The sequence below is a fragment of the Thermithiobacillus plumbiphilus genome (assembly GCF_038070005.1).
Classification (GTDB): Bacteria; Pseudomonadota; Gammaproteobacteria; order Acidithiobacillales; family Thermithiobacillaceae; genus JBBPCO01.
Window position 1 is genome coordinate 221,306 of sequence record NZ_JBBPCO010000002.1, and the last position, 113,946, is coordinate 335,251.

General features: G+C 60.7%; 109 protein-coding genes, 4 tRNA genes and 1 pseudogene (2 of these 114 only partly in view). 62 read left to right on the top strand and 52 right to left on the bottom strand.

Going from position 1 to position 113,946, the window contains the following annotated elements; translation table 11 throughout:
• From WOB96_RS03140 to WOB96_RS03180, 9 genes are all read left to right on the top strand, one after another.
• On the top strand, positions 1-2,386 hold the 3' end of the coding sequence (locus WOB96_RS03140; RefSeq protein WP_341369819.1) for a DUF4011 domain-containing protein. 3,908 nt of this gene lie to the left of the window's left edge; 2,386 of the gene's 6,294 nt are visible here — the last part of the coding sequence; its start codon lies off the left edge, out of view; the stop codon is at positions 2,384-2,386.
• Positions 2,387-2,545: 159 nt separating this feature from the next.
• Complete coding sequence (locus tag WOB96_RS03145; protein ID WP_341369820.1) at positions 2,546-3,151, top strand: helix-turn-helix domain-containing protein; 606 nt, start codon at positions 2,546-2,548, stop codon at positions 3,149-3,151.
• 81 nt (positions 3,152-3,232) lie between these two features.
• Positions 3,233-3,850 (top strand): hypothetical protein, encoded by a 618-nt coding sequence (locus WOB96_RS03150; protein WP_341369821.1) that lies wholly within the window; start codon positions 3,233-3,235, stop codon positions 3,848-3,850.
• 11 nt (positions 3,851-3,861) lie between these two features.
• Entirely contained in the window at positions 3,862-5,601 is a 1,740-nt protein-coding gene (locus WOB96_RS03155) for a dynamin family protein (protein WP_341369822.1), read from the top strand.
• A gap of 16 nt (positions 5,602-5,617) precedes the next feature.
• The gene (locus tag WOB96_RS03160) at positions 5,618-7,264 is read left to right on the top strand and encodes a dynamin family protein (protein ID WP_341369823.1); all 1,647 of its coding nucleotides are present in this window, start codon (positions 5,618-5,620) and stop codon (positions 7,262-7,264) included.
• Between the two features lie 17 nt (positions 7,265-7,281).
• Positions 7,282-9,306, top strand: coding sequence for a dynamin family protein (locus WOB96_RS03165; RefSeq protein ID WP_341369824.1), 2,025 nt, complete (start codon positions 7,282-7,284; stop codon positions 9,304-9,306).
• Positions 9,307-9,367: 61 nt separating this feature from the next.
• A complete protein-coding gene (locus tag WOB96_RS03170; RefSeq protein WP_341369825.1) occupies positions 9,368-9,775 on the top strand; it encodes a hypothetical protein in 408 nt (135 codons plus the stop codon).
• A gap of 79 nt (positions 9,776-9,854) precedes the next feature.
• Entirely contained in the window at positions 9,855-10,061 is a 207-nt protein-coding gene (locus WOB96_RS03175; RefSeq protein WP_341369826.1) for a hypothetical protein, read from the top strand.
• Positions 10,062-10,150: 89 nt separating this feature from the next.
• The gene (locus tag WOB96_RS03180; protein WP_341369827.1) at positions 10,151-11,098 is read left to right on the top strand and encodes an ADP-ribosylglycohydrolase family protein; all 948 of its coding nucleotides are present in this window, start codon (positions 10,151-10,153) and stop codon (positions 11,096-11,098) included.
• Positions 11,099-11,143: 45 nt separating this feature from the next.
• On the opposite strand, the pseudogene WOB96_RS03185 reads toward WOB96_RS03180, so the two are convergent.
• Positions 11,144-11,257 (bottom strand): annotated as a pseudogene (locus WOB96_RS03185) (transposase); the annotation flags it as partial.
• A gap of 187 nt (positions 11,258-11,444) precedes the next feature.
• Here WOB96_RS03185 and WOB96_RS03190 point away from each other — a divergent pair.
• On the top strand, positions 11,445-14,330 hold the full coding sequence (locus tag WOB96_RS03190; RefSeq protein WP_341369828.1) for a DEAD/DEAH box helicase: 2,886 nt from the start codon (positions 11,445-11,447) through the stop codon (positions 14,328-14,330).
• Between the two features lie 135 nt (positions 14,331-14,465).
• Here WOB96_RS03190 and WOB96_RS03195 read toward each other — a convergent pair whose 3' ends face one another.
• Together WOB96_RS03195 and WOB96_RS03200 are read right to left on the bottom strand one after the other, a co-directional pair.
• Positions 14,466-15,722: a Y-family DNA polymerase gene (locus WOB96_RS03195; protein ID WP_341369829.1), complete on the bottom strand. Its 1,257-nt coding sequence runs from the start codon at positions 15,720-15,722 to the stop codon at positions 14,466-14,468.
• Positions 15,719-16,291, bottom strand: a complete 573-nt coding sequence (locus WOB96_RS03200; RefSeq protein ID WP_341369830.1) for a LexA family protein — start codon at positions 16,289-16,291, stop codon at positions 15,719-15,721. The genes WOB96_RS03195 and WOB96_RS03200 overlap by 4 nt, the downstream gene beginning before the upstream one ends.
• A gap of 184 nt (positions 16,292-16,475) precedes the next feature.
• On the opposite strand from WOB96_RS03200, the gene WOB96_RS03205 reads away from it, so the two are divergent.
• From WOB96_RS03205 to WOB96_RS03220, 4 genes are read left to right on the top strand one after another with little or no spacing between them, the layout of a single operon-like run.
• Positions 16,476-16,766 (top strand): helix-turn-helix domain-containing protein, encoded by a 291-nt coding sequence (locus WOB96_RS03205; RefSeq protein ID WP_341369831.1) that lies wholly within the window; start codon positions 16,476-16,478, stop codon positions 16,764-16,766.
• 3 nt (positions 16,767-16,769) lie between these two features.
• Positions 16,770-17,879, top strand: a complete 1,110-nt coding sequence (locus WOB96_RS03210; protein WP_341369832.1) for a DUF7146 domain-containing protein — start codon at positions 16,770-16,772, stop codon at positions 17,877-17,879.
• A complete protein-coding gene (locus WOB96_RS03215) occupies positions 17,876-19,420 on the top strand; it encodes a YfjI family protein (RefSeq protein WP_341369833.1) in 1,545 nt (514 codons plus the stop codon). Before WOB96_RS03210 ends, WOB96_RS03215 begins: the two co-directional genes overlap by 4 nt.
• Positions 19,417-20,025 carry a hypothetical protein gene (locus tag WOB96_RS03220; protein ID WP_341369834.1) on the top strand — a complete coding sequence of 203 codons (609 nt, stop codon included), beginning with the start codon at positions 19,417-19,419 and terminating at the stop codon, positions 20,023-20,025. The genes WOB96_RS03215 and WOB96_RS03220 overlap by 4 nt, the downstream gene beginning before the upstream one ends.
• Positions 20,026-20,326: 301 nt before the next feature.
• Here the strand turns inward: WOB96_RS03220 and WOB96_RS03225 are convergent.
• The 5 genes from WOB96_RS03225 to WOB96_RS03245 all read right to left on the bottom strand — a co-directional run bounded on the left by WOB96_RS03225 (position 20,327) and on the right by WOB96_RS03245 (position 21,149).
• Positions 20,327-20,402 (bottom strand) — tRNA-Lys (locus tag WOB96_RS03225).
• A 39-nt stretch (positions 20,403-20,441) separates the two neighbouring features.
• Positions 20,442-20,517: transfer RNA gene (locus WOB96_RS03230), tRNA-His, on the bottom strand.
• A gap of 25 nt (positions 20,518-20,542) precedes the next feature.
• Positions 20,543-20,619: transfer RNA gene (locus WOB96_RS03235), tRNA-Arg, on the bottom strand.
• Between the two features lie 61 nt (positions 20,620-20,680).
• Positions 20,681-20,757: transfer RNA gene (locus WOB96_RS03240), tRNA-Pro, on the bottom strand.
• A 53-nt stretch (positions 20,758-20,810) separates the two neighbouring features.
• The gene (locus WOB96_RS03245; protein WP_341369835.1) at positions 20,811-21,149 is read right to left on the bottom strand and encodes a YtxH domain-containing protein; all 339 of its coding nucleotides are present in this window, start codon (positions 21,147-21,149) and stop codon (positions 20,811-20,813) included.
• Between the two features lie 192 nt (positions 21,150-21,341).
• Here WOB96_RS03245 and WOB96_RS03250 point away from each other — a divergent pair, with 192 nt between their 5' ends.
• The gene (locus WOB96_RS03250; RefSeq protein WP_341369836.1) at positions 21,342-21,998 is read left to right on the top strand and encodes a DUF599 domain-containing protein; all 657 of its coding nucleotides are present in this window, start codon (positions 21,342-21,344) and stop codon (positions 21,996-21,998) included.
• A gap of 18 nt (positions 21,999-22,016) precedes the next feature.
• On the opposite strand, the gene speD is transcribed toward WOB96_RS03250, so the two are convergent.
• Positions 22,017-22,820: an adenosylmethionine decarboxylase gene (speD, locus tag WOB96_RS03255; protein WP_341369837.1), complete on the bottom strand. Its 804-nt coding sequence runs from the start codon at positions 22,818-22,820 to the stop codon at positions 22,017-22,019.
• A 50-nt stretch (positions 22,821-22,870) separates the two neighbouring features.
• Entirely contained in the window at positions 22,871-25,405 is a 2,535-nt protein-coding gene (gene hrpB / locus WOB96_RS03260) for an ATP-dependent helicase HrpB (RefSeq protein ID WP_341369838.1), read from the bottom strand.
• Positions 25,406-25,490: 85 nt separating this feature from the next.
• On the opposite strand from hrpB, the gene WOB96_RS03265 reads away from it, so the two are divergent.
• Entirely contained in the window at positions 25,491-25,934 is a 444-nt protein-coding gene (locus WOB96_RS03265) for a YcgN family cysteine cluster protein (protein ID WP_341369839.1), read from the top strand.
• Between the two features lie 18 nt (positions 25,935-25,952).
• Here WOB96_RS03265 and WOB96_RS03270 read toward each other — a convergent pair whose 3' ends face one another.
• From WOB96_RS03270 to WOB96_RS03285, 4 genes are all read right to left on the bottom strand, one after another.
• Positions 25,953-27,095, bottom strand: coding sequence for an SIR2 family protein (locus WOB96_RS03270; RefSeq protein WP_341369840.1), 1,143 nt, complete (start codon positions 27,093-27,095; stop codon positions 25,953-25,955).
• A gap of 112 nt (positions 27,096-27,207) precedes the next feature.
• Positions 27,208-28,074, bottom strand: a complete 867-nt coding sequence (locus WOB96_RS03275; RefSeq protein ID WP_341369841.1) for a diiron oxygenase — start codon at positions 28,072-28,074, stop codon at positions 27,208-27,210.
• A gap of 38 nt (positions 28,075-28,112) precedes the next feature.
• Entirely contained in the window at positions 28,113-29,057 is a 945-nt protein-coding gene (locus WOB96_RS03280) for an NAD-dependent epimerase/dehydratase family protein (protein ID WP_341369842.1), read from the bottom strand.
• A gap of 2 nt (positions 29,058-29,059) precedes the next feature.
• A complete protein-coding gene (locus WOB96_RS03285) occupies positions 29,060-30,142 on the bottom strand; it encodes an LLM class flavin-dependent oxidoreductase (RefSeq protein WP_341369843.1) in 1,083 nt (360 codons plus the stop codon).
• 30 nt (positions 30,143-30,172) lie between these two features.
• Between WOB96_RS03285 and WOB96_RS03290 the strand changes: the two genes are divergently transcribed.
• The gene (locus WOB96_RS03290) at positions 30,173-30,424 is read left to right on the top strand and encodes a hypothetical protein (protein WP_341369844.1); all 252 of its coding nucleotides are present in this window, start codon (positions 30,173-30,175) and stop codon (positions 30,422-30,424) included.
• Between the two features lie 30 nt (positions 30,425-30,454).
• On the opposite strand, the gene mtgA is transcribed toward WOB96_RS03290, so the two are convergent.
• Entirely contained in the window at positions 30,455-31,363 is a 909-nt protein-coding gene (gene mtgA / locus WOB96_RS03295; RefSeq protein WP_341369845.1) for a monofunctional biosynthetic peptidoglycan transglycosylase, read from the bottom strand.
• 155 nt (positions 31,364-31,518) lie between these two features.
• On the opposite strand from mtgA, the gene WOB96_RS03300 reads away from it, so the two are divergent.
• The 9 genes from WOB96_RS03300 (at position 31,519) to WOB96_RS03340 (ending at position 41,748) form a co-directional block, all read left to right on the top strand.
• Positions 31,519-32,163: a TVP38/TMEM64 family protein gene (locus tag WOB96_RS03300; RefSeq protein WP_341369846.1), complete on the top strand. Its 645-nt coding sequence runs from the start codon at positions 31,519-31,521 to the stop codon at positions 32,161-32,163.
• Between the two features lie 104 nt (positions 32,164-32,267).
• On the top strand, positions 32,268-34,205 hold the full coding sequence (locus WOB96_RS03305; protein WP_341369847.1) for an aconitate hydratase: 1,938 nt from the start codon (positions 32,268-32,270) through the stop codon (positions 34,203-34,205).
• Positions 34,206-34,281: 76 nt separating this feature from the next.
• A complete protein-coding gene (gene icd, locus WOB96_RS03310) occupies positions 34,282-35,577 on the top strand; it encodes an NADP-dependent isocitrate dehydrogenase (RefSeq protein ID WP_341369848.1) in 1,296 nt (431 codons plus the stop codon).
• Positions 35,578-35,666: 89 nt separating this feature from the next.
• Positions 35,667-36,845 (top strand): ADP-forming succinate--CoA ligase subunit beta, encoded by a 1,179-nt coding sequence (gene sucC, locus WOB96_RS03315; protein ID WP_341369849.1) that lies wholly within the window; start codon positions 35,667-35,669, stop codon positions 36,843-36,845.
• Positions 36,835-37,176 carry a hypothetical protein gene (locus WOB96_RS03320; RefSeq protein ID WP_341369850.1) on the top strand — a complete coding sequence of 114 codons (342 nt, stop codon included), beginning with the start codon at positions 36,835-36,837 and terminating at the stop codon, positions 37,174-37,176. Before sucC ends, WOB96_RS03320 begins: the two co-directional genes overlap by 11 nt.
• Entirely contained in the window at positions 37,173-38,045 is an 873-nt protein-coding gene (sucD, locus tag WOB96_RS03325) for a succinate--CoA ligase subunit alpha (RefSeq protein ID WP_341369851.1), read from the top strand. Before WOB96_RS03320 ends, sucD begins: the two co-directional genes overlap by 4 nt.
• Before the next feature lie 91 nt (positions 38,046-38,136).
• Positions 38,137-39,759: an NAD+ synthase gene (locus WOB96_RS03330; RefSeq protein WP_341369852.1), complete on the top strand. Its 1,623-nt coding sequence runs from the start codon at positions 38,137-38,139 to the stop codon at positions 39,757-39,759.
• 15 nt (positions 39,760-39,774) lie between these two features.
• Entirely contained in the window at positions 39,775-40,113 is a 339-nt protein-coding gene (locus WOB96_RS03335) for a P-II family nitrogen regulator (protein WP_341369853.1), read from the top strand.
• Positions 40,114-40,359: 246 nt separating this feature from the next.
• Positions 40,360-41,748, top strand: a complete 1,389-nt coding sequence (locus WOB96_RS03340; RefSeq protein ID WP_341369854.1) for a DEAD/DEAH box helicase — start codon at positions 40,360-40,362, stop codon at positions 41,746-41,748.
• 111 nt (positions 41,749-41,859) lie between these two features.
• On the opposite strand, the gene WOB96_RS03345 is transcribed toward WOB96_RS03340, so the two are convergent.
• Together WOB96_RS03345 and WOB96_RS03350 are read right to left on the bottom strand one after the other, a co-directional pair.
• Positions 41,860-42,381, bottom strand: coding sequence for a nitroreductase family protein (locus WOB96_RS03345; protein ID WP_341369855.1), 522 nt, complete (start codon positions 42,379-42,381; stop codon positions 41,860-41,862).
• Positions 42,382-42,390: 9 nt separating this feature from the next.
• A complete protein-coding gene (locus WOB96_RS03350) occupies positions 42,391-43,149 on the bottom strand; it encodes an outer membrane protein assembly factor BamD (RefSeq protein WP_341369856.1) in 759 nt (252 codons plus the stop codon).
• Between WOB96_RS03350 and rluD the strand changes: the two genes are divergently transcribed.
• The 7 genes from rluD (at position 43,148) to def (ending at position 48,349) form a co-directional block, all read left to right on the top strand.
• Entirely contained in the window at positions 43,148-44,149 is a 1,002-nt protein-coding gene (gene rluD, locus WOB96_RS03355; RefSeq protein ID WP_341369857.1) for a 23S rRNA pseudouridine(1911/1915/1917) synthase RluD, read from the top strand. The genes WOB96_RS03350 and rluD overlap by 2 nt on opposite strands.
• Positions 44,146-44,889, top strand: a complete 744-nt coding sequence (pgeF, locus tag WOB96_RS03360; protein ID WP_341369858.1) for a peptidoglycan editing factor PgeF — start codon at positions 44,146-44,148, stop codon at positions 44,887-44,889. Before rluD ends, pgeF begins: the two co-directional genes overlap by 4 nt.
• An 80-nt stretch (positions 44,890-44,969) precedes the next feature.
• Positions 44,970-45,506: a 1,2-dihydroxy-3-keto-5-methylthiopentene dioxygenase gene (locus WOB96_RS03365; RefSeq protein ID WP_341369859.1), complete on the top strand. Its 537-nt coding sequence runs from the start codon at positions 44,970-44,972 to the stop codon at positions 45,504-45,506.
• Between the two features lie 2 nt (positions 45,507-45,508).
• Positions 45,509-46,681 carry a RuBisCO large subunit C-terminal-like domain-containing protein gene (locus WOB96_RS03370; protein WP_341369860.1) on the top strand — a complete coding sequence of 391 codons (1,173 nt, stop codon included), beginning with the start codon at positions 45,509-45,511 and terminating at the stop codon, positions 46,679-46,681.
• Positions 46,682-47,323, top strand: a complete 642-nt coding sequence (mtnB, locus tag WOB96_RS03375) for a methylthioribulose 1-phosphate dehydratase (RefSeq protein ID WP_341369861.1) — start codon at positions 46,682-46,684, stop codon at positions 47,321-47,323.
• Positions 47,320-47,847 carry a glycine cleavage system transcriptional repressor gene (locus WOB96_RS03380; RefSeq protein WP_341369862.1) on the top strand — a complete coding sequence of 176 codons (528 nt, stop codon included), beginning with the start codon at positions 47,320-47,322 and terminating at the stop codon, positions 47,845-47,847. Before mtnB ends, WOB96_RS03380 begins: the two co-directional genes overlap by 4 nt.
• Before the next feature lies 1 nt (position 47,848).
• Positions 47,849-48,349 (top strand): peptide deformylase, encoded by a 501-nt coding sequence (gene def, locus WOB96_RS03385; protein ID WP_341369863.1) that lies wholly within the window; start codon positions 47,849-47,851, stop codon positions 48,347-48,349.
• A gap of 6 nt (positions 48,350-48,355) precedes the next feature.
• Here def and cydB read toward each other — a convergent pair whose 3' ends face one another.
• The 16 genes from cydB to WOB96_RS03465 all read right to left on the bottom strand — a co-directional run bounded on the left by cydB (position 48,356) and on the right by WOB96_RS03465 (position 68,175).
• On the bottom strand, positions 48,356-49,381 hold the full coding sequence (gene cydB, locus WOB96_RS03390; protein ID WP_341369864.1) for a cytochrome d ubiquinol oxidase subunit II: 1,026 nt from the start codon (positions 49,379-49,381) through the stop codon (positions 48,356-48,358).
• Between the two features lie 8 nt (positions 49,382-49,389).
• Positions 49,390-50,802, bottom strand: coding sequence for a cytochrome ubiquinol oxidase subunit I (locus WOB96_RS03395; protein WP_341369865.1), 1,413 nt, complete (start codon positions 50,800-50,802; stop codon positions 49,390-49,392).
• A 126-nt stretch (positions 50,803-50,928) separates the two neighbouring features.
• Positions 50,929-51,591, bottom strand: a complete 663-nt coding sequence (locus tag WOB96_RS03400; protein ID WP_341369866.1) for a helical membrane plugin domain-containing protein — start codon at positions 51,589-51,591, stop codon at positions 50,929-50,931.
• 10 nt (positions 51,592-51,601) lie between these two features.
• Positions 51,602-52,900 carry an NAD(P)/FAD-dependent oxidoreductase gene (locus tag WOB96_RS03405; RefSeq protein WP_341369867.1) on the bottom strand — a complete coding sequence of 433 codons (1,299 nt, stop codon included), beginning with the start codon at positions 52,898-52,900 and terminating at the stop codon, positions 51,602-51,604.
• Positions 52,901-53,021: 121 nt separating this feature from the next.
• Positions 53,022-54,041, bottom strand: coding sequence for an SDR family oxidoreductase (locus WOB96_RS03410; protein ID WP_341369868.1), 1,020 nt, complete (start codon positions 54,039-54,041; stop codon positions 53,022-53,024).
• A 40-nt stretch (positions 54,042-54,081) separates the two neighbouring features.
• Positions 54,082-56,349 carry an amylo-alpha-1,6-glucosidase gene (locus WOB96_RS03415; protein ID WP_341369869.1) on the bottom strand — a complete coding sequence of 756 codons (2,268 nt, stop codon included), beginning with the start codon at positions 56,347-56,349 and terminating at the stop codon, positions 54,082-54,084.
• Positions 56,350-56,563: 214 nt separating this feature from the next.
• Positions 56,564-57,451, bottom strand: coding sequence for a VOC family protein (locus WOB96_RS03420; protein ID WP_341369870.1), 888 nt, complete (start codon positions 57,449-57,451; stop codon positions 56,564-56,566).
• On the bottom strand, positions 57,448-58,353 hold the full coding sequence (locus WOB96_RS03425; RefSeq protein WP_341369871.1) for an SMP-30/gluconolactonase/LRE family protein: 906 nt from the start codon (positions 58,351-58,353) through the stop codon (positions 57,448-57,450). The genes WOB96_RS03420 and WOB96_RS03425 overlap by 4 nt, the downstream gene beginning before the upstream one ends.
• Positions 58,354-58,364: 11 nt before the next feature.
• A complete protein-coding gene (locus tag WOB96_RS03430) occupies positions 58,365-58,805 on the bottom strand; it encodes a cupin domain-containing protein (RefSeq protein ID WP_341369872.1) in 441 nt (146 codons plus the stop codon).
• Positions 58,806-58,823: 18 nt separating this feature from the next.
• On the bottom strand, positions 58,824-59,291 hold the full coding sequence (locus tag WOB96_RS03435) for a DoxX family protein (protein WP_341369873.1): 468 nt from the start codon (positions 59,289-59,291) through the stop codon (positions 58,824-58,826).
• Positions 59,292-59,315: 24 nt separating this feature from the next.
• Complete coding sequence (locus WOB96_RS03440; RefSeq protein WP_341369874.1) at positions 59,316-60,902, bottom strand: GMC oxidoreductase; 1,587 nt, start codon at positions 60,900-60,902, stop codon at positions 59,316-59,318.
• 176 nt (positions 60,903-61,078) lie between these two features.
• Positions 61,079-61,915, bottom strand: a complete 837-nt coding sequence (gene nadC, locus WOB96_RS03445) for a carboxylating nicotinate-nucleotide diphosphorylase (RefSeq protein ID WP_341369875.1) — start codon at positions 61,913-61,915, stop codon at positions 61,079-61,081.
• A complete protein-coding gene (gene nhaA, locus WOB96_RS03450; RefSeq protein WP_341369876.1) occupies positions 61,912-63,270 on the bottom strand; it encodes a Na+/H+ antiporter NhaA in 1,359 nt (452 codons plus the stop codon). Before nhaA ends, nadC begins: the two co-directional genes overlap by 4 nt.
• Before the next feature lie 21 nt (positions 63,271-63,291).
• Positions 63,292-66,078 (bottom strand): valine--tRNA ligase, encoded by a 2,787-nt coding sequence (locus WOB96_RS03455; protein ID WP_341369877.1) that lies wholly within the window; start codon positions 66,076-66,078, stop codon positions 63,292-63,294.
• A 167-nt stretch (positions 66,079-66,245) separates the two neighbouring features.
• A complete protein-coding gene (locus tag WOB96_RS03460; RefSeq protein WP_341369878.1) occupies positions 66,246-66,668 on the bottom strand; it encodes a DNA polymerase III subunit chi in 423 nt (140 codons plus the stop codon).
• Positions 66,669-66,675: 7 nt separating this feature from the next.
• Complete coding sequence (locus WOB96_RS03465; protein ID WP_341369879.1) at positions 66,676-68,175, bottom strand: leucyl aminopeptidase; 1,500 nt, start codon at positions 68,173-68,175, stop codon at positions 66,676-66,678.
• Between the two features lie 183 nt (positions 68,176-68,358).
• Here WOB96_RS03465 and lptF point away from each other — a divergent pair, with 183 nt between their 5' ends.
• Both lptF and lptG read left to right on the top strand, forming a co-directional pair.
• Positions 68,359-69,483, top strand: a complete 1,125-nt coding sequence (lptF, locus tag WOB96_RS03470; RefSeq protein ID WP_341369880.1) for an LPS export ABC transporter permease LptF — start codon at positions 68,359-68,361, stop codon at positions 69,481-69,483.
• A 1-nt stretch (position 69,484) separates the two neighbouring features.
• Entirely contained in the window at positions 69,485-70,609 is a 1,125-nt protein-coding gene (lptG, locus tag WOB96_RS03475) for an LPS export ABC transporter permease LptG (protein WP_341369881.1), read from the top strand.
• Here lptG and WOB96_RS03480 read toward each other — a convergent pair.
• A complete protein-coding gene (locus tag WOB96_RS03480; protein ID WP_341369882.1) occupies positions 70,575-71,042 on the bottom strand; it encodes an RDD family protein in 468 nt (155 codons plus the stop codon). The two genes, lptG and WOB96_RS03480, sit on opposite strands and share 35 nt — an antisense overlap.
• Positions 71,043-71,295: 253 nt before the next feature.
• On the opposite strand from WOB96_RS03480, the gene WOB96_RS03485 reads away from it, so the two are divergent.
• Positions 71,296-71,499, top strand: coding sequence for a cold-shock protein (locus tag WOB96_RS03485; protein ID WP_341369883.1), 204 nt, complete (start codon positions 71,296-71,298; stop codon positions 71,497-71,499).
• Positions 71,500-71,546: 47 nt separating this feature from the next.
• Here WOB96_RS03485 and WOB96_RS03490 read toward each other — a convergent pair whose 3' ends face one another.
• Positions 71,547-71,924 carry a hypothetical protein gene (locus WOB96_RS03490; protein ID WP_341369884.1) on the bottom strand — a complete coding sequence of 126 codons (378 nt, stop codon included), beginning with the start codon at positions 71,922-71,924 and terminating at the stop codon, positions 71,547-71,549.
• 67 nt (positions 71,925-71,991) lie between these two features.
• On the opposite strand from WOB96_RS03490, the gene yoaA reads away from it, so the two are divergent.
• The 21 genes from yoaA to WOB96_RS03590 all read left to right on the top strand — a co-directional run bounded on the left by yoaA (position 71,992) and on the right by WOB96_RS03590 (position 89,861).
• Positions 71,992-73,932: a DNA repair helicase YoaA gene (gene yoaA, locus WOB96_RS03495; RefSeq protein ID WP_341369885.1), complete on the top strand. Its 1,941-nt coding sequence runs from the start codon at positions 71,992-71,994 to the stop codon at positions 73,930-73,932.
• Between the two features lie 27 nt (positions 73,933-73,959).
• Positions 73,960-74,634, top strand: coding sequence for a tRNA (adenosine(37)-N6)-threonylcarbamoyltransferase complex dimerization subunit type 1 TsaB (gene tsaB / locus WOB96_RS03500; protein WP_341369886.1), 675 nt, complete (start codon positions 73,960-73,962; stop codon positions 74,632-74,634).
• Positions 74,634-75,134 carry a ribosomal protein S18-alanine N-acetyltransferase gene (gene rimI, locus WOB96_RS03505; protein WP_341369887.1) on the top strand — a complete coding sequence of 167 codons (501 nt, stop codon included), beginning with the start codon at positions 74,634-74,636 and terminating at the stop codon, positions 75,132-75,134. Before tsaB ends, rimI begins: the two co-directional genes overlap by 1 nt.
• Positions 75,127-76,764, top strand: coding sequence for a peptide chain release factor 3 (locus WOB96_RS03510; RefSeq protein ID WP_341369888.1), 1,638 nt, complete (start codon positions 75,127-75,129; stop codon positions 76,762-76,764). Before rimI ends, WOB96_RS03510 begins: the two co-directional genes overlap by 8 nt.
• A gap of 143 nt (positions 76,765-76,907) precedes the next feature.
• A complete protein-coding gene (locus tag WOB96_RS03515; protein ID WP_341369889.1) occupies positions 76,908-77,072 on the top strand; it encodes a cbb3-type cytochrome c oxidase subunit 3 in 165 nt (54 codons plus the stop codon).
• 40 nt (positions 77,073-77,112) lie between these two features.
• Positions 77,113-77,430, top strand: coding sequence for a DUF5789 family protein (locus tag WOB96_RS03520; RefSeq protein ID WP_341369890.1), 318 nt, complete (start codon positions 77,113-77,115; stop codon positions 77,428-77,430).
• Positions 77,431-77,546: 116 nt separating this feature from the next.
• A complete protein-coding gene (locus tag WOB96_RS03525; RefSeq protein WP_341369891.1) occupies positions 77,547-79,118 on the top strand; it encodes an endonuclease MutS2 in 1,572 nt (523 codons plus the stop codon).
• Positions 79,119-79,277: 159 nt separating this feature from the next.
• Positions 79,278-79,763, top strand: a complete 486-nt coding sequence (ilvN, locus tag WOB96_RS03530; RefSeq protein ID WP_341369892.1) for an acetolactate synthase small subunit — start codon at positions 79,278-79,280, stop codon at positions 79,761-79,763.
• 127 nt (positions 79,764-79,890) lie between these two features.
• Positions 79,891-80,907 (top strand): ketol-acid reductoisomerase, encoded by a 1,017-nt coding sequence (ilvC, locus tag WOB96_RS03535; protein WP_341369893.1) that lies wholly within the window; start codon positions 79,891-79,893, stop codon positions 80,905-80,907.
• A 136-nt stretch (positions 80,908-81,043) separates the two neighbouring features.
• A complete protein-coding gene (locus tag WOB96_RS03540) occupies positions 81,044-81,715 on the top strand; it encodes a phosphatidylserine decarboxylase (protein WP_341369894.1) in 672 nt (223 codons plus the stop codon).
• 28 nt (positions 81,716-81,743) lie between these two features.
• Positions 81,744-82,478, top strand: a complete 735-nt coding sequence (pssA, locus tag WOB96_RS03545; protein WP_341369895.1) for a CDP-diacylglycerol--serine O-phosphatidyltransferase — start codon at positions 81,744-81,746, stop codon at positions 82,476-82,478.
• Positions 82,479-82,492: 14 nt separating this feature from the next.
• A complete protein-coding gene (locus tag WOB96_RS03550) occupies positions 82,493-82,924 on the top strand; it encodes a hypothetical protein (RefSeq protein WP_341369896.1) in 432 nt (143 codons plus the stop codon).
• Between the two features lie 259 nt (positions 82,925-83,183).
• On the top strand, positions 83,184-84,716 hold the full coding sequence (locus WOB96_RS03555) for a 2-isopropylmalate synthase (protein WP_341369897.1): 1,533 nt from the start codon (positions 83,184-83,186) through the stop codon (positions 84,714-84,716).
• Positions 84,717-84,764: 48 nt separating this feature from the next.
• A complete protein-coding gene (locus WOB96_RS03560; RefSeq protein WP_341369898.1) occupies positions 84,765-85,508 on the top strand; it encodes a carbonic anhydrase in 744 nt (247 codons plus the stop codon).
• A gap of 100 nt (positions 85,509-85,608) precedes the next feature.
• Entirely contained in the window at positions 85,609-86,049 is a 441-nt protein-coding gene (locus WOB96_RS03565) for a tryptophan-rich sensory protein (protein ID WP_341369899.1), read from the top strand.
• A gap of 95 nt (positions 86,050-86,144) precedes the next feature.
• A complete protein-coding gene (gene rdgC / locus WOB96_RS03570; protein WP_341369900.1) occupies positions 86,145-87,074 on the top strand; it encodes a recombination-associated protein RdgC in 930 nt (309 codons plus the stop codon).
• Between the two features lie 85 nt (positions 87,075-87,159).
• Positions 87,160-87,333, top strand: coding sequence for a DUF3330 domain-containing protein (locus WOB96_RS14445; protein WP_423229716.1), 174 nt, complete (start codon positions 87,160-87,162; stop codon positions 87,331-87,333).
• Between the two features lie 64 nt (positions 87,334-87,397).
• Positions 87,398-88,534 (top strand): AI-2E family transporter, encoded by a 1,137-nt coding sequence (locus WOB96_RS03575; protein ID WP_341369901.1) that lies wholly within the window; start codon positions 87,398-87,400, stop codon positions 88,532-88,534.
• Between the two features lie 81 nt (positions 88,535-88,615).
• Entirely contained in the window at positions 88,616-88,858 is a 243-nt protein-coding gene (moaD, locus tag WOB96_RS03580; RefSeq protein WP_341369902.1) for a molybdopterin converting factor subunit 1, read from the top strand.
• 1 nt (position 88,859) lies between these two features.
• Complete coding sequence (locus WOB96_RS03585; protein ID WP_341369903.1) at positions 88,860-89,363, top strand: molybdenum cofactor biosynthesis protein MoaE; 504 nt, start codon at positions 88,860-88,862, stop codon at positions 89,361-89,363.
• A gap of 12 nt (positions 89,364-89,375) precedes the next feature.
• Positions 89,376-89,861, top strand: coding sequence for a YajQ family cyclic di-GMP-binding protein (locus WOB96_RS03590; protein WP_341369904.1), 486 nt, complete (start codon positions 89,376-89,378; stop codon positions 89,859-89,861).
• 97 nt (positions 89,862-89,958) lie between these two features.
• On the opposite strand, the gene WOB96_RS03595 is transcribed toward WOB96_RS03590, so the two are convergent.
• From WOB96_RS03595 to WOB96_RS03635, 9 genes are all read right to left on the bottom strand, one after another.
• On the bottom strand, positions 89,959-91,215 hold the full coding sequence (locus tag WOB96_RS03595; RefSeq protein WP_341369905.1) for a TolC family protein: 1,257 nt from the start codon (positions 91,213-91,215) through the stop codon (positions 89,959-89,961).
• Positions 91,215-91,520, bottom strand: coding sequence for a DUF3240 family protein (locus tag WOB96_RS03600; RefSeq protein WP_341369906.1), 306 nt, complete (start codon positions 91,518-91,520; stop codon positions 91,215-91,217). The genes WOB96_RS03595 and WOB96_RS03600 overlap by 1 nt, the downstream gene beginning before the upstream one ends.
• Positions 91,513-94,596, bottom strand: a complete 3,084-nt coding sequence (locus WOB96_RS03605; RefSeq protein WP_341369907.1) for an efflux RND transporter permease subunit — start codon at positions 94,594-94,596, stop codon at positions 91,513-91,515. Before WOB96_RS03605 ends, WOB96_RS03600 begins: the two co-directional genes overlap by 8 nt.
• A gap of 1 nt (position 94,597) precedes the next feature.
• On the bottom strand, positions 94,598-95,719 hold the full coding sequence (locus tag WOB96_RS03610; RefSeq protein WP_341369908.1) for an efflux RND transporter periplasmic adaptor subunit: 1,122 nt from the start codon (positions 95,717-95,719) through the stop codon (positions 94,598-94,600).
• A 54-nt stretch (positions 95,720-95,773) separates the two neighbouring features.
• The gene (locus WOB96_RS03615) at positions 95,774-96,163 is read right to left on the bottom strand and encodes a hypothetical protein (RefSeq protein ID WP_341369909.1); all 390 of its coding nucleotides are present in this window, start codon (positions 96,161-96,163) and stop codon (positions 95,774-95,776) included.
• A gap of 135 nt (positions 96,164-96,298) precedes the next feature.
• On the bottom strand, positions 96,299-97,930 hold the full coding sequence (locus WOB96_RS03620; RefSeq protein WP_341369910.1) for a methyl-accepting chemotaxis protein: 1,632 nt from the start codon (positions 97,928-97,930) through the stop codon (positions 96,299-96,301).
• A gap of 70 nt (positions 97,931-98,000) precedes the next feature.
• On the bottom strand, positions 98,001-98,948 hold the full coding sequence (locus WOB96_RS03625; RefSeq protein WP_341369911.1) for a chemotaxis protein: 948 nt from the start codon (positions 98,946-98,948) through the stop codon (positions 98,001-98,003).
• A 41-nt stretch (positions 98,949-98,989) separates the two neighbouring features.
• On the bottom strand, positions 98,990-100,354 hold the full coding sequence (locus tag WOB96_RS03630; RefSeq protein ID WP_341369912.1) for a methyl-accepting chemotaxis protein: 1,365 nt from the start codon (positions 100,352-100,354) through the stop codon (positions 98,990-98,992).
• A 39-nt stretch (positions 100,355-100,393) separates the two neighbouring features.
• A complete protein-coding gene (locus tag WOB96_RS03635) occupies positions 100,394-102,019 on the bottom strand; it encodes a methyl-accepting chemotaxis protein (RefSeq protein WP_341369913.1) in 1,626 nt (541 codons plus the stop codon).
• 245 nt (positions 102,020-102,264) lie between these two features.
• Between WOB96_RS03635 and WOB96_RS03640 the strand changes: the two genes are divergently transcribed.
• Positions 102,265-102,948 (top strand): energy-coupling factor ABC transporter permease, encoded by a 684-nt coding sequence (locus WOB96_RS03640; protein WP_341369914.1) that lies wholly within the window; start codon positions 102,265-102,267, stop codon positions 102,946-102,948.
• A 12-nt stretch (positions 102,949-102,960) separates the two neighbouring features.
• Positions 102,961-103,704: a DsbC family protein gene (locus WOB96_RS03645; protein WP_341369915.1), complete on the top strand. Its 744-nt coding sequence runs from the start codon at positions 102,961-102,963 to the stop codon at positions 103,702-103,704.
• A gap of 15 nt (positions 103,705-103,719) precedes the next feature.
• Here the strand turns inward: WOB96_RS03645 and WOB96_RS03650 are convergent, their stop codons facing one another.
• Both WOB96_RS03650 and fdxA read right to left on the bottom strand, forming a co-directional pair.
• Positions 103,720-105,432 (bottom strand): ABC transporter ATP-binding protein, encoded by a 1,713-nt coding sequence (locus WOB96_RS03650; RefSeq protein ID WP_341369916.1) that lies wholly within the window; start codon positions 105,430-105,432, stop codon positions 103,720-103,722.
• A 42-nt stretch (positions 105,433-105,474) separates the two neighbouring features.
• Positions 105,475-105,798 carry a ferredoxin FdxA gene (gene fdxA, locus WOB96_RS03655; protein WP_341369917.1) on the bottom strand — a complete coding sequence of 108 codons (324 nt, stop codon included), beginning with the start codon at positions 105,796-105,798 and terminating at the stop codon, positions 105,475-105,477.
• 175 nt (positions 105,799-105,973) lie between these two features.
• Between fdxA and ilvD the strand changes: the two genes are divergently transcribed.
• Positions 105,974-107,650, top strand: coding sequence for a dihydroxy-acid dehydratase (ilvD, locus tag WOB96_RS03660; RefSeq protein WP_341369918.1), 1,677 nt, complete (start codon positions 105,974-105,976; stop codon positions 107,648-107,650).
• Positions 107,650-108,564 (top strand): LabA-like NYN domain-containing protein, encoded by a 915-nt coding sequence (locus WOB96_RS03665; protein WP_341369919.1) that lies wholly within the window; start codon positions 107,650-107,652, stop codon positions 108,562-108,564. The genes ilvD and WOB96_RS03665 overlap by 1 nt, the downstream gene beginning before the upstream one ends.
• 9 nt (positions 108,565-108,573) lie before the next feature.
• Here the strand turns inward: WOB96_RS03665 and WOB96_RS03670 are convergent, their stop codons facing one another.
• The 6 genes from WOB96_RS03670 to WOB96_RS03695 are packed head-to-tail and all read right to left on the bottom strand — an operon-like array spanning position 108,574 to position 113,535.
• A complete protein-coding gene (locus tag WOB96_RS03670; protein ID WP_341369920.1) occupies positions 108,574-109,839 on the bottom strand; it encodes an MgtC/SapB family protein in 1,266 nt (421 codons plus the stop codon).
• Positions 109,840-109,884: 45 nt separating this feature from the next.
• Positions 109,885-111,204: an amino-acid N-acetyltransferase gene (argA, locus tag WOB96_RS03675; RefSeq protein WP_341369921.1), complete on the bottom strand. Its 1,320-nt coding sequence runs from the start codon at positions 111,202-111,204 to the stop codon at positions 109,885-109,887.
• The gene (gene argE, locus WOB96_RS03680; RefSeq protein ID WP_341369922.1) at positions 111,201-112,361 is read right to left on the bottom strand and encodes an acetylornithine deacetylase; all 1,161 of its coding nucleotides are present in this window, start codon (positions 112,359-112,361) and stop codon (positions 111,201-111,203) included. The genes argA and argE overlap by 4 nt, the downstream gene beginning before the upstream one ends.
• Positions 112,358-112,654, bottom strand: coding sequence for a BolA family protein (locus WOB96_RS03685; RefSeq protein WP_341369923.1), 297 nt, complete (start codon positions 112,652-112,654; stop codon positions 112,358-112,360). Before WOB96_RS03685 ends, argE begins: the two co-directional genes overlap by 4 nt.
• The gene (locus WOB96_RS03690; RefSeq protein ID WP_341369924.1) at positions 112,651-112,950 is read right to left on the bottom strand and encodes a YciI family protein; all 300 of its coding nucleotides are present in this window, start codon (positions 112,948-112,950) and stop codon (positions 112,651-112,653) included. The genes WOB96_RS03685 and WOB96_RS03690 overlap by 4 nt, the downstream gene beginning before the upstream one ends.
• 3 nt (positions 112,951-112,953) lie before the next feature.
• The gene (locus tag WOB96_RS03695; RefSeq protein ID WP_341369925.1) at positions 112,954-113,535 is read right to left on the bottom strand and encodes a septation protein A; all 582 of its coding nucleotides are present in this window, start codon (positions 113,533-113,535) and stop codon (positions 112,954-112,956) included.
• 100 nt (positions 113,536-113,635) lie between these two features.
• Here WOB96_RS03695 and WOB96_RS03700 point away from each other — a divergent pair, with 100 nt between their 5' ends.
• Positions 113,636-113,946 carry the 5' end (the start) of an ATP-binding protein gene (locus tag WOB96_RS03700; RefSeq protein ID WP_341369926.1) on the top strand. The gene runs 562 nt beyond the window's last position, so only the first 311 of its 873 coding nucleotides appear in the window; it begins with the start codon at positions 113,636-113,638; its stop codon lies off the right edge, out of view.

A 113,946-nucleotide genomic window follows, 5' to 3' on the forward strand; every position in this document is an offset into this window, starting at 1 on the left:
ACACGGATGGGGTGAAGCCGTGTGCTCCCTCGAACTGCCGACGGCTGTCCGGGCCCGCCTGCTCGCGCAGGACGCTCCCGAGGCCTTGGCCGACGCGCGGCGCATTTACCGTGAAATTGACGAGGGCTGCCGCAAGGCTCGGGAGATTATGGAAAGCCTCTCATCCTATGGATCCTTCGCATGGGACGAGTGGCAGAATCAAGCCCGCGTGGGTTCCGGGCGCGATCTTCCATCCGAAATAAGATCCCGACTCGACGCCGTGGCCGGGGCCCCGGGATCGGTGCTGCAATGGTCGAAGTACCTCTCACTCCGGCAGCAGGCCCGGCAGGAGGAAATGGCTGACTTCGTGTCCGCCCTCGAATCCGGGCGGATGCCTTCTGCCTCGTTAGCCACCGCCTTCGAGTTTGCCGCGTATCAGTCCATCGGAAGGGCGGTTTATCAGGCATTCCCGGAGCTGTCGCGGTTCAACGGAAGCGCCCATGAGAAGACGCGCTCGGACTACCGGTCCCTCGATGCCGAAATCGTGTCGCTCACCGGCAAAGACTTCGCCAGCCAGATTGAGAAGCGCACGCGCGTGCCAGAGGGGCAACGCGGGATGACCGTCGGAGACTTCACTGAAATGCATTTGTTGCGCCGCGAAATCAGCAAGCAGCGCAGACACATCCCGATCCGCCAGTTAGTGAAACGTGCGGGCACCGCCTTGCAGGAGCTCAAACCCTGTTTCATGATGGGGCCACTGTCCGTAGCCCAGTACCTCGAACAGGGCTCCCTCAAGTTTGATCTGGTGGTCATGGACGAGGCATCCCAGTTGCGGCCGGAGGAAGCCCTTGGGGCAGTCGCTCGCGGTTCACAGTTGGTCGTCGTCGGCGATCCCAAACAGTTGCCACCCACTAGCTTCTTCGACCGCATGCTAGACTCAGGCGATGACGAGGACGAAGAGGATGCGCCGGCCGCCATCACGGGCATGGAGAGTATTCTCGACATCTGCCAGCAGCTGTTTACGCCCTTGCGCAGCCTGCGCTGGCATTACCGCTCGCAACACGAGTCACTTATAGCGTTCTCGAATCATCACTTCTATAAGAACCTCATCGTTTTCCCCTCGCCCTATGCCAAAAACCCGGGACTTGGGGTGAAGTACCGCTACGTAAGGAGTGGTTCGTACAAGGATCGTCAGAATGTGCCGGAGGCCCAGCGTCTGGTCGATGCAGTTCTCGAACACATGATCAAGCGGCCCGACGAGTCGCTTGGTGTAGTGACGCTCAATCAGACCCAGCGCGAACTCATCGAGGAGTTGCTCGACAAAAAGCTCAAGACCTTTGATGAGGGAACTGACTTCATGGACCGCTGGGAGTCCGAGGGCTGGCCATTCTTCATCAAAAACCTTGAAAGCGTACAGGGCGACGAACGCGATGTGATTTTCATTTCCACCACATTTGGCAAAGCTCCCGGCACGGATAAGGTTCGGCAGAATTTTGGCCCGATCAGTCGCCCGGACGGCTGGCGTCGGCTTAATGTACTCTTCACGCGTTCGAAGCGCAGAATTGAACTTTTCACGTCCATGGTACCTGAGGATATCGTTGTTGACGAGAGAACCCCTTTGGGCACCAAGGCATTACGTGATTATCTCGACTTCGCTAAGCGCGGTGTGCTGGTATCTACCGACGAAGGCGAGCGTCAACCAGATAGTGACTTCGAGGTGTCTGTAGCCAACGTGATCACGGCCCTTGGCTACGAGGTGAAGCCACAGCTTGGGGTGGCCGGGTTCTTCATTGACATGGCCGTGCGAAACCCTGACAGACCAGGGGAGTTTCTGGCCGGCATCGAGTGTGACGGGGCAACCTATCACAGCGGTTTCTCTGTACGGGATCGCGACCATATCCGCCAGGAGATTCTCGAATCACTCGGTTGGAAAGGCCGCATCCATCGCATTTGGTCGACAGACTGGTTCTATAACCCGGGCAGGGAAACTGAGCGACTACGAAACTTCCTCGCAGAGCGCCGCCACTCTTGCGCGGTTGAGAATCCATTAGATTGGGAGGAAGAGGAGAATTACGAAATCAATTCCGACGAAGCGGACGAGGCGACACTGGCTATTAATGAACTGTTGGAAACCGAAGCGGCCCCATCCGGCAGTGACGATTTATTGGTCGAAGTAGGAGACTGGGTCACATATTGCCTCGTGGGCGATCAGAACGAAAGGCATACCGTTCTGATCGTAGATAGCGAGAGCAATGCGAGAATGGGCATCGTCAATGAGCAGACACCATTGGCTCAAGCCCTGTTGGGGCTTTCACAGGGAGATGTCGGTGACTTAATTATCCCCGGGCACAAAGCCAAGCAGTTGCGCGTAGTGAAGATTCAGAGGCAGGAAGAGCTACTGGCCTGATTAGCGGGGCAACCTGACTCAAAAACTGCTTTGCTACTCGAAAAGGGGTGAAGTCGGGGCGGCTCCGATCGCAGTGGAGCAGTATTTCAGAACATGAACATTCAATTATCAATGTAAGATGTACCTGACAATGATGATTGCCGCTACTATGCTCATTCCATGACAAAGAAAACACCTGAACAGACGTCCACTACCCCCGCTTTCTCCCTGCTGGCGCAACATGCCTCGCCGGAGACGCAGGAGTTCTTTGAGGCACAACGCGAGACGGTCAAGGCCGCCATTGCCCGCAATCTGGAGCTGGTGCGCACCCTGGTGGGCGAATGCACGCAGGAGGAGTTCGCCAGGGCTGTGGGCGTATCTCGCGCCACGATCAATCAGCTTGAGCAGGGTCGGGGCGATCCCAAGCTCTCCACCCTGGTGGACATTGCCACAGCCCTGAACATCAGCCCCATTCTGCTGCTGCTCAGTGAGGCGGATCTCGATGCCCTCATCAAAGCCATCGGCAAAGTGCAGGATAGCTCTGCAGATCAGACTCAGGATGTAGGGCATTTGGAGAAGATGCAGCGGCTGTTGAAGTCCGGCTTGGCCAAGCACCGCGAAGAAGCCGTGGACATGGCTTTGAACAGCAAATCGGTACTGTCCATGGCCAGCCTTGGAAAAGGTACCCTGGTGGGGGCTGCCATCGGCACCACCCTCCTGCCGGGTGCCGGCACCATCCTCGGTGCCGCTCTGGGCCGCTTCATGTCACGTAAGCAGGACCGCTAAACCGCCGGCCCGCGCCGGACGATCCACCCGTACTCAGATTCCGGTACCTGCACCCGCAGGGGCCATCACAGGAGGTGCAGGATGTTGGATTCCATGTTCGGTAATATCAAAAGCAAGCTCAAACAAGCCGTGGGCAACTATGTCGAAAACCGCTCCTGGCCGGTGCCGGAATCAGCCGTGAACCTGGCCCTGGAAGTGTATCTGACCCAGATCCCGGAGATCAAAGGCGTGCAGGTCAAGGTGCTCGAAGGCAGCTTTGAGGTATATGCCACCGTGCGCAAAGGGGTGGTTGCCCTGCAAAGCTGCAGTACCTTCGTGGTGGAATCCTGCGAGATCAGTAGTGAGCGCCAGATCCTGACCTTGCGCCAGACCGGCAAGACCAGTACCGCAGGTGAAAGGCTGCATGACCGGATAGTGCTGGCCGTCGTCCAGGCACTGTTCGCGGTGGTGCTGCGGATCGATCCGGCGGCCTATCTCCTGAAAAACCAGCCCGGTATCAGCGTCTCGGGTGATCTGTACACGATCGATCTGGCGCAGACGCCCATCAGCAACTACGTGCGCGAGCAAACAGCCCTGCTCAAGATGGTGAATGGCTTGGTCATAAACCGGATCAACTGCGAACCGGGCAGGTTCCTGGTGCAGGCAAAGGTGCGGGCTGCAGATGCAGATGCAGCTGAAGTTGATCTTTTGAAAGTATAAAGGGAGCTTTCATGGCCACCTTAAGTAGCGCATGGCAAGAGCTGGACCTGTTACTGACAGAGTTCCCCGCTGAGTGGCGCAAGGAAAAGCAGGATATTCTGGAGCAGGCGATGCGCGAGGGTCGGCTTCGCATTGCGGTGCTGGGTCGCTTCAAGGCGGGCAAGTCAACCTTGATCAATGCCCTGATTGGACAGGAATTGTTGCCCGCTGATGCGCTGCCTGCAACGGCAGTGGTGTGTGAGATCGAGGCTGGCGAGCCTGAAGGCTACCTATCCGAGCAAGCTGGTCAGGTAACTGCCATCGATCGCAGGCAGTTCCAACACTACGCCACTGGAAAATTTCAGGGCCAGGGCGATCTGACTGTGCTTCGCGCGACGTTGCCCGGCATTCCCTTACCAGCACGGGTATGTCTGGCGGATACGCCCGGTGTGGACGCCCTCAACGAAGATCACGCCAAAGTGGCCTATGGCTATCTTCCCCAAGTGGATGCTGCCTTGTATGTGTTGCGAGCTACCCAGGGTGGTCTCAGCCAGGGCGATCTGGAGTATCTGCAGCGCGGGACTCTTTCCAGTACCCGTCAGCACATGCTCTTCGTGCTTACCCATATAGATCAGGTGCCAGAGTCTCAGTTGAGCAAGATTCAGGATGCCGTGCAGACACATCTGCAAGAAATTGACATATCGAACCCTGTCATACTGCCCATTGATAGCCATAACACCAGGTCAGCCCAGAACGTGCAGGAGCAGGATCCGCAATTAGGGGCATTATGGCAGGCGCTCAAGACCCATCATCTGGATCAGGCGGATGCGCTTAGGCAGCGCCGCGCCTGGCGAACCTGGCATGACATTCTGCTCGAAAGCCAGCATCAGCTGGAAATTCAGCGACAGGGCCTAGGCTTTGATGATGCGGAGTTGCGACGAGAGATTGAGAACTTTCATGAGGCGCAGCGGCAACTGCGAGATCAGCGACATATCCTGGAGCGACATGTACATCAACTCCAGCAGAAATTGCTGGAAGACCTGGGCATCCAGGTACGAGAGCGCTTGCAACTTGTCGCTAACCACGCCGCGACAGAAGTGCGTAACAGAGCCCAGGGCCAGAAGAAAAGTTCTGCTCAACAACTTGCGGCGGAGATTCGCAATGATCTGGCTGAGCAAATGAGTCAACTGGTAGAAGATTGGCTCAGACCTGAACTGGAGCGGGTTCAAAAGGAGATCCAAGGGGAGGTCAAGCGCATGACGCTGGAGCTTCCCAGCTTGCAGCAGGTCAGAATCGAAGTCGCGGGCAATGGCTGGCGCGATCATCTGCTGGACATCGTTTCACAGGTTCTCGTTTTTGGTGTGCTTGATTTGCTCCTTCCGGGAGGAGCCGTTGCTGCGCTGATCGCCCGGGTGCTTGGCCAAAAGGTCTTTGGTAAAACTGCAGAAGCAATCACTAATGTGCTCGCTCGGGTTATCAACGCCACCTCCGTCGAGATGCTTGGGAAACAGATAAGTTCAAGCATTACCGATAAGGATGTGGAAATCCTGCAGCAGTTTCGCAATCAGCTTGAACCGCTACTGGCTGAAATGGCCAAGCAGTCGTTGGGCCAGGTCGATGCCCAGATCAACGACACCCGCGCGTCCCTTGAAAAGGCCCGGGAGAGCCAGCAGGCGGGGGAGCGAAATGTAGCTAGCGAACAACGTCGGCTGGAGCAGTTGATTGGTCAGCTTTCAAGGCTGGATGCGGTCCACAAGCCGGCTTGGCAATGATACATCGGGGGCCTCAATGCTGACAGCCGAAAACCTGATCCTCAAATGGAGCGCGGCATTAGAAATACTCGCCGCGCATGAACCTAATTCTCAGGAGAACAAGGAAGCGCGTGAACTTTTGAGGCGGGCCGTAGGCTTGCTAGGATCGACCTCGAAGAAACCCACGCTCGTGCTGGCTGGCGGTTTCAGCGTAGGAAAGAGCCGGGTGATCAACGCCATCCTCGGCTTGGACCTGGCGCCCACCGCCATTGAGCCCACAACGGCACGCCCCACCAGATTCCAGTATGGGCAGGAAATCTCATACGAATTCATCGACGATAAAGGTAACAAGCAACGCTTCAACGCAGAGATGTTTGCTCAGTTGCAGCACAACTCGGCAAGCGGCAATGACGCATATGACAGTAAGAAGGTCGTTTCGGCATTGGTCAGTGCACCCATCCCGCTACTGAAGCATGTAGATCTCCTCGACACGCCCGGCATCAACAGCATTGGAGGGGCTTCTACTGACACCAGCGATGCACAGAGAACAGCAGCGGCACTCAATGACCCGGATGCGAGCGCCGTGGTATGGGTCATGAGCGCCAGCAAGGGTGGCGTGCAGGACTGGGAAATTGGACACCTTCGCGAATTGCGCCGGGCAGGCAAATACTGTTGCGGGCTGATCAATCAAGCTGATCTCGTCTCGCCGCGCAATCGCGCCACCATCTTGAAGAAGATTCGAGACAGCGGGCTTTTCGATAAGGTAATCCTGTTTTCTGCGGAACTTCGCCAGTATCGGGATCAGAGTCCAACTGAGATAAACAACCTGGATGGAAATGCCGACCTGACATTCGATTGGGAGTCAGACGTCCTGCTGGAATGTCTGCATAACCGCGACAGCGGTGGCGGAAATGCCGAACTGCAGAAACTTTATTCGGCTATGATCGCGCACATGATTGGACGGATAGAGGCATGGAACGCGGAAGTGGCCAGGATGGGTGTCCGACGGGAAGAGGCCAGGAAAGCTGTCAGAATGATGTTAGCTGAACAGTATCAGCAAAACATAGATATATATGCGCAACTTAGCGAATCAAAGGCTCAAAAAGGCTATCTGCTGTCGAGGGCGGTAAGCAACGCAACCGCAGAGAACATCTTTAGTAGCAATGATGTCGATGTATTAAAAATTTATGAGAACTTCTTTATTCCTATGATGGATGAGCTGTTCTCGCAACATCAGGAAGACTCAGAGCGCTTGGTAAATGAACAATGGCGCGGTATGAGTCGCCAACTGTCCTTGCTTGGAAGTGAAGCAAAAGTCCAAATGGTCGACTCTATGATGGAGATGAGCAATGTATATCGGGAAGGGGTTGACTCTAGAGCAGTGATAGTCTCGATGTTTTTTAAATATTCGGAATATATAAACTTTGATTATGGATTTTCGATTGAGAGTGTTTTCCTCCCAACTTACTATGTGACTTCTCTAAAGACTTTCATGATGCGCGGAATGGAAGCACATGAGTACACGTCGCCGAAAAATGATCAGGCGAGCACTCTGGAGGAAAGGTTACTCACACATCTGCAGCCTTTCGAGGCAAAACTAACTCAAATCGAATTGCTTGGTATGCAATTGGTTGCTCACCGCGATCGATTTCTCGCTATGGCTGACCTGAATCAAGCTTCATAACTTCCTGGAGAAATGCAATGCATGCATCTGAAGCCCCAATTTCTGGTGACTATCAGCGAAAATTCGAAGAATTGAGGGATGGTGTCATAGCCTATGAGCATTGGCTACAGGGCGTCGTGACTGAAAATATGCTCGATGGCAAGGCTGTGTTGCCCGAAGAAGCCTTGAAGAACCTGAGAAAAGGCGGGCAGTATCTGCGGGACTATGTGCGGCAAGCCCAAGACAAACGATTTGACATTGCGGTACTCGGACAGATGAATGTCGGGAAGAGCACACTACTCAACGCATTATTCCTCGACCGGCCAGTACTCCCTGAAGATGCTGTGGCCTGCACAGCGAGGCTTACCTTCATTGAACATGGTGAAAAAGAAAACGCACAGGTGGAAGTCTCTGACTACCGTTCCGTACCCGGCGCACGCCGGCACGATCAGTCCGGCAATCAGGGCCGGTTGGACGTTTCACTGGATCATCTAAAGGATTATCTCTCTGCTGATGGCGGATATACGGCGTACACGGAAGAAGTCCGCATTCAACTCCCAAACTTCCTCGATCCCTGGGTCCGCATTGTCGATACGCCGGGCTTGTTTGATCCTGTCGCCGAAAGATCGGCATTGACCTCGGAATATGCGCATCAGGCGAGCGCAGTGGTGCTAATCCTCCATGCTGGACAGCCATTCAGCCGGGAGGATTCCGACTTCATTCGTAAACATCTGCTGGATACGCCGCTGGATCGCATAATCATAGTCATCAACAAGGTGGATGATCTTGCCCCTGTGGATCGAGATCGCGTGAGAGCCTATGTGGAAAACATCCTTCAGGACATGAGTCGATATTTGCAAGAAGATCGTTTGGCAGAGGTCAATACGGATGCCGTGTTGCGGGCATTGCGGGAGGCACCGGTATTGCCTTGCGCCGGATTGCTGGGCCTGTATGCAAAAACGCCTGATACATTGCAGGATCGTGAGTTCCATCGCCGCCGCTGGGCAAGCAAGTATACTATCGACCTTGATGATCCAGCCGCTTGCTGGCAGGAAAGTGGGCTACCGCAACTGCAGTCACAGTTAAAGGCTTATGTCTCTGGCCGTGATACAAAAGACAATTTGCGCCGTCTGGCAGATGCGGGCAGCAATACGCTCGCCAAGGCACATGAAAAAATTGAATATAAACTTGGTTTGTTGACTCTCGGCCTTCAGGAAGCCAATCGATCCAGACCCGAACTCGATCAGATGCTAGAGGATCTAAGGAAGCTTAGCGTAGAACTGGTATCGAAGAATGATATCTTCCAGATGAAGTTGAGAGCAGTCATTCAGTCTGAACGCAAAAAAACCACTGATAAGTGCAGAATGAAAGTTGAAGATACTGCGCAGGTAATGCGAATCAAATGCGATGATTACATCGGCAGAGTAGGATTTTTTAACCAGAAAGAGCATGTCAGCAAACTCAACATGGAGATGGAATGGAGAGCGCGTGGCTGCTTGCCAGAACTGAAGAACATCTTTGATGACAGTGTCGCTTTCCTGCAGGACAGAATTCCTTCCTTATTTAAGGAGCACCTAGAGGAAATGGGTGGTCTTGTTAGATCGCATGCCTCAACGAAATTCAGCGACTTCTTTCTGCGGCGCATGCGCTATATGGAAGCGGCCGATACTGCAGCTCTGAAGTCATCCGTAAAGCAGCTCCAGCCCGCCTCGCGCTGGAAAGCGTTCTGGGGATCAACCATGAGATCTCATCTTACAGATGAGGCCGGCCAAATTGTTCCATCTTGGGAGAGGTCCTTGATAGAAGGTGTTAATCAGAGCCTCGACGAATACGAAGATCACATTACAGGTGAATACATTGAGCCAGCCATTGGAGAGCTCAAGCGAATTGTCGAAGAATATAAAGACCAGATCCAATCTACGCTCAAATCCAAGGAGAACGAGGCCACGGACCTAGAAACCCTTAAAACTTGGAACAATGCTGCCATGCAAGTTCTCATGAGATGGCGTGGCGATCTGGCAGCTATACAGGAATCCTGGGCCTTGAACAAGGGTGGATCATGACCGAAGAAAATCTGAGTTTTCTAGGTAGAGCAACTAACCTGCCAACCGTGGAGATCTAGTCATGATTTTTGACAAACTGCGAAAAAGCTCAGCGGCTAAGCTTCAAGCAAATCAAAGCCAGGGTTCCCTTCGGCAGGAGCAGGTATCTCTTCCCGATCCCCGTCCTGACTTGAAGCGCTTGCTCGGACAGATTGCCAGTAGCTTGTACCTGGAAAGGGCTGCCCCTGATGATCCGCTATCTGTCCCGGAACTAGATGCCTTTATCATGGCATTATTGCATCAGCGCGATCAGCTTACCAGAGAGGCATTGGGGAACAGACTACAGGATCGGATGAAAGACCTTAATCTGGCATTTGAATCTGGCAATCTGGACGAGGCTAAATATCAATTCGGCTGGATTGAAAAAGTTTATGAAGAGGAACTCGTGGAAGCGCGCAAGTCTCAGACGGCAAAATCAGATCAGGAATGATCGGTTTTGTTGACGAGAGGGGCAATCAATCCCATTTCATGCGGCAAGAGATCAGCGGATCACGGCTTGGGAGTTTGCTATGGCCATTCTTCTTGGCGCGATAGTGTTGGCAGTCATGGGAGCCTTTATAGGCTTTAGTGTCCTGGCCTTTCATGCCGTGGTAATCATTTGCGGCTTTTGTGTCATGCTGCTGCTGGGGCTTGGCCAGGACGAGGATGGGCGGGTTGTGCTTTATCTGGGCGGCATCGTTCTGGCGTTTCTGCTGGGCCGTCATCTTCGCCGGTGAGCCAGTATAGGTCTGGTGCCTGTCAGATTGACTTCTCATCGCGCTGGTTTCTGCCGTGATCGGCGTAACGATAAATCCGGAATTTTCAGATGAATACTAGCAGCCCCAATCCACGATCCCGAGCTCAAGGCTGCCTCCTTGGGCAACTCGCCGGAGACGCACTCGGCAGTCTGGTTGAGTTCCAGTCCCCGGAGGAGATCCGCCGCAGTTATCCCCAAGGTGTGCGGGTACTGGTGGATGGTGGCACCTGGAACACCATTGCCGGTCAGCCGACGGATGACTCGGAGATGGCACTGCTGCTGGCCCGGATGCTGGCAGAGCGTGGGACCTATGATCCCGATGCCGCACTTCATGCCTATCAATTCTGGCTCGGCTCCGATCCTTTTGACTGCGGCATGACCATTTCCGCTGGTCTGGGGGGATTTCCGAATCCCGACAGCCAGGCCAATGGAGCCATGATGCGGATCAGCCCCCTGGGCATCTTCGGGGCCAGCTATCCACTGGAGACAGTGGGCGACTGGGCCAGGCAGGATGCCGCGCTGACCCACCCAAACCCGGTGTGTCTGCAGGCCAACATGCTCTATACAATGGCGATTGCTCACGCCATTGCCTCTGGCTGCCAGGCCGAGAAGCTCTACCAGGAAATCAATCAGTGGGCTGTCGACCTGGCTGTCAACCCCGCACTGATGAATGCCATCCATGGCGCTGCCGATGCGCCACCGGCTGAATACGTACAGCAACAGGGCTGGGTGCTGATTGCGTTTCGCAATGCCCTGTGGCAACTGCTCAATGCCAAGAGCCTTGAAGCAGGAGTGGTTGATACGGTAATGCGGGGCGGGGACACGGATACCAACGCAGCCATTTGCGGGGCACTTCTGGGTGCCGTGTACGGTCTGGATGCCATAACCGCCCAATGGGTTGATCGAGTCCTGAGCTGCCGACCCCAGGCCGGACATCCCGGGGTCCACCGACCACGACCCGAGTGCTTCTGGCCGGTGGATGCTTTGGAGTTGGCAGATCGCCTGATTCAGGGCTAAAAGCTATCAGCAGGCCGTTGTCCGTGATCTAAGATCGCGCTACTTATGAAGCGTCACATCCGAGAAGCCGCGCTTGCGGCATAAGTTTTCTGCCGCCATGCCGGCATACGCATCCCGCAGCACGCCCGTGATCTGCTCCTCCGAAAATCGCTTCTTCACGCCATCTCCTTTGTTGTGTCCAACTCCTGAGAAGCAGTTCGTTTCCTGGGCGATTCACATTGCGGGCTCCCTGTAAAGGCCACGTATCGTTCACCTAATTTCGATCACCTGATATTGACCACCTGATGTTGACTCTAGGCATTAGGTGACTATTTTAGGATTAGGTGAACATGTCCGGAGGGCTCCCATGGCCATTAAATATGAATCGGTTGAATTTCATCGGTTGGCATCGGCGCAGGTTGCTTATGTTCGTACGTGGGTAAACGCCATGGGCCAGGTCGACAGCCTTTGGTGGCCAAGACAAATACCGCAATTCCAGCAATTGCTGGATCGTGCGCGTAAGGGGAGTGGTCGATGGAATGGCGAGCGGTGGGAATTCAAGCCTGCGGACTGCGCCAAGATTCTGGCATGGATTGGCCGCGAGTTTCCGACCATGTCGATCCTTGCGCCTGACCAGGAAGCCCCGGCACTGAAACTGGCAAGCTTGGTGGAACTACAGGCGGTTACCCGGAAAATGTGGATGTTGCGGGTGCCTGCTGATCAGGTGGGCGCGCGTGACATCGCGGAATTGGCGTTGCGCCAGAAATTCCTGGTCGAAGATGGTGACAAGGAATCCTTTGTCTGGGTGGGTCGCAAGCAGGACGCCCGTGGATTCGTGCACCGGCTTCGGGAGAAAGGGTTTTCGGTGCATTGCAGGCGGTATCCGGGCTGGCGCCGCTTGCCGCCTGTTGCCGTGGTGCGCAAGGGCTGGAACGTCAGCCTGGAGCTGTCGGCGCAGCATCCTGGCCATGGCCTCTGCTTTGCGGCTCCTGTTCACTCGAGCTGGCGCCGATCTGCGCAAGCCTGGACATTTCGAGCACAAAATTGCCTGCTGAGTCAGTGGGCTGGCAAACTGGAGATGATGAAGAGCTGGGGGCTGGCCTGGCAGGGAGACGATCCCAGCGCAGCCTGGGAGATCCCGGTACTGGAATCGCAACGCATCCCCGGCTGGGATCATCCGGTTGCAGGCATTGGTTCATTGCGCGATTATCAGAAAGCCGCGGTTGAGTTTCTGGCATCCCGGCGCTGGCGCGCCCTGATCGGTGACGAGATGGGGCTGGGCAAAACGGCATCGGCGATTGCCACTGCTGCTGCAATGGATGCGCAGAGAATCATCGTGGTCTGTCCTACGGTGCTGCGACACAACTGGCGATCCGAATTGCTGCGCTGGTGTGGCAGCGAGGAGGAATCGCGCATCCTGATCGCCGAGGATAAGACGGACCTTCCCGATGAGGATACCCGCTGGATTCTGGTCTCCTATGACCAGATCATCGTCCGCCAGGAGCGGTGGAAGGCCGCGTCCAAGGATGAAGCGCGGGAAATCATTCGTTTTCTGTCTGAACACGGATTGGATGTAGAGGCGGATCAGGAGACATTTCAGCTCGAGAGCGCGTTGCATGGCGAGCCTGATCTCGAGCCCAGGCGGCTGGCGGCGTGGCGGAAAATCCAAAGCCGCCTGCGCGGAGATTACCTGCAAGCACTGCGTAGCTGGGGACCGGATCTCGTCATCCTGGATGAAGCGCATCGGGCCAAAAACCACGAGAGCAAGCGCCATGAGGCCGTCGTATCGCTGAGTAAGGCTGCGGACGGTGTCATCCTGTTGACCGGCACGCCGGTTCAAAACAATACGCGCGAGCCGGTGAGCCTGCTGGAAATCATTGATCCTTCCAGTATGCAGGAGGGACGACGCAAATACACCATAGAAGAGCTCAAGGGCATGTTGCAACCAATGCTGCTGCGCCGCACGAAAAAGGAGGTGTTGCCGGAACTCCCGCCCAAGATCCACCAGGTCATCGAGGTGCCAGCCAATCATCTGGTCGATAATGAGCCGGTAGCCAGGGCCATGGACCAGATATTCGAGTTAGGCGAGGGCAGCAGAGTACCGGAATGGGCTACGCAGGAAACGGATCCCCAAATGCGCGTATTGGCGGCGGCATGGGCCAGTGGCAAGGTCATGAGCCAATTTGAGTTGTGGCGGGCGGCATTGGGCATGGCAAAGCTAGGCGAGCAGACCATGGAGGTGATACTAAATACCCTGGAAGAGCGGGGACGGTTGGTGATCTTTGCGCACCACCTTCCGGTGATCTCGTATGTGACTGAAACCCTGGGTAAGCATCGTTGGCGCGCCGCAGCCTTGACCGGCAAGGTAACGCCTGAGGAGCGGCACGCGCTTGCAGTGCGTTTTCAGTCGGGCGAACTGGATGTTCTGGTCTGTGGCATGAAGGCCGCGGGTGAAGGGTTGAACATGCATCGGGCGGACACGGTCGTGTTCCTGGAACTCGACTGGAATCCCACCATCATGTTGCAGGCCATAGATCGCATACACCGTCTGGGACAGGGGGCGCAATCCTGTCACATCATCCATCTGCTCTCCAATGACCTCCTGGATCGATTCGTGCGCAAGCTGGTGTTGGATCGCAAGGTGAATCTCATCGAGACCGTCCTGGACGAAGAAGTCAATTTGTTTGCTAGCGCAGAACATCAGCCATCGAATCAGGCCAATGTGATAGATATCGGGAGTCATGCAGGGAAGCGGAAAACCCCCTCTGAAAGGCAAGCTACGGATGCTGGCCCAGGCGTGCACGATCCTATTCCCCTGTTTCCATTAGGGGGCAAAAAACCATGTGGCGATAGCCCTGCCACTTCCTCACAGTCATCAGGTGAAGGAAATTCGGCAACATTAGGTGATGCAACATTAGGTGACATAATTCAGCTTGAATCTCCGGCATCATCAGGTGAAGAAAATACCCTGGCATCAGGTGACAAAAAACCTGTTGTAGATGTTGGTGAACGCATCGATACGGATCGCTGCTCTCACAATCCAGAGCCTGCAGCGAAGCCAGGCCGGGGCCGGCCACGTTTGTCTGATGAAGAGCGCAAGGCACGCCGCGCCCGTGCGCGCGCGGCATGGAAGGCCGCGAATAAAGAAAAGGAGATTGCCTGGATCCGTGAATGGCAAAAACGAAATCCCGATCGCGTGGCTGCGGCCTCCAGTCGCTGGCGGACGAAAAAGAAAACTCAGGAGGAAGTTTGATATCTCCCAACTGCGCCAGGCAGTGCCTGTGATCTGGAAACCAGGCAGGCTTCCTCGGCAAATATATCGCCGGGGCTTATGTGAAATCTGACGGTAGATATACCTACTGCTGAATAGAAACAGCCTTACTCGTCCCTATCGCACCCGCGCCAGTTCCCCCCAGCAGGTGGTGTAACGGGGGGAACGCTTACCGGCGCGCATGGCCCAGGGCTGCTCGATGCCCTCTGCCGCAAAGCGCAGCATCGCCCGCCCGAACTGGGCATTGATGCCATCGAGCGTGTGCATGAGCTGCTGGCGCTTCGGGTCCTCCGGCGCACTGAAAAGACTGGCCTGTCTCACGCCCGGTGGCGCCAGATCCAGCAGCATCACCCCGGCCTTCCGATAGCGCTGTCCGGGCTGGTAGAGCCCGGCCACTACTTGTCTGGCTACCCGGATCATCTCGCTGGTATCTGCTGTCGCCTGGGATAGCTGAATGCTCGCCTGCCGCGCTAAGGCCCCGAAGGGCAGGGGATAGAGCTGGATCTGCAGTGTCTGGGCAATGCTGTATTGCGAGCGCAGCCTTGCGGCGGCCCGCGCCACATGATGACTCACCGCTTCCTGGACTTCATGCAGGCCCGTCACCGGCTGACCAAAGCTCCGGGAGGCAATGATCTGCTGCTTAGGTGCCGGCTGGCTCTCCAGATCCAGACACTTTTCTCCCCGCAGTTCCCGCACCAGCCGCTCCATCACCACCCCAAAGCGCGCCCGCAGCAGACTGGTATCCGCATCGCGCAACTGCAAGGCCGTGCCAATCCCCAGCACGTCCAGCTTCTCCGCTAGACGCCGGCCAATGCCCCAGACATCCCCCACGGGAAAGTCTCTGAGCAGCTGCTCCTGCAGCCTGCTATCCCGCAGATCCATCACGCCCTTCAAAGCAGGGTCTTTCTTGGCAAGGCGATTGGCGACCTTGCTCAAGGTCTTGGTGGGTGCGATCCCGATTGACACCGGTATCCCGGTCCACTGGCGCACCGTAGCGCGGATCATGTGGGCATGGGGCTCGATGTCACGGATACCCGAGAGATCCAGGAATGCTTCATCGATGGAATAGACCTCCAGATCGGGCGCCAGGGTGGACAGCACTGTCATCACCCGCCGGGAGATGTCGCCATACAGGGCATAGTTCGAGGAAAACAGCACCACCCCATGCTGGCGGATCAGGTGCTGCACCTGATGCAGGGGTACCCCCATGGGAATGCCCAGCATCTTGGCCTCGGCAGAACGTGCCACCACGCAACCATCATTGTTCGAGAGCACCACGATCGCTCGATGCAGCAGGTCCGGGCGGAACAGCCGCTCGCAGGAAGCATAGAAGTTGTTGCAGTCCACCAGTGCCAGAGAGGCCGCGCGGGTCATGGTTTGAGCGTCCGCACCACCCCCGTCACCACGCCCCAGATCACCAGATCCAGCTCCGCTGAAATGGCAATCGGCGGGAAGTCCGGATGGGCGGCCACCAGCTTGGCCGTACTGCCGCGCAGCTCCAGGGTCTTGACTGTCAGCTCGCCATTGACTGCCGCCACCACGATCTGGCCAGACTGCGGCGTGATCGCCCGGTCCACCACCAGCAGATCTCCCGGATGAATCCCTAAGCCCGTCATCGACTCGCCTTCCACGGTCACCAGAAATGTGGCGGCAGGGTGGGCAATCAGCAGTTCATTGAGATCCAGCGATCTATCCAGATGATCATCGGCCGGTGAGGGAAAGCCCGCCCGCACCCGATGGCCATAGCGGGGCAGGGGACAGGGTACCCCCACCTGCGCCTGCCAGGCACCGGCAGGCAGTGCATCCCCGCGCCGGCCAGCCAGCAGGCCCGTCACCACCGGCAGCAGGGATTGCGGCACCCGCACCGCCTGCGTCGGCTCGCCATACCGTCCAGTGCCCGCCGGCCGCCCGGCCCCGCTGCGTACCCCGCCCCGTGTGCCCATATCCCCTCCGCATTGTGCTTGTGATTTGAGTACAGTAATCAAAAGCACAAGCGCGTGGCAAGGGGAGGGATGCCATTTAAGGTGCGAGGTTTGGCAATTGCCATTTCTTTTTGGCACTTGCCACACCCTTGCTCGCGGGATCTCCATGCTGGCCCCATGTTCCCCAACCAACATGGAGGCTGTCATGCCAATCCCCAAAGTAACCCAGACTACCGACATTAGCCGCGCACGTTCTGAACTGCGTCGAGACATTGCTTTCAGTCTGGGCTTGGATCCCGACAAGCTCCCAGCTCTACTCGACGCCGAACAAGCTGCCAAGGTCCTGGATAACTCCCCACAAACCCTGAGCATCTGGCGTAGCACCAAGCGCTATAACCTGCCTTACGTGAAAATCGGTCGGCGGGTGAAGTACCGAGTTTCCGACCTGCTGGATTTTATTGAGCGGCGGACCCACGGTGTGACAATGGAGGGCTGAGCCATGCAAATAAAAGAAAAGGCCACCGGATCCTACAACCCGACAGCCCTGACAAAGCTCTATTCAGGCTCCAATCATAGCAGTTCCCGCATTGATGCAGCCACCATCAAACACCAGATGGACCCCCGCATCTACTACACGGGCGAACTTATGGATGCCCCGGTTTTGCGCTGGCGCGGCGCCGACTGGAATGATGGGGGGCTCTGTCCATTTCATGCCGACCGGAGAGCCGGCAGCTTCCGGGTTCACCTGGGCAGCGGCGCTTATCACTGCTTTGCCTGCGGCGCCAAGGGCGGGGACCTAATTGCCTTCCATATGCAGCGTTATGGGATGCGTTTTGCCGATGCCATGAAGGACCTGAGCGGCACCCCGGTAGCACGAACACCGGAACCGCGCATGGAGACCAAGCCTAAGCCTGCCGAATCCCAGGAGAGCAGGCGCGGGCGCTACCAGCGGATGATGCAGGAGGCCCGGCCCATCAAGGCCGGCGACCCGGTAGCCTGTTACCTGCAGGCACGTGGTCTTCGGCTCGCCGCCTTCCCCCGAATACTGCGCTATGCGCCTGTTCTGAGCTATCACCATGAAGATAGCCGCAAGACGGTTCATCAGGCCATGCTGGCAGCGGTACAGGGAACTGACGGGCGACTGGTGAGCATTCACCGTACCTATCTGACCGCCGACGGCGCCAAGGCCAATGTCCCCGAGCCCAAGAAGCTAATGCCTGCAGTTAGCGAGGGCGCCACTAGGGGCGCGGCGATTCGCTTGTTTCCGATCCAGGAGAATAAATTGATCCTGGCCGAGGGCATCGAAACCACGCTGGCACTGCATGTCCTCACCGGCTGGCCGGCCTGGGCCTGCGTGTCGGCACAGGGACTGGCATCCGTGATCCTGCCACCCCAAGCGTGCGAGATCATCATCGGCACCGACCTGGACCGGAGTGCTGCGGGCGAGCAAGCCGCGCGAAGCCTCCGGGAGCGGTTACAGGCAGAGGGGCGAAGCACGCAGATTATAATGCCATCCAAGGTCCACCTGGCGCGCATGGCGGGCCTAAATGGCTATGTCCCGAAGACCTGCGATTGGCTGGATGTGCTGATGATGGAGGGCGGGGCATGAGCAGCCTGAGCGAACAGATTTATACTGAACTGGCCAGCCCCGAGGAAGTAGCCGAGATGCTCGGCGGGGTGGAACCGACCGATGATATCGACTGGCCGGAGGCCCTGCCATTGCGCCGAGTAATGCCCGAGGGCGACCGCTATCCCCTGGACGTGCTGCCCGGCGTGCTCAAGGGCGCGGCCACGCGAATGCATGAGAGCATCCAGGCCCCGCAAGCCATGATTGGCCAGTCGATCCTGGGCGGCGCCGTGCTGGCGGTTCAGGGGCACGCCAATGTAAGTATCGATGGCCGACGATTTCCCCTTTCCCTGTTCCTGGGCACCATTGCCGAGTCCGGCGAGCGCAAGACCGCGTGCGATAATACGGCGCTGGCGCCACACCGAAAGCGCGAGAAGGACCTGAAAGACGAACTTGGACCGGCACACGCGGATTTCGAGGCAGAACATGCGGCCTGGAAAAAGGCCCGTGAGGAAGCCTTGTCAGCCAGCAAGAACAAGACTCGCGAGGCCAAGGCCCAAGCACTTAAGGCCATCGGTCCGGAGCCCCTGGCGCCGATTGATCCGATGATGATTGCCCAAGAGCCGACTTATGAAGGACTGGTGAAGTCGCTGGCGGATGGCTGGCCATCAATGGGGATTTTTTCCGATGAAGGCGGCCAATTCCTGGGCGGGCACGGCATGAACAAGGAGAACCTCGTCAAGACCGCAACCGGACTTTCTGATCTGTGGCAGGGCAATCCGATACGGCGCACCCGAAGCGGCGACGGGAATCTTCTGCTGTATGGCCGGCGCGTGTCGCTGCATCTGATGTTCCAACCAATCCTGCTGGATCTGCTGTTTGGAAATGCCATCCTGGGGGGGCAGGGATTCAATGCCCGTATCCTGGCAGCCTATCCAGCTTCCACCATCGGCACCCGGCTATATCGCGCCATCGATCTGAACCAGGATCCCGTGATGCTGCGCTACTTCGCGCATATGATGCGCGTTTTGGAGGCGCCGCTACCCTGGGAAGATCCCCAAGACCTGCGCCGTGGCCTGAAGCAACGCGAAATTGTCCTGTCGTCTGATGCCATGTCGTTGTGGGTTCTCTTCCATGACCACATGGAGCGACTGAGCGCACCCGGCGCGGCCCTGGAGCCGATCAAGGCCCATGCAGCCAAGGCGGCGGAGCAGGCGGCCCGGCTGGCGGGCATTCTGGCCCTGACCGAAAACCTGGAAACCGGCGTGATCAACAAGCCCGCCCTGGAAGCGGGTATCGAGCTGATCCAGTTCTACGTCAATGAGGCCCTGCGGCTGCATCAGGGACGGGCAGATGATCCGGATATCGTGTTGGCGGAAAAGGTGCTGGCCTGGGGACGGGCGCGAGGCGGACGCTTCGGGGCAACAGAGCTGTATCAGTCCGGCCCCAATGCCATTCGCGACAAGCAAACCGCTCTTCGCATCCTGAATCTGTTGGCTGACCACGGCCTAGCGCGGACCCTGCCCAATAGGTGCATCATCAATGGCAAGTCCTACAAGCACGCCTGGGAGGTCCGGCCATGAGCCTGTTCCCGCGATTCAATCCGTACCAGGACAGTACCCCTGCCGCTATTCCGGCAATTCTGGCTATTCCTGAGCACGCGAATAGCGAAAATAGCGGGAATAGCACGGACCCGGCACCCACACCCGTACCTGTAACGACACCCGAAGACGCGGCAGCCATGCGTCTGTCTGCCATCGAATCCAGCGGCCTGGCGCTGCTGGTGAAGGTGGCGGATGGCTTCATGGTCTGGGCGAGTACACAGGCGACGATCCCCGAGGCCTGGGCGGCCTATCCGCTCTTCACCACCGAGGAACTGCGACTGATCCCACCGGGCAACAGGCAGGCGGCGCGGGATTGGCTGGCGCTCAAGCGGACGTTCCCGGCATCGACCATGCACCCGGTCAGCGAGGCTGAGGCATCGACCCCGCCACCGGCGACCGAGTACGTCACCTGCGCCACCTGCCAGCACTACCAAGCCGGCGAGCGGGGCGGCATCGGCACCTGTGCCACGGGCGAGGATCAACGCACCACGCCACCATCAGAGCGTTACCCGGCAGGCCACCCGGTTCAAGCGGCCCTGTATCCACATGCACGGCGCATCTGTTCTACCTGGGCGGCAACATGAAGGCGATCTGCTGGTTCTGGATGATGCGCCTGCTGACGTAGGCTGTTTTTTCTGTAACGCGCGTGCGGACGGTGCCTGTAAAGGAAAAATAAGACTCCGGGACGGACTGTGCCTCACCAGATTCTTACCTCCATGAAATTAATTAATCAGGTGGGGGATGGAGCCGGAGAGGCCGTTGCCCCGTACTGAAACTTGCCGCTTTCGTATGGGCAAATCATGCCTAGGGATCTCTCCAGCGTATGACCAGCGTATGACCAAAGAAAAAGGCTCAGCCGGGTTATCGGCTAAGCCTTTGATTTTATGGTGGGCCGGGTGAGACTCGAACTCACGACCAACGGATTAAGAGTCCGCTGCTCTACCAATTGAGCTACCGGCCCGGGTAGCAGGATTGAAGCAATAATGCTGCAATCAAAATCTGGGGTGGCTGATGGGGCTCGAACCCACGACCACCGGAATCACAATCCGGGGCTCTACCGACTGAGCTACAGCCACCATTGAAAAAGCTTCCCTGCGGGTATGGCGCGCCCGGCAGGAATCGAACCTGCAACCTACGGCTTAGAAGGCCGTTGCTCTATCCGATTGAGCTACGGGCGCAAAACGTGCCACAGCATACCTCAATCCGGGGATTTCCTCCAGCCTTCCCAAGGGGGCAGGTTGGTCGGGGTGAGAGGATTCGAACCTCCGACACCCTGCTCCCAAAGCAGGTGCGCTACCAGGCTGCGCTACACCCCGCGCAAGGCTCACGATTATAGAGACGTGTCTTTGAAAGGTCAATCTTTCCGCGATCAGTGCATATGTGAAATGCGTTTGCGCAATCTTTCGAGTTCCGAGCGGTCCGCTTCGATTGCCGAATGCAGGGACTCCTTCTCTTCCTGGGTCAGCAGGCCCGCGCGCTCAACGAGCTCCTGGGTGCGGTCCCCGATGTTGTCGAGCAACTCACTGATACGTGCATTCAGGGTTTCTGGCGTGCTGCGGACCCGATCCATGGTGCGCTGCGCCCGATCACGAATGCCAGACCGGACTTCGCGGCCGGACTGCGGAGCGAACAGCAGGGAAATGGCGGCCCCAAGCAACGCGCCGAGAATGAGATACATGCCGGAACTTTGATGGTCTTCATGTGCCATGATAACCTCCTGATAAGGCCTTGGCCTCTTGGTGGATTGCATAAATCTCGATGATTTGTTGAAATTCATTAAATACAGCCAGGCCGTCCAGTGACAGGGGCCAAGGTCCTAGCTTCTGAATACCACAATTTCCAGAAAACTAAAACATAGAGTAGACCGATGCTCAGCTGGCATTCCATTGCTTCAAGAAACATGTGGCCTTATGTCTTTGATATACTGAGCTTCATTGTTTCCACCGCCATAATGTTTGCCTACCGGACCTGGCTGATGAACCGTGTCCGTCAGCGCCCGACCAGTACGGTGATGGGCACAAATAGTCTGGCACGAACCGCCTGGGTGGAAAGGATCATGCAGGAGGGGCGGGATATCCTTGCGATCCAGACCCTGCGCAATTCCACCATGGCCGCCACCCTGATGGCCTCCACGGCGGTACTGCTGATCATGGGCATTCTGAACATGCTGGCCAATGCCGACAAGATCGGGCCTACCCTGCATGTGCTCAACAGCTGGGGATCCCGGGAGCCTGGCATGTGGATTTTCAAGCTCCTGGTGCTGATCGTCAACTTCTTTATCGCTTTTTTCAGTTATTCACTGGCGGTGCGCGGGTACAATCACGTTGGCTACTTGATCAACGTGCCGCCCAACGCGCCGGAACGCCATGGCGTCACGCCCGAGATCGTAGCCCACCACCTGAACCGGGCCAGTGACTACAACAGCCTCGGCATGCGTACCTATTACTTTTCCGTGCCATTGGTGCTCTGGCTGTTCGGACCTCAGTGGATGCTGGCGTCGACCTTCATCCTCATTGCCGTGCTCTATCGTCTGGATCACCAGCCGGCGATGGACTGAGCTTGCGCCGGCAAGAACTCAGTCATTGAGGTTCTTGCCGTAGTAGATCTCCAGCATCTCCCGCCGCAGGCGTTCCTTGATGCTTTCCTGCTCTTCCGGTGAGAAATCCTCTCCGCGCGTGCCAAACAGATAATTTTGCAGATCGAAGTCTTTCAGCAGCAAACGGGTGTGAAAGATGTTTTCCTGGATCATGTTCACATCGATCGCCTGATATCGGTCCTGGGTGTCGCGGGCAATGAAGTTCTGGATCGAACTGATCTTGTGATCGATATAGTGCTTTCTGCCTTTGACGTCGCGGGTGAAGCCCCGCACCCGATAATCGATCGTGACGATATCCGAGTCAAAGCTGTGAATCAGGAAATTCAGCGCCCGCAGCGGGGAAATCTTGCCGCAGGTGGAGACGTCGATATCCGCCCGGAAGGTGCTGATGCCATTGTCCGGGTGGCTTTCCGGATAGGTGTGCACGGTAATGTGGCTCTTGTCGAGATGGGCCAGCAGGGTCTCGGGCAGGGGCCCTGGTTGCGGCAGATTGCTGGGTTCTTCGCTCAGGATCGGCTCCTCGGAGATCAGCATGGTGACGCTGGCGCCCTGGGGCTCATAATCCTGACTGGCGATGTTGAGAATGTTGGCGCCGATGATATCGGATACATCCGTGAGTATCTGGGTCAGGCGCGCGGCATTGTATTCTTCATCGATGTAGCTGATGTATTCCTGCCGTTCCGCCCGGGTGCGGGCATAGGCAATGTCATAGATGTTGAAACTGAGGCTCTTGGTCAGGTTGTTGAAACCCTGCAGCTTGAGCTTTTTGAGAGGTTTGATCATGAACCGTCCTGATGTCGGGGCTTCTGTTTGCCAAGTTTACCAGAATATATTCATTGACTGGACTGGCGCCGTGCCAGACCACGCGTGGGCGTGGCCTGCCAGGGATCATCGGGCCAGGGGTGCCTGGGGTAGCGCCCTTTCAGCTCCTTACGAACCTCGAAATAGGTGCGCTCCCAGAACCCCTTGAGATCCCGGGTCACCTGAATGGGACGCCTGGCCGGGGAAAGCAGATGCAGGACCACCGGAACCTTCCCCCAGGCGACCCTTGGGGTGTCCGCCAGGCCGAAAAGTTCCTGGAGCTTGACGGCCAGCACGGGCGCATCACCTGACAGATAGTCCAGACGGATCTGGCTGCCGCTGGGAACTGCAATCTGCCCAGGCGCGCCTTCCTCTAGCCGGCTGCGTTGTGGCCAGTCCAGTTGCGCGGCCAGTATGTCATGCAGATCCAGCCGCTCCAGGGCACGCAAGCTGCGCATCCCGGCCAGATAGGGCGCCAGCCAGATCTCGAGCGTTTCGAGCAGGCTGGCGTCATCCAGGTCCGGCCAGTTTTCGTCGGGGCCCTGCTCTCGCAGGAAACGCAGACGGGCCTGCAGTTGCCGGGCTGCCGCTGTCCATGGCAGAGCCTCGATACCCTTGGCGCGGATGCCGGCAATCAATGCCGCCATCACTGCTTCGGGCGGGGGGCTGTCCAGCATCTGGCTGCCAAGCACCAGTTCACCCAGCTTCTCCTCGCGCCGGGCGACGATCTGTTCTGCCTGCGCATCCCATTCCACCCGTGATTCTACCCGAATCCTGTCAGCAAGGTGTTTTCGCAACAAGGCGGGAGAAACGCTTTGTGCGAGATGAATCAGCGCTTCGCCAGTTGCGGCATCGACCAGGGCCGCCACCAGCCAGGCGGAAGCCTGTTGGCCCTGCCTGCGCGAGAGCTTCGCGCCGCGCCCCTGGGCCAGCAGGTAGCGTTGCGGGTCCTGGGGGCGTTGCTGGGCGATGCGGTCGGGATAGGCAAAGGCCAGCAGCAGCCCAATGATGTCCGGCTCCGGAATGGAAGCGTCCGGGTTTCGGCAATCCAGCATCCTGCGCCACTGCCCAGCCGCAAGATCGACTCGCCGACAGGCCTGGGCATCGGCCCGACAGGCCTGAGCGCCGCGCTGTCCATCCTTGCGCCAGGCTGCAAGCGCGCTCAGACGGTCATGCAGGTCGCCATCGGCCGGATTTGGGAAGATGTCCCTTTCTGACAGCAGGGCCGCGAGATCACAGGCGGTGGCGCTCAGATCCAGGGCCTGGGCGCGCAGTATCATGTGCGCGAGTCTCGGATGCAGGGGCAGGGCCGCCATGCGCCTGCCCGCATCGGTGATGTTGCCGGCATCATCCAGTGCTTCCAGATCCTGCAGCAGGGCTTCGGCCTGGGCAAGGGCTGCCGGTGGTGGTGGATCGAGCCAGGTGAGGCTGTCGGGATCGCGCACACCCCAAAGCCGCAGGTCCAGCAGCAGTGGCGCAAGATCGGCGCTGCGGATTTCCGGGGCAGTCTGGGCCAGCAGGCCCTGGTGCGTATCCTTGCCCCAGAGCCGGTAGCAGTCACCGGGCCCAAGCCGCCCGGCACGACCGGCGCGCTGGTCCGCGGAGGCTTTGGAGATGCGACCATTGAGCAGGCGCGTCATGCCGGAGCCGGGATCAAAGCGCGGCTGCCGCGCCCAGCCACTGTCCACCACGATGCGGATACCCTCGATGGTGAGACTGGTTTCGGCAATGTTGGTGGCCAGAATGACGCGCCGCTGAGGACCTGGCATCAGGGCGCGGTCCTGTTCGGCCTGGGGCAGATCACCATGCAGCGCGCAGATCCGCAAATCTTCATCCTTGAGCCGGCTTTCCAGCAGGTCGCGGGTCCTGCGGATCTCGTGCATGCCCGGCAAAAAGGCCAGCAGGTCGCCCGGATGCGCTGCCAGCGCCTGCTCGATGCTGGTCGCCATGGCTTCCGGCAGTGGCGTCTGGGCATGTTGCGAGAGGTGATGGATGCTGACCGGAAAGCTGCGCCCCTCGCTGCTGATCAGCGGGGCATCATCGAGCAGGCGCGAGAGGGCCTGTCCGTCGAAGGTGGCCGACATCAGGAGAATCTTCAGGTCCTCGCGCAGTCCCTGCTGCGCGTCGCGGCACAGTGCCAGGGCCAGATCGGCGCTGAGATGACGCTCGTGGAACTCGTCAAAGATCACCAGTCCCGTATCCGACAGCTCGGGATCGCTCTGCAGCCGGCGCGCGAGGATGCCTTCGGTCACGACTTCGATACGGGTTCCTGCCGAAACCCGGCGCTCGAAGCGGATCTGATAACCCACCGTCTCACCGAGCTTTTCGCCGAGCATGTCGGCCATGCGCTTTGCCGTGGCGCGCGCGGCAAGCCGGCGCGGTTCGAGCATGATCATCCTGCGCCCTTCGAGCCAGTCTTCAGCGAGCAGGGCAAGTGGCACGCGGGTACTTTTGCCAGCCCCTGGCGGGGCCTGCAGGACGGCAACCGGCGCTTTGGCCAGCGCGGCACGCAGTTGCGGCAGGATCGCGTCGATGGGCAGTGCAGCGGGTGTGGTTTTTGCGCTCATGCGAGTATTATTTCATGGATATGGATCGTGGGCATGCCTTGAATGGCATTCTGGTTCGGGTGGTACATTGGCGAAGGAGTCGTTCATGACAGAGCAGCCTTTCTGGCGCATCCGGACTCTGGTGGAAATGAGCGAGCGCGAGTGGGAGTCGCTCTGCGACGGTTGCGGGCTCTGTTGTCTCGAAAAGTTCGAGGACCGGGACAGTGGTGAGCTGGTGTTCAGCACCATGCCCTGCAGCCAGCTCGATGTGCAGACCTGTCGCTGCAAGGTTTACGACAATCGCCATGCGGTGGTGCCGGACTGCGTCCCGATCGAACCCACAAAGATGCAGGAATACCGCTGGCTGCCCGAAAGTTGTGCTTATCGTCTGGTGTTCGAGGGCCGGGATCTCCCGGACTGGCATCCCCTGAAGACCGGCTGCCCGGATTCCACCCGCGTGGCCGGCATGGGCGTGGATCAGATCGCGACCCCGGCTGGCAGGAACCGGTTGCGCCGACGCCTGCGCGGCAAGTTCAGCCAGGGCGGATAACTGCTTTCGGGCATGTCTCTAGGTCCCGTCAGCGCTTGCCGGCGTCGGCCCACAGCGCTGGCGGATCTCTTCCCAGGAGACCTCTTCGATCCCCTTGGGCAGGAAACATACCTTGCCCTGTTCCTGCCAGCTTTCCCAGTACCGGGCAATCCCGGGTCGGGCCTTGAGTTTCATATCTTCCGGATCCGGATGTGCCACGATCATCAACTTGTCGTCCCCCTGGTGCATCCACTCGATGATGCGCGTGTTGATGCCCTTGTCGCCGAAGCTGTAGCCGCAGACGAAAAGATGCCGGGATTCGCGCAGCGTATAACGAAACTGGTAATGCAAGTCGGCGTAGATGTCATTGATGTACTGAAGCATCTTGTTGAAGGTGCCTGCCAGGAACAAGGGCGCGCCCTCGGCGGGGTGGGCGGTGCCGGGCCTTGCATTCAGATTTTTCTGGTACTTCCAGTTGGCAGGAATACCGATGAGTTCGCCGTAATGATCATCATGCAGCCGGAACCAGTTCACTGAACCATGCAGCTTGAACAGGCGCACATGGAAGTCCGGGGACTTGAAAAGATCCGGGTTCCAGTAACGAATGCCCTGTCTCGGAGCATCGAAGCCCTCGGTAAAGGCAATCCCCTGGGACTCCATGTAGCGTTCCAGCACCATGTCGTGATTCAGGGAGAACAGATCGATCCGTTGAAGCTGCGGGTCCTCACAGGCACCCTTGATGCTCGCCATCGGATCCACGCTTTCCGGCTTGCCGATGAGCATCTGCCAGACGATATCGCGGATGTAGCGGGTAGCGGCGGCTGCCAGTGCTTGCAAGGGTATCTCGGTTTCGCCAGGCCCGATGTTGGGGAGTGCACGTAGTTCAGTCTGGATTCTTTCGATGAAGGGCAGGATGGCGGGGTTGTCGTATTCGCCCCGTTCGCTGTCATGAATCTGGCTGGCGGCGTAATAGAGGTCTTCGTAATCCGTGTAGTGTTCGGGATGGCCTGCGTAGTAGCGGTCCACCTCCTGCTTCAGGCAATGCAGGAATCCCAGGATGCGATCGAGACCAATCTCCCGGTCCCTTGCAGCGGATTCGCTCGCCTGCCAGTGGACAGGCTGACCCGTGTTGTCGAGCCCGGGCGATAGAACCTGATCGGTAATGTCTTTCGTGGATGGCATGCCAGCGGAGCTGGACAGCCCGGAGCCGATCAAAAAGGCGATGTTCCGCATGAGCCCCTTCGCTTTGCTGTGATCTTCGATAGCCGGCCTTGCGCAGCAACTGCGCCGGGACTTAGATATTGATATCGTGCTGCCGCAAAAAGGCAAGGCTTGGGGCAGTACAGCGTTGGATCAGCGCATGTCGTGCAGGGTTCCGGCGCGCCACGCGAACGAGCTTATCGGGATTGTCCAGCCCGGCCGCGGCATATACCTGGGCGGATGGATAGAAGCAGGTCTCGATGAATTCGTGGATCACGCGCCGCAGCAGGGGGCGCAGCAAGGCGCGCTGCAGCCGGTTCAGGCGGGGCAGTCTTTCCGACAGCAGTTCCCGGGCATAGGCCATGTGCCGGGCCTCTTCGCGCATGTGCAGGTGCGTCATGCCAAGCACGGCACCGGGCAGATCACCTTGCCGGCGAATGAGCCGGTTCATCTGGTCGGGAACCTCCTCGCCGATCAGGATGGTGGTCCAGAAGGCCGCCGAGCGATAGGGCGCGAATCGGGCGAAGAGACCCGCCATGCGGGGCCGGTCGCGAAAGGGCGTGAGCAGGGGGATGCCGCTCTTGCGGATGAAAGTCAGGAACATCAGGCTGTGACCGACTTCCTCGCGCAATTCATGCAGTTCGTACTCGTAGCGATCGAGGGACTTGTCGGCGATGTCGAGCACGTTGCGACTGATGCGCTGGATGAAGAGCGCTTCTAGCCAGAGACCCAGTTCGGTGAAGGCAAGGAACTCACATTGCGACAGCATGCGCCGCTGGATTTCGCTCAGGGATTGATAGACAGGCAGGCCATGCAGGGAAATCAGAGATTCCGGCAACCAGAACGCCTCCGGGTCCAGATCGTCCCAGGGGATCTGGCTCAGCGGGTCGCGGTACTGTCGGCTGCGCTCATTGAGGCGTCCGACCAGGGCCGGGCGGCGTGCTTGCACTATCGCATTCATCTGCTGTCAGGTCGTCTGGCTTTCGCGGGAATGCGCTTTCAGCGGTGGCTGTTACGCAAAATATCCAGGCATTCTGCCACGGAATGACGCGGGCGCCAATGCAGCAGGGCCTCGGCGCGTCGGGTATCCACCGCCAGCGGATAGCGCAAACCGGCCAGCCAGCCCGGGTCCCCGAGATTTCCCGAGATCTGCCAGAAGGCGCGGTGTGCCTTTTCCGCCAGGGCATAGGGCACCGGCATGGCCCAGCGCCCGTCCCGGCTGACGATATCCTTGAAGGAGAGGGGTTCGGGGGCGGCGAGATTGAAGGCGCCATCTACCTCGCTGAACAGCGCCTGCAATAAGGCCTGCACCACGTCATCTTCCCAGATGCACTGGGTCGGTGGTTGCGGGTCCGGCACCTGCACGTAAAAGCGGGTACGGGCAATGAGGTTCAGCAGGGATTGCGCCCGCGGTCCGACGATGGCGTGTATGCGCAGGCGCGTGATCGCGGGTGCACCAGGCGCCTGCTCGAAATCATCCAGCCACCATTCCACTGCCGCCTTGTCCTCGCTGTAGGCAAAGCCCGGCATGGGCCGCAGGGGCCAGGACTCGGGAATCAGCGCCGGGTTGTCCGGCCAGGCGCCGTAAACCGCCACGCTGCTGGCGTAAACAATCCGTCGAACACCGCTGGCTGTCGCGGCCCGGCACAGCGCCTGCGTGGCATCCAGGTTGTAGCGGCGAATGAGCTCCCGGTCCTTGCGCTGTGCGCCGAGCATCCGGCCCATGACCACAAAGGCCAGGTGAATGACGGCGTCGACACCTTCCAGGTGTTGCCCCAGGTCCGGGCCGAGCAGGTTGGCGCGAACGGCGCGAAAGCGCGGATGGCTGAAGCTGACTGGCGCGATGTCGAGCCCGGTCACCGCTTCGATATCCGGGTGGGCCAGCAGTGCCGGCAAGAGCGCCTGCGCCAGATGAGAGGCGGCACCCGTCACCAGCACCCGCATGGTCAGCTTCTCTGAAAACGCGGCAGGATGTGCTGCGCCATCAGTTCCAGCGACTCGCGCACCCGCGAGCTCGGCATCGCGCCGGCGCCAACCGCGCAGATCAGATGATCCACCCCGGCCTTTTCATAGCGCTCGAGCTTGCGCACACATTCCGCCGGACTACCCACGACCACCATGCCCATGCTTTCGAGCAGCGGCAGGTTGATGGCGCGCTTGAGCAGGGGCTGGAGATAACCCAGTTTCTTGTAATAGCCGTAACTCTCCTGGAATTTCTCCAGCACCGGCCGGGTCTGGGCCAGCAGGCGCGCGTAATACCAGGTGAAGTGCTCCTGGGCCAGGCGCCTGGCCTCGTCGCCGTCAGCCAGACACAGCACGCCGACCGTCATGGCAAAGCGCTGATTCTGTCCGGGCCTGGGTGGCCCATCGCCATGCTTGTCCCGCCAGGCGCGCCGGTAGGCGGCCAGATCCTGCTTGACCATGAACCAGGGCTTGAAGGGACCGGCCAGGGCGCCGATGCCCTGTTCCGCGGCCCAGACATAGGTGTCGGGGCTGACGGCGGCGGTCCAGAGCGGCGGGTGAGGGCGCTGCAGGGGTTTGGGGAGCACCGCCACGTCCTCGGCCACGAATAGTCGCCCCCGATGGTTGAGCACCGGCTGGCTCAGGCCCTCGCGGATGATGTCCAGGGATTCCTGGACGATGTCGCGACTGTCCGCCATGCGCGCTCCGAAAATGGCATATTCCTTGGGCGAAAAGCCGCGCCCCACACCGATTTCGCTGCGCCCGCCCGACAGGATATCGAGTGCTGCGATACGCTCGGCCACTCGTACCGGATGGTTGTAGGGCAGGACGATGACCCCGTGTCCGAGCCGCAGACGGCGCGTGCGCTGGCTGGCCGCCGCCAGGAACAGCTCCGGCGCGCTCGAATGCGAGTACTCGGGCATGAAGTGATGCTCGACCAGCCAGACGCCATTGAAGCCGAGCTGGTCGGCCAGACTGATTTCATCCAGCGTTTCGTGATATACTTGGGTTTCGTCTCGCCCGCCGGACTGGGGGACGGCGAGTTCGTAAAAGAGATCAATCTGCATGTTGCCCTGCAGTCTTCAGGAGAAATGTCTTTGGCAAAGGCCTATCAGCCGGTGCCCGGCCATGTGCTCGAACGCCTCCAGATCGCCGTGCTCTGTCAGGAACAGATGGACCTGCACTGGGAGGATGAAGCAAGCGGGCTGAGTTATTACCAGCGCGTGCAGCTGCTCGGTCTGGAACAGATCGAGGACGCAGACTATCTGCTGGCGAGCCCGCTGTCCACCGGTGAACCCATTCGCGTGCGCCTGGACTTCATCCGGAACCTGCCAACCCCTTTGAAATAGGGGCCAGCTCCCGCCGGCTGCGGGCAGGCGTCATTGGACGGGACTGTCCTCCAACACCTGGATTGATGGGGAAGTTTCCTGCAGGTCCTGCAGTTCTATAGTCTCGACCGCAGGCGCTCCCGTCTCCGGGTTTTCCACTGGCCGGGATTCCACCGTCTCCGGGGTATCTGGCGCAGGATGCGAGGCTTCGATGATCACCGGGGCTTTGGGCCTGGGTTGAATCAGCCTGGGTGGGGCATTGAAGTCCGGCCCATAGCGCTGTCCCATGCGTGCGAGAATGATCCGGCTCTTGCGCAGCAGGCGGCGGTCCTTGCGGTGCTTGTCATAATAGCGCGGGTTGGGGATCATGGCGGCCAGCTTCGCTGCCTGGCGCGGAGTCAGCTTGGCAGCGCTCACGCCGAAGTAGTGGCGCGCCGCGGCCTCGGCCCCGAAGACCCCATCGCCCCACTCGATGACATTGAGATAAATCTCGAAAATCCGGCGTTTTTCCAGATTTTTTTCGAGCATCAGCGTGATGACCGCCTCCTGGCCCTTGCGCCAGGGAGTGCGCTTGGTGGAAAGATAGAGATTCTTGGCCAGTTGCTGACTGATGGTGCTGCCGCCAGCAACGATGCGGCCCTTCCGCAGATTTTTCCGGGCCGCGACCTTGATGCCTTCCCAGTCGAAACCTTCGTGACCATAGAAGGTGGCATCCTCGGAAACGATCACGGCGCGCTGCAGATGCTTGCTGATTTTATTGATCGGCACCCATTTTTGTTTGATGGCAGGCTTTCTTCCTTCAGCTTCCATGGCAGCCAGCCGCGCCGCCATCAGTGCCGTGCTGGCTGGTGCCTGCTCAGCCAGGCTGCGCACCTGGAGATAAAGCCAGCCCTGATAGAGCAGGATGGCCGCCAGGGCCAGGGCGATCAGACGGCTTGTCCAGCGAAGAAGTGTCTGCATTCGGGTGCGTGTTCTCTGTTGCCAGGGCTGCAAAGGGGCCGGGGCGTGGGTACTGATCCTTGCCTGATAAATCGTGTGAGAGATAGTCGATGTTTACCAGTTTGCAAGTTGTTCGCGTCAGATTTCCCGGCCTTTCCGGCAAATGCTCGCCGAAGATGGCTGTGCTGCTATTGCTCTTGCTGCTGACCCTGTCACTGGGGCCACTGCTGGAATATTCCCCCCTGCGTGACCTCATAAGCCTGGAAAATCTGCAGCAGTGGCGCGACCAGTGGGCGGAATCGCCGCTGGCCTGGCTGATTTATGCCATGGGCGGCACGCTGGCCGCCAGTCTGGGGTTTCCGCTTACCCTGTTGATCATCGCCGCGGGCGTCATCTTTGGTGTGCTCAAGGGCGTGGTGCTGGCCTTTCTCATTGCCCTGCTCAGTGCTGTCCTGGGTTATGTGCTCGGCAACTGGCATGGGCGGGAACTGGTGGAACGGCATTTCAGCCGGTATTACGCGCCTTTGCGCACGCGCCTCGAAACACATGCCTTTCTGGCTGTGTTTGCCATGCGTTTCGTGGTTCCTTTTGCGGCGGCCAGTCTCATTGCCGGGACTTTCCGCCTGCCCTGGTTCTGGTACATGTCGGCGACCGTGCTCGGCGTGTCACCCTGGATCCTGGCGCTGGTGCTGGTTTCCGCCAATCTGCATGAATCATATGCCCTGGGCTGGCAACTGAGCCTCATTGGCCTGGTGCTGCTGGCGCTCGGCGCCCTGGCGCGTTATATCCAGATCCGCGTCAAGCAGTACCGATCGTACTGAACGGCATGCTGCTCCTGGCGCGAGTACTTGGCTTATGCGCCGTGTTCTGAGAATATTGAAAAATTGTTTTCGCAAGATACCGACAGGTAAGGGAGTTTGGAGTCATGGGCTTGAACGTCACCCAGAAGATCATTCAGTCGCATCTCGTGGATGGCCAGATGCTGCCCGGAAGCCCCATCAGCATCCGCATCGACCAGACGCTCACGCAGGATGCCACGGGGACCATGGCTTACCTGCAGTTCGAGGCGCTGGGACTGGATCGCGTCAAGACCGACCTGTCCGTGTCCTACGTCGATCACAACATGCTGCAGGCCGGTTTCGAGAATGCCGACGACCACCGTTTCCTGCAGTCCATCGCGGCGCGTTACGGCATCTACTTCTCACGGCCCGGCAACGGTATCTGCCATCAGGTGCATCTGGAGCGCTTTTCCAAGCCCGGCGGCACCCTGCTCGGTTCGGATTCCCACACGCCCACCAGTGGCGGCGCGGGCATGCTCGCCATTGGTGCGGGTGGGCTGGATATCGCCCTGGCCATGGGTGGCATGCCCTTCAACATGAACATGCCGCAGGTGGTGGGCGTCAAGCTCACCGGTAACCTGCAGCCCTTCGTCAGCGCCAAGGACATCATCCTTGAGGTGCTGCGCCGCAAGACGGTCAAGGGCGGCGTCGGCAAGGTATTCGAGTACTTCGGCCCCGGCATCCGCAGCCTGACCGCGCCGGCGCGTTCCACCATCACCAACATGGGTGCGGAACTGGGCGCCACCACCAGCGTGTTCCCCTCGGACGACATCACGCTCGCCTATCTCAAGGCCCAGGGCCGCGAGGCGGACTGGCGCGAACTGCTGCCGGACGCGGACGCCAGCTACGACGAGGTGCTGGAAATCGATCTGGATCAGCTCGAACCGCTGATCGCCTGCCCGCACAGCCCCGACAACGTCAAGACCGTGCGCGAGGTAGCGGGCACGCCGGTGGCCCAGGTGGCGATTGGTTCCTGCACCAACTCCTCCTACACCGATCTCATGACCGTGGCCGGCATGATGCGCGGCCGCTCGGTGGCGCCGGGGGTCAGTCTCGGCGTGTCACCCGGCTCGCGCCAGGTCATGGAGATGATCATTCGTGATGGCGGCATGCTGGACATCGTCGGCTCGGGTTCACGGCTGCTGGAATCCGCCTGTGGTCCCTGTATCGGCATGGGCTTCGCGCCGCCCACCGGCGGGGTGTCGATCCGCTCCTTCAACCGCAATTTCCAGGGGCGCTCCGGCACCCGGGATGGGCAGGTGTATCTTGCCAGTCCCGAGACCTGTGCGGCGGCCGCGCTGACCGGGGTCATCACCGATCCGCGCGATCTGGGCATCGAAGTGCCTGGCGTGCAGAGCCCGGAACAGTACGTGGTGGACGACCGCATGATCGTGGTGCCGCCGGCACCCGAGGAGGCCGCGCGCGTGGAAGTGGTCCGCGGTCCCAATATCGCCAAACTGCCGCAGGGCCAGCCGGCCCCGGATGTGCTGGCCGGCCATAACTTGCTGAAGGTGGGCGACAACATCACCACCGATCACATCATGCCGGCCGGTGCCAAGGTGCTGCCGCTGCGATCCAACCTGCCGGCGATCTCGCAGTTCGTGTTCAGCATGGTGGATGAGACCTTCCCGATCCGCGCCAAGGAGCTGGGCGGTGGTTTCATCGTCGGCGGCCATAACTATGGCCAGGGATCCAGCCGCGAACATGCGGCACTCGCGCCCATGTATCTTGGCGTCAGGGCAGTGCTGGTGAAGTCCTTTGCCCGCATCCATCTGGCCAACCTGATCAACTTCGGCATCCTGCCCATCACCTTTGTCGATGAAGCGGATTACGATCAGCTGGAGCAGGGCGATCAGCTCGCCGTGGATATCCGTGGCCTGAGCGTGGGTGGACAACTTCTGGTCGTCAATCAGACCCGCAATGTCGAGATCCGCGTTCTTCCCCAGATCGGCAGCCAGCGTGATCTCGAGCTGATCCGCTCGGGCGGTGCCCTGGCCTGGGCCAGCCAGCGCATGAGTGCCTGAAACAATGGAATCATCCGGCGCAAGGACCAGGATCCGGCGCCGGCTTCGCATGCAGTAATGAGGAGATGAGTGCCCGATGGCATCCGAGAAAATTGCGGTCCCCGCTCAGGGACAGCGGATTACGGTAAACCCCGATTTCAGCCTGAATGTGCCGTCCCGGCCGATCATTCCCTTCATCGAGGGCGATGGCATCGGCCTGGACATCACCCCCGCCATGCACCGGGTGGTCAATGCCGCCGTGGAGAAGGCCTACCGGGGAGAGCGCGCCATTGCCTGGATGGAGGTCTTTGCCGGCGAGAAGGCCTGCGCCGTTTATGGCCAGGATCAATGGCTGCCGGCGGAAACCATGCAGACACTGCAGGACTATGTGGTGTCCATCAAGGGCCCCTTGACCACGCCGGTGGGTGGCGGCATCCGCAGCCTGAACGTGACCATGCGCCAGGATCTCGATCTTTATGTCTGCCTGCGTCCGGTGCGCTATTTCCAGGGCACCCCCAGTCCCGTCAATGACCCCGAACTGGTGGACATGGTGATCTTTCGCGAGAATTCGGAAGACATCTATGCCGGCATCGAATGGCGGGCGGGTTCGCCGGAGGCCAAGAAGCTGATCGAGTTTCTGCAACAGGAGATGGGGGTCAGCAGCATCCGTTTCCCCGAGACCTCGGGCATCGGCATCAAGCCTGTCTCTTCGGAGGGCACCAAGCGTCTGGTGCGTCGCGCCATTCAGTACGCCATCACCAACAACCGCGTCTCGGTGACCCTGGTGCACAAGGGTAACATCATGAAGTTTACCGAGGGCGCCTTCCGCGACTGGGGCTATGAGCTGGCGGAGACCGAGTTCGCGGATCAGGTCTTTACCTGGCGTCAGTACGAGCGCATCCGCAAGGACGAGGGCAGGGCGGCTGCCGACACCGCCATGGCTGCCGCCGAGGATGCCGGCAGGATCATCATCAAGGACGTGATTGCCGACAATTTCCTGCAGCAGATCCTGCTGCGTCCGGCCGAGTACGATGTGGTCGCCACCCTGAACCTCAACGGCGACTACATTTCCGATGCCCTGGCGGCTGAAGTGGGCGGCATCGGCATCGCGCCTGGCGCCAATCTCTCCGATACCGTGGCGATCTTCGAGGCCACCCACGGCACGGCGCCGGACATCGCCGGCCAGGGCAGGGCCAATCCCGGATCGATCATCCTCTCGGCTGAGATGATGCTGCGCCACCTGGGCTGGGACGAGGCTGCCGATCTGATCATCAAGGGGGTCAACGGCGCCATCGAGGCCCGGACGGTCACCTATGATTTCGCCCGGCAGATGGAGGACGCCACGGAGGTGTCCACCATGCAGTTTGCCGAGGCCATCGCCGAGAACATGTGAGCTGATCCTAAGAAAGCTGAGTCTGGCCTTTCCCGGCAACTCAGCCATGTTCTCTGCCAGTTGTCTGTCATTTCGATAAGCGGAAGCGCATGTACCTACACGAATACCAGGCCAAACGGCTGCTGACGGATTATGGCGTGCCCACACCTGCGGGCCTGCCGGCCTTCTCGGTCAAGGAATCGCTGAACATGGCCCGCGAATTGGGCGGAAGTCGCTGGGTGGTCAAGGCCCAGCTGCATGCCGGTGGGCGCGGCAAGGTCGGTGGCGTCCGGATCGTGGACTCCATCGCGGAGCTTGAGAAGAGCGCGCAGCAACTGCTCGGCAGCTCACTGGTCACGCAACAGACCGGGCCCGAGGGCAAGCCGGTATCCGCCCTGCTGATCGAATCTCCCAGCGAGATCCAGCGCGAGCTGTACCTGAGTGTGCTGGTGGACCGGGCCCGCGCCAGGGTGGTGTTCATCGGCGCCCGTGAAGGCGGCATGGAAATCGAGGAACTGGCTGCCAGGGACCCTGCTGCCATCCAGCAGGTGCTGGTGGATCCGATCATCGGCCTGCAGCCCTTCCAGGCACGACAGATGGCCTTTGCGCTCGGGCTTGCCGGGGATCTGGTGGGGCAGATGACGCGCATCATGCAGGGGCTCTACCGCCTGCTCACCCAGAAGGACGCGCTACAGGTGGAGATCAATCCCCTGGTGGTCACGGCCGATGGCAAGCTCCTGGCCCTGGATGCCAAGATCACGCTCGATGACAACGCCGGCTTTCGTCACCCGGAAACCGACAGTCTGCGTGATCCCACCCAGGAGGATGCGCGTGAGCTGACCGCGCGCCAGTTCGGGCTGAATTACATCTCGCTGGGGGGCAACATCGGCTGCATGGTCAACGGCGCGGGGCTGGCCATGGCGACCATGGACCTGATCAAACTCCATGGCGGCGAGCCGGCCAACTTCCTGGATGTCGGTGGCGGGGCCACGGCCGACAAGGTGACCCAGGCATTCAAGCTGATTCTTTCCGATGAGCGGGTACGGGCCATTCTGGTCAACATCTTTGGAGGCATCATGCGTTGTGACGTCATTGCCGAGGGCATCATCAACGCGGTACGCGAGGTTGGTCTGGAACTGCCGGTGGTGGTGCGGCTGGAGGGCACTAACGTGGAGCTTGGCAAGCGCATGCTGGCGGAAAGCGGCCTGCGCCTGATTGCGGCGGATGGTCTCACGGATGCCGCGGTCAAGGCCGTGGAAGCGGCCCGGAGCACTGCCCATGGCCATTAACTTCGCGGCGATACAGGCAGCTCTCAAGATCCTCAAGGAAGCCGGTCCCTGGATCAATGAGCTGCGTCAGGCCTACGTCAAGCGCGGCGCCAGCGAACCCCAGGCCCAGGCCGCCGCGGAACTGACCATCGTGCTCGAGCAGTTGCTGGAGAAAAAACTCGAAGACGTACCCAGACGCCAGGACCTGGATCGTTTTCGGCTGGAACTGCTGCGCGAAGTCGCGGGACTGCGCCGGACGGAGACGCAGAAATCCACCGTCCTGCCCCTGGTACTGCTCGGGGCCAACCTGATTACGATCATTCTGCTGATAGTGGTGCTGTTGAAGATATGAGCATTCTCGTCAATCGTGATACCCGGGTGATCTGCCAGGGCTTTACCGGCAAGCAGGGCACCTTCCACTCCGAGCAGGCGATTGCCTACGGCACCCGCATGGTCGGTGGCGTGACCCCGGGCAAGGGTGGCAGCACGCATCTGGACCTACCGGTGTTTGACACCGTGCGCGATGCGGTGGATGCCACCGGTGCGGATGCGACCGTGATCTATGTGCCTTCGCCCTTTGCCGCCGACAGCATCCTGGAGGCCTGCGAGGCGGGCATTCCGCTGATCGTCTGCATCACCGAAGGCATACCTGTGCATGACATGCTCAAGGTCAAGGCCTATCTCCAGCATCATGGCGCGCGTCTGATCGGCCCGAACTGCCCCGGCATCATCACCCCGGGCGCCTGCAAGATCGGCATCATGCCCGGCGCCATCCATCAGCCCGGCCGGGTGGGTATCGTCTCGCGTTCGGGCACCCTGACCTACGAGGCGGTGGACCAGACCACCAAGGCCGGACTAGGCCAGAGCACCTGCATCGGCATCGGCGGTGATCCTTTAATCGGCATGGACTTCATCGAAGTGCTGCAGATGTTCGAGGCCGACCCGCAGACCGAGGCCGTGGTCATGGTCGGCGAGATCGGTGGCCGGGCGGAAGAGGAGGCTGCGGAATTCATCAAGAATCACATGAGCAAGCCGGTGGTGGGCTTCATCGCCGGCATCACCGCGCCGGCCGGCAAGCGCATGGGCCATGCCGGAGCCATCATCGATGGCGGCGCCGGCACGGCAGAGGCCAAGTATCGTGCCTTGGAGGCCGCAGGTGTCCGCACCGTGCGCTCGCCTGCCGATATCGGCGCCAAGGTGGCCGAGGTGCTGGGGGCCTGACCCCGGCTTACTCGGGCCGATCTTCTGAAACCCAGCCGGGGCGGAACATGCTAAATGCTTCTGAGATGTCTCTGATCGGGGTGGTGCAGTCGTGAAAGTGGTCATGGCCCAGCTCAACTGCGTGGTCGGTGACATCGAGGGTAATGCCGCGCGGATTCTGGACGCCGCCGAGATGGCCCATGCCCAGGGCGCAGATCTCCTGGTCACGCCGGAACTGGCCCTGGCGGGCTATCCGCCGGAGGACCTCCTACTGCGCCCAGATTTCATCCGTCACTGCGAGCAGCAATTACAGTTGCTGGCCGGCCAGCTTCCGGATCTGAGCGTGATCATCGGCCACCCGCATCGACAGACCGGTCAACTCTACAATGCCGCCAGTGTATTACAAGGCGGGCAGGTCAAGGCGACCTATCACAAGCACTGCCTGCCCAACTATGCGGTCTTTGACGAGAAGCGATATTTTACGGCAGGTTCCCAGGCCTGCGTGGTGGATGTCGCGGGCATACCGGTCGGCATTACCATCTGCGAGGATGGCTGGTGTGGCGATTCGCCTTTCATCGCTGCCAGGACTGCCGGTGCCGAATTGCTGGTGAACCTCAACGCCTCTCCCTACCATATCGACAAGCAGCGCCTGCGCGAGGATACCCTGGCCAGCCGCGCCCGCAATGTGAATCTACCGCTGGTCTACGTCAATCTTGTCGGCGGCCAGGATGAACTCGTGTTTGACGGGGGTTCCTTCGTGCTCGATGCCGAGGGCCTGATCACTCAGCGCGCGCCGGCCTGCGAGGAGGGGGTGTTTGTGGCCTCCTTCGAGCGCCAGCAAGGAACCTTGCAGCCCGTGCCGGGTCCGATGTCTCCCCTGGGCTCGGTCGAGGAGCAGGTCTATGCCGCATTGCGGCTTGGCATTGGCGATTACGTCGAAAAGAATGGTTTTCGCGGGGTGGTGCTGGGGCTTTCCGGCGGCATCGACTCGGCCCTGACTCTCGCCATTGCCGTCGATGCCCTGGGGGCTGATCGGGTCGAGGCGGTGATGATGCCGTCCGCCTATACCAGTGACATGAGCCTGGAGGATGCCCGTGCCGAGGCCGAGATGCTGGGCGTGCGTTACAGTGTCATTCCCATTGGAGCGATCTTCAAAGCCTTTGAAGATACCCTGGCGGCGGAATTCGCCGGTCTTGCCGCAGACGTCACCGAGGAAAACATCCAGGCCCGGATCCGTGGCAATCTGTTGATGGCCATCTCCAACAAGAAGGGATTCATGGTCCTGACCACCGGCAACAAGAGCGAGATGGCGGTGGGCTATGCCACGCTCTACGGCGACATGGCCGGGGGCTTCGCCGCGATCAAGGACGTCCCGAAGACGCTGGTGTACCGGCTGGCGCAATACCGCAATCTATCCGGGCTCGTGATCCCCGAGCGGGTCATCACCCGGCCGCCCTCGGCCGAACTGCGGCCAGACCAGAAGGACTCCGACAGCCTGCCGCCTTACGACATCCTCGATCCCATCATCGAGGCCTATGTGGAACAGGATCGCTCGGCAGCGGAAATCATGAGTTTGGGTTATCCTGAAGAAACCGTCCGGCGCGTGCTGCGCCTGATCGACATCAACGAGTACAAGCGGCGCCAGGCCGCGCCCGGCGTGCGCATCAGTGCGCGGGCCTTCGGCAAGGACAGGCGCTACCCCATCACCAATCGTTACCGGACCTGGAAAGCCTGAACTCGGGAGAGACAGATGAAAAAGATTGAAGCCATCATCAAGCCTTTCAAACTCGATGACGTGCGCGAGGCACTCTCGGAGATGGGCGTAGCCGGCATGACCGTGACCGAGGTCAAGGGCTTCGGACGCCAGAAGGGGCATACCGAACTGTATCGCGGTGCGGAATACGTGGTCGATTTCCTGCCCAAGGTGAAGCTCGAGATCGTGCTGCCGGATGATCTCGCCGAACGCGCCGTCGAGGCCATCGAGAACGCCGCGCGCACCGGCAAGATCGGCGACGGCAAGATCTTCGTGTCCACGGTGGAGCGGGTGGTACGCATCCGTACCGGCGAGATCAACGAAGACGCCATTTGATGACATACGGCGCCGCAGGCGCTGGGCTCCAAGCGGCGCTTCAGGGCTAGTAAGCAGGATCTGGCCGCAGGGTCCTGTTGTCCCCCTTGAATATCCCTGTTATTTCCCGCAGCTTCAGGTATAATATGCATTCCGTACGCTAACCAATCGCGCGTACCGGCCATCGTATCGATTTCTCCCTATTCGAATCGTCAGCCTCGATTGGTGTCACTCAGCTTGAGCGGCAGGCCGTCGCTGGAGCAATACATGACATCTGAACTGACCTTTGCCAGCCTTGAGCTGGTACAACCCCTTTTGCGTGCCATCCAGGATGCGGGCTACAGCACGCCCACGCCCATCCAGGCCCAGGCGATCCCGCTGGTGCTCAAGGGTGGCGACCTGCTGGCCGCTGCCCAGACCGGCACCGGCAAGACCGCAGGCTTTACCCTGCCCATCCTGCAGATTCTCTCGGAAAGGCCCGGCAAGCCAGCCAGCATCGGCCGTCCGCGCTGCCTGATTCTCACCCCAACCCGTGAACTGGCCGCCCAGGTCGAGGAGTCGGTCAAGACCTACGGCAAGTATCTGGACCTGAAGTCACTGGTGATGTTCGGCGGGGTCAACATCAACCCGCAGATCACCGCCTTGCGGGGCCGGATCGATATCCTCGTTGCCACCCCGGGAAGGCTGCTGGATCACCTTGCCCAGAAGACCCTGGATCTGTCGCATATCGAGATTCTGGTGCTGGACGAGGCCGACCGCATGCTGGACATGGGCTTCATCCGTGACATCCGCCGCGTGCTGGCCGTGTTGCCGAAGAAGCGGCAGAACCTGCTGTTCTCCGCGACCTTCTCGGAGGAGATCAAGACCCTGGCTGCCGGCCTGCTCAACAATCCAGCCTGCGTCGAGGTGGCGCGCCGCAATGCCGCTTCCGAACTGGTGCAGCAGAGCGTGCATCTGGTGGCGCGCGAGCACAAGCGTGAGCTGTTGCACCACCTGATTCGCCAGCATGACTGGAAACAGGTGCTGGTATTCACCCGCACCAAGCATGGCGCCAACCGCCTGGCCGAGAAGCTCGCCAGGGACGGCATCCCCGCAGCCGCCATCCACGGCAACAAGAGCCAGGCGGCGCGAACACGCGCCCTGTCGCAGTTCAAGGATGGCAGTCTGCCGGTGCTGGTGGCCACGGATATCGCCGCGCGCGGTCTGGACATCGACCAACTGCCGCAGGTGGTCAACTTCGAACTGCCGAATGTGCCCGAGGATTATGTGCACCGCATCGGCCGCACCGGTCGCGCAGGCAGTTCGGGTGCTGCGGTATCTCTGGTGGACCATGAAGAACTCAAGCTTCTCACCCAGATCGAAAAGCTCATGAAGCGTCCGATCGAACGTGTCGAAACGAGGAACTTCGTGGCGCCTTCGGCCGCGGACATCGCGGCGGAAGCCCGCGCCGACCGCCGCCCGCCCGTAGCGGCGCAGCCCAAGCGCCAGGCAGCACCGGCGCGCGGCAATGAGGCAAACCGGGCTCCCCGCAGCGCGGCGCCGCAGCCCGGTCGTGCAGGTATCGCCAACCGTCCGGTAGCACCAGAACAGAACCGCAACCAGCGCCCGGCCGGCGCCGCACGTCAGCCTGCCAGCCAGGGCCGCCGGGGCCGATAAAGGCTCAGGCGCCTCTCACCGAAACAAGGATCGCCGGGCTCCAGGATCTGCCACTGGAACCCGGCTTTCTTTGCCCAGACGCCGCGGTCTGGATATTGCTGGTGGGGATGACTAGTACCGGCTGACCATCTCGCCCAGGGGGCGACGCGGGCTGGGCTCGGGAATTTCGGAGGGATAACCGAGAGTGAGCATGGCGACGGGTTCGAGCGCCTCGGGGATATCGAGAATGCTGCGGACCTGCTTTTCGTCGAAGTAGCCTACCCAGGCCGAGGCCAGGCCGGCAGCAACGGCCGCGAGCTGGGCATAGGAGGCGGCGATGGTGGCGTCCTGGATGGCGTAGAGCTGGCGACCCCGATCGCCAAACTCCCTGGACGAGCGCTCGGGATCGGTGCTGAAGACGAGACAGGCCGGTGCCTGTCTGATGAATTCCTGCTGCTGGGCCGCCTGGGAAAGCTGCTGCAGGCAGGTCTCATCGGTAATGACATGGATATGATAGGCCTGCAGGTCGCCCGCCGAGGGCGCGGCAGTGGCCATTTCCAGTATGGCGTGGAGCTTTTCGGCCTCGACCGGCGTATTCTGGCGGTACTGTCTGACCGAGTGCCGGTGTCTTACCGTGGCAAAGAAGTCCCACATGCGATCCCCCTAACTGGTCGGGATGTTGCCGAGCTGACGTAAAAATGCACTGTTGGGATAATTCTTTCGAAGAATGCTGGCCGTGTCGCTGGCAAGCTGCGGCAGGCCCAGGGCCGCGTAGGACCTTGCCATGATGGCCAGTGCCTCTTCGCGGGCGGGGGTCAACTGGTAGGTGGTGACCACCTGCTTGCTGCGGTTTGCTGCCGCGACATAGGCGCCGCGCGCGAAGTAGTAGCGGGCGACATCAAGCTCGTGTTCGCCAAGAATGTCCAGTGCCTTGGCCATGCGCAGGCGGGCGTCGGCCGCATAAATGCTGGCCGGATAGCGTGTAATCAGCAGGTTGAAGGTGTCAAAGGCATTGCGGGCCGGTTGCGGGTCGCGTACTGCACCCTCGATGGCCTGGTAATAGGCCAGCCCGCGCAGGTAATAGGCATAATCAACGCGCGGATGGGTCGGATGCAGCTTGATGAAGCGGTCGGCGGCGGTTACGGCTGCTGCGGATTCGCCCATCTTGTAATAGCTGTATGCCACATTGAGCTGGGCCTGCTCGGCGTGGCGCCCATAGGGAAAGCGCGATTCGAGCTCTTCGAACTTCTCGATGGCGGTCTGGTAGTTGCCGGCCTTGAAAGGCTTCTCGGCTTCGGCATAGAGCCGCTCCACCGAGGCGTCACTGCTGGCCTCGGTTTTGTCCGGGGATGATGCGCAACCGCTCATCAGGCCCGCGCCTAGTGCCATCACCATGGAAAAACGGATAAGATATTTGATCATGGACTTAACTTATCATAATTCTGATGCAATGGAAGAGGGGCAGCAACTGCTGACCCTCGAACTGCCCCCTGAAGTCATGGGTTTGCGCCTGGATCAGGCACTGACCCAGATATTCTCCGACCATACCCGGGCCCAGATCCAGACCTGGCTGCGGGACAATCGCGTCACGGTGGACGAAAAGCCGGGCAAGGCCAGCCAGCGCGTGCTGGGCATGGAGCAGGTGCGGGTGCTGGTTCCGGAACCGGAGTCGGGCGACTGGGCCGCGGAAGACATTCCGCTTGATATCTGCTTCGAGGATGAGGATATCCTGGTCATCAACAAGCCCGCAGGGCTCGTCACGCATCCGGCGCCTGGCAATCGCGAGGGCACGCTGCTCAATGCCATCGTGCATCATGCCCCGGCATGCGCCACCCTGGCGCGGGCCGGCATCGTGCATCGTCTGGACAAGGACACTTCAGGACTGCTGGTCGTCGCCAAAAGCGAGGCCGCCCGGCAGGATTTGATTGACCAACTCGCCGCGCGCGAAGTGACCCGCGAATACCGGGCGCTGGTGGTGGGCGCCCTCACCGGTGGTGGCCGGATCGAGGCGCCGATCGGCCGTCATCCGCTGGACCGCAAGCGCATGGGTGTGGTCGGCAGCGGCAAGCCGGCGGTGACGCATTACCGCATCGCTGAACGCTTTCCGCGCCATACCCTGCTGAAAGTCCGGCTGGAAACCGGGCGTACCCACCAGATTCGCGTGCACATGGCCTATATGCATCACCCGATCGTTGGTGATCCGGTCTATGGCGGGCGGCAGATGGTGCCACCTGGCCTGAACGAGGCGCAGCAGGAGCAGTGGCGCAGCTTCCGACGCCAGGCCCTGCATGCCGCGCACCTGGCCTTCATGCATCCGCGTACCGGCGAATATCTGAGCTGGAGCGCGCCGCTACCAAAGGACTTCGAGCAGATCCTGCAGCTTTTGCGCGAGGTGAAGGCCGCTTCGGAAGACAAGGCATGACTCCAGGCTGGATAAAGCCTGACTGGCCTCTGGCGACGTCGGTTGGCGCCTGCATCACCACGCGCAATGGGGGCGTCAGCGAAGCATCTTATGCCAGCCTCAATCTTGGCGCGCATGTCGGCGATGATCCACAGGCGGTGGCGCGTAATCGAGCGATGCTGCGGCAGAAACTCGCTTTGCCGGCGGCGCCGCGCTGGCTGGAACAGGTGCATGGCACCGAGATTGTCGAACTCGATGGGCAGGAAGCTGGCATACCGCGTGCCGATGGATCAATCACCAGCACCCCAGGTGTGGTGCTTACCGTCCTGACCGCCGATTGCCTGCCGGTGCTGCTGGCGGACACCCACACCAGCCGCGTGGCGGCCCTGCACGCCGGCTGGCGTGGGCTGGCCGATGGCATCCTGGAGGCAGGCGTGACGGCGATGCAGCGGCCGCTGCCCACAGTACATGCCTATCTCGGGCCGGCCATCGGGCCGGCGGCCTTTGAGGTGGGTGATGAGGTCCGGGCCCGCTTCCTGGCGGACGATCCTGCCAGCGCGCAATGTTTCAGGCCCTCGCCGGCCGGGCGTTGGCTGGCGGACATCTATGCCCTGGCGCGGCTACGGCTGGAGTCTGCAGGGCTCAAAGCCAGCCATATTCATGGGGGCGGGCGTTGCACTTTCAGCGAAGCAGAGAGTTTTTTTTCCTATCGGCGCGATGGCGAAACCGGACGCATGGCCAGCCTGATCTGGTTGCCGTGACAGTGCCCCGCGCTCTGGGCTAGAGTAACCGGATTTGCCGGACAGGCCGGCAGCGCCGCCTTTGTTCATGTGAGGAAATGATGGCCAGCTTGAAGCGTCAGAATGGAACGGTAGAGACTGATATCCGCCTCATTCAGGAAGGCCTTGCCCCGCTAGGTGTGGACCTTCAGTACTGGCCGACTGGCGGCAGTGAGCGTCTGCAGGCACTGCTGGCGCAGGCTTCACTGGATGATAACGAAAAGGAAGAACTGCTGCAGGCGCTCGATCACTACTTCGAACAGCTCAAAAGAAATGCGGGTTACCAGACGCGTGATCTCATTGTGATTCATGCTGATCTGCCGAACCTCGATGCCATGCTTGCGAAATTTGACAAGTGCCATACCCATGCCGACGATGAGGTGCGCTATGTCGTGGATGGGGAGGGCGTGTTTGGATTCGTGCTGCCCGATGGTCAGCAGGTCGAATTGACCATGGCAGCGGGTGATTACATCAATGTTCCCCACAGTACTGAGCACTGGTTCCGGCTCACGCCCATGCGTCGGGTGAAGGCCGTGCGCTACTTCACCAGCACGGCCGGCTGGGTTCCCGAATACACTGCCACCCCCATCTGTTTATAGCCATGAATGATCAGATCGAGGTGAGCTATCGCTTTCCGCCTGGCGTGGATGCCGGGCGGCAGGCGCGCGTGATTGCGGTCGGCCAGACTGCCGGCTCCTGGGATGCGCGTTTCCAGCATCGGGAAGCGCAGTTGCGGGAACATCTGGCCGAGGTGCTGTCCGTGGAACCGCTCTCGGATGGCTCGCATGCGGCAAAGGTGGCCTTTCCGCGCGCCAATGTCAGTGGCGACATCGGCAGCCTGCTGACCATGATCTTCGGCAAGTATTCGCTCGGTGGACCGGCCAAGGTCATCCGCCTGAAACTGCCCGATGATTATGGCCTGAGACCCCGTTTCGGCATCCAGGGGATTCGTGAGCGCCTGGGCGTGCAGGACCGGCCTTTGGTGATGGCGATCTTCAAGCCGGCGCTTGGATTGAGTGCCGATGACCACGCCGAAATCCTGCGCGAAGTCGCCTTCGCCGGGCTGGATATCATCAAGGATGACGAGATCCTGCCCGACCTGTCCGAGGCACCGACCATTGAGCGGGTGCGCGCCTGCAGGCGGGTGATCGAGGAGGTCGGTCGCGAAACCGGCCGGGAGCCAGTTTATGCGGTGAATCTCAGCGGCCGGGCGGACCAGTTGCTGGCGCAGGCTCGCATGCTGGTGGCCGAAGGCGCCAATGCCTTGCTGCTGAACGTGCTGCCCTATGGCTACGCCGTCCTGGAAGCGCTCGCCACGGACCCGAGCGTGCAGGTACCGATCTTCACCCATCCGGCTCTGGCCGGCGCCTGGTGTGCGGCGCCGGATCATGGCTTTGACTATGGTGTGGTGTTGGGCACGCTCATAGCCCATGCTGGGGCTGACGCCGTGCTCTATCCCGCCCACTATGGCAGCCTGCCCTTTGCAGCGGAAACCGAAGCTGACATTCGCGATATCCTGCGTGGCCGTGGCGTTTTCCCGGTACCCTCGGCCGGCATTCATCCGGGCGTGGTGCCTCGCGCTTTGTGGGATTACGGCAAAGATGTGATTCTCAATGCCGGCGGCGGCATCATGGATCATCCGGAAGGTCCGGCAGCCGGGGTGAAGGCCTTTTTCGAGGCCCTGGATCGCGCCGTGCCCGGTCAGGCCTTCCGGCTCCAAGATGTGCCGGAGGGACCGTTACGTACAGCCCTGGTGCGCTGGGGAGTGGCCTAGATGGCGGGCGCGGCAGTGACTGACGAACGCCGCGAGCTGGCGGCGGCCGCCCGCCACTTCTACCAGCGGGGCTGGATGGTGGGTACGGCTGGCAATCTCTCGGCGCGCGCCAGTGCGGGTGGGTTCTGGATCACCGCCAGTGGTCGTCACAAGGGCGAGCTGACGGACAAGGATTTCATCCGTGTCGATATGGACGGTCAGGTGCTCGAAAGTCCCGATCTCCAGGGCCGCCCCTCCGCCGAGACCAGCATCCATCAGGCCATCTATCGGGCCTTCCCGGAAACCGGCGCGATATTCCATGTGCATTCCGTGGAAGCGAACATTGCCGCGCACTGGGGGGAGAAGGGGCGCCTGCGTCTGCCTGCCCTGGAGATGATCAAGGGCCTGGGAGTCTGGGAGGAAAATCCGCTCGTGGATCTGCCGGTCTTTGAAAATCTGCCGCATGTGCCGGATATCTCGGCGCTCATAGCCGAGCGGCTGGAACAGGAACGGCCGCAGATCCCGGCACTCCTGATCAACCTGCATGGCGCGACGGTCTGGGGAAAGGACTGCACGGCTGCCTTGCATCACACCGAATTGCTGGAATACATTTTTCGTTACATGGTCACGGCCCGCATGGCCGGATTGGGAGGGTATGCATGAAAAGCCAGGCGATTTTGACGGTGATCGGCCAGGACCGGCCGGGGATCGTGTCCGCAGTCAGTCAGGCACTTTACAATGCCGGATGCTCCATCGAGGACGCCTCGATGATGCGTCTGGGCGGCTACTTCGCCATCATGCAGGTGCTGCGCTATCCGCGGGATCTCGGTTCGGTGGAGGCAGCGCTCGACAGCGCCACCAAAAAGCTGGATCTGAAAATGCATCTCGACCCGGTGGCACCCTACAGTGGAGCGGCCGAGATCCCGCCCAACTGCCGTGTCACCGTGTTCGGGGCCGATCACCCCGGTATCGTCGCTCATGTGACCGGGGCCCTGGCGGAAGTGGGGTTCAATATCATCGACCTCAACAGCCATCTCTCGGGTGGCGAGGATCGTCCGGTCTATATCATGACCATTCAGGGCAGTGCGCCGGGTGGGGTGGACGCCGTGGAAGCGGCGCTGAGCTCGGTGCGTGCAGAGGAAAGCGTGGAAATCCGGGTCAGTCCGGTCGATACGCTCATGCTCTAGAATGGAAGCACTCCCGATCCTGACCTACCCGGACCCGCGTCTGAAGCAGACCAGCGAGGCGGTTACGCAGATCGACGGGGAACTCGTGGCCTTTGTCGGGCAACTGAAGCAGACCATGTATGCCGGACCCGGTGGGGTGGGCATTGCCGCGCCGCAGGTCGGGCGTTTTCAGCGCATCGTGCTGGTGGATGTCAGCCCGAAGCTCAAGGACAAGTGTCATGGTTTCCTGACCCTGATCAATCCGCGCCTGCTGGAGTGGAACGGCATGGCCGTGGGGCGCGAAGGCTGCATGTCGGTGCCGGACTTTACCGGCAATGTCATCCGCGCCGAGGAAATCCTGGTGCAGGCCCAGGATCTCAATGGTCGGGAACATGCCTACGAGTTCGAGGGCTTCGAGGCGCGTGCCGTGCAGCACGAGATGGACCACCTGGAAGGTCTGCTGTTTCTGGATCGACTGGTCAGCCGCAATGCCGATCTTTTCAAGCGCAAGCGTTATAAGTAGCCCGCTTCATTCATCATCGGCGTAGGCCGGCAGGTCTTCGGCCTTGCCTCGGAATACCCGGTACATGTACCAGTTGTAAATGATCATGATGGGCACGAAGAAGATCACCACCGCGAGCATCAGCACGACGGTATTCAATGGGGCCAGGGCCTCATAGATGCGCAACCGGGTGGGGATGAGATAGGGAAACAGGGTGGCAGCCAGCCCGGCGAAGGAACTGAGGAAAACGATCAGGGTCCAGAAGAAGGGGCCTGTTTCGGACTGCTGCTCCAGGCTGCGCCAGAGCCGGTAATACGCATAGATGGCGATCAGCGGCAGTATGGCATACAAAAACAGGTTTGGCAGGGTGAACCAACGCGCCATGACATAAGTATGTACCAAGGGGGTGTAAATCGTCACTGCTGCCGCGACCAGCATCGGATAGGGCATGATTTTATAAGCGAGACGATAAAAGGCGGCCTGTGGCTCGCCCTCGGTTTTCATGATCAGATAGCCTGCACCGAGCAGGGCATAGCCGGTAATCACGCCGACACTGACAATGAGCGTGAAGGGATCCAGCCAGGCCAGCAAGGATGCCTGACTTTCTCCGGGGTCAATGTTGAAACCGGCAATGATCTCCCCAAGAATCAGGCCTTGTGCCGCGGCGGCTAGCAGGCTGCCAATGCCGAAGGCCCATTCCCACATTCGCTTGTTTTCCGCGTGTTCGCGGTATTCGAAGGCCACCCCGCGCAGGGCAAATCCAAACAGCAGCAGGAACGCGGGTACATAAACTGCCGGCAGCATCATGCCATAGGCCAGCGGGAAGGCGCCGAACAGAATGCCGCCCACCACCACCAGCCAGGATTCATTGGCGTCCCAGACCGTACCCAGGCTCTGCATCATGATGCCCACCCGGGTTTTTTCCGAGGGTAGCAATGAAAGAATTCCCACCCCGAGATCAAAGCCATCCAGCACCACATAGGCCACCAGGAAAAAGCCCAGGAGCAGAAACCAGATGACAGCGACCTGACCGATCAGTTGTGTGTTGTCCATGCCTTCTCCTAGCTCCCCTGGGTACGGTGGGCAAGTTCCGCTGAGGGTTTGTGAGATCCCGAGAAGGTCTTGATCGGTGTGTCGAGATCCGGTCCCTCGCGCAGGATCCGGCGCGCGAAGTAAAAGCCGATGACGATCAGGGTGGTGTAGAGCAAGGCATAGCTGCCCAGGGACCAGATCAGGCTTTGCAGGGGGATCTGGCTATATGCATGCTCCGTGCGCATGATGCCGTAGATGACCCAGGGCTGGCGTCCGACCTCACGCAGGAACCAGCCGGACTCCACAGCCAGATAGGCCAGCGGAATGCTCAGGATCCAGGCCCGCCAGAGCCAGCGTTGACGCGGGGCATGTGTCATGTCCAGCCGCCCGCGCCACCATAGCCAGCCGGTCCAGAGCGCCAGACCAGCGAAGAAAAAGCCGATCGCCATCATGATGCGGAAGGTATAGTAGGGGATCAGGACGGGTGGCTGGTCTTCACGTGGAAACTCGCGCAGGCCGATCACTGATGCCTTGGGATCGTGGTGGATCAGCAAGCTCAGGACATATGGAATTTCGATTGACCAGTCATTGCTTTGCGTTTCCCGGTTGGGCCAGGCGAGCAGAGACCAGGAGGCGCCAGTACCGGGTGGATTGGTATTCCAGTGGGCCTCGGTGGCCGCCAGCTTGGCGGGCTGATGATGGGCGATGTTCTGGCCTTCCCAGTCACCCAGCAATACCTGGAGGGGCGCGACCAGTATGAGGGCAGTCAGGGAAATCTTCAGTAATCTGAGGAAAAAATCAGTATTCCTGCCCTTGAGGATGTACCAGGCACTTATTCCGCCCGTGACGAACAGGGAAAGTTCGATGCTGGCCATTTCCATGTGCAGAAAGGAAGCCGGGAAGCTCGGGTTGAAAATTGCCGCCAGATAATCGCTGATGACGATCTTGTCATTTACGAGTGTGATGCCGGAGGGCGTCTGCATCCAGGAACTCGCGGACATGATCCAGAAAGCTGACAAAGTGGCGGCGAAAGTGACGATACCGGTGGCAGCCAGATGTGCTTTGGGGGGTACCCGTGTCCAGCCAAACACCATGATGCTCAGGAAGGCCGCTTCGAGCATGAAGGCCAGCACCGCCTCGAAGCCCAGCAGGTTGCCGAGAAAGGCACCGTTGTTGGTAGACAGCGGTCCCCAGTTGACGCCGAAGAGAAACTCCATGGGAATGCCGCTGACCACGCCGATGCCGAAATTCAGGACGAAGATTCGCATCCAGAACTTGGTGTGCTGCAGATAGAACAGATCCTTCGTTCTGACCCAACTCGCTTCCAGGAAGAAGATGATGAGGCTCAGGCCGATGGTCAGCGGTGGAAAGAGAATATGCAATCCGGCGACCACTGCGAACTGCACACGGGAGAGCATTTCCACATTCAGGATTTCGCTCAAGAAATGCCTCCTCGACGTGTAACAGGTCACTGCCAGCAGCTTAGCCTGCTCTGTCGTGGATCTACATGAGACTTAGGCCATATACTAATATGTAAATCAGCATGGTTTCGAATGACGGCACATGGCTCATTCCTGCTTGTCAGGCTGGGCGGCAAGGTTCTCGTTGTCCTCCTTCGTGTGGAGCTGTTTCATGAGCAGCGGAAACAGCGTGACCATCTGATGCAGCCCACGCTGGGTCTGGGGGTCGCGCAGCAGATGATAGATGCCGCTCCAGCCACCCTTGAAACGGTCCTGAGCCTGATCGGCCTCTTCCAGCAGGGCATTTTCCGCCGCCGCCATGATCTGATCGAGATGGGTGATACGGTGACCAAGGGTGCCTACGCGTTCGGACTGTTCCGCCTGCTCCATGAGGTCGCCGATCAGGGCCGCAATATGCAGGTTGTCGTGCACGCCCTGATAGTAATCGCCCAGCGTGCGCAACAACTCGAAGACATGGTTGCGGTGCAGGTTGTCCAGGGTCTCCAGCAGATCGAGCAACGCCACATCCACCTCGTGGCGCTGAATGTAGGCGGTGGCTGCCACGATCAGTTCGGTGATGTCACCGGCCCAGTGTTTCTGCACGAAATCCAGGCTGGCCTGACCGGCGCGCATGAGTTCCGGCAGGGCCTGGGCCATGGTCTCGCGTTCCTCGGGAGAACTGTTTTTCGCCAGCCCGCTGCAGAGGTCGCCGAGCCAGGCCAAACCCGCCCACTGCTCCTGGGTGAGCGGCGTTTGCTGATTCGTATCCATGCATGTCTCCTCAGGCGAAGATCTTTTCCGCCACCAGTTGCGAGAAATCCAGACCCCATTCCGGCATGATGCCCTTGCCCTTGAAGAACAGGTTCTTGTACTGCATCTTCAGGAGATAGGGAATGTGACCGATCTTGAGTACCTGCTCCGGACCACCGAACCAACTGTTGGAGCGGATATAGAAGGCCTGATTGTTGCCCATGTCACCAATGCAGTAAGTGACGGGTTGCAGCGGCTGGTCCGCATCCTGGGCCTGCAGGCGACCGAGATCCTTGGCGATCTGCTTGCCGACGATGGCGCACTCCTGGTGTCCGATGGCACCGAGCTTCGGTACGGTCACTGCTGCGGCATCCCCGCAGGCGAAGACTTCGGGATACTTGGGGTTGCGCATCAGCAGGTCGGTGATGACGAAGCCCATGTTGTCGCTGATGGGCAGTCCACGCAAGAAGTCGACCGCCACCCAGTCCGGGAAAATGATCTTGAGCTCGGCCTCGATACTCTTGCCACTGGTAAACTCGATGCCTTCCCTGGTGATGCGCTTGATGTCCTGGGTTTCGTTCATGTAATGGAAACCCATATTGCTGGCAACGTCCAGGAGCTGGTGGACGACCTTCAGGCCAGCGTCCTCGGCAATCACCTTGCCAGGCGTGAACACGGTGATTTTGTCCGGCCCGCCGCGTCCATGATTCTTGAGCCAGGTCGCCATGCTCAGCATGCCCTCGAGGGGCGGTCCCTCGCAGGCGGCCTCGGCATAGGGGATGCTGCCGCCGGGATAGGGTTCAAGCCCTTCGGCGCCATTGCCCTGATGGAAGCGGGCCGAGCCGATGGCAATCGGGCCACCCTGATACTGATCGGAAAAGAGATAGTTGCGCAACCGGTTGCTGTGGTAAATGTCCGAAACGGTGTCGCCGTATTCCCCGAAGCCTTCGATGCGGTCATAGGCCAGTCTGGCCCCAACAGCGATGACCAGATAGTCATAGCGCATGCCGACGGTCTCGGTGCCTACCCGTTCATTGGGTTGAAAACTGACTTCCTTGCGCTCGACATCCAGCCCCAGAATCTCGGCCTTGATGAAGTTGATGTTGGTGCCTGACACGGTCTCGAAGATATCCATGCGCAGGTGCAGGGCCGGGTCCTCATTTTCGAAGACCACCGCCGGCAGATTGGGAATGAAAAGCAGATAGCTCTTGCGATCGATCATGGTGATATCGACCGTGTCACCGCAGTATTCACGGATCTTCTGCGCCGCGCCAAGGCCTGCGAAATTGGCGCCGAGCACGACTACTCGAGGTTTAGCTGAGTTTGTCATGTGGTGCTCCCTGATTGGACAGATGCTTACAGGGTGAGATCGCGATTGAGCTGGTGAATTGCAGGAATCCACGTAAAATTTTGTCTGGGTTTGCATGCATTCAGGCAGGATCGAGTTCCGTTCAATGCTTACGGGAGCCGTTCCTGCCGAGCATGGCCGCCCCAGCGCCAATCAGCAGACCTGCGACCGCCATGCCGACACTGAGACGATGCTTGCTGAGTTCATACTGCCAGCTATGATCATGCGCCATGTCATCAAAGGTGCCATGCGTGCCGAAATCGCGTGATACCGGCTCGAAAAGATTGTCCGGCTGCTGCGGGTTGGCTGGTATGCTGGTCTGCTGGCTTTGCACCCCGTTATTGGCCAGATATTCATCCGCATAGGCTGGCGCAACTTTGTTGCCCTCGATGGCGACTGTGGTCATGTAACCCACATACAGTTCGCGCCGGTCGGCATGGGCAGCCCAGTAGATCGCCTCGGCAGGCACTTCCGGCTGATAGATGGGGGGCACGGGTTGCGGTTTGTTTGGGAGCTTGTTGCGGGCCCACTCGAACTGCGGCGTATTGACGGCAGGCAGGTGTACGGCAGTCAAGTGAATGGCGCTGCCTTCGTGCATCAGTTCGGAGCGGATCGAATCGGTAAAGCCGACTATGGCATGTTTGGAGCCGCAGTAGGCCGACTGCAGCGGGATGCTGCGATAGGCGAGTGCCGAGCCGACCTGCACGATGGTGCCCCGGTTGCGCGAGCGCATGCGCTTGAGTGCGCTCATCGTGCCATGCACGTATCCCATATAGGTGACATCCGTGACGCGCTGGAACTCCTCGGGTGTCATGTCCCAGAAATAGGAAAATACCGTCACCATGGCGGCATTGACCCAGATGTCGATGGGGCCGAAATGCTCTTCTACCTGCTGCGCGGCGGCCTCGACCTGATCGGCCTTGGAAACGTCCGTGAGCAGGATCAGGGCCTCGCCGCCGAGGTCCTCCACTTCCTTTTTTGCTGCCTGCAGTTGTTCCTGCCCACGGGCAATCAGCCCGATCCGAGCACCGTGGCGGGCGAATTCATGCGCGGTGGCGCGGCCGACACCGGCGGATGCGCCGGTGATTACCACTACTTCTGGCTTTTGATTTCCAGCTTCCATGTTCGTTCTCCTGTCGTGTGGGCCGGGGTGTCTGAAGCGCTTACTTGCCGTGCGGATCTGCTGACGGTGAATCGCTCTCGATCTTGATGTCGAGCTTGCCATCCAGATGCAGGGTACTGACCTGCACCTGTCCATCCTGGGTGCGCTCAAATCGCAGATCAACGTTTGCGCTACCGACCCGCAAACCATGCAGTTCCAGATAATCGACGAAATTTGGCAGGATGGGGCGGCAGATCCGCAGGCTGGCGGCCAGGGCATCGGGGCAGAGGCCAAGCAGAGACTCCAGCAGGTGCAGGATCGAACCGGCTGCCCAGGCCTGCGGATGATCGGCTACCGGATAGCGCACCGGGATGTTGAATCCGGCGCGCGGGAAGCCGCCGAACAGTTCCGGGACCCGGTAATTATGGAAATGCGAGGCGGCATCATACAGGCCCTGCGTGACCTGCAGGGCTTCCTCATCGAATCCGTAACGGCGCATGCCGGCGACGATGAAGCCATTGTCATGCGGCCACACCGAGCCAAGATGATAGGATTCCGGATTGTAGCGCCGCTCGTTGCTGGACAGGGTGCGCACGCCCCAGCCACTGAACATGTCCGAAGCCAGCAGGCGCTGTACCGTTGGCTTGGCACGATCCGGATCAACGATGCCGGTCCAGAGTGCCTGTCCGGGATTGGAGGAGATCACCTTTGCTGGACGAAGGTCCTTTCCCTGCAGAGCCAATGCGTAGAAATGCTGATCGTCCAACCAGTAATCGCGGTTGAACCGCTCGCGCAGATCCTGCGCCTTTTCTTCCAGTTGTTCGGCGCGTGCCGTCTCGTTTCGACGGCGGAACAGGTCAGCGATGACGCCCCATGCCATGAAGGCATAACCCTGGACTTCCACCAGGGCGATGGGTGGTTCTGCCAGGCTGCCGTCAGCATTCACGATGGCATTGCCGGAATCTTTCCAGCCCTGGTTGATCAGCCCATCACCATGGACTGGACTGTTGTAAGCGATATAGCCGTTCTGGTTGCAGTCCCCGTATTGATCGATCCATTGCAGGGCTGCTTCGATATTGGGCCTGAGCTCATCAAACAGGTCCATATCGGCAGTCCAGTGAATATATCGGCCAAGTACGATGAGAAACAGGAGCGTGGCATCGATGGTTCCATAGAAAGGGTGATATGGCAGCTCATGAATATTGGTCAGTTCATCGACGCGCAGCTCATGTAATATCCTGCCAGGTTGTTCATCCGTGATCTTGTTGATTTTCTTGCCTTGATAACTTGCCACCAGGCGCAGGGTGTCGCGGGCGATATCCGGCTGGTACGGCAATACCTGCATCGACGTGATCAGGCTGTCTCGCCCGAACAGGGTCACGAACCAGGGAACACCTGCTGCAAAAAATGTTTTTTCCCGCAGCACCGTGCGCAACATCCGCAAATCCGCAATCGCCCGATTGATGATGCTTTGAATCAACGGACTGCTGCAGCGAACGTCGAGAAAACCGCCAGCCCATTGTTGCTGGCTGGTCTTCTGATACTCTTGGGCCTGGCGCAGGCTACCCGTTGTCTGCATTTCCTGGGTGGTGTCCTGACCTGCCGGGGTCTCCGCGAGATGCAGAAATACCAGGAATTCCTTTTTTTCCTGAGGCGGCAATTTGATGTTGAAATGTACGCAGGTCTGTTTCTTTTTGGCGGGCGTCTTCGAGAAATGTACGAACAGGCTGCGATCGATCTTGTCCGCGCCTTTATATCCGAAGCAGAGAATGTCATCCGACCAGCGTGGCGCGTCGGCCCTGCCCATGCCTTGCGGTGAGGCCATGCCTCTGATCAGAAAGATATCCTTGAAGTCCGCATCGAATTCCAGGCTGAAATTGAATTCCATGGGTTCCATGCTGTAATTCTTGAAGGTGAGCACATCTTCCAGTGCCAGACGATGCGCATTTACCACTCTTTGCCAGGTGATGCCCATCTGGTTGCGGTCGATGGTTTTCTGCGGATCGCGGTTGAGCATCGGATTGCTGAGTTCAATGTGCCCCATGAAGCCTTCTGAACCACTGGCGAACAGGGCATCTGGCTGCTGTCCTTCCAGGCGCAATATATATGTGCTCAGAAAGCGCGTGTCGTGATAGTAGAGGCCGACGCCATGACCTTCTCCTCCCGGGACGGTGCCATCGGGATTGCACAGAAAAAACAAACCTTCATTCTTGATGACCAGCGCATCGGCTATGTCATTGACATGGGCCGGGTTGGCGTGCGTGAGTGCGTCCAGTTTGCGGGCGTGCTGGGATCCGTTGGCCGGCTTGTCCCGCTGTTCAGATTTCATTTCATTAGCCATGACAAACTCCTGCCCATGTATTCAGGAAAAATCGCGATGGAAGTCGATGCTCGTATTACTTTTTAAAACAAAAGACAGGAAATGAATACGCTAGACGTCTCTTAGAAACGACATCGAGTGGCGAGTTCTTGGCTATCCGGGTCTTTGGTCCGGGATTTCTTGTCACAACTTGTGAAAGCGCAAGACCAAACAGGTTCCGTGTTCATGCCGATTCCTCCAGCAATGATAGATGTCCGTCAGGATCGGCCACCAGGGCTGCACAGGCATTCCGGCCGAGCAGGGCCGGTCGTGGCAGGGATTTCTTGAATAGCGCGGAGAGGCTGTCGACCTGGACACGCATGCGTGTCGCGGCAATGTCATTGGCGTGCCTGCCGGCCAGCGCCCGGCCACGTGGCCATTGATAGGCGAGCAGTTCGACATGTGGAGTTGACACGGTTACAGGGTTCAGCGCCACGACCTCCACTGCGACATCGGTCAGGGCATCCAGATGTTCCTGTTGCGGGCCTTGGTTCAACTGTTGTGCGCCCAGTGAAAATCCGAGCCAGTCGCGATAGAAGGCCAGGCTGCCTTCGATGCTGGCCACGCTGATCGCGGTATGATTGATGGCGCCCCTGGTTGCCGGGGCATTGCCATTTTCCGGGAAGGCAAGCAACTCCAGGGGGTGGCCATCCGGATCCCTGAACTTGTAGGCGGTGACGCCGCCGCTGCTCGGTGGAAGCTGCTGCGGCCCACCCTGGGTGATGGGCGCGGCGCCCTGACCCTGTACCCGCGCATAGGCGGCTTCGATGTCCTGCGTAACGATGGCAAAGTGCTGGAACCAAAGATCGGCGGCAGAGCTGTCGGCTGGATAGGGATTGCCTGGCTTGAGAAATTGCGTCAGTTCAATGGCCTGATTGCCCAGCCGCATCCTGAGATTCAGGCTGGGGCTGCCCAGCAGCGCGTCCTGCTGCGGGTCGGAAGCCGTGATGGCGTCATCGGGCATGAAGCCCAGGGCCTTCTCGTAAAATTTCGCGCTCTGGGAGAGGTCTGCGACATTCAGCCCAATGTAGGACAGGCGCAATGCGCGGCCCGCATGCTCACTCGTGTTCATGGATATGCCGCGCCCCGGCAGTTGATATAGATGGCGTACAGGTTTTGCCCGGCACACAGAAACAGGCGGCTGCGGTTGCGTCCGCCGAAGGTGAGATTGGACACGGGCTCGGGGACATGAACCTTGCCGATCAGGGTCCCGGCAGGACTGATGCAGTGTACGCCGTCGGCGGCGCTGCTCCAGATATTGCCTGCCTGGTCACAGCGAAAGCCATCCGCATAGCCCGGGTTGATACTGTGGAATTCGCGCCCCTGAGTGAGATGCTTGCCATCGGCACTGACTGTCATCACCCGGATATAACGCAGTGGGTCTGGCGAGAACTGATGGCCGGTTTCAGAAACATACAGGAGGCGCTCATCGGGCGAGAAACAGAGTCCGTTGGGGCCTTCAAAGTCATCCGCAACGATGCTCAGCTCGCCACTGTCCGGGTCAAGCCGATATAAGGTAGGCGGCAATTCCGAATCCTGTTTGCCGCCTTCATAGTCAGTCTGGATGCCATAGGGTGGATCACTGAACCAGATCGAGCCATCACTCTTGACCACGACATCGTTCGGCGAATTCAGTCGCTTGCCCTGATAGCGGTCCGCCAACACGGTGATCCGGCCGTCCAGTTCGGTACGCGTGATGCAGCGGTGCTGATGCGAGCAGCCGATTAGACGGCCCTGGCGGTCGCGCGTATGTCCATTGGCAAATCCGGACGGTTGCCGGAATACCGAAACGCCGCCGGATTCGGTCCAGCGCATGATGCGATTATTGGGGATGTCGCTGAACAGCAGGCATTGCTGGTCGGCGAACCAGACCGGTCCCTCGAGCCAGCGAAAGCCGTCGGCCAGCCTTTCCAGCGAGGCATTGCCTAGAACATGGGATTTGAAGCAGGGGTCGATGATTTCCACGCTGCTCATGGATGCGTGCCTCAGCGCAAGTGACAGGGGCGATGGGCGGAGGGTATATGCAGTTGCACCGTCATCAGCACTGCCGGCTCATCGCCGACCGTGCCGGAACGGTGGCCCTTGCGGCCCTGGGCATCGGCCACGCAGTGCTGATCTTCGCCCAGGGACAGTTCGCCCGGCCCCATCTCGACCCGCGTGCCATCCATGGTTTCCACCCACCAGCGGCCTGACATGGGGAGAATCCATTGCGGCGCCGGGTTCTCGTGCCATTCGCCCACCCATCCCGCGGGAAGCACCACATACACCACCGTGGCTTCGCTGCTGGCCTGCTGGTCATTCCATTGCGGCGCGGCGTCGCCCATCTGCTTCTGGGAGAAATTGTCCAGCTCGCAGCGGCTTTGATGGCTCACGCCGTGTTCATCAGTCCAGACATGCCAGTAAGGGATCTTGGGTGCGGATTGCATTCAGACCTCCATTTTGCTTCAGGGGCTCGAGTGACTCCGTGCTGCCTGTGTCTGCGTATTGGGTGCGGAATAGGGATGGGGCTCATGCGCCTGCAGGTTGGCATTGCCGATGACCAGCATCAGCCCTCCGGCCAGACCGAAGTTCTTGAGAAAGTCCCAGAAATGGCTGCGCCCAGTGGTGTTGTTGCCGAACCAGAAGCCCTGAAATTTCCAGAAAGGGTGGTATAAAAAGGCCGTGACCACGCAGAACAGGGCAAGAATGAAGGCCGCAATGCGATCGTACCAGCCAGTCACGATGCAGATGGGAGTCACGAACTCGACGATCATCGCCAGCACCAGCAGCACCGGGCCGCCTGGCAGAAAGGACGAGTTTGCCTGTTTCAGGGCATCGTCCCAGTGGATGATCTTGTCCAGTGCGCTGAACGGGAAGATCAGCACCAGAAATATGCGGGCGAGCAGGGGGGCGGCCACTATGTTCCAGAACATGGCAATACTCGCAAAAGTGGGTGGTCAGGCTATCGGCGCTGGCTTTGCACCCAGCCGTTCACCGATGCGCTCGGCGATGCGCAGGGCGTTGGCGATGATGGTCAGGGTCGGATTGACCGCGCCTATGGACGGGAAAAAGCTCGCGTCCGCCAGGTAAAGATTGTCGACTTCATGGGTCCTGCAATCGAGGTCGAGCACGGAGCTTGCCGGATCGAGGCCGAAGCGCGCGGTTCCCGCCTGATGCGCGGTCCCGGCAATGGGGATGTCCTTGCCCAGATAGAGCGACTGCTCCAGTAGAACGGAGTGGAAACCGGTATTGCTGAGCAGATGCTCCAGTTTCTTCTTCAAGCGATGATGGGCCTCCATGTTGTTTTCATGCAGGTCGAGCACCACCTTCTCGCCATCGTACATGATCCGGTTTTCCGGCCGGGGCAGGTCTTCGCTCGATAGCCAGAAGCCCATCGAATGCCGGGCCATCTGCTCAAACGGCAATGACGGCATCCATTCCAGCCAGGCTGGTAGGGCCTCGCCGCGGATTTGCGCGGGATGCGTCTTGGCCAGCATCTGAATCAGCCCAAGCGGATATTCCCAGTCATCCGCGCCAAAATAATAATCGCTGACCGCCAGCGTTTTCTGGAATATCACATCGATCGGCTTGCGCGTCAGTGCCATTAGCACCGACTGATTGTGGCGCATGTAGTTGCGCCCGACCTGGCAGGAACCATTCGCCAGGCCATTGGGATGCCGATCATTGGCCGATCGCAGCAAGAGCAGGGCACTGGACAGGGCGCCACAGGCAACCACCACGATATCGGCACTGAAGGCTTCATGCTGACCCTTGCGCGTGACGTGTACCCTGGTCACTTTTTTGCCGGATGGATCGGTTTCCAGCTTCGATACATAGGCATTGGTGCGCAGCGTGAGATTGGGATAGTCCGCCAGAGCCGGATCGACGCAGATCACCTGGGCGTCGGCCTTGCCATTGGTCGCGCAGGGAAAGCCGTCGAAGGTGTCGCAGCGGATACAGGTGCTGGTTGGCGTGGGCTTGCCATCGCGCTCATCCAGCAGGATGCCGAGCGGCAGGTGGAAAGGATGCAGTCCCAGGTCCAGCAGGCCGTCATTCAGTTCCTGTATCCGGGGCGCATGGGTCACGGGCGGGAAAGGGTAGGGAGTCCTGGATGGTGGCTCGGTGGGATCTTCGCCTCGCTCGCCATGCACATGGAACAAACGCTCTGCCTCGGCATAATAGGGTGCAAAGGCGTCGTACCTGATCGGCCATGCCGGAGAAATGCCGTCCTTGTGCTGGAGCTCGTCGAAGTCGCGCTCGCGCAGCCGGAACAGGGCGGAGCCATACACCTTGGAATTGCCCCCGACATAGTAATGCAGTCCCGGATGAAAACTGCGCCCGTCAGCGCCGTACCAGATTTCCTTGGCCTGATAGGTGGCATCCACAAAAACCGTCTTGGCATCCCAGTTTTCCCTGGATCGGGGCAGGTAGTCGCCGCGTTCCAGCATCAGGATGCGCTTGCCGGTGCTGGCCAGCTTGTAAGCCAGCGATGCGCCACCGGGGCCACTGCCAATCACGATGAGATCGTAATGCTCAGGGGTCATGTTCGGTCTTTCGCAGATGCGCGACCAGTAATGGTTGGTCTTGCAGATTCAGAGGATATGTAAAGTGGTGGACGGAAAGTTAGAGATAGTCCGGGAAGGGGGAGTTCGGGGCATGGATGTCACAGGATGTAAAACGCGAGTGGTAGACACCACTCCTTGATTATCAAAGTCCCGGCCTAGAGATCCCCCAGAAAGCGCATGGACAGATCCAGGCTGGTGATGTTGCGCGTCAGACTGCCGATGGAAATGAAGTCCACGCCGGTTTCCGCAATGGCGCGCGCGGTTGCGAGTGATACGTTGCCAGACGCTTCCAGCGGAACCCGCCCGGCCACGGTCTGCACGGCCTGACACATCAGGTCCAGTGAGAAATTGTCCAGCATGATGATATCCGCGCCGGCATCGAGCGCCTGTTGCAACTCTTCCAGGTTCTCCACCTCCACTTCCACGCGGGTCAGAAGCGGGGCAAGCGCGCGCGCACGCATCACGGCCTCCGCAATGCCGCCGGCCGCCGCAATGTGGTTTTCCTTGATCAGGATGCCATCATAAAGCCCCAGCCGGTGATTGTGGCCGCCCCCCACGCGCACGGCGTATTTTTCGGCCAACCGCAGGCCGGGCAGGGTCTTGCGGGTATCGAGAATGCGGGCGCGGGTGCCGTTTACGAGTTGCACGAAGCGGCTGGTTGCAGTGGCGATTCCCGAAAGCGTTTGTAGAAAATTCAGGGCAGTGCGCTCGCCTGTCAGCAGGGCGCTGCTGTAGCCTTTCAGTTCGCAGATCACCCGGCCGGCATCCACCCGTTCACCTTCCTCGACCAGCCAGGTGATTTCCACCCAACCCGGCAACTGATCAAAAACCTCCTGCACATAAGGGCGTCCACAGACGACCCCGGGATCGCGGCTGACGATGCGGGCATGACTCAACTGCCCGACATCGATCAGTGCCGCGGAAAGGTCACCCGGCCCAATATCCTCGGCCAGGGCTCGGGCTACGACTTCATGGAGATCTGCGGGAATCATGAAGCCTCCTGTGGGCGCTCGCCTGCACTGAAATAAAGCCAGATCAGGCCAATGATCGCAGCGATGAGGGAGGCGGACAGGATGCCGAGCTTGGCTTCTTCCACCAGCAAGGGATCAGAAAAGGCCAACTGGCTGATGAACAGCGACATGGTGAAGCCGATACCGGCCAGCCAGGCGGCGCCCAGCATGTGCCGCCAGTAGACGCCGCTGGGTAGACGGCCGAGTCCCAGGCGAATGGCAAGCCAGCTTGCACCACCGACGCCGATGAACTTGCCGATCACCAGTCCCAGCAGGACGCCCTGGGTAACGGGCGACATCAGGGCCTCGCCAGGATTCATCTGCGAGAAATCAATCCCGGCATTGGCAAAGGCAAACAAGGGAATGATCAGGAAGGTGATCCAGGGGTTCATGTTGTGTTCCATGCGCTGCAGAGGGGCCTGCACGGCCTCGGCGGCGCGCTCCAGGTTTTCCGCCGCCATGGCCATGCGCTGATTGGCCAGCGCGTTATCCGGGGTATCCGGATTTTTCGCCTCCTCCAGGAAGGTGCGGCTCAGCTCGCCAACTCGATCTGCAAACTGCCGAGGGGTGTGGGCCGACCGGGCGGGGATGGTGAAGGCCAGCAGGACCCCGGAAATGGTGGCGTGAACCCCGGATACCAGCGTGAAAAACCACAGGAATAGCCCCAGGATGATATAGGGCAGAGGGTGGCGTATGCCCCCCTGATTGATCAGGACCAGCAGGCCGAGCACGAAGCCCGCCGAAGCCAGCGCCTCCATGTTCAGATCGCTCGTGTAAAAAATCGCTATGACCAGCACCGCGCCAAGGTCGTCGGCGATGGCGAGCGCCGTCAGAAAGATGATCAGGTTTTTCGGAATACGCCAGGACAGCAGGACCAGGATGCCAACGGCAAAGGCAATGTCCGTGGCCGTGGGAATGCCCCAGCCGGCGGCGGCCGGCCCGCTGGGATTGAAGCTCCAGTAGATCAGCGCCGGGACCAGCATGCCACCGGCAGCGGCGATGATGGGCAACGCGGCATCGCGTAAGGATGTCAGTTCGCCCACCAGTATCTCGCGTTTGAGTTCGAGACCTACCAGCAGGAAAAAAAGCACCATCAGGCCATCATTGATCCAGTGATGCAGGCTTTGCTCCAGCCGGAAGCCGCCAAGATTCACGCCGGCGGATATCTCCCAGAAATGATGAAAGCTCGGCCCCCAGGGTGAATTGGCGATCAGCAAGGTCAGGACCGTAGTTCCGACGAGAATGAGGCCACCGGCTGTCGCTCGCTGCAGAAAACGTTCGAACGGACTGAGAATGCGTCCGAACAGGATCTCCAGCGGGTAGGGTCTTTGTTGCATCCGTCCTCCTTGAGCTGGAATCTACAATGCCTCCAGGCGGCGAAGCTGCACATCCAGGTTCTGGATGGCGAGCGAGAGTTCCTCGATTTTTTCTCGTTCCTTGGCCACCACCTCAGCCGGCGCCCGGTCCACGAAGCTCGCATTGGCCAGTTTGCCCTGGCTGCGCGCGCGATCCGCCTGCAAACGGGCCACTTCCTTTTCCAGTCGCGCGCGCTCGGCACCGAGGTCGATCAGGCCCGCCAGCGGGACCAGCAGCTTCAGTTCGCCCACCAGTTCCAGCGCGGCCGGCGGCGGCGCGACATCCGCGGCCAGCCATTCCATTGAGGCCAGCCGCGCCAGTCGGGTCAGCCAGGGCTGGAAGCGCGTGATCCTTTCGCGATCCATGGCATCGCCACCCTGCAGGAAAAGCGGGATTTCCCGGCCCGGCGCAATGTCCATCTGGCCACGTATGGTCCGGACGGCGCGAATGCAGGCCATCAGCCATTCCACTTCCTCGACGGCCGACTGATCGATGCGCAGCGAGTCCGGCTGCGGATAGGGTGCCAGCATGATGCTATCGCCCGGCTTGCCGGCCAGGGGAGCGACCTGCTGCCAGATCTCCTCGCTCACAAAGGGCATGATCGGGTGCAGCAGGCGCAGTGCGGCTTCCAGCACCCGCACCAAGGTGCGCCGGGCGCCACGCTGCAGTTCGGGCGAGAAGTCGCCGCTTAGCACCGGCTTGGTCAGCTCGATGTACCAGTCGCAGTAATCGCCCCAGATGAACTGATAGACGGCATGTGCCGCATCCGAGAAGCGGTAGCCGTCGAAGGCGGCACGCACTTCAGCCTCGGTCTCTTGCAGACGCGAGATGATCCAGCGGTCCACCACCGAGAGTTCGGCATCACCCGTGTTCAGATCTTCACCGACCGGCATTTGCATGAGCACGTAGCGGCTGGCGTTCCAGAGCTTGTTGGCGAAATTGCGGTAGCCCTCGATGCGCTTGAGGTCGAACTTGATGTCCCGGCCCTGGGTAGCAAGGCTCGCGAAGGTGAAGCGCAGGGCGTCCACGCCGAAGGCGGGAATACCCTCGGGAAACTCCTTGCGCGTGGCCTTTTCGATCTTGCTCGCGGCCTGCGGGTTCATCATATTGCTGGTGCGCTTGTGGACCAGATCCTCAAGATCGATGCCGTCGATGAGATCGATGGGATCGAGCACATTGCCCTTGGATTTGCTCATCTTCTGGCCTTCGGCATCGCGCACCAGGCCATGGATGTAGACCTCGCGGAAGGGGACCTCGCCGGTGAACTTCAGGCCCATCATGATCATGCGGGCGACCCAGAAGAAGATGATGTCAAAGCCCGTCACCAGCACGCTGGTGGGATAGAAGGTCCTGAACTCCAGGGTCTGCTCGGGCCAGCCGAGCGTGGTGAAGGGCCAGAGCGCGGAGCTGAACCAGGTGTCGAGCACGTCGTGATCCCGGACCAGGTCCGTGGTTTGGCCATAGTACGCTGCCGCCTGCGCAACTGCCTCGGCTTCGCTGCGGGCCACGAAGATCCGCCCGTCCGGCCCGTACCAGGCCGGGATCTGATGCCCCCACCAGAGCTGGCGCGAGATGCACCAGTCCTGGATGTTGTGCATCCACTGGAAATAGGTGTTCTTCCAGTTGTCCGGCACGAAGCGGATGCGCCCATCCTCGACCGCCGCGATGGCGGGTTCGGCCAGTGGCGCGATCTTTACATACCATTGATCGGTCAGATAAGGCTCGATGACCGCCTTGCTGCGGTCCCCGCGCGGCACCATGAGCTTGTGGGGACGCACTTCCTCCAGCAGTCCCGCCGCCTCGAAATCGGCGACAATCCGCTTGCGCGCGACGTTACGATCCAGCCCGCGATAGGCTTCGGGCGCGCTGTCATTGATCTTCGCGTCCGGCGTGAAGATGTTGAGCAGCGGCAGATCATGGCGCTGGCCCACCGCATAGTCATTGAAATCATGCGCCGGGGTGATCTTTACGCAGCCCGAGCCGAACTCGGGATCGACGTAGTCGTCGCCAATGATGGGAATCTCGCGCCCGACCAGCGGCAGGGTGATGGTCTTGCCAATCAGATGTTTGTAGCGTTCGTCTTCGGGATGCACCGCTACGGCGGCATCGCCGAGCATGGTCTCCGGGCGCGTGGTGGCCACTACCAGGTGTCCCGAACCATCGCTCAGGGGATAGCGCAGATGCCAGAGGAAGCCGTCCTCTTCCTCACTGAGCACTTCCAGATCAGACACTGCCGTGTGCAGCACCGGATCCCAGTTCACCAGGCGCTTGCCGCGATAGATCAGACCCTCCTCGTGCAGGCGCACGAAGACCTCGGTCACCGCCCTGGACAGTCCCTCATCCATAGTGAATCGCTCGCGCGTCCAGTCACAGGACGCCCCCAGCCGGCGCATCTGCCGCACGATGTGGCCGCCCGACTCGGCCTTCCAGTCCCAGATGCGCTCCATGAACGCTTGCCGGCCAAGATCATGGCGGCTCTGTCCCGCGGCTTCCAGTTGCCGTTCCACCACCATCTGGGTGGCGATGCCGGCGTGATCCGTGCCCGGTTGCCAGAGGGTCTGGTCACCCTGCATCCGGTGATAGCGGGTGAGGATATCCATCAGGGTGTCCTGAAAGGCGTGCCCCATGTGCAGGGTGCCGGTCACATTGGGCGGCGGCAGCATGATGCAATAAGGAGTGCCTTCACCCCGGGGCTGGAAATAGCCCTGGGCCTCCCAGACGGGATACCAGCGACGCTCACTCAGGGCCGGCTGAAACTGTTTGTCGAGTTCGGTAGCTTTTTCGTTCATGTGTTTACTGTATCAGAAAGGGGCCTCGGGGGCCCCTTGTGAAAGCGGAGTATAAAATCAGCAAATCAGCTGTGCTACGGCTTTTGGTCGGTATGCGGCGCCAGTCGCCATGCTGCAAGTCGTCCTGATCGGACTTCGGGCGGCAAACCATTCCATGATGCTGATTCCTAAGCGGTTAGTTGATGAACCGTGAGCGTGTGGCCTTGGTTCTGGAAAGCCCGGTAGCGCTGTCTGGCGTGCTGCACGCTGGCGGGATCGGGCAGGATGAAGTCCACGATGCGGCTGAAGGCCGGCAGGTTCGGCGGCAGTTGCGCCAGGGTCAGGACCAGCACCCGGTCCGGCGGAATCCGGGCGATGTCATCGCTCAGCAACACGGGTTCCTCACTCGGTGCAATCGCATGTGGGATGAAGCTGCCCTGGCTGAAGGTCCAGAGCAGGTCATCGAGCGGCTTCAGATCCTCGGCTTCGCACAGCACGCCGACGCTGCCGGTGACCTGATAGATCTTCTGGATCACCCGACAGATGACCTGCCGCTGCACACTTTCGTCAAGCAGGTCCTGCGGCAACTGATAAAAGGTGATCTCCGCCATGTCCGATTCAGTCCTTGTCCGGTCTGGCGCGCTCGATAAGGAAGGTGGACAGCAGCGGCACCGGTCGGCCAGTCGCACCCTTGTGCTCACCGCCCTTCCAGGCCACACCGGCGATGTCCAGATGCGCCCACTTGTAATCTTCCGTGAAGCGGGACAGAAAGCAGCCTGCCGTGATCGCCCCGGCATCGCGCCCGCCGACATTGGCCAGATCCGCAAAAGGGCTGCGGATCTGTTCCTGGTAATCATCCCAGAGCGGCAGGTGCCAGGCGCGATCGCAGCTTTCCTGGCCGGCATCCAGGAGGTCCTTGATCAGGCGGTCATTATTGCCCATGAGCCCCGCGGCATGCTTGCCCAGGGCCACCACACAGGCGCCGGTCAGGGTGGCGACATCGATGACCACGTCCGGATTGAAGCGCGCGGCATAGGTGAGCGCGTCAGCCAGCAGCAGGCGCCCTTCGGCATCGGTATTGAGGATCTCCACGGTCTTGCCGGCCATGCCGGTCTGAATGTCTCCGGGTTTGTTGGCATTGCCATCGGGCAGGTTTTCCGAAGCCGGAACCACGGCAACCACGTTCAGCGGCAACTTGAGTTCAGCGGCGACCTGGATGGTGGCGAGTACACTGGCAGCCCCGGCCATGTCATACTTCATCTCGTCCATGTTGGCCGCCGGCTTGATGGAGATGCCGCCGGAATCGAAGGTGACGCCCTTGCCGACCAGTACCACCGGCTTCTCATCCGGTCCGGCGCCCTGATATTCTAGGGTGATCAGCTTTGGCGGCTGGCGGGAACCCGCGGAGACGCCGAGCAGCAGGTTCATGCCGAGTTCCTGCATCTGCTCACGGTCCAGCACGGTCGCTTTCAGGGCATGTGACTCGGCCAGTTCGCGGGCCTTGTCGGCAAGAAAACTCGGGGTGCAGACATTGGGCGGCTCGTTGGCCAGGTCGCGTGCGAAATTGATGCCCCGGGCGATGGCCTCGGCACGCGTGACGGCCAGTTCGCTGTTGCGCAGGTCGGAACGGCGTGGCACGGCCAGGGTGATCTTGCGCAGCGGCCGGCGATCTTCCTCGCGCCCGGTCTTGTATTTGTCGAAGCGATAGAGACAGAATTGCGCTGCCTCGACTGCATGTTGCACCTTCCAGTCCAGCTCCCGGCCACGGACATTGAGCTCTGGCAGATAGAGCACCGCCTCCATGGAGCCGGTATCGTTCAGGGTCTGCACGGCGGTGGCGATGACCTTGCGGTAGTTGCTGTCGCGGAAGTCGCGCTCCTTGCCACAGCCAACCAGCAAGACCCGGTCGGCGAGAATATTGGGCAGGTTGTGCAGCAGCAGGGTCTGACCCAGTCGCCCCTCGATATCGCCGCGGCGCAGGATGGCGGAGAGGGCGTGATCGGTGTATCGGTCGATTTCGGTGCCTGGCTGGGACAGACGCCGGGATTCAAAGACACCAATGACGAGACAGGCGGTACGCTGTTTTTCCGGGCTGCCGCTCTTGATTGTGAATTCCACTGAAAACTCCTGCTTTGAGGATTGCGGGGGCGAATTGTCTTTGTTTCACCAGCTAGAAGTCATTTTAGAGTGATTTCCTTTTTTGGGGCAAGCCTTGAAAAATTGCGTTCATCATGAAAATCCATGTTCCGGCCCGCAATTTGCTGGCCTGTCAAGCGGATCCCTGCTTGCGGAAATTCGGCAATGAGGCGGATCAACCAGCAGATTCTGCGCGGGGTACTCGTAAATACCGCCCTGGTGAGCTTTGTCGTGCTGTTGATGCTCGCCGTCGCCAAGATCAGCCAATACCTCAAGCAGGTCGCCTTTGGCGAGCTGCCCTTTGCGGCGGTGCTCTCGCTGGTCGGCCTGGCGCTGCCCTCGCTGATCTCCACCGTGCTGCCGATTGCCGTTTTTTTTGGAGTTTATCTCACTTTCAACCGGCTCTACCGCCAAAACGAGATGATGGCCATTGCCGGAGCAGGAGTGAGCCTGCGTCAGCTCGCCCGTCCCGCGATGCTGGCCATGCTGGCCTTTTTCATCCTGCAGCTTTTCATTTCCTTTTACTGGGCACCCGAATCGCAGCGTCGCATTGTGCGTGAGGCCAATGAATATGCCCGCCTGGCTGGGCTGGCGCTGATCCAGCCCGGGGCCTTCAACCGGCTTCCGGGTGGCCGCATTCTCTATCTTGGCGAGCCATTTCCCGAGCAGCCGGATCGATATCAGGGCGTCTTTGTCTACGAATCCGATGAAAATGGCGAGCGACTTTCCATCACGACGGCAACCTGGGGGCAGGTCAGCATCACGCCGGCAGGCGGGCTGGAGCTCATCTTGCTCGAAGGCCGGCGCTATATGGGCGTCCCTGGCAAACCCGGGTTCAAGGTGCTGGCCTTCGAGCGCTATCGGGTGCACCTGCCGCCCCCAGAGCTGAATGGCGTGCAGAATGGGCCCGGGCGCATGCCAGCGCGAAGCTCAACGGATCTGCTCGGGGTTGCCAATCAGACAGGGCCGGATCAGCTCGGCGCCTGGGCCGAACTGCAGTGGCGTATCGGCTGGCCGCTTCTGCTGCCCTTGCTGACCCTGCTTGCCATCCCGCTATCCTACACACCACCGCGCGGAGGCCGGGCCGGGGGCATCCTCATCGGGGTACTGCTTCTGTTGATCTTCAATAATCTGCTGCTTCTGGCCAAGAACTGGGTTGAAAAGGGACAGGCGCCTCTGCTGCCGGGCATCTGGTGGGTACATGGCCTGCTGCTTCTGGTCGCGCTTTATACCTTCTACAGGCGCAATGCCGGTCAGGAAATCTGGCCGTTTGGTTTTTTGAGGAGCTAGCATGTCTTCATCTTTGAATAGTCCCTCGGCAGGGGTTCAGGGCCAGCCACGCCTATTCACTCGGGCGGACCGCTATCTGGCCACAGGCGCGCTGCGCTACACCCTTGGCATGCTGCTGGGCCTGCTGAGTCTGTTTGTGCTGGCAGCCGTCATCGATCAGCTCGGTGACCTGGGCAAGGGCAAGTACAATCTGGCCCAGCTGGTGCAGTATGTGTTGCTGAGCATGCCGCGCATGGCCTACGACCTCATTCCCCTGGCAATCCTGCTCGGTGTCATGGCTTTTGTCAGTGTGCTGGCGTCGCACTCTGAACTGATTGCACTGCGCATGGCCGGCTGGAGTCTGTTCCGGCTTGCCCGGCCGCTGTGGCTGGTGGGTGGCCTGGCGGGCCTTACCATGTTTGCCCTGAGTGAGTGGGTGATTCCGCACAGCACGCCCTGGGCGGAGACAGTGCGCGCCAGCGCCCTGAGTCCCGGCAAGGTCCTGCAGATGCGTGGTGGCGAGATCTGGTTCCGGGAGCAGGACAGCATCTTTCGGGTACGCACCATCGAAGGGGATGGCAGCGTCCTACGCGGTGTGCTGGTGCTTTATACGCCAAGCTTTGCTGGTCTGCGGGGCGGCTATGTGGCAGAGAGCGGCTATTATGCGCAGGGGGCCTGGCATCTCAGGAATGTGCAGGAAACCCTGATCGGTGAGGACCGGCTGCGGATGCGTAGGATCCCGCAACTGACCTGGCGCAGTACCATCACTCCGCGCACCCTGCGCAGCTTTGCGCAGAAAACCGACATGATGACCCTGGGCGAAATCTGGTATGCCTGGCGCGGCATTCAGACGGAAGGCCTGAAATCCAATGAGCTGGGGCTGGCCTGGTGGCGGCGTCTGAGCTATCCCTGGGTCGGGCTGGTGATGGTCGCCGTGGCCCTGCCATTTTCTGTACGCGGCAGCCGTGGCGGCGGGGTGGCCTCACGTCTTCTGACTGGACTGTTCCTGGGGCTCGCCTTTCACTTCCTGAACCAGATGGGCGGCTACATCAGCGTGGCGGGCGGAATCCCGTCCTGGTTCTCGGCCCTGCTGCCCTTGCTGCTCTTCTCGCTCATTGCCTGGTATTTCCTGGCCAGGGCGCCATGAACATCTGACTTTCGGAATAGCGGTCGTGCCAGGTCATTCGCCGGGGATCGAAAAGCATCCAGAGAAAGCCAAGTCCTCCAAGCAGGGCCGCTGGCATGGCAACCACGAAGCGGAGCAGGGCCTGGTTGAGTGATATGAGCCGGCTCGCGTCGGCGTTGCGCAACTGGATGCGCCAGGCCTTCATGCCCGTGGTCTGGCCCCCATGGGTCCAGAAATAGGCAAAGTAGGCAAATGCCGTAAAGAGCAGTACGGTCTGAAAAACGGCCTTCGCCAGACCATGCTGGATTGCCGTGCCAACCAGGACATGCGCCACGAGCGTGTCAAAAATGAACAAACCGCCGAGCACGATCATGTCATAGACGATGGCGGCCATTCTGCGCCAGAGCGGGGCAACGGATGGCATGCCGTCAACAGGCGAAAAGGCATCTTTCATGCAGAAATATAATCCAAAGGTTGGATGGCCAAATAATCAGCGCTAAAGCATGCTTGCCCGCGTGTATCGGGGTAGCGGGCCTCTATTGCAGGTATCGGGTAATATACCACAGATGCTTGCAAGCATTCCGGCACTGGTGTAATTTCCTGACTTGCGGGCAGGAGGAGCCAGTCCGGATTCACCATCTGGTCGACTTGGTGCTTGGGTGTCCGCGGCAGTAGGTCTTTTGATTTTAATAACGAGGAATTGCAAGATGGCAACAGGTACGGTTAAGTGGTTCAATGACAGCAAGGGTTTTGGATTCATTTCCCCCGATGATGGCAGCGAGGATGTCTTCGTGCATTTCTCCGCCATCACCATGGAAGGATTCAAGACCCTGGCCGAGGGCCAGCGAGTAAGCTACGAAGTGGTGCGCGGCCCCAAGGGACTGCAGGCTGAGAAGGTGACCCAGGCTTAAGCTGACCACACCGTATCAGGAAATGCCCGGCCAGTTGCCGGGCATTTTTATTTTTGGTGTGGATCTTCGCCAAAAGCGTCGTTGCCGGCATCCAGTCGGGCCAGCAGGCGCAGGCCACCGATCACGCCCTGTATTTTGTGCGATAGCCTCGCTGGCCAGTCTGAGTCCTCCGTCAATTGCCAGCAGCGTAACTGAGCATGTGGCGCAAGGGGTAGGGCGCCTGCTGGCAGGGCACCCAGATGAATCACCAGGTCCGCCCAGTCCCGGTTTCCTGTCGAATCAAGGTTGCCTATATGGTCAGCGTAGCAGGTGCCCCGGCTTTCCAGCCAGTCCTGACCCAGTTGTGTGGCAATCTCCGAGGCTTGCCTGGCTTTTTCACGGTCGAGGGGATGGACGAAGAGCAGGCGGGCGCGACGTTTGTACATTGGAGCTCCGGTGGCGTGAACCGATGCGCTTTTTTAACACAGGGTGGCGGGCTGTGACAGCGTGACCATGGATCTAAGTGAATTCTTCGCCGAGGATGGGCACCTGGCCCGGTCCCTGGATGGTTTCTCGATGCGTGCCCAGCAGCTGGCGATGGCCGAGCGTATCTGGCTGAGCCTCGACAGTGGCGGCATGCTGATCGTCGAGGCGGGTACCGGAACCGGCAAAACGCTCGCCTATCTGATACCGGCGCTTTGCAGCGGCAAGAAAGTGCTGGTATCCACCGCGAGCAAAACCCTGCAGGATCAGCTCTTTGGACCGGAGCTGGCAAAACTTCGCAGGATGCTCGGCCAGCCGGTACGCGCGGTGCGGCTCAAGGGACGCCGTAATTACCTCTGCCGCTACCGGCTCGGGCTTTCATTGCAGTCTGCCGATGACTGCCCGCCGGCGCTGTTGCAGGATCTCCATCAGGTGGCGCGCTGGGCTGCCAGTACCCATTCGGGGGATATCGGAGAACTGTCCGGCCTTGCCGGGGACTCCGGGATCTGGCCCCTGATCACTGCAAGTGCCGAGAACTGCCTTGGCGCAAGCTGTCCTGACATGGAGACATGTTTTCTCATGCAGGCGCGCGAGTCGGCCTGGGAGGCAGACCTGGTGGTGGCCAACCATCATCTCGTGTTCGCCGATCTGGCCATGCAGCAGCACTCAGGCCGGGAAATCCTGCCGCCTTTCGATGCCATCATTTTCGATGAGGCGCACCATCTGCCAGAGGTGGCCAGTGCCTTCATGGGCCGGGATTTCGGTTCCCGGCATGTGGTGGAGCTGGTGCAGGACGTGCAACGGATGGCTCGCCAGGAGGCGCCCGACATGCCTGCGCTGACGCAGTCGGGGCAGGTTCTGCTGCTCGCGCTGCGTGACTGGCTTGCCGGGTTTGCGCCGGGGGAGCGCAAAAGCGACTGGCTTGATATAATGCTTGAACCCGAGCTGGCAGCCTCTACCGACCGGCTTGGTCACGCGTTGCGCAGCTTCCTGGCCCAGCTCGCCATGGGTGCTGAGCGCGGCCGTGGTCTGGAAAACTGTCATGGCCGGGCCGAGCGCCTGCAGTCCCTGCTGCGTTTCTTTGAGCGGGCCGACGACCCTGCCTATCTGTACTGGTATGAGACCAGCCGGCGTGATGCTTTGCTGCATGCCATGCCGGTCCGGGTGGATGACAGTCTCGCCGCCTTGCAGAAACCGGCGGGTCCGGCACTGATATTTACCAGCGCCACCCTGAGCGTGAACGGCGAGTTCGGTCATTTTCAGGAACGGCTTGGTTTGCATGCCGCAGATACGGCCCACTGGGAGTCGCCATTTGACTATGCCTCCCAGGCGCTGCTGTATCTGCCCCGGAATCTCCCGGATCCGCGGGAACCCGAGTTCCTGGCGGCCATGCTCGAAGCGGCTCTGCCTGTACTGCGGGCGGGGAGGGGGCGAGCCTTCATGCTCTTCACCAGCCATCAGGCCCTGCAGCAGGCGGCGGGCTGGCTGGCGGAACGGATCGACTATCCGCTGTTTGTGCAGGGCCAGGCGGGCCAGGCCGTGCTGCTGGAGCAATTTCGCCGTTCGGGCAATGGTGTCCTGCTGGGCGCCGCCAGTTTCTGGGAGGGCGTTGACGTGCGTGGTGCCGGTCTGTCCTGTGTCATCATCGACAAACTGCCATTTGCATCTCCGCAGGCCCCCCTGAGCAGGGCTTACGCCAATCACCTGAGGGCAACCGGACGCGACCCCTTTCGGGACGGCTACCTACCGCAGGCGGTCATTGCGCTCAAGCAGGGCGTGGGCCGCCTGATACGGGCTGTGGATGATCGTGGCGTGGCGATGCTCTGTGATCCACGCCTGCTGACAAAGCCGTATGGCCGCATTTTCCTGGACAGTCTGCCCCCCATGCGGCGAACGCGCGCGATCAAGGATGTACAGGCATTTTTCGATGCCGGGGACAGGCAGGAGGATCACTCTGATGTTGGACAATGACGCTACTGAACGGGATGATTCCTGGCGATGACCCGGTTGCTTGCCATCGAGACTGCCACCGAAGGCTGTTCGGTCGCCCTGCTGCAGGATGGCGAGGTCTCTCAGCGCTTCGCACTGGCGCCGCTGGGACATGCGGCCCTGATCCGGGACATGATCGAGCAGGTTCTCGCTGATGCGGGTCAGGCGCTTTCGGCTATGGATGCCATCGCCTTTGGCCAGGGTCCGGGTTCGTTCACCGGCGTGCGCATTGCCGTCAGTGCCGCCCAGGGCCTGGCGCTTGCAATCGATCGCCCGCTCATTCCCGTATCAAGCCTGCAGGCACTGGCCATGCAGTCAGTACATGACCGGGTGCTGGCGGCTTTCGACGCCCGCAAGGGCGAACTGTACTGGGCGGCCTTCGAGCGCAATGCGCATGGCATTCCCGTGCTGCTGGGCCAGGAGCAGGTCATTGCCCCGGAGAGAATATTGCTACCCAGAGAGCATGAATGGGCAGGCATGGGAACAGGCTGGGGCGCTTGCGGAGACAGTCTGGCCACGCAACTGGCCGACCGCTTGCTGCTACGTTGTCCCGAAGCCCTGCCCCAGGCCGCTGATGTGGCCAGGCTGGCGCTGCCTCGCTGGGAGGCGGGTCTGTATCTTGACGTGACAGAAGCTTTGCCGGTTTATATTCGCCCCTCGCAGGCAGAGGAGAACCGTGCCTGATGGAATTGCGACCCATGCGCCAGGAGGATCTGACGGCCGTTGCCCGGCTGGAGGCCAGGATCTGCATTACCCCCTGGAGCGTGGGCATTTTCCGCGACTGTCTGTTGAGCGGCTATGAGGGCTGGGTCTTCGACGATGCTGCTGCCGGGATCGTGGGTTACGGCATGTTGTCTGCAGCGGCAGGAGAGGCGCACCTGTTGAACCTTGGCATCCATGAGAAATTCCGGGGCAGGGGGCTTGGCCATCGTCTGACCCAGCATCTCACCGAGCGGGCTCGGGCGCTGGGTGGCCGGGTGGTCTTCCTGGAGGTGCGCGTCAGCAACCAGCTCGCGCAGTCCCTCTACAAAAAGATGGGTTTCCGCCAGATTGGCGTGCGCAAGGGCTATTACCGGGATCAGCATGGCCGCGAGGATGCACTGGTCCTGGCCCGGCGTCTGGATGCAGATGTCCAGCCCACAAGCGGAACACTATCGCTCAGGATTGAGAACGAACATGAATGACTTTGCACAAACCATTGAAAACACAAGCAGTCGCGGCGAAAGAGTTGCTGCAAAAGCCGCGTTGCGGCGTACCTTTGCCATCATCTCCCATCCGGATGCGGGCAAGACCACACTGACTGAAAAACTGCTGCTGTTCGGGGGCGCGATCCAGCTCGCCGGTACGGTCAAGGCCCGCAAGGCCAGCCGTCACGCTACCTCCGACTGGATGGAAATCGAGAAGCAGCGTGGTATTTCCGTCGCCAGTTCGGTCATGCAGTTTCCCTTCCGCGAGCATGTGGTCAACCTGCTGGATACCCCCGGTCACCAGGACTTTTCCGAGGATACCTACCGGGTGCTGACCGCCGTGGATTCGGCGCTGATGGTCATCGACGCGGCCAAGGGCGTGGAGACCCAGACCGTCAAGCTCCTGGACGTCTGCCGCCTGCGCGACACCCCCATCATCACCTTCATGAACAAGATGGATCGTGAGGCGCGCGATCCCATGGAGCTCCTCGACGAGGTCGAGTCCGTACTCAAGATCCAGTGCGCCCCGGTGACCTGGCCGATCGGCATGGGCAAGCGCTTTCGCGGTGTCTACCATCTGCTGCGCGATTCCATCCTGCTGTTTCAGCCCGGTCAGGAAAGTCGCAACCAGGCCATGGAGGTGATCGAGGGTCTCGACAATCCACAAATGGACGAACGCTTCGGTGATCAGGCCAGGGAACTGCGTGACGAAGTCGAACTGGTGCGTGGCGCCTCTCATCCCTTCAAGCTGGAGGCCTTCCTGGCCGGAAGGCAGACGCCTGTCTTCTTCGGGTCCGCCATCAACAACTTCGGGGTGCGCGAGATTCTCGATGCCCTGGTGGACTGGGCCCCGGGGCCGCAACCCCGTCAGACTACCACCCGGGCAGTCAAGCCCGATGAGGAGAAGTTCACCGGCTTCGTCTTCAAGATTCAGGCGAACATGGACCCGCAGCACCGTGACCGCATCGCCTTCCTGCGCGTCTGTTCCGGCCGCTTCGAGCGTGGCATGCGCATCCGGCATCTGCGCATGAACCGCGACATCCAGATCTCCAATGCCATCACCTTCATGGCCCAGGAGCGCGAACAGGTGGAGGAGGCCTACGCCGGTGACATCATCGGCCTGCACAATCATGGCAACATTCAGATTGGCGACAGCTTTTCCCTCGGAGAGGCCCTGCAGTTTACTGGCGTGCCCTATTTTGCCCCCGAGCTGTTTCGTCGTGTGCGCATCAAGAACCCCATCAAAGTCAAACAGTTGCACAAGGGTCTTCAGCAGCTGGCTGAAGAGGGTGCCACGCAGGTCTTCAAGCCGCTCAATGGGGGAGATCTCGTGCTCGGTGCGGTCGGGGTCCTGCAGTTCGAGGTGGTGGCCCATCGCCTGAAGGCGGAATACGGGGTCGATGCCGTGTTCGAGCCGGTCAATACCCATACCGCGCGCTGGATCAGTTGCTCCGACGCCAGGGTGCTCGCTGATTTCGAGAAAAAGCTCGCTGACCAATTGGCCCATGATGGTGCCGGAAATCTCGCCTATCTCGCCAGCTCGCGCGTGAATCTCGAGCTGACACAGGAGCGCTGGCCCCAGGTGACCTTCCATGCCACGCGCGAACATGCCGGCGGGCTGGGTTAGCCTGCAACTCGGCAATGATGCCCGCCAAAGGTCCTGTTCCGGCCTTGCCGATGCGAATTTAAGTCAGCGAATCCGGTCAAAAAAGCAGTTCCGATGGATTTGCCGTCGGGCGCGGCACAAACGCATTCAGCCGGAGGGCCGAAATGGAAAATATGGCAGGTTTCTGGTGGATGGTGCTGCTTTTCATCGTTTTTCTGGGAATCATCCTGTACGTGTTTCGCGCTGGTGCCAGCAAGCGTTATCGGGCGGATGCCGAGATTCCCTTTGAGGATGAAGCAAACTCGAAGCCGGACAGGACGCGTCGCTAGGCGGGACACTGTTCCGGAAAACCAGTGAGGGAGAGTTTTCATGGCCAATGAACAGAACAGTGAAGCAAGCAAGTCATCACCTGGACCCTTGCGGGGTTCGGTCTACGGCACCCAGATCCTTGCGGATGCCTTGCCAGGTCTGAGATTTCCGGCTGACAAGCAGACTGTGCTGGCGATGGCGGGCGAACAGGAGATCGAGTATGAGCCGGGGCGGCGCGCAGCATTGCGCCCCCTGATCGAGGAGGCGGCCCAGTCCCGCTTCGATTCCATGGCGGAGATCCTCAGCGCGGTCAGTCTGGCGCTGGACAAGCGGGGCGCCACCGAGTTCGATGGTCAGAAAGGGACCATTCACAACTGATCCCAGTCCCGGCCCGGCACCTCCTGTGCCGGGTTCGTTCCTCCAGGTTCCCGGCTTTGCCCCCGTTCCGGCAATCTGCTAGGATTTTGCCCTCATCCCCGACAATCAGCCATCCTATGCAAGCCGACCTGAAAGCCCTCGAGTTTGACGGCATCCGCCGCCTGCTGGAAAAGTTGTGCGCCACCCCGTTTGGCGCGGAAGCCGCACGAAACCTGGAGCCTGCTCCGGAGCTTGGCATTGCCCGACAGATGCAGGCCGCCGTGACGGCCGCCCGCCAGGGCCTCGATGCCGGTGACGGGCCACACATGCCCGAACTGCCGGACGTACGTGCCGCACTGCGCCAGGCCAGCAGCCCCGGTGCCGCATTGCCGGGTACGGCGCTTATGAACCTTCGCATGGTTATCGAGACCGGCATCAGGTTGAAGCCCTTCATCTCGGAGCGGCCAAGCCTCTACCCGGGCGGGCTGGATCATCTCGGCGGCGCGCAGGACCTCGTCAAGATCTTCGATGCAGCGCTGCTGCCCAGCGGGCGCATGCGTGAGGACGCCAGCCCGGAACTGGCCTCTCTGCATGGCGAACTCAAGCAGTTGCGCGAGGATGTCCAGAGCCAGCTGCGCGCGCGCATGCGCCAGCCCGACCTGGTCGGCTCCATCAGTGATCCGGACAAGGTGCACTGGCACGGGCAGCGCGCCGTCCTGGCCCTCTCCGGCGAACAGGCCGACAGAATCAAGGGCGTGCGGCGCGGGATCGGGCCGGCTGGCCGCGATTACTACGTCGAGCCCATGGAGGTGCTGGGTCTGAACAACCGGCTGGAAAGCGTCGGTGGCAAGATCGATGCCGAGAACCAGGTCAAGCTGCGCCAGATCACCGATGAAATCCGCGGCCGCCTGCCAGCCCTGAATCACCTGATGGATGCGCTGACCTGGATCGATCTGGCCCTGGCCGCGGGACAGCTTTCCCTTCATCTCAATGCCACGCCACCCGAACTCATCGACCGGCCTATCGTGGAGCTGCAGGGCGCCTATCATCCGCAGCTCCTGCTGGCCTATGCCAATCGTCAGGGTCCCCTGCCGCGCACGCTGAATCTCTGCATCGACGACCAGAAGCCGGTGCTGGTCATCACCGGGCCGAATACCGGTGGCAAGACCGTGGTCCTGAAAACCCTGGGCCTGCTGACGGTCATGGCGCATTGTGGCCTGCATCTGCCCACCGAAGGCGTCGCGAGAATCGGCAACTTCAGCCGGGTCATCGTGGATGTTGGCGACCAGCAGAGCATCGCCCATCACCTGTCCACCTTTGCCGGTCACGTCGAGGTGCTCAAGCGGCTGCTGGCGGAATCCGACGAGCGCACCCTGGTCCTGCTCGATGAACTGGGCACGGGCACCGATCCCGAGGAAGGCGCGGCACTGGCCATGGCCGTGCTCGATGAACTGTCGGAGCGCGGTGTGCACGGTGTGGTGACGACGCATCTTTCGCCCTTGAAGACCTTCGCCAGCCGGCATCCGCGGCTTGAAAATGCCTCGATGCGCTTTGACTATGAGCGTCTCGAACCGACCTACCAGCTCGAGATCGGCACGCCCGGTCGCTCGCTGGGACTGATCGTGGCCCGTCAGCGCGGTCTGGATGGTCCCCTGGTGGAACGCGCCCATGCCTATCTGGAAGAGATTGCACCGGGGCACGGCCAATAGACAGGCGTGATCCCGCTTTGTCCTGTGCCTATGACTATTGACGGAATTCCCCTGAAACAGTACTGTCACAGGTTGAATTCCACCGCAGAATTTCCGTAATAAGGCAAGGTCCGGCGAATACGCCATTTCTGGCGTTTACCGGCATGAATCTGGTGTACGATGCGTCACGTGATTTCCATCCTGCTTGAGAACGAAGCCGGCGCCCTGTCACGGGTGGCCGGGCTTTTCTCTGCCCGTGGCTACAATATTGAGGCCATGACCGTGGCGCCGACCAATGATCCCCGCGTTTCCCGCATGACGCTGGTCACGGTCGGTCCCGATAACGTCATCGAGCAGATCCTCAAGCAGTTGAACAAGCTGATCGAGGTGATCCGGGTGCAGGATCTCACCGAAGGTCCGCATATCGCCCGCGAGATGATGCTCGTCAAGGTCCACGCCGTAGGCGCGGATCGCGAAGAGGTCAAGCGTCTTTCCGACATCTTCCGTGGCAACATCATCGACGTCACCGACCGGTCCTATACCATCGAGCTGACTGGCTCCAGTGACAAACTCGACGCACTTCTGGAAGCCCTGGATGCCGGAATGATCATCGAGGTGGTCCGCACGGGCACCAGCGCCATCAGCCGGGGCGCCAAGGGTATCTGATGTCCCGGTTGCCCCGTCCTGTCGCCACTTCAGTCCATCTGCCGGCCAGTTGTAACACCCTGCGGGCCTGTCACTGGCTGAATCACCAATCAACCAACTTTTTAGCGATTTACCTCAGGGAGAAAGCATGAAGATTTACTACGACAACGATGCCGACCTGGCCCTTATCCAGGCCAAGAAAGTGGCCATCATTGGTTACGGTTCACAGGGTCATGCCCACGCCAACAATCTCAAGGAATCCGGCGTGGATGTCACGGTGGGCCTGCGCCCTGACTCCGCTTCCTGGCAGAAGGCCATCAAGGCCGGACTGGAAGTCAGGGAAACGGGCGAGGCCGTGGCTGGCGCCGATGTCGTGATGATCCTGGCACCTGACGAAACCCAGGGTGCTCTCTACCGCGACGTGATCGAACCCAACCTCAAGCAGGGTGCCGCGCTGGTGTTTGCGCATGGCTTCAATGTCCATTTTGGCCAGATTCAGCCGCGCAAGGATCTCGACGTTTTCCTGGTTGCGCCCAAGGGACCGGGGCACCTGGTGCGCTCCACCTATACACAGGGTGGTGGCGTGCCCTCCCTGGTGGCCATCCATCAGGATGCCTCCGGGCAGGCCCTGGCGCTTGGTCTTTCCTATGCCAAGGCCAACGGCGGCACGCGCGCCGGTGTCATCGAGACCACCTTCCGGGAAGAGACCGAGACCGATCTCTTTGGCGAGCAGGCGGTGCTCTGCGGTGGTGCCAGTGCGCTGGTCCAGGCTGGTTTCGAAACCCTGGTCGAGGCAGGTTATGCCCCGGAAATGGCCTACTTCGAGTGCCTGCACGAGCTCAAGCTGATCGTGGACCTGATGTATGAGGGCGGCATCGCCAACATGCGCTACTCCATCTCCAATACCGCTGAATACGGGGACTTCACCCGTGGTCCGCGCGTCATCACGGATCAGACCAAGGACGAGATGCGCAGGATCCTCAAGGAAATCCAGAACGGCGAGTTCGCGCGTGAGTTCATTCTCGAAAATCAGGCCGGCAAGCCCAAGCTGCAGGCCATGCGCCGCCTGGGTGCGGAGCATCCCATCGAGCAGGTTGGCGGCAAGCTGCGTTCCATGATGAGCTGGATCAACAGCGCCAAGATCGTCGACAAGAGCAGGAACTAAGCTGTCATCCAGGAAACAGGGCAGGGACCAGCAATGGTCCTTGTCCTGTTTTTGTCATGCCCCTGATTCCAGCATGCTGCCCGGCAAACTGGCAAAGCCAGGGGCTGTCTGCAGCACCAGACCAGAGGATGCATGCATGCAAAACATAGCTGGTTCCCATCGTTGGATCGCCCGCGAGGGTTGGCCCTTCATTCTGCTGTTCGCGGCCGCAGCCATCCTGATCCAGGTCTTTCTAGGCTTCTGGTGGGCGCTTCCTTTATATGTCCTGACCGCCTTTTCCATCAATTTCTTTCGAGACCCGGCGCGGCCCGTATCCACGGATCCCGAGGCCGTGGTCTGCCCGGCCGATGGCAAGGTGATCCTGGTGGAACAGACGCAGGATCCCTATCTCAAGCGGGATGCGATTAAAATCAGCATATTCATGAATGTCTTTGATGTGCATATCAACCGCATGCCCATCAACGGACAGATCCGGGAACGCTGGTATCATCCCGGGCGCTTTTTCAATGCCGCGCTGAACAAGGCCTCCCTGGAAAACGAACGCAACGCGCTCTGGGTACGAACGCCGGCTGGCCGTGATGTCACCGTGGTACAGGTGGCGGGACTGGTTGCCCGGCGCATCCTTTGTTACGTGCAGGCAGGCGATGCCGTAAGTCAGGGAGATCGTTTCGGCTTCATCCGCTTTGGGTCCCGCGTGGACACCTTTCTGCCCCTGGATACCGAGGTTCTGGTGAGTGTGGGCGATCGGGTTCGCTCCAGACAGGATGTGATTGCGCGTCTGCCCATGGCGGATCGGGTGAATGCCTAGACTTCAGACCAGTAAAGGAGCCGTTCTGGTGGAAAATACGCCGCGTCGCGGGGTTTATGTCTTGCCCAATCTCTTCACCACCGCCAGCCTCTTTGCCGGATTCTATGCCATCATCAAGGCCATTGGCGGTGATTTCCAGCTTGCGGCCTCTGTCATCTTCATTGCCATGGTGCTCGATGGTCTGGATGGCCGCATCGCTCGCCTGACCAACACGCAAAGTGACTTCGGCGCCGAGTATGACTCCCTCGCCGACGTGATTGCCTTTGGGCTGGCGCCATCAGTGGTGCTTTATCTTTGGGGGCTTTCAGGGTACGGCAAGATCGGCTGGCTGGGGGCTTTCGTGTTCACCGCCTGTGGAGCACTCAGGCTGGCGCGTTTCAACACCCAGGTCCACGTTGCTTCCAAGAGCCATTTTCAGGGCCTGCCCATTCCGGCGGCCGCCGCTACCCTCGCGGGCCTGGTCTGGGTGGCGGAAAGCCCGGAAGTATCGGGCTTCATCGATGATTTTGCCCAGCCCATCGCCCTGGCACTGGTGTATCTCCTGGGCCTCTTCATGGTCAGCAATTTCCGTTACAAAAGCTTCAAGGACGTGGATCTGCGTGGCAGGGTCCCCTTTGTGCTGGCGGTCATTGGCGTGCTGATCGTGGCGCTGATCGCCGTTCATCCGCCCCTGGTGCTTTTTGCTGCAAGCCTGACCTATGCGCTGTCTGGTCCTGTACTCACTCTGTTGCAAATGCGCCAGCGCAAGGAACAGCGGCGCTAGGGCGGTGAATCGGCATGAGCGATCTGGAACGGCAATATAAAGCCATGAGCATCGGCGAACGCATGGAACTTGCGCTCAGTGCGGACCTGCCGGATTGCTACCGGCCCTTTCTGGTTCGCGATCAGTGGATGCAGATCAAATGCTATTTCGCCCGCCGGCTGGATCTGCGTCCGCCCGAGATTGCGCAACTGCTCGCGGATCAGGATCACGTGATCCGTTTGTGCATCGCCAAGCGCATGGATCTCACGCCTGCACAGGTCGCGTGCTGCGTCAATGACCGCGATCCCAATGTGCGTTACTTCATCGCCAAGAGCCCCCTGCTCGATGAGACACAAAGGCAGCAGCTTCTGAACGATGAGGACGAGCTGGTCCGGGCCGCGGCCAGAAAGGGGCCACGCGAACCGAAGATCCGTGCCCGGCCCGGACAGGCTCCGCTGATTCGCTGAGGGTTCTTGCGGTACCGTCGGGCTTGCGCTAGGATTCCGTGCATGTACCCCATACCTACCGCATCCCCAGCTCACACCTGTGAGCCCGCGCGCTGGCAACATGCCTGCGCCTGGGCCCTGCAATTGCGCTCGCCTGTCGTCTTTGCCGGCCTCCGACTATCTGTCCTGCTGCACTAGTCTTCTCCAGCCCTTGCCAGGGTTTTCAGCACTGTATTCATTTTCCGGCCCCCACGGCCGGATCTGTATCTGGAGGACGGTCATGAGTGACCATTTGATCATATTCGATACCACGATGCGCGATGGCGAGCAGTCGCCCGGCGCATCCATGACCAAGGACGACAAGATCCGTATTGCCAAGGCGCTGGAGCGCCTGCGCGTGGATGTCATCGAGGCCGGTTTCCCGGCCGCGAGCAACGGGGATTTCGAGGCAGTTCGAGCCGTGGCGGAAACGGTGCGCGACTCGCGCATCTGCGCGCTGACCCGGGCACGCGAGGCCGACATCATACGCGCCGGCGAAGCCCTGAAGCCAGCCGCGGCCAACCGCATCCACACCTTCATTGCCACCAGCCCGATTCACATGCAGGCCAAGCTGCGCATGACGCCGGAGCAGGTGCTGGAAGCGGCGGTCATGGCGGTGCGCACTGCGCGCCAGTTCACCGATGACGTGGAGTTTTCCGCCGAAGATGCCGGGCGTTCTGACGAGGACTTCCTCTGCCGTATCGTCGATGCCGTCATCCAGGCGGGCGCGCGCGCCATCAACATCCCCGATACGGTCGGCTACAACCTGCCGGATCGCTTTGGCCAGCTCATCCGCAATCTGCGCGAGCGCGTTCCCAACAGCGACAAGGTGATCTTTTCGGTGCACTGCCACAATGATCTCGGGCTGGCGGTGGCCAACTCGCTGTCGGCGGTACAGAACGGCGCGCGCCAGGTCGAGTGCACCATCAATGCCCTGGGTGAACGGGCCGGCAATGCCGCGCTCGAAGAGATCGTGATGGCGGTGCGTACGCGCCGAGATGTGTTCACTTGCGATACGCGCATCGATACCACACAGATCGTGCCGGTTTCCAAGCTTGTCTCCACCATCACCGGGTTTCCGGTGCAGCCGAACAAGGCCATCGTCGGCGCGAATGCCTTTGCGCATGAATCCGGCATACATCAGGATGGCGTGCTCAAGCACCGCGAGACCTACGAAATCATGCGCGCCGAGGATGTCGGCTGGAGCACCAATCGCATTTCGCTGGGCAAGCTTTCGGGCCGGGCCGCGTTTCGGGCGCGCTTGCAGGAGTTGGGCATCACGCTCAATGACGATCGCCTGAATGCAGCCTTTGCCCGCTTCAAGGACCTGGCGGATCGCAAGAGCGAGATCTTCGACGAGGATCTGCAGGCTCTGGTGAGCAACGAGGTCCAGACCAGCCTTGCTGAGCATTATCGGCTCGGTTATCTCAAGGTCTGCTCGGAGATGGGTTGCCGTCCCGAGGCGACGCTGGAAATGCTGGTGGATGGGGTGGAGAAAACCAGTCATGCCAGCGGCAGCGGGCCGGTGGACGCCACTTTCAAGGCGATCGAGGCCCTTGCCAATTCCGGGGCGACCTTGCTGCTGTATTCAGTGAACGCCATCACCACCGGCACCGATGCCCAGGGCGAGGTCACGGTGCGGCTTGAAAAGGCCGGGCGTGTGGTGAACGGGCAGGGCGCAGATACCGACATCGTCATCGCCAGCGCCAAGGCCTACCTTAACGCCTTGAACCGCCTGGCTCAGCCCAGTGGGCGGAAGCATCCTCAGTTGTAGCCGACTCAGCCCTCCTCTGGAGGGCTTTTCAATAAAAAAGGAGAGAATATGCAGGTAAGGCAGTTTGCCCTGGGTATTTTTCTGGCACTCGCTGCAGGGCCAGTTCTGGCTGACGGGGAACACTGGGGCTATGCCGGGCAGGACGGGCCCGAACACTGGGCGGAGTTGAGCGAGAAGTACGCCACCTGCGCCAGCGGCAAGCATCAGTCACCCATTGATATCGACAAGGCGGTGATGGGCGATGCAGCGCATCTGGCATTTGATTATCATGATGCCCCGCTGCATATCGTCAACAATGGCCATACCATCGAGGTGGACATTCCGGCCGGCAACACCCTGCGCGTGAATGAGCACCGCTATGAGCTGGTCCAGTTCCACTTTCACACCCCCAGCGAGGAAGCTTTCCACGGCAAGCATTATCCGATGGTGGCGCACCTCGTGCACAAGGATGCCGAAGGGCATCTGGCAGTAGTCGCGGTGGAATTCGAGCGCGGAGGGCAAAACCGGGCCTTGCAGCCCATCTGGTCTCATCTGCCCGTGAAAGCCGGGGAGGTGCATGATTACAGGAACATAAAGGTGCATCTCAAGCAGTTGCTGCCCACACATAAGATGCACTACGCTTTTGAAGGCTCGCTGACCACGCCGCCTTGCACCGAGGGCGTATCCTGGTTTGTCATGGAAAAGCCCGTGAGCATCTCAAACCAGCAACTGGCGAGCTTTCAAAGGCTTTACCCCAATAATGCACGCCCGATCCAGGCCCTCAATGGTCGCGTGATCCACGAAGGTCGCTGAAGCACGTGGCTGGCTGGCCAAAGGGTGCTTCCCCGCTTCGGCCACTGCTGTTATACAAGTCGCCAGAGTACTGCTCTGGAGATAGGGGGAGATGGTTCGCATGAGGGAAGGATTGCTGACCAGGTCCGGGGAGTTCGGCGGCATGCTGGCGCAGGCGCCGGCCGGTACTGGCCCGGTGTTCCCGCAGATCCCTGATCTGCCGCTTGTGATCTTTTCCTCTGCCTCCTTCGCTCTCCTGTTTTCCGTGGGCGTGGCGGTATTCCTGTTCATCAAGAGCGGGGAAAGGGCCACGGCGCAAACCGGCATCCGGTTCTTTTTCCTGCAACTCCTGCTCGGGCTGGTCTGGCTGGTCTTGCTGTTTTTCCTGCATCTCCCTGGCTGGGCATTTGCCGTGGTGCTGGTCCAGTGGGTGGTTCTGCTGCAGACCATTGTTATTTTCTGGCGTCGTCTGGCAGTGGCGGGATTCCTGCTTTTGCCCTATTTTGTCTGGGTAAGCCTCATGGTCTGGTTGCTTGGTAGTCTATGGCGCCTGCAGCCCTGATCCTGAAAAGTATTCATGATTCCGGGCGTCTCTGATAGGGCGCCTTTCATTTGCTCAATCTGAGCGCATTTTTGTCGATAATTCAGGTTGTTTACATGTTTTTCAAGAACCTTCAGCTGTATCGCCTTACCAAACCCTTTCACATCTCCCCCAGGGATCTCGAAACTCACCTGAGCGCGCTGGCTTTCAAGCCCTGCGGGCGCGTCGATCTGTCCAGCACGGGCTGGGTATCGCCGCTGGGGCGCCAGGGCCGGGTACTGGTCCATGCCGCGCAGGGACGCCTGCTGCTTTGCGCGCAGAAGGAAGAAAAGATCCTGCCGGCCGCTGTCATCAAGGAATTCGTGGACCACAAGGCCGAGGAGATCGAGGCGCAGCAGGGCCGTAAGGTCAGGCGCAAGGAACGGGACGCCCTGCGCGATGAGGTGATGCAGGACCTACTGCCACGCGCCTTCACCCGCAGCAGCCAGACGTGCGCCTATATCAGCCCGGAAAAGGGCTGGATGGTGATCGATGCCGCCAGCGCAAAGAAGGCCGAGGATTTCGTGGACCTGCTGCGCCGCAGTATCGATGGTTTCCAGGCGCACCCGCCGGTGTTGCAGGGCAATCCGGGTGCAATCATGACGCGCTGGCTGGCCGGTGAGGAAGATCTGCCCGCGGGCTTTGAGCTTGGCGACGAGTGTGAACTGGTGGAAGCGGGCGAGGAGGGGGGCATCGTGCGCTGCAAGCGCCATGATCTTGCCGCCAGCGAGATCATGTCTCATCTTCAGGCGGGCAAGCAGGTCAGCCGCCTGGCCCTGAACTGGACGGATCACCTGTCCTGTGTGCTCGGCGACGATCTGCTCGTGCGCCGCGTGCGTCTCGACGATGTGCTGCGTGATGAACTGGAAAAAACGGATGACGCCGCGGCAGAACTGGATGCCATGTTCGTCCTGATGAGTCTGGAATTCGATGCCTTTCTTGAGCAGCTTCTGGGGATCTTCAGCGAGCAGGTGCCAGACACGACACGGCTGGTTGCCAATGCCTGAAGGGCGCTTGCCGTCGGGGAAATCTGCTATAGAATTTATAGGTGACCCTGTTCATGACGGCTGGCACACACGCAAGGAGCGACACATGAAGGATAGACCGAGACCTCATCAGGATCATCTCGTCGCCTGTCAGGTTTGCCTCAGGGAGGTGCCGAAGTCAGAGGCGGCAAACGCTGAAGCCGATGATTACGTGCTGTACTTTTGTGGGGTGGACTGTCATCAGGCATGGAGGGAGCAGGAGGACGAGGCCAACAAGTGATCCGCAACAGGAGGCCGTTCTTTCGTGCTGATCCGCTGTTCGGGTCTGGCGCGCCCTTTTTTTCATGAGCAGTCCAGGCAAGCCTGCCGGTAACTGGGACCAGCGTCTTTACCGCGTCCTGCTGCGCACGCTGCTTGCGGGTTTCGGGCTGTATCTGCTGGTGGGCTTCCTGCAGGACATTGCCCAGGTACTGCTTTTCCTGGCTTTTGTCCTGATCTTTGCCCTGGTGCTGAATGCCCCGGTAACCTGGCTGGAAAATCATGGTCTCCGGCGTGGCTGGGGTTCCTTCCTGGTCATTCTGGTTTCCCTGCTGCTCGTGGGGCTGATTGGCTGGCTGATCATTCCTGATCTGGCCGAACAGGTTTCAGGCCTGGCGAATGATCTTCCCAATTATGCCAATGCCATCGCCGAGCGGGTATCAATCCTCCTGGACAACAATCCCCGGATCCAGGAGGAGTTCCAGCAGTTTCTGAACGCCGAGGCCGCCGGGCGACTCATCCCTTCCCTGCAGACCCTGCTATTCAAACTGGGCGAGTATTCCCTGAACCTGGCCAGTGCCATGATTTTCGGGGTGATCTTTGCCAGCGCCGTGATTTATGCCCTGATTTCTCCCCGGCCGCTGCTCGAGGGTTATCTCCTGATGGTGCCGCCCGCCTTGCGGGACCGCGCAGCGTGCGCCTTTGCCCGGGGCTCCCAGATGGTCATTGCCTGGCTCTGGTCCAATGCCATCATCGGTGGGATCGAGGCGGTGTCCATCATCGTCTTTCTCAGCTTCATGGATGTGCCCGGCGCCTTCGTCTGGGGGGTGCTGGCGTTTTTTTCCGAGCTGGTGCCAAAACTGGGCCCCTACATCATGACCATCCCGCCGGTGCTGGTGGCATTGGCCATCGATCCGCAGACGGCTCTTTGGGTGGCCCTGTTCTATATCGTCCTGCAGGAGATCGCGGGTGATGTCATCGGGCCAAAGATCCGCCAGAGTCAGATGAACATCCACCCGGTGGTGCAACTGGTCTTTCTGCTGATCCTGATCCAGTTCTTCGGTTTCTGGGGGGCGCTGATCTCGATGCCGCTGACCGGTTTCATCATTGCCTACTATGATGAATTCTATCTTGCACCCCAGGCGCCTGATCCTGGCAACGATCAGCGCGTGGAAGACATGCTGCAGGCCCGGATCACAGCGGATGATGGAGGAAAGGGCTGAACCCCGCCGATGGGATGATTCAGGCGGCGGTTGGTGGTATTTTGGGGGTTTGTCCCGCCAGGACCATCCGGGAGTTTTGCAATGCTGCATGTCAGATGTTTTGCCAGTGTCCGTGAGGAACTTGGCTTTGGTGAACTTGAACTGCCGCTGCCCGGGCAGCAGGCGACCGTGGCCGACGTGCTGCGGGCGCTTGAAGAACGGACGGGCAAATCCCTGGCCGGGCGGCATCTGCTTGCCGCGGTGAACATGACTCATGCCCAGCCTTCCCAGCCGGTGCGGGATGGGGATGAGGTTGCCTTTTTCCCGCCGGTCACAGGAGGCTGAGATGCGCGTCAGGGTGCAGGCAGAGGACTTTGATCCCGGTCAGGAAATCGCGTCCTTTCCGCAGGAGACAATCCGGGCGGCAGGTGGCGAGGTCAGCTTCGTTGGTCTGGTGCGGGATTACAGCGAATCCAGCGACATCCTTGCGATGGAGATCGAGCACTATCCGGGCATGACCGAACGGGAGCTGGAGCGGGTTTGCGCCGAGGCCGCCCAGCGTTACGAAATCCTCGATTCGCTGGTCATTCACCGTTATGGCCGGTTGCTGCCCGCGGATCGCATCGTGCAGGTGACGGTCTGGTCGCGGCACCGGGCGGCGGCCTTCGATGCCTGCCGCTATATCATCGATGAGCTGAAGACCCGCGCGCCCTTCTGGAAACAGGAGGTCACGCCGGCTGGCAAGCGCTGGGTCACGGATTGTCCCGGCTGCCGGGCGGGTGCGCATGGCCAGGCGCATCAGCATCATCATCATGATTTCGGGCCGGCTGGTTCGCAAGGACATGAATGAAAAGGAGAGAGAATGCCTTCCTTTGACGTGGTATCCAAGGTTGATCTTCAGGAAGTGGACAATGCCCTGAACCAGACCATGAAAGAGATCGGCACCCGTTACGACTTCAAGGGTTCCAAGGCCAAGGTGGAGCGCAATGAGGAAGAGCTTACGCTGAGCGCCGAGGACGATTACAAACTCGGCCAGCTCGATGACCTGCTGAGTCAGCGTCTGGTCAAGCGCAACATCGATCTGAAGGCCCTGGATCGGGGCAAGGTGGAGAATGCCGCTGGCAATGCCGTGCGTCAGAAGATCAAGGTCAAGGTCGGCGTGGATACCGAAACCGGGAAGAAGATCGTCAAGTTCATCAAGGACAGCAAGCTCAAGGTGCAGGCCTCGATTCAGGGCGATCAGGTCCGTGTGACCGGCAAGAGCCGCGATGACCTGCAGACGGCCATCGCAGCGCTTCGTGGGGAGGAGTTTGGTTTGCCCCTGCAGTTCACCAATTTCCGGGATTGAGGTCTACGGCCGCCACGCGGGGCTTGCCTGTTGCCGAGCACTGCAGGCCGGACTGCAAAGCGGCTTGAACGATGCTGACGCTTGACTGCGATACCCTCTAGTCCTCATGGTCACTGGCTTCCATGTTCCAGATCAGATGGCCATCCACCAGTAGCAGATAATGCGCAAGCAAGGTTTCGATCTGGGCCTTGTTCGCGGCTAGCTGGGCACTCAGGGCCTGGCGGCGCGCCAGCAAGAGGGCTTGCAGATCCGCTTCGCCCAATTCATAGGCACGCTGCATGAGCTGCGCATTGTTGCGCATGGCCTGGGCGGCGCGATCCGCTGCCTGCCAGCTCTGATAGGTCCCCTGGGCCTGCGCCAGGGCCGCGCTGATCTCTGTCTCCACGCTACGGGTCTGCAGGTTCAGTTGCGCGCGCGCACCCTGCACGAGACTTTCGGCACGCGCTGCCTCCAGGCGCCGGCGATCACCGGGAATCGGTATGCTCACACTCAGCCCCAGAATGCGTTCCGCGCCACCGAACTCGGAGGCGGCATAGGCCCCGAGCGTGGGATCGGGTATCCGTTCCGCGCGCGCGCGGCGGGCTTCGACCACAGCGCGTGCAAGCTGCGCCTTTGGAATGAGGAGCTCATGGCTGTGCGCGAGGATGCGTTCGCGCCAGAATGCCGGATCATTTTCCAGCGGCCGGGGGTTGCCAAGTGGCGAGGAAACCGCCTGAATGCCGGGAAAGCGGCCCTGCAGACGCGCCAGGGATGTGGCACGCCCAGTATCGGCCTCGTTTTCCGCGCGTCGAAGTTCCTCAAACTCGGCCTCGGCCAGATGGACATCCAGGCGGGCGGCATCACCGGCCTTGAAGCGCTTTTCCACCGCCCTGAGATTCTCCTCGGCGGCAAGACGCTGGGTAGAGAGCAACTCGCGCGTGGCTTCGGCGCCGCGCCAGCTCAGCCAGAGCCTGAGCAGTTCCCGGCTGGCCTGGTGGAGCGCATCCCCGTAGCGGGCATCCATTTCGGCCACGACCTGCTGGCCGATACCTCGATCCAGCGCGGCCTTGCCCGGCAGTCGCACCGGGCGTTCGATGCCGACGCTCCATTCGCCGTAATTGGATCCACCGCGCAGGTCGCGCTGCTGGCCGCTCAGGCGCGTGCTGAATTCATAGGGGCCGGTTGCATACAGTTGCGCTTCCGTGCGTCCTGCTTCGAGCGCCGCGCGGGCGGCGCGCACGCCGGGATCCTGATCCAGCACCTGGCGGGCGAGGGTGGTAGACGGCAGGTCGGGGGGGGGCGGGATCTCCTGGGCCTGAACCGTGACGCTCAAGAAGCTGGCCAGGAGGGATAGAAGAAGTCGTTTCTTTGACATCAGATCATCCCTCGCTCAAGGACAGGGCTCAGCCAGAAAGGGATACCTATGCCCGGCAGCTGCTGGCGCAGGCGCGCGAGCAGGGCGTCCGCATCCTGCCGGCTGAGGATGAGTTGTACCTGGACCTGCCGGGTGCGACCGAGCACCTGTTCGGCAGTGTTCAGGTCGCCGGGGTTGGCGCCATGGCCAAAAACCGACGTGCTGGTGAAGGCGCTGGTCTCTGGCGCAGTGAGCAACAGGTCCAGCACCTGCTCTTCCAGGGTGGGCGCGAGAATCATGGTGAGGCAATACGATGTTTCAGACATGCTGGACATCCTTTTTAGCATGGGCGAAGCGCAGATAGAGGATCGGCAGGATCACCAGGGTGAGTAGCGTGGCCGTGATCAGGCCGCCGATCACCACGATTGCCAGTGGTCGCTGGATCTCCGAGCCGGGGCCACTGGCGAAGAGCAGGGGAAGCAGCCCGAAGGCGGTGATCGAGGCGGTCATCATTACCGGGCGCAGACGCCGTTGCGCGCCGGTGACCACCAGATCCCGCAGGGCAACACCCTCGGCATGCAACTGGTTGAAATAGCTCACCAGCATGACGCCGTTGAGTACCGCGATACCCAGCAGGGCAATGAAGCCGACCGAGGCCGGCACCGACAGGTACTCGCCGGAGAGCCAGAGCGCGACGATGCCGCCCACCAGGGCGAAGGGAATGTTGCTGAGCACGAGCAGGGCCTGTCTCAGCGAGCCGAAGGTCGAAAAGAGCAAGAGAAAGATCAGCCCCAAAGCCACCGGCACCACGATGCCCAGACGCTTGGCGGCGCGCTGCTGGTTCTCGAACTGCCCGCCCCAGGTGATGTGATAGCCGGTGGGCAGGTCGAGCTTCTGTGCCGCCAGTTGCCTGGCCTCGTTGACGAAGCCGACGAGGTCGCGCCCGCGCACGTTGCTGATGACCACGCTGTAGCGATTGCCCATCTCGCGCTCGATCTTCACCGGACCACCGGTGCGCTCCATGCTGGCAATGGCGGACAGTGGCACGTTCTGTCCTTCTGGCGTGGTGATGCGCAGGGCGGCGAACTCCGCAGGCGACAGACGCAGGTCTTCCGGCCCGCGAATCAGCAGAGGCGTACGCCGCACGCCCTCGATCACGCTACCAGCCTGACGGCCCTCGACCTGCGCGCGCAGGGCGTCCTGCACCGCCTCGACGGACAGCCCCAGGCGCCCCGCGGCCAACCGGTCCACATTCACCTGCAGGTACTGGACGCCTTCGTTGCGCACGGTGTAGGCGTCCTGACTGCCGGGAATGGTCTTGAGCAGCTCGACGAGTTTCGTCGCCAGATCATTCAGGGTGTTGAGGTCGGGTCCGAAGATCTTGGCCGCCACGTCGCCACGCACGCCGATGATCATTTCCGACACGCGCATCTCGATCGGTTGCGTGAAGCTGTAATTCACCCCCGGCAACTGGTCGAGCACCTTGCGGATTTCACCGATCAGGGCCTCCTTGCTGTCCATGCGCCATTCGTCACGCGGTTTCAGTACCAGAAAAGTATCGGTCTGGTTCAGTCCCATGGGATCGAGCCCGATTTCATCGGAACCGGCGCGCGCGACGATACCCTTGATCTCCGGAATGCGTGACATCAAGGCCTGCTGAATCTTCAGATCCAGTGCCGCCGTCTGTTCCAGGCTCACTGAGGGCAGCTTCTCGATGCCAATGATAATGTCACCCTCATCCATGGTCGGCATGAAGGTCTTGCCGACCTGGGTGTAGACGAAGGCCGCCACCCCAAGCATCAGCACGGCGCCAATTGCAACGCTCCGCTGATGTACCAGCGCCCAGTTGAGAAGCGGGGTATAGCCGCGCAGAAGCTGACGTGGCAGCCAGGGTTCCTCATGCTTGACGCGCTTGAGCAGAAAGGAAGCCAAAACAGGAATGACCGTGAGTGATAGCAGGAGGGAGCCTGCCAGGGCAAAGACGATGGTCAGGGCGACCGGAATGAAGAACTTGCCTTCCAGGCCCTGCAGGGTCAGCAGCGGCAGGAACACGATGATGATGATCAGGATGCCGGAGGTGACGGGCGCCGCGACCTCGCGTACCGCGCGATAGATGATGTGCAGGCGCGGCAGCTTGCCGCTGGAGGGATCGTGCGCCAGGTGCTGCACCACGTTTTCCACGACCACCACCGCGGCATCCACCAGCATGCCGATGGCGATGGCCAGCCCGCCGAGGCTCATCAGGTTGGCCGACATGCCGACAAAGCGCATTAGAATGAAGGTGATCAGCGCCGCCAGTGGCAGCACCAGGGCCACGGTGAGTGCTGCGCGCAGGTTGCCGAGAAACAGCGCCAGCAGGATCAGTACCAGGACAACGGCCTCCAGCAGAGCTTCAGAGACGGTGCCCACCGCCTTGTCCACCAATCCCGCACGGTTGTAGAACACCTTGATCTGAACGCCCTTGGGCAGGCTGGGCTGGAGTTCCTGGAGCCGTGTCTGTACCCCATTCACTACCTCGCGGGCATTGGCCCCGGCCAGACCCAGCACCAGGCCCTCGACCGCCTCGCCTTTGCCATCCTGCGTGACGACACCATAGCGAGTCAGCGCCCCGATGCGGATTTCGGCCACGTCGCCCAGCCTGACTGGCACGCCATCACGATTGGTCACCACCAGGGCCCGCAGATCCTCCAGGTTCTTGATGCGCCCCTCGCCCCGTACCAGCAGGACTTCGTCGCCTTCGCTCAGGCGTCCCGCGCCGTCATTGCGGTTATTGGATTGGATGGCCTGGGCGAGCGCTTCCGTGGAGATCCCGGCCGCAGCCATGCGGATGGGATCGGGAATCACCTCGAAGCTGCGTACCAGTCCTCCCAGGGCATTGACGTCGGCCACGCCGGGCACGGTGCGCAGGGCCGGGCGGATCACCCAGTCGAGCAGGCCGCGTCTTTCCATCAACGAGAGATTGCCGCCCTCGATGGTGAACATGAACATCTCGCCCAGGGGTGTGGTGATCGGCGCCATGCCGCCACTGATGCCGGCAGGCAGATCAGCCTGGATGCCGTTCAGGCGCTCCGATACCTGCTGACGCGCCCAGTAGATATCCGTGCCGTCCTCGAAATCGATGGTGACGTCCACCAGGCCATATTTCGTGACCGAGCGCAGCATGCGCTGCTTCGGAATCCCGAGCATTTCCACTTCGATGGGGAGTGCTATGCGGGTCTCGACCTCCTCGGGCGTCATACCCGGAGCCTTCATGATGATCTTGACCTGGGTGCTCGAAACATCCGGAAAGGCGTCGATGGGCAGGTTCTGGAAGGAGAGCCAGCCGGCGCCGGCCAGCAGGACCGTGGCGAGCAGGACGAAAAGCCGTTGGGTGAGGGAAAACTGGATCAGGCGTGCAAGCATGTCATGCCCCTCCGCCTTGGCCCAGCCAGGCGGCCTTCAGGGCAATGACACTGCTCACTGCCAGGCGTTCGCCGGCCTTGAGGGTGCCCTGTACCCGGACGCGCTGGCCGGAACTCGCCAAAACACGGACCGGCCGGGCTTCAAATCCCTGGGCTGTGCGCACGAAGACATAGGCCTGTTGCCCCTCGCGCGCCAGCGCTGAGAGAGGCAGGTCCCAGCTGCCACTGGTCTGGGTGACCGGCATGGCAGCCTGCACCAGTTCGCCTGGACGAAGCTGGTCGGCCCCGCTCAATACCTGGGCGCGCAGGCTGATCGTCTGACTGCCTGAAGCCACCGTGGGCCCCTGGCTGATGACCCGGGCCTGTACCTGTCTTCCGGGTACCGTGACGGCCGTGCCCACGGGCCAGCTGCGGGCATCATCCAGTGGTACCTGAATGTCCAGCCAGAGCGTGTCCAGGCTGGCCACGCGCAGCAGCGGCGTACCCGCCGGCACGCGCTGGCCCTGTTGCGCATCCAGGCTCAGGACAGTGCCCGGCTTGCGGGCGCTCAGGGTCAGGGTGTCCTGGAGGGCGCCGCTGCGCTCGACTTTCTGGATCTGCGCGGGCGACATGCCAGCCAGTCGCAGCGCGGCACGCGCCTGGTTCAGGGCCGCCCTGGCTTCTGCCAAGCCTGCTTGGGCTTCCTCCACCCGACGTCGGGCGATGATGCCTTCCCGGAACAGGCTGCCTTCCCGATTGGCAGTCTGACTGGCGAGGCGGACCTGACTGGCTACCTGCATCAGTTGTAGCTGCAAGGGCCCGAGATCCGGGCTGAGCAGGCGCAGCAGGGCCTGCCCGGATTTCACCTGGGCATTGGCTTGGGTCAGCACTTCAGTCACCAGACCATCAACCGGGGCACTGACGATGGATTCCTGCCCTGGGGGCAGCGTCACCCGTCCGGGATAGGGTTTGGAGAGGTCTGATTCATTTGCTTGCAAGGGTTGCAGGCGAATGCCAAGAGCCTGCATCTGCTGCTGGCTGACTGGAAAACTGGCTGTGGGCGCCGCCATGCCATTGAGGCTGAGGCAAAACAACCCGACAAGACCCAGCCAGCGAAGGCGGGTCCCAAAGGGGGAAAATACCATGATGAGCTCCGCGCGCGGATTGATAAGAGGCCGGGCCTGCCGGCCGCTAACGGATTAACCTGCCTTCAGGCCAGGGGGCGCGCGCGGAGAGTGAGGATTGGGATATCGTTGTGGTCGTGGCGGAATGAGGCGCGGAATCGCCTCAACGGCCAAACCCTGCATCAGCAAGGGAAACAGAAGTAGTAAGACGGATAGCAGGATCTGCCAGTCAGGGATCGAAAGCTCATTCTGATCGGTCAGTGTCTGTTGCAGCGTCACCGTTGTTATCAGATGTTCATGCGCTAGTAGATGACCCAAAGGTTCGAGGGTGGATGTGTCGGTAAACTCCGGGAAGCCTTCCGTGTGCATATGCATGCTGGTTTGGGTGGGATCCGCCGGCCCAGAAAAATGGGCATGCAGGAGCGGTCCCAGAAACTGCAGGACCAGCAGGGCAAGCACCAGCATGGCGGGTTTTCGGGCAATCATCGACTCAGCTTATATAAGGATTCCATGAAAAACAAGTGCCCGTGCCTTCTTCCAGAGACCCTGGAAACCGGAACGGGCACAGCTTGATTTCATACCGGAAAGCTTAAGGTTGGCTTAAGCCCCGCCAAGCTTGAACTGGTTCACCAATATGCGCAGATTCTGGGCTGTCTCGGCCAGATTGGCAACGGCTTCCGTCGTGCGCTGGATGTCCTGATTGGTACTGTCCGCGATGCGGGAGACCTGCTCCAGATTGCGGGAAATCTCGGTGCCCACGGCTGATTGCTCCTCGGCGGCGGTGGCGATCTGATGCATCATCTCGGTGACCGTGCGTACCGAGCTGTCGATCTGCTGGAAGGCCTTGCCGGCTTCCTGGCCATGCTCGACGCCCTGCGAGACTTCGCCGCGCGCCTGGTCCATGGCCGATACCGCCTGCTGCGTGCCGGCCTGGACGGTCTGCACGATACTGGCGATGTCGGTGGTGCTGGCCGCGGTGCGTTCGGAGAGTTTGCGCACCTCGTCGGCCACCACCGCAAAGCCGCGACCATGCTCCCCGGCCCGCGCCGCCTCGATGGCGGCATTCAAGGCCAGCAGATTAGTCTGTTCGGCAATGTCCTTGATGACGCGGGTGACCTCGCCGATCTGCTGGATGGCCGTGTTCAGTTCACTGATGCGCCCGGCGGAGCTGCCAACCGTGCCATCGATGCGGTTCAGGGCCGCCATGGTCTGCTGACCGATGGCGTTGCCGGCCTTGACCACCTCGCTGGCCTGGCTGGAGGCATTGGCTGCACTGCCGGCATTGTTGGCCACTTCCTTGACGGTGTTGCTCATTTCCTCCATGGCGGTGCTGATCTGGAAGATGCCCTCGGTCTGGGTTCTGGCATCACGGCTGACGTTGACGGTCATGGCATTGAGCTGCGTGGCCGTTACGCTGGCACTTTCAGCGGCATCACGCACGCCGATGATGATCTTGCGGATCTTGCCGATGAAGTCGTTGATCGAGCTGGAAAGGCGAGCGATTTCGTCACGGCCCTGGTCCGGCAGGCGACGGGTCAGATCGCCATCACCCTGACGCAGTTCGTCGATGGCCCTTTGCACGGAATGCAGGCGCTGACTGATGTTGCGCACCACCCAGAACATGATCATGCCACCAAACAGGAGAGCGGCAAGCGCCAGCCCGAGGCTGGTGGCAATGATGCCATTGGCATAGCTCATGGTCTCCTGCCTGGTTGTTTCAGCGGATGCACCCTGATCCCTGATCAAAACCAGCAGGTTCTTGCGGACCTCGCGCCAGACGGGCGTTTCCTCTTGGTTGAGCGTGGCGATTGCGGCCTGGGGATCGCTGCTCGCCAACTCGATGATGCGCGCCTTGATTTGGTTGTCCTGCTGCCAGCTTTCCCCGGTCTGCCTGAGCAGGTTCTGCATCTCGGGATTGCCGGCTGTCAGCTTGAGCGCCTTGTCGTAGGATTCCTGGAATCCTTCGGCAGAATTTCTGAAGTTCTCGTGCCCTTTGGCATTGGACGGATTGAAGATGATGTTGCGCAGGGCCTGGCCGTTCTGGAGACCCTGGGCGTACATGCCCTGAAGCGATGACAGGATGGCCTGGTCATGCTGGATGAAAGTGACAAAGCGCTGGCTCATGCTGTTCATGCCGCTCAGCGCAACCCCAAGCGCCACCAGAAACAGCGTGGCCGCGAGCAGGGTGGAGAAAATCAGTCTTCCCTTGATTGTTGCCGTAAAACCGAACATCTTGCATCCTTCTGAACGTTGCTTTGGAAAAAAATCAAGCCATTCTGGCATGCCATCAGGCGGTCATGCCTTAGAGGCCGCGGAGGAACTGTCGTATCGTGTCGCTGAGCTCATTGGGGTTGAATTTCGGCACATAGCCGTCGGCGCCGACGGCCTTGCCGAGTACCATATTCGCCTCGCTCGACAGCGAGGAGTGCATGATCACCGGGATGCCCCGAAAGCGGGGATCGGACTTGATGTGTTTGGTCAGCACATAGCCATCCATTTCCGGCATCTCCACATCGGTGAGAATCATTTGCAGCATCTCATGGAGCGGGGTACGCGAGGATTCGGCGCGCGCGGCGAGCTGCTGGAGTTTGCTCCAGGCTTCCTGGCCGTTGCTGGCGCCAATGGATTTCAGGCCCATGGCATCCAGGGTGTTCTCGATCTGCTTGCGCGCCACCGTGGAGTCGTCCGCAAAGAATATCGTGCCGCCCTGTGCCAAGGTCTCGATGCCATTGAAATCACGACTGTCCATGCCGACATGGATGGTTTCCGCCAGCACCTTCTCGACATCCATGATCATCACGATGCGCCCGTCCCTGAGCTCGGTGACGGCGGTGACCAGGCCGCCCATGCGGGCGGTGATCATGGGTGGGGGCACCTTGACCTGCGACCACTCCAGGCGGTGGATGTTCTCCACCTTGTCCACCAGAAAGCCCTGGGTATGCTTGTTGTATTCGGTGACGATCATGATCTGTGGCGCGAACTCGGCCTGAATGCCGCAGAACTTCGCCAGGTCCACCACCGGCACCAGCTGGCCACGCAGGCTGACCATGCCTTCCACCGAGGCGGGCATTTCCGGCGCATGGGTGATTTCCGGGATCCGCATCACCTCTCGCACCTTGAAGACATTGATGGCGAAGGTTTCGTCGCGTCCCGAGCGGTGATCCCGGCCGAGGCTGAACAGCAGGATCTCCAGCCGGTTGGCGCCGGCCAGGCGGGTCCGCTCATCCACGGATTGCATTAAACTGGGCATGTTTCTGACTCCATAGGCGGTTTTCCACCCCTTAGGTGGGCTTATTTGAAGCGAAGCTGGGCACGGAGCTGATCGAGCTGATTCTGCACCCGATCCGAGAGGGCGAGCAGCGCGGCCTGCTTTTCCTGGCCCTGGGCCTTTTGCCCGGCCTGCATGGATTTCATGATCTCGATGCCGGTGACATGCATCTGCTGATGCAGGGATTCCAGTTCACGAAAGGCCTTGAGGTGGCCAAAGCGTTGCTGGCCGACCCCGTGGTACCACTTGCCCAGGCGGCACTGATGATGGTCTTTCAGGTCAGCCGGATCGCCGGCTTCGCCCTTGCTGACCCGTATCAGGATGTCGCTGATCCACTTCACGTGATCGGCCTTGGCAATGACCAGCAAGAGGTCGTCGAAGGACCACTGCGCGAAACGGTCAATCATCTGCTGGGTGAGGTCGGAGAGGGACAGGGACTGCGTATTCAGAAGCTCAAGGCTCTCCTCATGATGCCGGACACCTTCGTGCAGTTCAGCCAGCAACCGGGCCATGGTCGTCGCCACCTTGCTTTGTTCGTCCGCCGCCGAGGCAATCTGGTTGACGCGATCCGAGGCCTGGGTGACGGCGCCATTTGCTTCGGCAAGCACCATGGCGACGTTTTCCAGGGAGTCCTGGCTCGACGTGAGATGACCCAGTCCTTCCTGGATGGCTGACTCGACGCTGCGTGATTGTTGCCCGATGCGGCTGGTGACCTGATCGATTTCCGCAGCCGCCTGGGCCGATTTTTCCGCCAGTTTGCGCACCTCGTCGGCCACCACGGCAAAGCCGCGGCCCTGTTCGCCGGCGCGGGCCGCCTCGATGGCGGCATTGAGCGCCAAAAGATTGGTCTGATCGGCGATGTCCTTCATCTTCGATGTCAGGTCGGTGATCATCTGGGTGCTGTGCACGAACTCGCCGACCGTATCCGCCATCATGCGGACTGCCGATTCCACCGCGTCCATTTCACCGACGAGCTTGGCCAGGGCCTCGTTGCCATGGCGGGTCTGCTCCAGGCTGTTGGCGGACTCGCTGGCCGCTGCCTCGGCATTGCGGGCGATTTCACGCGCCGTCGATGAGAGTTCTTCGACCGCCGTGGCGACGCCGGACAGCTTGCCAAAATCACTTTGCAGGCCGCTGGAAAACTGTTGAGTGATGGTGCTGGTCTGCTGGATGGATGTCAGAATCTTGACACCTTCGTCGGCAATGCCCACCAGGCGCTGACGCCAGGTGTCCAGTTGCTCGATCTGCGGACGCAAGGCCGCCCAGGCCTGCGGATGCGTCTGCTGCAAGGCGTGCACACTGGCAAGATCCGCCCCGAGGTAGGCGTTCAGGATCGCCGCCATGTCTTCCAGACCCGCCAGTTTTTGAAGAAAGTTGTGATTGGCCATCAATATGCCCTCCCGGGGAGCTTGTGCGCTGCTAGCTGATCAGTTCCTGAAATGTTTCACCATTTCCTGGACGCCACCTGCCATGATCTGCAATTCCTCGCTCTTCTGGCGGGCAAGCTGCATGCCCTGACGGATGTTTTCACTGGCGTGGGCGATGCGTTCGATGTTGTTGGAAATTTCCGCGGCCACGCTGCTTTGTTCCTCGGCGGCCGTGGCCACGGCCGATACCTGATCGGTGACGATGTCAGCGGCACTGCGGATACGGTCCAGACTCTGGCCCGCTTCCCGGGCAGAGCGGGCACCGTGCTCCACCTTGCTGCTGCCGCTCTCCATGGCGGCGACCGCCTCGCGGGTTTCGTTCTGGATGGCCTGGATCATGGTACCGATCTCGCCGGTGGCGCCAGCCGTGCGTTCGGCGAGCTTGCGCACCTCGTCGGCCACCACGGCAAAGCCGCGGCCCTGCTCGCCGGCGCGGGCCGCCTCGATGGCGGCATTGAGCGCCAAAAGATTGGTCTGATCGGCAATCTCGTTGATGGTGGCAATGATGCTGCCGATCCGTTCGGAGGAGCTACCCAGCTTGCTGACGGTGCCAGCGGCGTCGGCCATGGCGGCCGCGACCTGATCCATGCCATCCAGGGTCCCGCGTATGACCCCGGCCCCGACACTGGATTCATCGCTGGTGCGGCGGGCCGCCTGCGCGATTTCCTCGGCACGCCGGGCAACCTCGGAGGCAGTGGCAGCCATTTCTTCCATGGCGGTGCTGACCTGCGCGGTCTGGGCGCCCTGATCGTCCATTTCCTGAGCCAGCATGGCCGCCGAGTTGCGCTGCATCTGCGCGCTTGCCAGCAGTCTTTCGGCATTCTGCTGCATTTCCCCGGTCAGCTTGCGAAGCTGACGGATCATCTCGTTGGCCGCCTGGGCGATCTCGCCGATCTCGCCGCGGGTCTCGATCACCACCTCGCTGCGCAGGTCGCCTCTGGCCACCTTCCGCAAGGCATCGCGCAATTCGTGCAGATTGCCCACCAGGCTGCGGACCATCAGCCAGCCCAGCAGGAAGACCAGCAGCACCGAGCCGGCGCCGCTAATGATGAGCAGTTGTTTCGTGCCCTGCGCCAGAGAGGCGGCGTCAGTACTGGCGGCTGCGGCGCTTTTGGCTTCCGTCGCAGCGAATTGCTCCACAGCACGCATGTGGCGGGTCGAGCCAGGCAAAACCTCGCGCTCGAACAGGGCCTGAGCCAGATCATACTGACCGGCCAGCGCCAGTTGCCTGGTACGATCGACGGCTCGCTTGCCGGCATCGCGGGCCTCGATGATGTTCGCGAGCATCTGCCTTTCACCCGGGCTAGCAACCAGATGCTGCATCGATTTCAGGGCAGCGCCATAGCTTTGACGATTTTCCTGGATGCGGGCCTCCATCCGCCGGGTGACTGCCGGATTCCTGGCATAGACCATCTGTTCGGTGGCGCTTGATGTCGAGGTCAGGAGCCGCTGGACCAGGGCAAGCTGCGTGGTCAGATCCTGGTTGTGGCGGATGCTTGAAACGCCCTCATTCAACAGGGAAACCGCGAGCAAGGCTATGGCGGCGCCTGTGGTCATGGCCATGCCGGCGAACAGGACAGCAATGATCAAGCGGGTCTTGAAGGCAAGTCGATTGAAGCTGGACATGGTACGGATCCCTGAAATTTCTGAGTGAGAAGGAATAAGCACATTTCATGCCAGGCTGTGCTGGCAAATCCGGTTCAAGGAGGGTAACGGCACAACTGCGAAAAGCTTTACTGGTAAGTGAGCGCCAGTGGCCGTGTTTTTCCATGCAGAAAAACCAATCCCGGCAAACCTGGTCAAATTCCCGTGAAGCTGGATTAATATCGAACTCCGCCTATCTTGCCTGGATAGGCCTTGATTCTGTGTTCATGAATGAGGACTGGACGATGCATATCGAGGACGGATTAATCACGCCATTCTGGATGATTCTTGGCTGGATCATGGTAGTGCCGGTATTGCTGGCCGCCCTGCGCAAGGCTGACTGGCATGATCTCCAGGTACATCACACGAGCTGGCCTTTTGTTTTTGCCCTGATTGCGCTGGTCGTCGTCTGGTCCACCCGGGCCGGCATCTATCCAGGTCTGAACGTTCACCTGCTGGGTGCGATGATCCTGACCCTGATGTTCGGCCCGGCACTGGCCTTGCTGGGCATGGCCACCCTGGTCCTGCTGATGACCGCGCTGGGCGTCGGTGGCTGGGCCAGCCTCGGGGTAAACCTGCTGGTCCTGTCCCTGGTCCCGGTAGGCACGGCCTATGGCATCCTGAAGGTGGTTGAGAAACATCTTCCGGGCCACTTCTTCATTTACATCTTTGTGGTGGCATTCATCGGCAGCGCCCTGACCATCGCAGCGACCAGTGCCGTCGTCACCCTGGTGCTGTTGAGCTCCGGGGCCTATGCCTGGCAATTTCTGGTGGACAACTGGCTGATATCCATGGTGCTGGGTGCCTGGGGCGAGGCCCTGACCACCGGCATGCTGATCACCATGATGGTGGTATACCGGCCAGGGCTCGTGCGCACCTTCGATGACGCGCACTATATCAAGGGGAAATAGGAAAAGTCTTATATGAGAAGGTATCTGAGCACGCTGCCGCTTTCCTTGCTGGGTCTGTTGACGCTATCGGCAGCGTCTGTCGCCCAGGCCGCCGACCAGGGGGCCGAGCGGGTTCTTTCGGTATTGCAGGCGCGTTTTCCGGACGCGCAGATCGGCACGCCGCAGCCATCCAGCATTACCGGGTATTACGAGGTCAATCTCGGCAGTCAGGTGCTCTATGTCAGTGGCAACGGTCGCTATCTGATCCTTGGCGACCTGATAGATCTCAAGAGTGATGCCAACCTCTCGGAGGCCCGCCGCGCGGATCTGCGTCGTCAGCTTCTGGGGCAGGTCGATCCAGGCTCGCTGATCGTGTTCGGGTCCGCGAGCCCCAGAAGGGTGATCACCGCCTTTACCAACATACACTGCCAGTACTGCCGCAATCTGCATCAATCACTGAAATCGGTGCTGGCCCAGGGAGACGTGCAGGTTCGGTACGTATTGCTGCCGGATGGTCGCAAGGGGGCGGCCAGCTATGCCGAAGCCGAGTCTGTCTGGTGTGCCCCGGATCGGGCGCGGGCGCTGGAGAAGGCCTTTTCCGGGCAGAAGCTGCCTACCCGGAACTGCAAGGCACCGATGACCGACTACCTGGTACTGGCCCGCAAGCTGAATATTCAGGGCCTGCCCAGCATGGTGCTGGACAATGGCAGTCTGTTGACAGGTTTCGTGAGCGACGGACAGATCCGTCAGTGGCTGCAGATCTCGCCAGCCCCCTGAATTCCCCTTCCTGAATCAGTGCTGAACCGGCAGCGTTGAACGTTCACCCGCTTCCTCGGCAATGACGCGGCCATTTTCGAGCCGGACCACGCGATCCGCAAGCAGCAGGGTGCGGGGCCGGTGGGCGATGATGAAGATGCTCTTGCGCCCATGCAGCGCCGCCAGGGTCCGGGCAATCTTTTCCTCGCTTTCGGCATCCAGCGCACTGGTCGCTTCATCGAGCACCAGCACCGGACTGTTGCGGTACAGGGCGCGGGCAATGGCCAGACGCTGTTTCTGGCCACCCGAGAGGCTGCCGCCGCGCGGTCCAATGGCTGCCTCCAGGCCACCCAGCGGTTCGAGAAATTCCCAGGCATGGGCATCCCGCGCGGCCTGGCGGGCCCGCTCCAGATCGGGATTCTGATCACCAAAGGCGATGTTTGACAGGGCGGTGCCTCCGAACAGCGTCGGTTCCTGGCCGACAAAGGAAAAGAACTGGCGGTATTGCGCCAGCGGAATCTCCTCCAGAGGCTGCCCACCTACCTGGATGCGGCCAGCATCAGGCTTCAGCAAGCCAAGCAGTACCCGGGCGAGCGTGGTCTTGCCGCTGCCGGAAGGTCCGGCAAAGGCGATGGTCTGGTTCGGCGGAAAATCGAGATCGAGATTTCTGAGGCTCCAGTCCTCAGCGCCCTCGTAACGCACGGAGAGCGCCTGGCAATGCCAGCCGGGCCAGCAGCCCGGCTGCAAGCTGGCGGCACGCCTCGGAAGTTCCTCGACCGGCTGATCGATCCAGGCAAACAGCCGGTCCGCGGCTGATAGCCCCTGCTGTAACTGATTGTTGGCCGCCGAGAGCCGGCGCAGCGGTTCGTAGAGCATCACCAGAGCGGCGAGAAAGCTGAAGAATGCGCCGGTGCTCATTTCACCACGGATGACCGACTGCCCGCCGAGAAAGATGATCAGGGCGATACCGAGTGCCCCGACGAATTCCATAAAGGGGAGGGTGGCCTTCTGCACCCGCCAGATTTGCATCATGGTTTCGAAATAGCGCTGCGCATGTTTCGCAAAGCGGTTCTCCTCGGCCCCTTCCATGCCATGCACCTTGATGACCTCGATGCCATCCAGGCTCTGGGCATAATGATCCAGCAATTCACCCATGTTCTGTTGCTGCTTGCCGCCGCGCCGGCGCAGGTTCTCGCCAAAGCGGATCAATGGATAGAGCGCCACCGGCAGGGTGAGAAAGCTGATCAGGGCCAGCTGCCAGTTCTGATACAGCACCACCCCCATCAGGGCGATGATGGTGAAGCCCGAGAGAAAGAAGCTTGCCAGCACGCTGAGCCCATTCTGGAGAAGGGTCATGTCCAGGCTCATGCGCGAGAGGATCTCGCCGCGTTTTGCCCGCAGATGGTCCTCCAGCGGCAGCCGCAGGGTATGGGCATAGAGTCTTTCCTTGAGCTGGCAGAGGATGCGTTCCTCGATGCCAGCCATGATCAGGTTCTGGCTGTAGTCCGCCAGGCCCTTGAGGGCATAGATGGCAACGATGGCCAGCGGTAGCAGGTAGAGCATTTCCGCATCGCGGGCGATGAAGATCTGATCCAGCACGGGCTTGATCAGATAGGCGCCGGCTGCGGCGAAACCGCCCGACAGGGCCATGAGCAGCATCGCCAGCAGGATGCGCGGACGGTAAGGACGCAGATTTCCGACAAGGCGGCGAAAACTGCTGGGTGGGGCGGTATCCAATGGGCGTTTCACGTTTCGGCGCCGCCAGGGGCGGCGACCTGGAAGGGCGGCAAATCAGCGTTCCAGCAGTTCGAGCTTGTCCTTGACCTCTGCCCATTCGTCGGCATCGGCGGGCGCATCCTTTTTCTGGATGATGGGCTTCCACTGTTGCGCCAGTTCGGCATTCAGCTCCAGGAAGACTTCCTGACCTTCCGGCAAATCGTCATCGCGGTAGATGGCGTTGACCGGACACTCGGGTTCGCAGAGCGTGCAATCGATGCATTCGTCCGGATCGATCACGAGGAAGTTGGGCCCCTCGCGGAAACAGTCCACCGGACAGACATCCACGCAGTCAGTGTACTTGCACTTGATACAGGCTTCGGTGACGACGTAGGTCATGCAATATCCTCCAGATGCGCTCGCGAAAGCATGCCTTTCGCGGATTGGGATCAAGGCTTATAATGAGGGCCCGCGCACGGGCCGGAGCCCGCGCCAGAAATTTCACCATTGTAGCGCTTTTCCCGGCAAGGGGCGACAGGCCCTGATGACCGTGGAAGCGCAGGGAAGGGTAAACATGCGCTCAGATATGATCAAGAAAGGCTTTGAACGGACGCCCCACCGCTCCCTGCTCAAGGCCTGCGGCCTGACCGATGCCGATATGGACAAGCCCTTCATCGGCGTCTGCAACTCCTATATCGACATCATTCCCGGCCACGTGCACCTGCAGGAGTTCGGGCGCATCGTCAAGGAAGAGATCCGCAAGGCCGGCGGCGTGCCCTTCGAGTTCAACACCATTGGCGTGGATGACGGAATCGTCATGGGGCATGAAGGCATGCGCTATTCCCTGCCTTCACGCGAGATCATTGCTGATTCGCTCGAAACCGTGGTGCGCGCGCATCACTTCGATGCCCTGATCTGCATCCCCAACTGCGACAAGATCGTGCCCGGCATGCTGATGGGTGCGGTGCGCTGCGACTTGCCCACCGTGTTCGTCTCGGGCGGCCCGATGGAGGCCGGCAAGCTCAGCGACGGGACTTCCATTGATCTCGTGACCGCCTTCGAGGCGGTGGGCCAGTACAAGCTTGGCAAGATCACCGATATTCGCCTGAAGGAAATCGAGGACAAGGCCTGCCCGACCTGCGGTTCCTGTTCCGGCATGTTCACCGCCAATTCCATGAACTGCCTGATGGAGGCCCTGGGCGTGGCGCTGTCCGAGAACGGCACCATCCTCGCCACCAGCCCGCGCCGGCGCGATCTGGTGCGTCACGCGGCGCAGCGCATCGTGGCCCTGGCCCTGGCGGGTGGCCCGACCATGAAGCAGATGGTGGACTTCGATGCCATCGACAACGCCTTCATTCTCGACATGGCCATGGGTGGCTCGACCAATACCGTGCTGCACACGCTGGCCATTGCCCGCGAGGCCGGCATCGAATATCCGCTGGAGCGGCTCAACGAGCTGTCGCAGCAGGTGGCCTATCTCGCCAAGATCAGCCCGGCGCTCTCGACCGTGCACATCGAGGACGTCGGCCGCGCCGGTGGCATCGCCGCCATCATGCATGAAGTACACAAGCGCAATCCCAACGTCATGCATCTCGACAAGCCCACGGTCAGCGGCGAAACCCTGCGCGAAATCGTCGAGAAGGCCGAGGTCAAGGATGACACCATCATCCGCCGCGCCGACAACCCAGTATCCGCCACCGGCGGCCTGCGCGTGCTGTTCGGCAATCTCGCGCCCGAGGGCTCCATCATCAAGGCCGGTGCCGTGGCTGCGAGCATGCGCAAGTTCTCCGGTCCGGCGCGGATCTACGACAGCATGGAATCGGCCAGCGAGCGCATCCTGGCCGGCGAGGTACAGGCCGGGGAAGTGGTGGTGATCCGCTACGAAGGGCCCAAGGGTGGTCCGGGCATGCCCGAGCAGCTCGCGCCCACCGCTAACATCATGGGCATGGGCCTGGGTGAGAGCGTGGCGCTGATCACCGATGGCCGCTTCTCGGGTGCCACGCGCGGCGCCTGCATCGGCCATGTCTCGCCCGAAGCCGCCGAGGGTGGACCCATCGGGCTGCTCAGGGATGGTGACATCATCGAGATCGACATCGATGCCGGCACCCTCAATGTGAAGCTTTCCGATGCCGAACTCGCCACCCGGCGCGAGAGCTGGCAGCCGCTGGAAAAGCCGCTGAGCTCGCCCTGGCTGCGCCGCTATCGCAAGCTCGTGACCAACGCCTCCAAGGGCGCGGTGCTGGAAAGCTGATGCCGCAGAGCAGCAATCGTCTGGGCGTCTATGTGGATGCCGAAAACATCAAGTGCAATGGCGGCTTCTCCCTGCGTTACGATGTCCTGCGCCGCTTTGCGGTGCGGGATGGCGCTTCCCCCCTGCGCCTGAACACCTATCTGGCGGTGGACAAGCAGCGTACCAAAGTGGATGCCGAGTACGCCGAGCGCATCGAGGGTTATCAGCGGGCGGTGCGCGATTCCGGCTGGAAGGTGATCGTCAAGCCCGTGCACTGGTATTTCAACGAGGATGGCACCTGGACCTCCAAGGCCAATGCCGATCTCGATCTGGCGGTGGATGTCATGCTGCAGTCCGACCGGCTGGATCAGGTACTGCTGGTGACCGGCGACGGGGACTTCCTGCAGGTGGTCAAGGCCCTGCAGAACAAGGGCTGCCGGGTCGAGGTGCTGGCCTTCAAGAACGTGTCCCGCGCCCTGCAGCATGAGGCGGATGTTTTTTATTCCGGCTATCTGATTCCCGGGCTCTTGCCCATGCGCGACGCGCGCATCCCTTGGGGCGAACTCGGCTCCCGGGTGCGCGGCGTCTGTACCAGCTGGGATGGCAGCCGCGGCTTCGGCTTTCTGCGTTTCCTGAAGGACATTGCCGCGGAGATGTGGATCACTGACAGCCGCAACCCGGAATCACCCTATCAGACCGCCTTCCTGCATCATTCCGATCTTCCCAGCAATCTGGATGCGTCGGACCTGCCCAGTCGCGACATCATCTTCGAGTTCGATCTGGAGCCGAGCGAGCGGGAGAAAGGCGGTTTCGTCGCCCGGCGCTGCGCCGTGGTGCACCGTTATGACGGCAAAGGCGACAGCCGTGGCGAGCGCAACGGCACGGATACTGCCGAGCGTGGCCAGGAGAACGCGGTCAAGCCGGCGACCGTCTAGCGCCCCGCGTCAATACCAGAGCGCCAGCAGGAACACGCCCGCGCCGGCGCTCAGAGCCATGCTGCCCATGCCCCACAGGAGATAGGGCCGCAACCGCCGGTCGCCTAATCCCACCCCCAATCCCGTCTTCACCAGCGTATTGCTGAGCCCCGCCAGCAAGGCGCCGCCCACCGCCACGCTCAATACCAGCCGTCCATCCATGCTCAATTCGGCCATGGACAGGTTGATGGCATCCACGTCGGCGATGCCGGAGGCCAGGGCCAGGGCATAGACGCCCGCCTGTCCGTAATAGTCGAGCGCCAGTTGCGCTGCGGCCAGGGTGACCGCGTAGATCGCCGCGAAACTGAGCGCCTGGGTGAGTTCGAAGGGATTGCGCAGGGGCACGTCCGTGCTTTCCTGTACTTGATGCTGGGTGCGCCAGAAAAACAGTGCGCCCAGCAGGGCGGCAGGCAGCACGAAGAGGGCCAGCAGCTGCCCCATGCGCGGATTGATGGCCCAGGCCACCGCCGCCTGGCGCAGGAACATCATGGCGGAGGCGAGAATGATGCCGCTGGCCAGGCCGGCCGAGAGCTGCGGATTGCTCTTGCTGAGCCGGGCAAAGCTCATGGTCACCGCGGTGGAGCTGACCAGGCCGCCGAAGATGGCGCTGATCAGTACGCCCTTGCGCGTGTCGAGGAGCTTGGCGCCGAAATAGCCCAGGAAGGACAGCCCGGAGACCAGCACCACCATCAGCCAGATCTTGCGTGGGTTGAACTGCAGGGCAGTGTAGTTCTGGTCCGGCAACAAGGGGAAAACCACCAAGGAGACCAAGGCGAAGCGGATGATGGCGACCAGCTCCGCCCGGCCAATGTTGCGGGCGATGAAGCCGTGCAGAGGCTCCTTGCTGGCCAACAGCAGCGTGACGATGACGGCGATGATCATGGCGGCCAGCAGATGGCCGGAGGCCGTGAGCCCACCCAGCAGGAAGGCAGCCAAGGCGGAGTACTCGGTGGTCAGACCCAGGGAAGGCCTGCCAAAATTGGCGAGCAGATAGCTGCCCAGCAACAGGAGGCCGAAAAGCACCAGCGTCGTCAGGAAAACCGGCAACGGAAACCAGTGGGCGCTGACGAAGCCGAGAACGGTGATGAGCGGAAAGGTGCGCACTCCGATGGGGCGCTCGTTCGCGGGATGCGGGCTGGCTTCACGTTCCAGGCCGATCAAGAGCCCGATGGCGAGCGCCACCAGGAAGGGAAAGACCCAGGCCGGCAGGAAATCGAACAGGGCCAGATCAGGCACGCGGACTCCGGATGTCGTTCATGCGGATGCCTCCTGCCGCAAGGCTTAGGCCAGTGGCTTGATGAACACCTTGCTGCGCCGCTGAAAATTGTAGAGTTGCTGGCGTGGCATGGGCAGGGTATCGATTTCCGCCGGCACGAAACCCCGCTCCAGGAACCAGTGCGCCGTCTGGGTCGTCAGCACGAACAGTCCCTTGAGCCCCTCGCTTCTGGCCTTCCTCACCATGTATTGTAGCAGCGATTCGGCACGTCCCTGGCGGCGGTAGTCCTCATGCACCGCCAGGCAGGACAGCTCGCCGAGGCCCTCCTGCGGATAGGCGACGAGCGCGGCGCAGGCGATCACCTGCTGGTCGCGCTCCACCACGATGAAGTTGCCGATTTCCATCTCAAGCATTTCCCGGCTGCGCTTGACCAGCACGCCAGCGGCTTCCAGGGGCTCGATCAGATCCAGAATGCCGCCGACATCCTGGATGCCAGCGGGCCGGATGTTCTCGAAAGGATCACTGGATATCAGGGTGCCGCAGCCGTCGCGGCTGAAAAGCTCCAGCAACAACGCGCCGTCCATGTGGCGACTGACGATGTGAACGCGACTCACGCCCTGATTACAGGCGCGCAGGGCGGTTTGCACATGATTTCTGAGGCTTTCCGGCAACTCGGGCTGCGAGTCGAGATAGGCCGGAACATCCGAGGCGATCAACTGGCGCTGCAGGTTGCCATTACTGTCGGGCAGCCCTGGCTCATCGGTCAGGAAGATCAGCTTGGCGGCATTCAGGGCAACGGCCGCTTCACGCGCGATATCCTCGACACCGATGTTGAAGATCTCGCCAGTGGTCGAAAAGCCCAAGGGTGAGAGCAGCACGATCTCATCGAGCGCCAGATGCTGGCGGATGGCGCTGGCATCGATGCGCCGTACCTGTCCGGTATGCTGAAAATCCACGCCATCGAGCACTCCGAGCGGGCGCGCCAGCACGAAGTTGCCGCTGCAGATCCGGACCTTGGCACCCTCCATGGGGGAGTTGGCCAAGCCTTGCGAGAGCGCCGCCTCGATTTCAAGGCGAACCGCCCCAATCGCCATTCTGACCACCGGCAGGGCGGCGGCATCGGTGATGCGCCGACCCTGTGATCGCTCGGTCGTCAGCCTGAACCGGGCCAGCAGTTCATCAATCTGCGGCCCGGCGCCATGGACCAGCACGATGTTGATCCCGAGGCTGTTGAGCAGCGCGATGTCCTGGGCCAGCCGGTGCATGTGGTCGTCGCTGACCACCTCGCCACCAAAGGCGATCACGAAGGTCTGGTTGCGAAAGCGATGGATATAGGGGGACGACTCCCGAAACCAGCCGATGTATTGCTGCAGGTCCTTGATCATGGGGCGGGCTCCAGGTCGATGCAAAAGCGCCGGATCAGGTCCTGCAGTATCGACACCGTGGGCTTGATCCGGTCCAGGCGCAGGTGTTCCTCGGGCTGATGGGCGCAACTGATGTCGCCCGGGCCCAGCACGATGGTGTCCATGCCCAGCGCCTGCAGAAAGGGCGCCTCGGTGCCGAAGGCGACCGCCTCGGCGGCATGTCCGGTGAGGCTTTCGGCTGCTTTGACCAGCGGCGCCGTATCGGGCGTTTCGTAAGCCGGGTTGCCGGGAAAAAGTGACCGGCACTCCAGTTGCAGGCCGGTATCGCTCATGCTCTGGCGAGCGACCGCATAGAGTTCCTCACGCAGTTCGGCAATCTCCATGCCGGGCAGGGGGCGCAGATCAATGTGCAGCTCGCAGTCGCCGCAGATGCGGTTGGGATTGTCGCCGCCATGGATGTGCCCGAGATTGAGCGTGGGGTAGGTGACTTCGAACAGCGGATTTTGATGACGCCGCGCCAGATCCTCGCGCCAGTGCATGAGAGCACCCATGAGCTGGTACATGCCATCCAGGGCATTGCGCCCCAGTGCGGGGTTGCTGGAGTGGCCGCTCTGGCCGATGAGGCGCAGGGATTCCATGAGGATGCCCTTGTGCATGCGCACCGGGCGCAGGCTGGTCGGCTCGCCAATGACGGCGTGCCGCGCCCTGGGGCGCCCCAGGGCCTGCAGGGTGCGGGCCCCCTGCATGCTGGTTTCCTCGTCGGCGGTGGCCAGCACGATCAGCGGCGCTTTCAGGTCTTTTGCGCGCAGATTGCGCAAGGCCTCGATCACCAGCGGAAAGAAGCCCTTCATGTCGGCGGTGCCCATGCCATACCAGCAATTATCCGCATCGCGCAGACGCAGGGGATCCTGTTGCCAGCGTTCGGCATTGAAGGGCACGGTATCGGTGTGCCCGGCCAGTACCAGCCCGCCGGGACCACTGCCGAGTGTGGCGATCAGGTTGAATTTTCCGGGACTGCTCTCGATGCGCTCCAGCGCAAAGCCGAATTCCGCCAGCCAGCCGGCCAGCAGATCGATGACGCCGGCGTTGCTCTGGTCCAGGGCCGGGTCCGCGCTGCTGACGGAAGGCGCTGCCACCAGGGCGCTCAGCATCTCCCGCAGGCCGGGCGTGCTGTTCAAGCCGGGCGCTCCGCGGCGGCCTCGGCGGGCGTCAGGGTGCGCATGGACAAGGCGTGGATCTCGGACTGCAGGGGGCCCAGGATCTGGTAGATCAGCCGTTGCCGGGCAACAGGATTCAGGCCTTCGAAGCGATCCGAGACGACGCGCAGATCGTAGTGGCCGCCACCGCGCTCGCGCGCGCCCGCGTGGCGGGCGTGCTTGTGGCTGTCGTCGCTGAGCTGCAGCTCTAGCGGTTGCAGGGCCTCACGCAGCAGGGCCTCGATGCGCTCCGGCGTAGACTGCTCGGTACTCATGGCAGCACCCGCTTGAAAGGCTGCACGCTGACCTCGGCATAGACGCCGCTGGCGAGATAGGGGTCCGCCGCGGCCCAGTCCTGGGCGGCGATCAGACTGTCGAATTCCGCCACGATCAGGCTGCCGCGAAAGCCTGCCGTGCCCGGGTCCTCGCTGTCGATGGCCGGCATCGGACCGGCCAGTACCAGGCGGCCCGCATCGTTGAGCTGATGCAGACGCGCCAGGTGATCGGGACGGCTCATTTGACGCAGTGCGAGCGAGTTGTCGTTATCCTTGGCTATGATGGCGTAGAGCATGGCTCAGGGTTTCCTCTCTGGCGAATCGGGATCGGTCGAATTCTTCAGCTTTTCCGAGGCGTCCAGGGCACGCATGATGAAAAACGACTGAAACACCATGAATACCAGGGTGATCGCCATCAGCCCGAAGAGTTTGAAGTTGACCCAGGTGTCCGTGGGAAAAGTATAGGCGACATAGAGGTTCAGCAGGGCCGCCAGCACGAAAAAAAGGATCCAGTAATGATTGAGCTGACGCCAGACTGCCGGAGCAACTTCGCGATCGATCTGCCGGCCAATGAATTTTTCCACCACCAGGGTGCCGCGCAGTTCGGCGATCAGAAAGCCCCCAGCAAAGAGAAAGTAGAGCAGGCTGGGCTTGAGCTTGATGAAGACCTCGTTGTGCAACCAGATGGTCGCTCCACCAAACACCACGACGAGAGCGCCCGAGAGCAGGGTCATGGGCTCGACCTTGCGCTGCATGATGTACTGGCCGAGGATCATGAGTATGGAGGCGACGATGGCCACGGCCGTGGCGGCGTAGATGTCCTGAAATTTGTAGACGATGAAAAACAGCAGGACAGGCAGGAAGTCCAGAAGTGCTTTCATACCGGAATCGATTTCTCCTGAAAGGGCGGGCATGCACGGGCTTCAGCCCGCCACCAAAATACCATAGAATCCGGCTGACTGTCCCGCGACTGGAGTAGGTATGGAATCAGCGGATTTGATCAAGGTCTTGCAGGCCGCGCTTGGCGTTTCGACCAGGGCTGGCCACCCGGTGTCCTTTGACGATGTGCTTGCTGCGCGCTGGCGTTCAGGTCCTGGCGGTGGCTGGCTGCAGGGTATTCGCCAGGCGCACAGCCTGTCCCAGGACGATCTGCTGGGCATCGATCGGGCACGTGAGCTACTCGATACCAATACCCGCCAGTTCGTGCGCGGTCTGCCGGCCAATGATGCCCTGCTCTGGGGCGGCCGGGGCACCGGCAAGTCCTCCTTGGTGAAGGCGATGCTGGCGCGCTA

Coding starts and splice junctions, on each gene's coding strand:
- WOB96_RS03215 (WP_341369833.1), top strand. CDS start 17,876: ATGAGCAGCCTGAGCGAACAGATTTATACTGAACTGGCCAGCCCCGAG.
- WOB96_RS03350 (WP_341369856.1), bottom strand. CDS start 43,149: ATGATCAAATATCTTATCCGTTTTTCCATGGTGATGGCACTAGGCGCG.
- WOB96_RS03300 (WP_341369846.1), top strand. CDS start 31,519: ATGGCTGTGCTGCTATTGCTCTTGCTGCTGACCCTGTCACTGGGGCCA.
- WOB96_RS03190 (WP_341369828.1), top strand. CDS start 11,445: ATGGCCATTAAATATGAATCGGTTGAATTTCATCGGTTGGCATCGGCG.
- ilvD (WP_341369918.1), top strand. CDS start 105,974: ATGCGCTCAGATATGATCAAGAAAGGCTTTGAACGGACGCCCCACCGC.
- WOB96_RS03285 (WP_341369843.1), bottom strand. CDS start 30,142: ATGCAGATTGATCTCTTTTACGAACTCGCCGTCCCCCAGTCCGGCGGG.
- WOB96_RS03205 (WP_341369831.1), top strand. CDS start 16,476: ATGCCAATCCCCAAAGTAACCCAGACTACCGACATTAGCCGCGCACGT.
- WOB96_RS03695 (WP_341369925.1), bottom strand. CDS start 113,535: ATGAAAGCACTTCTGGACTTCCTGCCTGTCCTGCTGTTTTTCATCGTC.
- WOB96_RS03370 (WP_341369860.1), top strand. CDS start 45,509: ATGAATGATCAGATCGAGGTGAGCTATCGCTTTCCGCCTGGCGTGGAT.
- WOB96_RS03180 (WP_341369827.1), top strand. CDS start 10,151: ATGAATACTAGCAGCCCCAATCCACGATCCCGAGCTCAAGGCTGCCTC.
- WOB96_RS03320 (WP_341369850.1), top strand. CDS start 36,835: ATGGCCATTAACTTCGCGGCGATACAGGCAGCTCTCAAGATCCTCAAG.
- WOB96_RS03575 (WP_341369901.1), top strand. CDS start 87,398: ATGAGCAGTCCAGGCAAGCCTGCCGGTAACTGGGACCAGCGTCTTTAC.
- icd (WP_341369848.1), top strand. CDS start 34,282: ATGGCATCCGAGAAAATTGCGGTCCCCGCTCAGGGACAGCGGATTACG.
- lptG (WP_341369881.1), top strand. CDS start 69,485: ATGTCTTCATCTTTGAATAGTCCCTCGGCAGGGGTTCAGGGCCAGCCA.
- WOB96_RS03420 (WP_341369870.1), bottom strand. CDS start 57,451: ATGAACACGAGTGAGCATGCGGGCCGCGCATTGCGCCTGTCCTACATT.
- WOB96_RS03410 (WP_341369868.1), bottom strand. CDS start 54,041: ATGGAAGCTGGAAATCAAAAGCCAGAAGTAGTGGTAATCACCGGCGCA.
- WOB96_RS03525 (WP_341369891.1), top strand. CDS start 77,547: ATGCAAGCCGACCTGAAAGCCCTCGAGTTTGACGGCATCCGCCGCCTG.
- WOB96_RS03345 (WP_341369855.1), bottom strand. CDS start 42,381: ATGTGGGACTTCTTTGCCACGGTAAGACACCGGCACTCGGTCAGACAG.
- WOB96_RS03690 (WP_341369924.1), bottom strand. CDS start 112,950: ATGCTCTACGCCATCATAGCCAAGGATAACGACAACTCGCTCGCACTG.
- WOB96_RS03200 (WP_341369830.1), bottom strand. CDS start 16,291: ATGGGCACACGGGGCGGGGTACGCAGCGGGGCCGGGCGGCCGGCGGGC.
- WOB96_RS03560 (WP_341369898.1), top strand. CDS start 84,765: ATGCAGGTAAGGCAGTTTGCCCTGGGTATTTTTCTGGCACTCGCTGCA.
- WOB96_RS03275 (WP_341369841.1), bottom strand. CDS start 28,074: ATGAATGCGATAGTGCAAGCACGCCGCCCGGCCCTGGTCGGACGCCTC.
- WOB96_RS03250 (WP_341369836.1), top strand. CDS start 21,342: ATGTGGCCTTATGTCTTTGATATACTGAGCTTCATTGTTTCCACCGCC.
- WOB96_RS03170 (WP_341369825.1), top strand. CDS start 9,368: ATGATTTTTGACAAACTGCGAAAAAGCTCAGCGGCTAAGCTTCAAGCA.
- WOB96_RS03515 (WP_341369889.1), top strand. CDS start 76,908: ATGGAAAATATGGCAGGTTTCTGGTGGATGGTGCTGCTTTTCATCGTT.
- WOB96_RS03435 (WP_341369873.1), bottom strand. CDS start 59,291: ATGTTCTGGAACATAGTGGCCGCCCCCCTGCTCGCCCGCATATTTCTG.
- WOB96_RS03665 (WP_341369919.1), top strand. CDS start 107,650: ATGCCGCAGAGCAGCAATCGTCTGGGCGTCTATGTGGATGCCGAAAAC.
- moaD (WP_341369902.1), top strand. CDS start 88,616: ATGCTGCATGTCAGATGTTTTGCCAGTGTCCGTGAGGAACTTGGCTTT.
- argA (WP_341369921.1), bottom strand. CDS start 111,204: ATGATCAAGGACCTGCAGCAATACATCGGCTGGTTTCGGGAGTCGTCC.
- WOB96_RS03640 (WP_341369914.1), top strand. CDS start 102,265: ATGAATGAGGACTGGACGATGCATATCGAGGACGGATTAATCACGCCA.
- nadC (WP_341369875.1), bottom strand. CDS start 61,915: ATGATTCCCGCAGATCTCCATGAAGTCGTAGCCCGAGCCCTGGCCGAG.
- WOB96_RS03400 (WP_341369866.1), bottom strand. CDS start 51,591: ATGGATACGAATCAGCAAACGCCGCTCACCCAGGAGCAGTGGGCGGGT.
- nhaA (WP_341369876.1), bottom strand. CDS start 63,270: ATGCAACAAAGACCCTACCCGCTGGAGATCCTGTTCGGACGCATTCTC.
- WOB96_RS03620 (WP_341369910.1), bottom strand. CDS start 97,930: ATGTTCGGTTTTACGGCAACAATCAAGGGAAGACTGATTTTCTCCACC.
- mtgA (WP_341369845.1), bottom strand. CDS start 31,363: ATGCAGACACTTCTTCGCTGGACAAGCCGTCTGATCGCCCTGGCCCTG.
- tsaB (WP_341369886.1), top strand. CDS start 73,960: ATGACCCGGTTGCTTGCCATCGAGACTGCCACCGAAGGCTGTTCGGTC.
- WOB96_RS03590 (WP_341369904.1), top strand. CDS start 89,376: ATGCCTTCCTTTGACGTGGTATCCAAGGTTGATCTTCAGGAAGTGGAC.
- WOB96_RS03585 (WP_341369903.1), top strand. CDS start 88,860: ATGCGCGTCAGGGTGCAGGCAGAGGACTTTGATCCCGGTCAGGAAATC.
- WOB96_RS03555 (WP_341369897.1), top strand. CDS start 83,184: ATGAGTGACCATTTGATCATATTCGATACCACGATGCGCGATGGCGAG.
- WOB96_RS03415 (WP_341369869.1), bottom strand. CDS start 56,349: ATGAAATCTGAACAGCGGGACAAGCCGGCCAACGGATCCCAGCACGCC.
- fdxA (WP_341369917.1), bottom strand. CDS start 105,798: ATGACCTACGTCGTCACCGAAGCCTGTATCAAGTGCAAGTACACTGAC.
- WOB96_RS03685 (WP_341369923.1), bottom strand. CDS start 112,654: ATGAGTACCGAGCAGTCTACGCCGGAGCGCATCGAGGCCCTGCTGCGT.
- WOB96_RS03455 (WP_341369877.1), bottom strand. CDS start 66,078: ATGAACGAAAAAGCTACCGAACTCGACAAACAGTTTCAGCCGGCCCTG.
- rdgC (WP_341369900.1), top strand. CDS start 86,145: ATGTTTTTCAAGAACCTTCAGCTGTATCGCCTTACCAAACCCTTTCAC.
- WOB96_RS03245 (WP_341369835.1), bottom strand. CDS start 21,149: ATGGCACATGAAGACCATCAAAGTTCCGGCATGTATCTCATTCTCGGC.
- pgeF (WP_341369858.1), top strand. CDS start 44,146: ATGACTCCAGGCTGGATAAAGCCTGACTGGCCTCTGGCGACGTCGGTT.
- WOB96_RS03165 (WP_341369824.1), top strand. CDS start 7,282: ATGCATGCATCTGAAGCCCCAATTTCTGGTGACTATCAGCGAAAATTC.
- WOB96_RS03365 (WP_341369859.1), top strand. CDS start 44,970: ATGGCCAGCTTGAAGCGTCAGAATGGAACGGTAGAGACTGATATCCGC.
- cydB (WP_341369864.1), bottom strand. CDS start 49,381: ATGGACAACACACAACTGATCGGTCAGGTCGCTGTCATCTGGTTTCTG.
- hrpB (WP_341369838.1), bottom strand. CDS start 25,405: ATGAGCGCAAAAACCACACCCGCTGCACTGCCCATCGACGCGATCCTG.
- WOB96_RS03220 (WP_341369834.1), top strand. CDS start 19,417: ATGAGCCTGTTCCCGCGATTCAATCCGTACCAGGACAGTACCCCTGCC.
- WOB96_RS03210 (WP_341369832.1), top strand. CDS start 16,770: ATGCAAATAAAAGAAAAGGCCACCGGATCCTACAACCCGACAGCCCTG.
- WOB96_RS03340 (WP_341369854.1), top strand. CDS start 40,360: ATGACATCTGAACTGACCTTTGCCAGCCTTGAGCTGGTACAACCCCTT.
- WOB96_RS03405 (WP_341369867.1), bottom strand. CDS start 52,900: ATGACAAACTCAGCTAAACCTCGAGTAGTCGTGCTCGGCGCCAATTTC.
- WOB96_RS03425 (WP_341369871.1), bottom strand. CDS start 58,353: ATGAGCAGCGTGGAAATCATCGACCCCTGCTTCAAATCCCATGTTCTA.
- WOB96_RS03480 (WP_341369882.1), bottom strand. CDS start 71,042: ATGAAAGATGCCTTTTCGCCTGTTGACGGCATGCCATCCGTTGCCCCG.
- WOB96_RS03510 (WP_341369888.1), top strand. CDS start 75,127: ATGAATGACTTTGCACAAACCATTGAAAACACAAGCAGTCGCGGCGAA.
- WOB96_RS03485 (WP_341369883.1), top strand. CDS start 71,296: ATGGCAACAGGTACGGTTAAGTGGTTCAATGACAGCAAGGGTTTTGGA.
- WOB96_RS03160 (WP_341369823.1), top strand. CDS start 5,618: ATGCTGACAGCCGAAAACCTGATCCTCAAATGGAGCGCGGCATTAGAA.
- WOB96_RS03335 (WP_341369853.1), top strand. CDS start 39,775: ATGAAAAAGATTGAAGCCATCATCAAGCCTTTCAAACTCGATGACGTG.
- rimI (WP_341369887.1), top strand. CDS start 74,634: ATGGAATTGCGACCCATGCGCCAGGAGGATCTGACGGCCGTTGCCCGG.
- WOB96_RS03610 (WP_341369908.1), bottom strand. CDS start 95,719: ATGGTATTTTCCCCCTTTGGGACCCGCCTTCGCTGGCTGGGTCTTGTC.
- ilvN (WP_341369892.1), top strand. CDS start 79,278: ATGCGTCACGTGATTTCCATCCTGCTTGAGAACGAAGCCGGCGCCCTG.
- WOB96_RS03265 (WP_341369839.1), top strand. CDS start 25,491: ATGACAGAGCAGCCTTTCTGGCGCATCCGGACTCTGGTGGAAATGAGC.
- WOB96_RS03305 (WP_341369847.1), top strand. CDS start 32,268: ATGGGCTTGAACGTCACCCAGAAGATCATTCAGTCGCATCTCGTGGAT.
- WOB96_RS03635 (WP_341369913.1), bottom strand. CDS start 102,019: ATGTCCAGCTTCAATCGACTTGCCTTCAAGACCCGCTTGATCATTGCT.
- WOB96_RS03630 (WP_341369912.1), bottom strand. CDS start 100,354: ATGGCCAATCACAACTTTCTTCAAAAACTGGCGGGTCTGGAAGACATG.
- WOB96_RS03150 (WP_341369821.1), top strand. CDS start 3,233: ATGTTGGATTCCATGTTCGGTAATATCAAAAGCAAGCTCAAACAAGCC.
- def (WP_341369863.1), top strand. CDS start 47,849: ATGGAAGCACTCCCGATCCTGACCTACCCGGACCCGCGTCTGAAGCAG.
- sucC (WP_341369849.1), top strand. CDS start 35,667: ATGTACCTACACGAATACCAGGCCAAACGGCTGCTGACGGATTATGGC.
- WOB96_RS03380 (WP_341369862.1), top strand. CDS start 47,320: ATGAAAAGCCAGGCGATTTTGACGGTGATCGGCCAGGACCGGCCGGGG.
- WOB96_RS03550 (WP_341369896.1), top strand. CDS start 82,493: ATGAGCGATCTGGAACGGCAATATAAAGCCATGAGCATCGGCGAACGC.
- speD (WP_341369837.1), bottom strand. CDS start 22,820: ATGATCAAACCTCTCAAAAAGCTCAAGCTGCAGGGTTTCAACAACCTG.
- WOB96_RS03645 (WP_341369915.1), top strand. CDS start 102,961: ATGAGAAGGTATCTGAGCACGCTGCCGCTTTCCTTGCTGGGTCTGTTG.
- yoaA (WP_341369885.1), top strand. CDS start 71,992: ATGGATCTAAGTGAATTCTTCGCCGAGGATGGGCACCTGGCCCGGTCC.
- WOB96_RS03440 (WP_341369874.1), bottom strand. CDS start 60,902: ATGACCCCTGAGCATTACGATCTCATCGTGATTGGCAGTGGCCCCGGT.
- WOB96_RS03270 (WP_341369840.1), bottom strand. CDS start 27,095: ATGCCATCCACGAAAGACATTACCGATCAGGTTCTATCGCCCGGGCTC.
- WOB96_RS03565 (WP_341369899.1), top strand. CDS start 85,609: ATGAGGGAAGGATTGCTGACCAGGTCCGGGGAGTTCGGCGGCATGCTG.
- WOB96_RS03430 (WP_341369872.1), bottom strand. CDS start 58,805: ATGCAATCCGCACCCAAGATCCCTTACTGGCATGTCTGGACTGATGAA.
- WOB96_RS03520 (WP_341369890.1), top strand. CDS start 77,113: ATGGCCAATGAACAGAACAGTGAAGCAAGCAAGTCATCACCTGGACCC.
- WOB96_RS03155 (WP_341369822.1), top strand. CDS start 3,862: ATGGCCACCTTAAGTAGCGCATGGCAAGAGCTGGACCTGTTACTGACA.
- WOB96_RS03605 (WP_341369907.1), bottom strand. CDS start 94,596: ATGCTTGCACGCCTGATCCAGTTTTCCCTCACCCAACGGCTTTTCGTC.
- WOB96_RS03540 (WP_341369894.1), top strand. CDS start 81,044: ATGCAAAACATAGCTGGTTCCCATCGTTGGATCGCCCGCGAGGGTTGG.
- WOB96_RS03460 (WP_341369878.1), bottom strand. CDS start 66,668: ATGGCGGAGATCACCTTTTATCAGTTGCCGCAGGACCTGCTTGACGAA.
- WOB96_RS03615 (WP_341369909.1), bottom strand. CDS start 96,163: ATGCTGGTGCTTGCCCTGCTGGTCCTGCAGTTTCTGGGACCGCTCCTG.
- WOB96_RS03625 (WP_341369911.1), bottom strand. CDS start 98,948: ATGCCCAGTTTAATGCAATCCGTGGATGAGCGGACCCGCCTGGCCGGC.
- WOB96_RS03595 (WP_341369905.1), bottom strand. CDS start 91,215: ATGTCAAAGAAACGACTTCTTCTATCCCTCCTGGCCAGCTTCTTGAGC.
- WOB96_RS03195 (WP_341369829.1), bottom strand. CDS start 15,722: ATGACCCGCGCGGCCTCTCTGGCACTGGTGGACTGCAACAACTTCTAT.
- sucD (WP_341369851.1), top strand. CDS start 37,173: ATGAGCATTCTCGTCAATCGTGATACCCGGGTGATCTGCCAGGGCTTT.
- ilvC (WP_341369893.1), top strand. CDS start 79,891: ATGAAGATTTACTACGACAACGATGCCGACCTGGCCCTTATCCAGGCC.
- WOB96_RS14445 (WP_423229716.1), top strand. CDS start 87,160: ATGAAGGATAGACCGAGACCTCATCAGGATCATCTCGTCGCCTGTCAG.
- WOB96_RS03490 (WP_341369884.1), bottom strand. CDS start 71,924: ATGTACAAACGTCGCGCCCGCCTGCTCTTCGTCCATCCCCTCGACCGT.
- WOB96_RS03175 (WP_341369826.1), top strand. CDS start 9,855: ATGGCCATTCTTCTTGGCGCGATAGTGTTGGCAGTCATGGGAGCCTTT.
- mtnB (WP_341369861.1), top strand. CDS start 46,682: ATGGCGGGCGCGGCAGTGACTGACGAACGCCGCGAGCTGGCGGCGGCC.
- WOB96_RS03600 (WP_341369906.1), bottom strand. CDS start 91,520: ATGTCTGAAACATCGTATTGCCTCACCATGATTCTCGCGCCCACCCTG.
- rluD (WP_341369857.1), top strand. CDS start 43,148: ATGGACTTAACTTATCATAATTCTGATGCAATGGAAGAGGGGCAGCAA.
- lptF (WP_341369880.1), top strand. CDS start 68,359: ATGAGGCGGATCAACCAGCAGATTCTGCGCGGGGTACTCGTAAATACC.
- WOB96_RS03280 (WP_341369842.1), bottom strand. CDS start 29,057: ATGCGGGTGCTGGTGACGGGTGCCGCCTCTCATCTGGCGCAGGCGCTC.
- WOB96_RS03145 (WP_341369820.1), top strand. CDS start 2,546: ATGACAAAGAAAACACCTGAACAGACGTCCACTACCCCCGCTTTCTCC.